This is a genomic window from Achromobacter sp. RT286_PF (assembly GCF_059760425.1).
In genome coordinates this window covers 1-89010 of the sequence record NZ_JCBAMR010000027.1, presented here as the reverse complement: position 1 = coordinate 89010, position 89010 = coordinate 1, and the positions used below count along the sequence as shown (strand labels likewise).

Annotated in this window: 70 protein-coding genes; 35 read left to right on the top strand and 35 right to left on the bottom strand. The window is 66.3% G+C overall.

Translation table 11 applies throughout. From position 1 onward, the window contains the following. The 4 genes from tssI to tssJ all read right to left on the bottom strand — a co-directional run. Window positions 1-6602: type VI secretion system tip protein TssI/VgrG (gene tssI, locus AC6LJY_RS19720; RefSeq protein WP_498136585.1), on the bottom strand; the 6602-nt coding region annotated here is incomplete at its 3' end. Next, window positions 6599-7378: a type IVB secretion system protein IcmH/DotU gene (icmH, locus tag AC6LJY_RS19715; protein ID WP_052946138.1), complete on the bottom strand. Its 780-nt coding sequence runs from the start codon at window positions 7376-7378 to the stop codon at window positions 6599-6601. The genes tssI and icmH, both read right to left, overlap by 4 nt. A 13-nt stretch (window positions 7379-7391) precedes the next feature. Then, complete coding sequence (gene tssK / locus AC6LJY_RS19710) at window positions 7392-8738, bottom strand: type VI secretion system baseplate subunit TssK (RefSeq protein WP_046807645.1); 1347 nt, start codon at window positions 8736-8738, stop codon at window positions 7392-7394. 60 nt (window positions 8739-8798) lie between these two features. Further along, the gene (gene tssJ / locus AC6LJY_RS19705; protein ID WP_082134680.1) at window positions 8799-9416 is read right to left on the bottom strand and encodes a type VI secretion system lipoprotein TssJ; all 618 of its coding nucleotides are present in this window, start codon (window positions 9414-9416) and stop codon (window positions 8799-8801) included. A gap of 157 nt (window positions 9417-9573) precedes the next feature. On the opposite strand from tssJ, the gene AC6LJY_RS19700 reads away from it, so the two are divergent. The 14 genes from AC6LJY_RS19700 (at window position 9574) to AC6LJY_RS19635 (ending at window position 27848) form a co-directional block, all read left to right on the top strand. Beyond that, window positions 9574-10308: a tetratricopeptide repeat protein gene (locus AC6LJY_RS19700; RefSeq protein WP_498136584.1), complete on the top strand. Its 735-nt coding sequence runs from the start codon at window positions 9574-9576 to the stop codon at window positions 10306-10308. Between the two features lie 72 nt (window positions 10309-10380). After that, window positions 10381-10896, top strand: coding sequence for a type VI secretion system contractile sheath small subunit (gene tssB, locus AC6LJY_RS19695; protein WP_006226593.1), 516 nt, complete (start codon window positions 10381-10383; stop codon window positions 10894-10896). Then, window positions 10889-12388 (top strand): type VI secretion system contractile sheath large subunit, encoded by a 1500-nt coding sequence (gene tssC, locus AC6LJY_RS19690; protein ID WP_046807642.1) that lies wholly within the window; start codon window positions 10889-10891, stop codon window positions 12386-12388. The genes tssB and tssC overlap by 8 nt, the downstream gene beginning before the upstream one ends. A gap of 45 nt (window positions 12389-12433) precedes the next feature. After that, window positions 12434-12937, top strand: coding sequence for an Hcp family type VI secretion system effector (locus AC6LJY_RS19685; protein ID WP_006226591.1), 504 nt, complete (start codon window positions 12434-12436; stop codon window positions 12935-12937). A gap of 66 nt (window positions 12938-13003) precedes the next feature. Then, complete coding sequence (gene tssE / locus AC6LJY_RS19680) at window positions 13004-13489, top strand: type VI secretion system baseplate subunit TssE (protein ID WP_046807641.1); 486 nt, start codon at window positions 13004-13006, stop codon at window positions 13487-13489. A gap of 52 nt (window positions 13490-13541) precedes the next feature. After that, a complete protein-coding gene (tssF, locus tag AC6LJY_RS19675) occupies window positions 13542-15380 on the top strand; it encodes a type VI secretion system baseplate subunit TssF (RefSeq protein ID WP_104143432.1) in 1839 nt (612 codons plus the stop codon). Beyond that, the gene (gene tssG, locus AC6LJY_RS19670; protein WP_046807639.1) at window positions 15344-16435 is read left to right on the top strand and encodes a type VI secretion system baseplate subunit TssG; all 1092 of its coding nucleotides are present in this window, start codon (window positions 15344-15346) and stop codon (window positions 16433-16435) included. Before tssF ends, tssG begins: the two co-directional genes overlap by 37 nt. Before the next feature lie 25 nt (window positions 16436-16460). Then, entirely contained in the window at window positions 16461-19247 is a 2787-nt protein-coding gene (tssH, locus tag AC6LJY_RS19665; RefSeq protein ID WP_498136583.1) for a type VI secretion system ATPase TssH, read from the top strand. A 16-nt stretch (window positions 19248-19263) separates the two neighbouring features. Continuing rightward, the gene (locus AC6LJY_RS19660) at window positions 19264-21999 is read left to right on the top strand and encodes a type VI secretion system Vgr family protein (protein ID WP_498136582.1); all 2736 of its coding nucleotides are present in this window, start codon (window positions 19264-19266) and stop codon (window positions 21997-21999) included. Further along, the gene (locus AC6LJY_RS19655; RefSeq protein WP_498136581.1) at window positions 21996-23003 is read left to right on the top strand and encodes a hypothetical protein; all 1008 of its coding nucleotides are present in this window, start codon (window positions 21996-21998) and stop codon (window positions 23001-23003) included. Before AC6LJY_RS19660 ends, AC6LJY_RS19655 begins: the two co-directional genes overlap by 4 nt. Further along, window positions 23000-26134, top strand: coding sequence for a T6SS effector BTH_I2691 family protein (locus AC6LJY_RS19650; RefSeq protein WP_498136580.1), 3135 nt, complete (start codon window positions 23000-23002; stop codon window positions 26132-26134). The genes AC6LJY_RS19655 and AC6LJY_RS19650 overlap by 4 nt, the downstream gene beginning before the upstream one ends. 12 nt (window positions 26135-26146) lie before the next feature. Then, window positions 26147-26755, top strand: coding sequence for a hypothetical protein (locus AC6LJY_RS19645; RefSeq protein WP_498136579.1), 609 nt, complete (start codon window positions 26147-26149; stop codon window positions 26753-26755). Between the two features lie 108 nt (window positions 26756-26863). Then, a complete protein-coding gene (locus tag AC6LJY_RS19640; protein WP_046807634.1) occupies window positions 26864-27511 on the top strand; it encodes a YiaD family glycine zipper/OmpA-like lipoprotein in 648 nt (215 codons plus the stop codon). A gap of 10 nt (window positions 27512-27521) precedes the next feature. Further along, window positions 27522-27848: a 4a-hydroxytetrahydrobiopterin dehydratase gene (locus AC6LJY_RS19635; protein ID WP_046807633.1), complete on the top strand. Its 327-nt coding sequence runs from the start codon at window positions 27522-27524 to the stop codon at window positions 27846-27848. On the opposite strand, the gene AC6LJY_RS19630 is transcribed toward AC6LJY_RS19635, so the two are convergent. The 6 genes from AC6LJY_RS19630 to AC6LJY_RS19605 form a co-directional block, all read right to left on the bottom strand. Continuing rightward, window positions 27845-28309, bottom strand: a complete 465-nt coding sequence (locus tag AC6LJY_RS19630) for a MarR family winged helix-turn-helix transcriptional regulator (protein WP_120153891.1) — start codon at window positions 28307-28309, stop codon at window positions 27845-27847. The two genes, AC6LJY_RS19635 and AC6LJY_RS19630, sit on opposite strands and share 4 nt — an antisense overlap. Continuing rightward, window positions 28306-28548: a hypothetical protein gene (locus AC6LJY_RS19625; protein WP_219991721.1), complete on the bottom strand. Its 243-nt coding sequence runs from the start codon at window positions 28546-28548 to the stop codon at window positions 28306-28308. The genes AC6LJY_RS19630 and AC6LJY_RS19625 overlap by 4 nt, the downstream gene beginning before the upstream one ends. Next, a complete protein-coding gene (locus AC6LJY_RS19620) occupies window positions 28545-30188 on the bottom strand; it encodes an FAD-dependent monooxygenase (protein WP_498136578.1) in 1644 nt (547 codons plus the stop codon). The genes AC6LJY_RS19625 and AC6LJY_RS19620 overlap by 4 nt, the downstream gene beginning before the upstream one ends. A 145-nt stretch (window positions 30189-30333) precedes the next feature. Further along, window positions 30334-31032, bottom strand: a complete 699-nt coding sequence (locus AC6LJY_RS19615) for a DUF6776 family protein (RefSeq protein ID WP_046806505.1) — start codon at window positions 31030-31032, stop codon at window positions 30334-30336. Window positions 31033-31180: 148 nt separating this feature from the next. Next, a complete protein-coding gene (gene murU / locus AC6LJY_RS19610) occupies window positions 31181-31867 on the bottom strand; it encodes an N-acetylmuramate alpha-1-phosphate uridylyltransferase MurU (RefSeq protein ID WP_319305485.1) in 687 nt (228 codons plus the stop codon). Beyond that, complete coding sequence (locus tag AC6LJY_RS19605; RefSeq protein ID WP_120153899.1) at window positions 31867-32907, bottom strand: aminoglycoside phosphotransferase family protein; 1041 nt, start codon at window positions 32905-32907, stop codon at window positions 31867-31869. Before AC6LJY_RS19605 ends, murU begins: the two co-directional genes overlap by 1 nt. A gap of 168 nt (window positions 32908-33075) precedes the next feature. Here AC6LJY_RS19605 and AC6LJY_RS19600 point away from each other — a divergent pair, with 168 nt between their 5' ends. The 3 genes from AC6LJY_RS19600 to rsmA are packed head-to-tail and all read left to right on the top strand — an operon-like array spanning window position 33076 to window position 37853. Continuing rightward, window positions 33076-35466: an LPS-assembly protein LptD gene (locus tag AC6LJY_RS19600; protein ID WP_120153901.1), complete on the top strand. Its 2391-nt coding sequence runs from the start codon at window positions 33076-33078 to the stop codon at window positions 35464-35466. After that, window positions 35463-37049, top strand: coding sequence for a peptidylprolyl isomerase (locus AC6LJY_RS19595; protein WP_046806501.1), 1587 nt, complete (start codon window positions 35463-35465; stop codon window positions 37047-37049). Before AC6LJY_RS19600 ends, AC6LJY_RS19595 begins: the two co-directional genes overlap by 4 nt. Before the next feature lie 18 nt (window positions 37050-37067). After that, complete coding sequence (gene rsmA, locus AC6LJY_RS19590; protein ID WP_498136577.1) at window positions 37068-37853, top strand: 16S rRNA (adenine(1518)-N(6)/adenine(1519)-N(6))-dimethyltransferase RsmA; 786 nt, start codon at window positions 37068-37070, stop codon at window positions 37851-37853. Between the two features lie 87 nt (window positions 37854-37940). On the opposite strand, the gene AC6LJY_RS19585 is transcribed toward rsmA, so the two are convergent. Beyond that, entirely contained in the window at window positions 37941-39083 is a 1143-nt protein-coding gene (locus tag AC6LJY_RS19585; protein ID WP_046806499.1) for a glycerate kinase, read from the bottom strand. 141 nt (window positions 39084-39224) lie between these two features. On the opposite strand from AC6LJY_RS19585, the gene pyk reads away from it, so the two are divergent. Further along, complete coding sequence (gene pyk, locus AC6LJY_RS19580; RefSeq protein ID WP_046806498.1) at window positions 39225-40667, top strand: pyruvate kinase; 1443 nt, start codon at window positions 39225-39227, stop codon at window positions 40665-40667. Window positions 40668-40719: 52 nt separating this feature from the next. Here the strand turns inward: pyk and AC6LJY_RS19575 are convergent, their stop codons facing one another. Further along, window positions 40720-41949, bottom strand: coding sequence for a nucleoside recognition domain-containing protein (locus AC6LJY_RS19575; RefSeq protein ID WP_314357444.1), 1230 nt, complete (start codon window positions 41947-41949; stop codon window positions 40720-40722). Between the two features lie 148 nt (window positions 41950-42097). Here AC6LJY_RS19575 and AC6LJY_RS19570 point away from each other — a divergent pair, with 148 nt between their 5' ends. Beyond that, window positions 42098-44407 carry an acyl-CoA dehydrogenase gene (locus AC6LJY_RS19570; protein WP_498136576.1) on the top strand — a complete coding sequence of 770 codons (2310 nt, stop codon included), beginning with the start codon at window positions 42098-42100 and terminating at the stop codon, window positions 44405-44407. Here AC6LJY_RS19570 and def read toward each other — a convergent pair. From def to glyQ, 8 genes are read right to left on the bottom strand one after another with little or no spacing between them, the layout of a single operon-like run. Then, window positions 44404-44937, bottom strand: coding sequence for a peptide deformylase (def, locus tag AC6LJY_RS19565; RefSeq protein WP_104143448.1), 534 nt, complete (start codon window positions 44935-44937; stop codon window positions 44404-44406). The genes AC6LJY_RS19570 and def overlap by 4 nt on opposite strands. Window positions 44938-44948: 11 nt before the next feature. After that, window positions 44949-45344, bottom strand: coding sequence for a lactoylglutathione lyase (gloA, locus tag AC6LJY_RS19560; protein WP_046806494.1), 396 nt, complete (start codon window positions 45342-45344; stop codon window positions 44949-44951). A gap of 11 nt (window positions 45345-45355) precedes the next feature. Beyond that, window positions 45356-46498 (bottom strand): 2-aminoethylphosphonate--pyruvate transaminase, encoded by a 1143-nt coding sequence (locus tag AC6LJY_RS19555; RefSeq protein WP_498136575.1) that lies wholly within the window; start codon window positions 46496-46498, stop codon window positions 45356-45358. 20 nt (window positions 46499-46518) lie between these two features. After that, window positions 46519-47550, bottom strand: a complete 1032-nt coding sequence (locus AC6LJY_RS19550; protein WP_498136574.1) for a M48 family metallopeptidase — start codon at window positions 47548-47550, stop codon at window positions 46519-46521. Continuing rightward, on the bottom strand, window positions 47537-48265 hold the full coding sequence (locus AC6LJY_RS19545) for a lysophospholipid acyltransferase family protein (RefSeq protein ID WP_046806492.1): 729 nt from the start codon (window positions 48263-48265) through the stop codon (window positions 47537-47539). Before AC6LJY_RS19545 ends, AC6LJY_RS19550 begins: the two co-directional genes overlap by 14 nt. A 4-nt stretch (window positions 48266-48269) precedes the next feature. After that, complete coding sequence (gmhB, locus tag AC6LJY_RS19540) at window positions 48270-48809, bottom strand: D-glycero-beta-D-manno-heptose 1,7-bisphosphate 7-phosphatase (protein WP_314357448.1); 540 nt, start codon at window positions 48807-48809, stop codon at window positions 48270-48272. Then, a complete protein-coding gene (glyS, locus tag AC6LJY_RS19535; protein ID WP_498136573.1) occupies window positions 48806-50944 on the bottom strand; it encodes a glycine--tRNA ligase subunit beta in 2139 nt (712 codons plus the stop codon). The genes gmhB and glyS overlap by 4 nt, the downstream gene beginning before the upstream one ends. Continuing rightward, the gene (gene glyQ / locus AC6LJY_RS19530) at window positions 50945-51856 is read right to left on the bottom strand and encodes a glycine--tRNA ligase subunit alpha (protein ID WP_046806489.1); all 912 of its coding nucleotides are present in this window, start codon (window positions 51854-51856) and stop codon (window positions 50945-50947) included. Window positions 51857-52134: 278 nt separating this feature from the next. On the opposite strand from glyQ, the gene AC6LJY_RS19525 reads away from it, so the two are divergent. Continuing rightward, window positions 52135-52902 carry a crotonase/enoyl-CoA hydratase family protein gene (locus AC6LJY_RS19525; protein WP_046806488.1) on the top strand — a complete coding sequence of 256 codons (768 nt, stop codon included), beginning with the start codon at window positions 52135-52137 and terminating at the stop codon, window positions 52900-52902. A 125-nt stretch (window positions 52903-53027) separates the two neighbouring features. Beyond that, complete coding sequence (locus AC6LJY_RS19520; RefSeq protein ID WP_006217560.1) at window positions 53028-54551, top strand: fumarate hydratase; 1524 nt, start codon at window positions 53028-53030, stop codon at window positions 54549-54551. A gap of 81 nt (window positions 54552-54632) precedes the next feature. On the opposite strand, the gene AC6LJY_RS19515 is transcribed toward AC6LJY_RS19520, so the two are convergent. From AC6LJY_RS19515 to AC6LJY_RS19505, 3 genes are read right to left on the bottom strand one after another with little or no spacing between them, the layout of a single operon-like run. Next, window positions 54633-55865: a CaiB/BaiF CoA transferase family protein gene (locus AC6LJY_RS19515; protein WP_314357450.1), complete on the bottom strand. Its 1233-nt coding sequence runs from the start codon at window positions 55863-55865 to the stop codon at window positions 54633-54635. Beyond that, the gene (locus tag AC6LJY_RS19510; protein ID WP_498136572.1) at window positions 55862-56722 is read right to left on the bottom strand and encodes a MaoC/PaaZ C-terminal domain-containing protein; all 861 of its coding nucleotides are present in this window, start codon (window positions 56720-56722) and stop codon (window positions 55862-55864) included. Before AC6LJY_RS19510 ends, AC6LJY_RS19515 begins: the two co-directional genes overlap by 4 nt. A gap of 7 nt (window positions 56723-56729) precedes the next feature. Then, window positions 56730-57644 carry an SDR family NAD(P)-dependent oxidoreductase gene (locus tag AC6LJY_RS19505; RefSeq protein WP_498136571.1) on the bottom strand — a complete coding sequence of 305 codons (915 nt, stop codon included), beginning with the start codon at window positions 57642-57644 and terminating at the stop codon, window positions 56730-56732. Between the two features lie 150 nt (window positions 57645-57794). Here AC6LJY_RS19505 and AC6LJY_RS19500 point away from each other — a divergent pair, with 150 nt between their 5' ends. The 5 genes from AC6LJY_RS19500 (at window position 57795) to AC6LJY_RS19480 (ending at window position 66698) form a co-directional block, all read left to right on the top strand. After that, a complete protein-coding gene (locus AC6LJY_RS19500; protein ID WP_120153927.1) occupies window positions 57795-58700 on the top strand; it encodes a LysR family transcriptional regulator in 906 nt (301 codons plus the stop codon). 230 nt (window positions 58701-58930) lie between these two features. Beyond that, window positions 58931-59926, top strand: a complete 996-nt coding sequence (locus AC6LJY_RS19495; protein ID WP_104143457.1) for a Bug family tripartite tricarboxylate transporter substrate binding protein — start codon at window positions 58931-58933, stop codon at window positions 59924-59926. A gap of 176 nt (window positions 59927-60102) precedes the next feature. Next, window positions 60103-62613, top strand: a complete 2511-nt coding sequence (locus AC6LJY_RS19490; protein ID WP_498136570.1) for a type VI secretion system Vgr family protein — start codon at window positions 60103-60105, stop codon at window positions 62611-62613. Window positions 62614-62688: 75 nt separating this feature from the next. Beyond that, a complete protein-coding gene (locus AC6LJY_RS19485; RefSeq protein ID WP_498136569.1) occupies window positions 62689-65052 on the top strand; it encodes a T6SS effector phospholipase Tle3 domain-containing protein in 2364 nt (787 codons plus the stop codon). Then, complete coding sequence (locus tag AC6LJY_RS19480; protein WP_498136568.1) at window positions 65052-66698, top strand: type VI lipase adapter Tla3 domain-containing protein; 1647 nt, start codon at window positions 65052-65054, stop codon at window positions 66696-66698. Before AC6LJY_RS19485 ends, AC6LJY_RS19480 begins: the two co-directional genes overlap by 1 nt. Window positions 66699-66713: 15 nt before the next feature. Here the strand turns inward: AC6LJY_RS19480 and AC6LJY_RS19475 are convergent, their stop codons facing one another. The 5 genes from AC6LJY_RS19475 to AC6LJY_RS19455 form a co-directional block, all read right to left on the bottom strand. After that, window positions 66714-67682 carry an NAD(P)H-dependent flavin oxidoreductase gene (locus AC6LJY_RS19475; protein WP_498136567.1) on the bottom strand — a complete coding sequence of 323 codons (969 nt, stop codon included), beginning with the start codon at window positions 67680-67682 and terminating at the stop codon, window positions 66714-66716. Window positions 67683-67701: 19 nt separating this feature from the next. Beyond that, window positions 67702-68676 carry a Bug family tripartite tricarboxylate transporter substrate binding protein gene (locus AC6LJY_RS19470; RefSeq protein WP_314357457.1) on the bottom strand — a complete coding sequence of 325 codons (975 nt, stop codon included), beginning with the start codon at window positions 68674-68676 and terminating at the stop codon, window positions 67702-67704. A gap of 57 nt (window positions 68677-68733) precedes the next feature. Further along, window positions 68734-70254, bottom strand: coding sequence for a class I adenylate-forming enzyme family protein (locus tag AC6LJY_RS19465; protein WP_498136566.1), 1521 nt, complete (start codon window positions 70252-70254; stop codon window positions 68734-68736). A gap of 61 nt (window positions 70255-70315) precedes the next feature. Then, on the bottom strand, window positions 70316-71488 hold the full coding sequence (locus AC6LJY_RS19460; protein ID WP_498136565.1) for a thiolase family protein: 1173 nt from the start codon (window positions 71486-71488) through the stop codon (window positions 70316-70318). Beyond that, window positions 71485-71889: a Zn-ribbon domain-containing OB-fold protein gene (locus AC6LJY_RS19455; protein ID WP_104143467.1), complete on the bottom strand. Its 405-nt coding sequence runs from the start codon at window positions 71887-71889 to the stop codon at window positions 71485-71487. The genes AC6LJY_RS19460 and AC6LJY_RS19455 overlap by 4 nt, the downstream gene beginning before the upstream one ends. Before the next feature lie 218 nt (window positions 71890-72107). Here AC6LJY_RS19455 and AC6LJY_RS19450 point away from each other — a divergent pair, with 218 nt between their 5' ends. From AC6LJY_RS19450 to paaG, 3 genes are read left to right on the top strand one after another with little or no spacing between them, the layout of a single operon-like run. Beyond that, window positions 72108-73298: an acyl-CoA dehydrogenase family protein gene (locus AC6LJY_RS19450; protein ID WP_046806476.1), complete on the top strand. Its 1191-nt coding sequence runs from the start codon at window positions 72108-72110 to the stop codon at window positions 73296-73298. A 31-nt stretch (window positions 73299-73329) separates the two neighbouring features. Then, on the top strand, window positions 73330-74460 hold the full coding sequence (locus AC6LJY_RS19445) for an acyl-CoA dehydrogenase family protein (protein WP_498136564.1): 1131 nt from the start codon (window positions 73330-73332) through the stop codon (window positions 74458-74460). Next, window positions 74457-75275, top strand: a complete 819-nt coding sequence (paaG, locus tag AC6LJY_RS19440) for a 2-(1,2-epoxy-1,2-dihydrophenyl)acetyl-CoA isomerase PaaG (protein WP_498136563.1) — start codon at window positions 74457-74459, stop codon at window positions 75273-75275. Before AC6LJY_RS19445 ends, paaG begins: the two co-directional genes overlap by 4 nt. A 30-nt stretch (window positions 75276-75305) precedes the next feature. Here paaG and AC6LJY_RS19435 read toward each other — a convergent pair whose 3' ends face one another. Next, window positions 75306-76199 (bottom strand): LysR family transcriptional regulator, encoded by an 894-nt coding sequence (locus tag AC6LJY_RS19435; protein WP_104143472.1) that lies wholly within the window; start codon window positions 76197-76199, stop codon window positions 75306-75308. Between the two features lie 165 nt (window positions 76200-76364). On the opposite strand from AC6LJY_RS19435, the gene AC6LJY_RS19430 reads away from it, so the two are divergent. From AC6LJY_RS19430 to AC6LJY_RS19415, 4 genes are read left to right on the top strand one after another with little or no spacing between them, the layout of a single operon-like run. After that, window positions 76365-77195, top strand: coding sequence for an HTD2 family dehydratase (locus AC6LJY_RS19430; RefSeq protein WP_498136562.1), 831 nt, complete (start codon window positions 76365-76367; stop codon window positions 77193-77195). Then, a complete protein-coding gene (locus tag AC6LJY_RS19425) occupies window positions 77192-78385 on the top strand; it encodes a CaiB/BaiF CoA transferase family protein (RefSeq protein ID WP_104143475.1) in 1194 nt (397 codons plus the stop codon). The genes AC6LJY_RS19430 and AC6LJY_RS19425 overlap by 4 nt, the downstream gene beginning before the upstream one ends. After that, window positions 78382-79215 carry an HpcH/HpaI aldolase/citrate lyase family protein gene (locus tag AC6LJY_RS19420; protein WP_046806470.1) on the top strand — a complete coding sequence of 278 codons (834 nt, stop codon included), beginning with the start codon at window positions 78382-78384 and terminating at the stop codon, window positions 79213-79215. Before AC6LJY_RS19425 ends, AC6LJY_RS19420 begins: the two co-directional genes overlap by 4 nt. Then, window positions 79212-80108 (top strand): sugar kinase, encoded by an 897-nt coding sequence (locus AC6LJY_RS19415; RefSeq protein WP_104143478.1) that lies wholly within the window; start codon window positions 79212-79214, stop codon window positions 80106-80108. Before AC6LJY_RS19420 ends, AC6LJY_RS19415 begins: the two co-directional genes overlap by 4 nt. Before the next feature lie 96 nt (window positions 80109-80204). Here the strand turns inward: AC6LJY_RS19415 and AC6LJY_RS19410 are convergent, their stop codons facing one another. Genes AC6LJY_RS19410 through hda form a run of 4 tightly spaced genes read right to left on the bottom strand, consistent with a single transcriptional unit; the run spans window position 80205 to window position 83484 of the window. After that, complete coding sequence (locus AC6LJY_RS19410; RefSeq protein ID WP_498136561.1) at window positions 80205-80693, bottom strand: 2-amino-4-hydroxy-6-hydroxymethyldihydropteridine diphosphokinase; 489 nt, start codon at window positions 80691-80693, stop codon at window positions 80205-80207. A gap of 3 nt (window positions 80694-80696) precedes the next feature. Then, complete coding sequence (gene pcnB, locus AC6LJY_RS19405) at window positions 80697-82088, bottom strand: polynucleotide adenylyltransferase PcnB (RefSeq protein WP_104143481.1); 1392 nt, start codon at window positions 82086-82088, stop codon at window positions 80697-80699. Then, window positions 82088-82786 (bottom strand): HAD family hydrolase, encoded by a 699-nt coding sequence (locus tag AC6LJY_RS19400; protein WP_120153950.1) that lies wholly within the window; start codon window positions 82784-82786, stop codon window positions 82088-82090. The genes pcnB and AC6LJY_RS19400 overlap by 1 nt, the downstream gene beginning before the upstream one ends. After that, window positions 82783-83484 carry a DnaA regulatory inactivator Hda gene (gene hda, locus AC6LJY_RS19395; protein ID WP_046806465.1) on the bottom strand — a complete coding sequence of 234 codons (702 nt, stop codon included), beginning with the start codon at window positions 83482-83484 and terminating at the stop codon, window positions 82783-82785. Before hda ends, AC6LJY_RS19400 begins: the two co-directional genes overlap by 4 nt. Before the next feature lie 391 nt (window positions 83485-83875). Here hda and purM point away from each other — a divergent pair, with 391 nt between their 5' ends. Then, entirely contained in the window at window positions 83876-84925 is a 1050-nt protein-coding gene (gene purM, locus AC6LJY_RS19390) for a phosphoribosylformylglycinamidine cyclo-ligase (protein WP_498136560.1), read from the top strand. A 160-nt stretch (window positions 84926-85085) separates the two neighbouring features. Here purM and miaA read toward each other — a convergent pair whose 3' ends face one another. Together miaA and mutL are read right to left on the bottom strand one after the other, a co-directional pair. Then, on the bottom strand, window positions 85086-86054 hold the full coding sequence (miaA, locus tag AC6LJY_RS19385) for a tRNA (adenosine(37)-N6)-dimethylallyltransferase MiaA (RefSeq protein WP_498136559.1): 969 nt from the start codon (window positions 86052-86054) through the stop codon (window positions 85086-85088). Between the two features lie 2 nt (window positions 86055-86056). Next, the gene (gene mutL / locus AC6LJY_RS19380) at window positions 86057-88210 is read right to left on the bottom strand and encodes a DNA mismatch repair endonuclease MutL (protein WP_498136558.1); all 2154 of its coding nucleotides are present in this window, start codon (window positions 88208-88210) and stop codon (window positions 86057-86059) included. Window positions 88211-88312: 102 nt separating this feature from the next. Between mutL and AC6LJY_RS19375 the strand changes: the two genes are divergently transcribed. Beyond that, window positions 88313-88948, top strand: coding sequence for a VTT domain-containing protein (locus tag AC6LJY_RS19375; RefSeq protein ID WP_082134590.1), 636 nt, complete (start codon window positions 88313-88315; stop codon window positions 88946-88948). Window positions 88949-89010 lie beyond the last annotated feature (62 nt).

Here is an 89010-nt window from a genome sequence, read left to right as displayed (position 1 = left end):
AGGCAAGGATGTAAAGAGGCAGAGCCCGCGTCGCCCGCGCCCCCGATGGCGCCCCCAGCCGTTGTGGTGGCGCGGCCAGATGGGCCGCCGGCCGTTGTTGTCGCGCCGCCCGATGGGCCGCCGGCCGCATGGGCTGGCGCGCTGGTCGAAGTGCCGGCGCTGGCGCTGGAAGCAGCGTCCGCCGAGGGGGCGGCCGAGGGGGGCGCCGGTGCACCAGCCACAGTAGCTGCGTTCGCGGTACCGCCGACGGTGCCGGTCGAGCTAGCGTCCGCTGCGGAGGGCGCCGTGTTGACGCCCGCGCCTGCCGACGCCGCGGAGCCGGGCTCGCTTCCCGCGTCGCTGGCGACGGACGAGTCCCCGGCGGCGGTCGTCGCGGTGACGCTTGCCGGGGTTGCTCCGGCTGCGCTTGTCGCTACGTCAGGTGAGGCTGCGGCAGGTGAGGCTGCGGCAGGCGCGGCGGCGGAGGTCGCAGCGCTACCGGCGGAGCCCGTCGCGGCGCTGGTCGCTGCCGTAGTCGAGCCAGCCGCGCTGCCGCCGGAGCCTCCCAGCCCCGCTGCCGCGCCTGCGCCGATGCCGCCTGCGCCTGCGCCGATGCCACCCGCGCCTGCGCCGATCCCGCCAACGCCGGATGTCGCGCTGGCCCCCGCTGATGAGGGGTTGCTGGGGAAGTTCAAGCCGCCTTCACCCGAGCCGCCGGGCAGGCCCGCGCCCTGCGGCAGGGGGCTTTGCGAGGCAGGGACGAAGCCAGGCGTTTGCGTGGGGATGCCGGCGGCCACGGCAGCGCCGTCGCCAGACAGGCCGCCCGTCGTCGGCAGGGTGTCGCTGGATGCGGTCAACGCGCCGCCATCCGGGGCTGCAACGCCAGCGGCATGGGCGGAGACGTTTGCAGAGACGTCGGCGGGGACATTAGCGGAGACGTTAGCGGGAACCTCAACGGGCATACCAGCGGAGACGTTAGCGGGAACCTCAGCGGACATACCAGCGGGGATACCGGCGGAGATGTCGGCGGAAGGGCCCGTTGCCGAACCTGCGTGGCCGGTGCTCGTTAATTGCGCAAGCTGGTCGCCTTGCGTCACGGTCCCGGCAGAGGACCGCGATGCGCCGTTCACGGCGTCGGGCCAGCTGAATCCGTGCAAGGCGCCAGAGGACTGCGGAACGACGGTGGCCAGCGAAGCCGGGTCAGACAGCGCGCCGCCAGCAACGGCTGCCGAAGATGCTGCGGCTGCCGTATTGCCGGCCGCGTTTGCGGCGCCGGCCAGCAGCGTGCCCGCGCTGGCGGTCACGGTCGCGAGCAGCGTAGCGTTCGGCAAAGTCGACGTGTCGCGCGTGTCGCGTGGGTGCGCGGATGCTGTGACTGAGGCCGCGCCTTGTTGGCCGGGAGACACGGACGCAGCGAAAGAGGGCGACGATTGCGTCCCCACTGCGGCGGACGCGGAGGCGGGCGCGGAGGTGGGCGACGATTGCGTTGTTGCCGCTGCGGACGCGGAAGTGCGCGACGACTGCGTGGTTGCCGCGGCGGTCCCGAAGCTGGGCGATGGCTGCGTTGTAGCGGCGGCCGATGTCTCGTCGGCCTGCTTGCGCCGGTCGGCGTCGGCGCTTGTCTGGGCGAGGTGGGTGTCGGGCGCGGCGGACCCCGGCGGCAGATCCGTCGTCAGCGGCGAAGCTCCGTCCGCCGCCGTGGTCGACGCGCGGGCTGCGGTTGCGGCTACCGAAGCAACTCCGGAACCCGCCAGCGCGCCGACTTGCGATGCTGCGTGGGCGGATGCTGCCGCTAAGGTCGCGGGGGGAGTGGATGCGCTGTTGAAAGATGCCGCGTTAGAAGGGGCGGCGTTAGGTGCGGCGACGTGAGAGGAGCCGTTATAGGCGTCGCCAGAGGAGACTGCCCCGCTGTAGGCCGCGTTCACGGAGGTCGCGGCGGTCATGCCGAGGTCCGTCGCGATGGATGGTGGCGACGACGTGGCGGCGCCGGTGAAGTCGCCGGCTGCCGGTCCGGCTTGCACTGACGCGGCCGACACAACGTCGCCCGGCAACGCGATGCTTTCCGTGGACGCCGATACGAGAGCCGCCGAAGCCGGCGACACGGCAACGTCCGCCGTGGGAGATACGAAAGTGTCTGAAGCGCCTGCAACCGCGGACGAGTCGAATGAAGGCGTCGTCGGCGCTACCGAAGCGGCGAATGACGATGCACCGGTAGCCGCCCCAGCTGCCGCAATCGAGGCGGCGCCAGAAGACGCGCCGCCCGATATGACCGCGGACGCACTCGCAGCCGTAATCGAAGGCGTGGCCGACGCAGCACCGCCAGCAGCGAACGAAGGCGCGACCGTCGAAGCACCGGCAGCGGCGATCGAAGGCGCGACGCTAGACGCACCGGCAGCGGCGATCGAAGGCGCGACCGTCGACGCACCGGCAGCAGCAATCGAAGGCGCGACGGTAGACGCACCGGCAGCAGCAATCGAAGGCGCGACCGTCGACGCACCGGCAGCGGCGATCGAAGGCGAGACCGTCGACGCACCGGCAGCGGCGATCGAAGGCGCGACCGTCGAAGCACCGGCAGCGGCGATCGAAGGCGCGACCGTCGACGCACCGGCAGCGGCGATCGAAGGCGCGACCGTCGACGCACCGGCAGCGGTGATCGAAGGCGCGACCGTCGACGCACCGGCAGCGGCGATCGAAGGCGCGACCGTCGACGCACCGGCAGCGGTGATCGAAGGCGCGACCGTGGATGCGCTTGCGACGGCAATCGAAGGGGCGGCCGACGGGCCGGCCGCATCGGCAACAGAAGGCGCCCCAGTGTTCGCGATCAGGGAATCGCTGGCGGGCGCATCGGGTGTTGCGACAGCAGACGGGGCCGACGTCGCAACGGACGAGGTGCCGGTTGCGTTGACGGGTGCCGTACCTGCGGCGGAAGCGCTGGACACGGGTGCGCCCGTGCCGGCAGTTGGCGGGGCAGACGCTACGACGCCAGCTGGACCGGAGGCGCTGGTCGCGCCGCCTGCGTCGGCGGTCGCGGTAGCGTTCGCAGCCGTCGACGCTGCACCTGTCGTTGGCGCGGGCGCGACCGACACGCTGCTGTTTGCGACCGGCGCTGCGCCAGCGCCAGCACTAGCACTAGCACTAGCACTAGCACTAGGACCAGCAACAGTTCCACCGCCCGCACCAGCACTAGCCCCAGCCCCAGCCCCAGCCCCAGCCCCAGCCCCGTCGGGCGATGCCGATGCGTCAGGCGATGCGCTCGCAACCGCAGGCGAGGGCGCACCGGAGGGATTTGCAGCGGAACTCGCGGCAGATGCTTGCGGCGCAGACGCTGTACCGGCAGTTGCCGCGCTTGGCGTACCAGTCGCCGCCGGCGTGGCGCTTGCCACGGACGTCGCTCCAGCCCCCGATCCCACCCCCGCGAACGTCGCCGCTCCAGAAATCATTCCCGACGCGCCTTCCGGCGCGACGGAAGCCAGCATGTCCGTCGCGGCGGGCAATGCCGCCGAAGGGTCCTTGATGAAGGCCGCCGCTTGCGACACGGTGCCCGCCGCCGACGCGGCGGAATCGATCATGCCGCTGGCGCCCGGGGCCACCGAACCCAGCATGCCGGAGGCGGCGGGCAGCGCCGACATGGGGTTTGCGACCATGGCCTTTGCCTGCGCGACCATGCCTTGCGCCTGCGAGACCATGCCCATCGTGTTCTTGGCGGTGTTCAGCAGCCCGCCCATCGCGGGGCTGGCGTTGCCCAGCAGGCCCGGGGCGGCGGACAGCGCGCCCATCGGGTTCTTGGCCAGCCCGGCCAGCGTGTTGGCCTGGCCGGCAAGCTGCGACAGTTTGGAGGCGGCGCCTGCCGCCGTCTGGCCCAGGCTGGCCAGGCCGCTGGGCATGGCATCGCCCAGTGCCCCCAGCCCGGTGCCGGCGCCGGCTCCCGCCGCGCCGCCGAAACCGGCCATCAATCCGGACGCGGCCTTCTTGACGGCGGACGCCGTGGCGCCGTCCTTGTGCACCAGCTCGGCGCTGACGATCAGCGGATCGTCGACCGTGGTGCTGGGCAAGGCCGGCAAGTTGGCCGCGTCACTGGCCGGACCCACGAAATTGTGCGTGGCGCCCTTGACCGAGAACAGGCCCGGCCCCTTGAACACAATGTCGGCCCCATCCAGCGTCACGCTGCCGCCCGCGGCTTGCAGGGTTACGCGCTGGTTGCCCAGGATTTCGATGCCTTCGGCCGACGACGTTACGGTGATGTCCTGGCCCGCCAGCGCTTCCAGGATGTCGGTATGCGCGTGCAGCGAAACGGGCGCTTGCGCCGAGATCGCCCGGATAGGGCCCTGCTGCGCGAACACGCTGGCCGAGCGCGCGGACACCGCCGAATACGTCTGCTGCGCGGACACGTGCGCGTCCGATTGCGCGGTGGCGTGCAAGTGCTTGCCCGCATGTAGCACGGCGCTGGCCGGCGTGGCCAGGTTCAGGGAATTGGGGGAATCGATCAGCAGGTGCGGGCCGTTGATGCGTTCGACGGCGGCCGAGTCCGTGCGCTGGCCGTTGGCGGCCTTGCCGGCGGCCTGGCCGTTGATTTGGGCCGGATAGCGTCCGTCCTGTTGCGGGTCCAGTGCGGCAAGCAATTCGTCATAGCCGTCGGCCGCCGCCATCGTGCGCGCCTGATGCTGGCCGGCGCTGTCGTTCAAGCGGCGCGATGCGTCTTGCGCGCCGCGCAGCAGCAGCAAGGCTTCCTGCGCGTCGGCCTGCGTGGACTTGGCCTGTTCGCGGGCGGTGGACGACACCAGCATGCCCTGGCCCGACCGCACGACCGTCCACGCGTCCGAGCGCAGTTCAAAGCCCGTGCCGCGCCATTGGCCGCGGTTGGCGTCGTCCAGGTCCTGTTCGACCAGATGGCCCAGGCCCAGCTGCGTGGCGGCGGTCGAGCTGGCCAGCCGCGTGCGCAACTTGCCGCGCGTGTCGTCAAACACCCACTGGTTGCGGCCCGCACCGTCCAGGCCGTGGCTATGCCAGCCGCTCAATACGCCGGCGTGATTCGCTTCGGCGTTCTCGCCGGCGGACCAGGGCGGCAGGTCCGCGTCGTTGTATAGCTGGCCGGCAACCACCGGCCTGTCGATATCGCCATCGATAAATTCCACGATGACTTCGGTGCCGCCACGGGGCAGATGATGCGCGCCCCAGTTGGGGCCTGCTTGCGCGCTGGCCACGCGCAGCCACGTGCCCGAGCGGTCGTCGCCCGGTGCGTTGCCGCTGGCGTCGCCGTGCGTCTTGTGCGGCAGGCCACCCGTGACGGGCTTGTCGCCGCGCTGCCAGGGAAACTGCACCTTCACGCGCAGGTCGCGGTCGGACGTGATGGGGGCGTCGCCGGCGCTGACCACCACCGCCGCCAGGCCTTCCGGCGCGGTCGGGCGCGGGCGCCACGCCGGCATCAGCGCGGCCGCCTCGGGCTGGGCCGTGAAGCGGTTGCGATAGGTGCCGCGTTCCATGTCGGCACTGCTTGCCACTTGGGGTGCCTGTGCCCCCAGGTTGTTGGTGGCTTCGTGCACCACCTCCAGCACCACGTAACGGTTGCCGCCCAGCTCGTCCACCGCCTGCCCGCCACCGCCCTCGGCATAGCGTTCGTGCTGCGTCATGGCGAACAAGCGGCCGGGGGCCAGCGACCGCGCCGTGCCCGCGCCTTCGAAGCGGACGATGCGCGATTCGTGGGCGCGCAACGAACGCGCGGCGCTTTGTTCGGCGGCCTCGTCGTCGGCGTAACGGCCGTGGCCGGCGTAGTCGTAATCCTCAAGCACGGGCAGGGCTTCCACCTGCACTGGCGAGCGGCTTTGCGCGGCATGCGCGGTCAGCGTGCGTTCGTTCCAGGCGGCGCGCGCCACGGCGTTCGGGCGCACGGACTGGGCCGCTGAAAAATGCGTGATGCTGTCGCGCGTTTCAGTGGCGTCGCTGCGATGAAAACGCAGGGGCGAGGCCGGGTCTTCGGGCCGCGCCGCGCCCGCATCGAAGATCACGACGCGATGGCGCGCTCCGCCGCCGGCCGCCTGGCCGTCGTCCTGTTGGTGTTCGAAGCGATACGACAGGCCCGCCTCGGCCAGGATGCGCTGCACGAATTGCAGATCCGACTCGCGGTACTGCGTGCAAGCCGCGCGCGCGGGCAATGCCTCGCTGACGTCGAACGCAAAGGCCGCCTGGGGATAATCCGCAAAGATGTCGCTGACGATGTCCTGCACGGACTGATCTTGGTAGATGAAGCTGTCGCGGCGCAGCGCCAGCGCGGCCATCCACGGCGCGGCGTGCAAGCGGTAGCGGGCCAGACCGCCATCGGCGCCCAGCGCGTCCACGCCTTCGACCACGGCATGCCAGCGGCGCATCGACCCATCCGCCTGCAACAGGCTGACGGTGATCTCCTTGCCCAGCAAGCCGCTTACATCGAGCTCGGCGCTGGCGGCCAGGCAGTCCAGCGTCAACGCGAACAGGCGCGACACGCCTTCGCGCAGCGTCATCTGCTCGGGCACCAATTCAGCGTCCAGCGGCGTGCTGACGCGCAGCATGCGCGCCTGTTGCGACAAGGTGGCGATGTTCATCGACGAGTAGGCCGAGGCGCTTGACGGGTTCGAAGGCGTAGTGTTCATGGCAACGAAATGGTCAGGTGCGCGGCGCGCGGACCCAGCTTGACGATGTCGTGGTACGGCGCCATCGCCGTCTGCATTTCCGAATTCAAAAAGTGGCCCATGCCCAGGAATGCCAACAGGCCCAGCAGCGCAAACACCGCCATGATCGACCACAGCGGCACGTCGCGCTTGAGCGTGTGGGCGATCTTGTCGGGCAGTTGCCAATGCGGCGCAAAACCGGTGCGCTTGCCGCGCAGCAGGGCAATCTCATCACCCAGGCGCGCGGTCAGGTAGCCCAGCTTTTCCTGGCCTTCGATCAGGTACTTGCCCTGGAAACCCAGCAGCAGGCACATGTAGTAGATCTCAAGCGATTGCAGGCGCGGTGCGCCTTGCGCACGCAGGTCTTCCAGCCGCGCAAAAAAGTTCTCGCCCGCCAGCTGCTCGCCGAACAGCGTCAGTTGCAGCGGCTGCAACATCCACGCGTCACGAATCGCGAAGCCGGAATTCAACACGGTTTCATCGACGGCGGCGCAAAAGGCGTACTTGGTGGCGTAGACGTCTTCGGCTGGAATATCCAGCTTCTTGGCGGCGCGTTCGTAGTCCGCCAGAAACTGCTGCACGCGCGCCGAGAAGGCCGCGGCGTCGGTCGGTTCCTGGCCGCTCTTGACCAGGAACAGCATCAGGAAGCCGTCGTACAGCAGGTCCAGCAATGACTTGGCGGGGCGGCTGGCATGGAAGTCGGCGGCGCGCTGAGGCAGCGTCGCGCCGGACATCAGGGAAGGGGCGTCGGCGGTCATGGCAGGGTTCCTGTCAGCGGGTGACGGCGATCAAATCCAACTTCAGTTCGGGAATGCCCGCGGGGGCGTAGATGGCAATGCTGCGTGCTTGCAGCATGCGGTCATAGAGCGAGCCGCGCGTCTGTAGCGCGAAATACACCGCGCCCGGTTTCACGGGCACGGCGGGCGGCACCTGCGGCGTATAGGTCAGCGGCACGCCCGGCATGGCGGACAGCACCAGCTTGTCGACGTCTTCGGGGGCGCCCACCTTGAAGCGCATCGGCACGCTTTCCGACAGCTCGCGGGCCGGCATGGCGGCTTGCACCGACAGATACAGCGAGGTGGTCTCGTCCAGCTTTTCGGAATCCAGGCGGCCCATGTGAAACGACGGGCGCAGCTCTTCCAGCACGATGGAAAAGTAGCGCGTCGAGATCACCGTTTCCAGCAGGTCGCGCAAGATTTCGTCCATGCGGGCAAACGCCGGGCCGGGCGCGTCGTGGCGATACACGGGCAGGTCGGCCAGCGTGTGCACCTTCGAGAACGTCATCAGCGCGCCCGCCAGCCGCAACAGTTCCTGGAACAGCCGTTCGGGATGCAGCTGCGGGTGGTGGAACAAATGCGACAGCGTGGCGTAGGCTTCGTTGGCCGTGTGCAGCAGCCAGAACGACGCAACATCGCCCGAGCGGAATTCAATGATGTTCTTGCTGGGCTCGCGATGAAAGCCGTACAGCGCATTGACCTTGGCTTGCAGCGCGTCCAGCAGCCGGCGCAGCTGTTCGTGCAGCGCGCCCGAAGCCGTCAGCGACAGGCTGGGGGCGATGAACGAATTGTCCAGCTCGTAGCCCGCGCTGGCCGTGCGGCGCACGCGCGCCACCGGAATCGCCAGCAGTTCGTCGCGCGGTTCGAATTCGGAAATCAACCGCACGTCCTTGCGCAGGAATGTCAGCTCGGCCGTGGTGGCGCCGGTGTACAGATCGGGCGCGGGGGCGTTGTCATGCGTGTAGCGGGTATCGAAATTGCCGGCGCTCTGGCCGTCGCGATAATTGCCGCCAATCGCCTTGAGCGGATGGATGGCCAGGTAGAACACCGCTTCGCTCACACCGTCCAGCGCGGTCAGCGCGACGGGCGGGGGCAGCTCGTCGCCATGCGGCGCGTTGTAGAGCTCGCCGTCGGGAAACACGGCCGTCATTTCAATGGCGCGCAGCATGCCGTTGGCCAGTGCCGACGCATCGAAACGCGCGGATCGCAATCCCCACGCATAAGGATGCAGCGCGCGGGCCATCTCGGCCAAGCGGTCCTCGTGATACGCGTCCTGCCGCTGAAAATGTTGCGGCCGGAGGAACAGGCCCTCGCCCCACAGGACTTTGGCTGAATAACTCAAGTTGGCGCTCCTTGTCTTTCTATCTCTATATATAGAAGGCGGGCAATCGCGCAGTGCGCGTCAACCAGGACACTGCACGCCGGACAGGCGTGCGGGGTCGTAGCTGGGTATGCCTGCCGGCAACGTGGGTTTGCCCGTGGCCACCGTCAGCGCGCAAGCGTGCGCGCCCAGGACGATGCCACTGTCTTTCACGTCGTCGACTTTGAATACGTACTTCCAACGCATCGGCGCCGGCGCATAGAACAGGCCGGCGACCGCGATGTACTCCGCTTGCTTGGGGACTTTTTCAGTGCTCTCAACGCGCTGTCCTGGCGTGAGCGTGAGCTCGCGTGAACCCAGCACGGTTTCCCCCAGCGTGGTTTTCTCTTGCGCAGTGTCTATCAATTGCGTGAGTGGCGCACGTTGGAATTGCTCAGGATTCTTCAGGTAGTATATTTTTGTAACGACGGCCATCGCTTGCCCCGCGCCGGCGTTCAAATTTTCTCCCGCATGAATCGCTAATTTCACTTCGACCGGCGCGTTTTCCTGCTTTTTCAGGCCCGCCATCTCCATCGCATTCCCGGTCAAACCAGCCACCGCTCCGATGGCCGAAACCGCTGCACATCCAGTGATGGCGGTGCTTGCCAGCGTGCAAGCCGCCGCTGCGAACAAACGTGATAAATGGATATGTTTGGACATGGCCCTTTATACCGGAAGTGTGTGAAGCAATACAGATCGCGGCACGTTGCGTGCAGTTTCGACGCAAGTAACATGAAGTCACGCGCTGTAGCGCCGCACTAACAAAAGGTTGTTGAAATACGGCCCCTAGTTACAACCCCTGCTAGGTGCTTAAAACATGCCCTTTTCCCGCCTCGTCGTAGTCGCCGGCGTCGTCGCCTTGATGGCCGGTTGTGCGTCGGTAAAACCGCAGTCGGAAGCGGAATACAAACAGTCCATGGCCGCCGCGGAAAAGACGCTGGCGCAGAAGGGCGCGGAGCAGGCCGTCGCGCAATTCGAAGAGATCGCCCAACGCAATCCGACGCAGGGCGAGCCGTGGTCCTACATCGCCAAAATTCGTTTTGACGAACAGAAATATGGCCAGGCCATCGTGGCCGCCGATGAAACGTTAAGCCGCAACCCCGACGACTTCGTGGCCAAGACCGTGCGTGCCGTGGGTGGGCTGCGCGTGGCGATGCAATCACTGGCCGACCTGCGTGCCGACGCGTTGCTGGCCGGCAATGCCCGCGCCGACGCGGTGGCGCTGGCCGCCTCGATGCGGGAAACGTTGGGCCAGGACGTGTTGTTCCCGGAAGGCCGCCGCCCGCCGCCGCGCCCGCGTCAGCCGCGCAAGGTCGAACCGACCGCGCCCGCCGCCACGCCCGCAGCCGGTACGCCCGCAGCCGGTACTCCCGCAGCCGGTATGCCCGCCGCCGGTACGCCCGCTTCGCAAGCCGCATCGTCTGGCGCCGCGCCCGCTGCCCAACCCGCCGCGCAACCCGGCCGCCAGCCCGCTACGCAAACTCCTTCTACTTCGCCCGCCCAGCAGCCCAACCGTGCGCCGAATCCGTTCGGCGACCTGCTTACCAAGTAACCGCCTCATCGTGCGCCGCGCCATGCGGCTTACGGCTGACCGATAGATACGATCCTTTGCACGGAGCCTTCCATGGCCAAGAAAGAAAGCGTTCAGAAACGACTGCAGAAAGTCCGTCCGCCGCGCGTTCAGCTCACGTATGACGTTGAGAAGGGCGACGCCATCGAACAGAAGGAACTTCCGTTCGTGGTCGGTGTGGTGGGGGATTTCAGCGCGCAGTCCGAAGCCGAACTGCCGCGTTTGAAAGACCGCAAATTCGTCAACATCGACGTCGACAATTTCGACGACGTGATGCGCGGCCTGGAACCGCGCGCCGCCTACCGCGTCAAGAACAGCCTGACCGAAGAAGGCGGCACGTTCGGTGTGGACCTGAAGTTCCGCTCCATCGAGGACTTCCGCCCGGAAGCCGTCGTGCAACAGGTGGACCCGCTGCGCGAGCTGCTGGATATCCGCACCAAGCTGGCCGACCTGCGCAACAAGCTTGCCGGCAACGACAAGCTGGAAGACCTGCTGGGCGAAGTGCTGACCAGCACCGAAAAACTGCAACAGCTGACCAGCGAGACCGACAAGGGAGGCCGCAATGAGTAATTCCGCCGCCGCACAGAACAGCGCCACCGCCGCCGCATCGGCCGACAGCCAAAGCGGCCTGCTGGACCAGATCGTCGAGCAAAGCCGCGTGGCCAAGTCCACCGCCGAACACGACCGCGCCAAGGACATCATCGGCGAGCTGGTGCGCGAAGTGATGAAGGGCACCGTGGTCGTCTCCGACAACCTGTCGGCCATGCTGGACGCACGCGTCGCCGAGCTTGACCGCCTGATCTCGGCGCAGCTTAGCGAAGTGATGCACGCCCCGGAATTCCAGAAGCTGGAAAGCACCTGGCGCGGCCTGCACTACCTGTGCCAAGAGACCGACACCAGCCCGATGCTGAAGATCAAGGTCTTGAACACCACCAAGCGCGATCTGGTTCGCGACTTCCAGACTGCGATCGACTTCGATCAGAGCCTGATGTTCAAGAAGGTCTACGAAGAAGAGTTCGGCACCTTCGGCGGCGCGCCGTTTGGCGCCTTGCTGGGCAACTTCGAAATCACGCGCCAGCCCGAGGACATGTACTTCATCGAGCAGATGTCGCACGTGGCCGCCGCTTCGCACGCGCCGTTCATCGCGTCGGCCTCGCCCGAGCTGCTGGGCCTGGACAGCTTTGCCGACCTGGGCCGCCCGCGCGACCTGGCCAAGGTGTTCGACACGGTGGAATACACCAAGTGGCGCAGCTTCCGCGATTCGGAAGATTCGCGTTACGTTGGCCTGACCATGCCGCGCTTTCTGGGCCGCTTGCCGTACGACCCCGTGGAAGGCACCACCGTCGAAGGCTTCAACTTTGTTGAAGACGTGGACGGCACCGACCATTCCAAGTACCTGTGGTGCAACGCCGCCTGGGCGTTCGGTGCGCGCCTGACGGCCGCGTTCGCGGACTTTGGCTGGTGCGCCGCCATCCGTGGCGTCGAGGGCGGTGGCCTGGTCGAGAACCTGCCGACGCACACCTTCAAGACGGACGACGGCGAAATCGCGCTGAAGTGCCCGACGGAAATCGCCATTACCGACCGCCGCGAAAAAGAACTGAGCGACCAGGGCCTGATCCCGCTGGTGCATTGCAAGAACTCGGACTACGCCGCCTTCTTCGGCGCGCAGTCGGTGCAGAAGGCAAAGAAATACAACACGGACAGCGCCAACGCCAACGCGGTGTTGTCGGCGCAGCTGCAATACATCTTCTCGGTATCGCGCGTGGCGCATTACCTGAAGGCGATGATGCGCGACAAGATCGGCAGCTTTGCGTCGGCGCAGTCCGTAGAGAGTTTCCTGAATCGTTGGGTGTCGCAGTACGTGCTGCTGGACGACAACGCGACGCAGGAACAAAAAGCGCAGTTCCCGCTGCGCGAAGCCTCGGTGCAGGTGGCCGAGGTTCCTGGACGTCCTGGCGTCTTCCGGGCCGTGGCGTTTTTGCGGCCGCATTTCCAGCTTGACGAACTCTCGATCTCGTTGCGCCTGGTTGCCGAATTGCCGGCGCAGGCTCAGAAATCCTGATCGTCGTTGCACTGACAACTCATCCATTCAAAGAGGTTTACAACAATGAAGGACATCTACGTCAAGTTCGGCAATCCGGCGCTCAAGGGCGAATCGCAAGACAAGGACCACCCGGATTGGATCGAAGTCAGCTCGTGGCGTCACGAGATCATTCAGCCGCGTTCCGCTACCGCCTCGACCTCGGGTGGCCATACCGCCGAACGTACCGAACATGGCGAAATGGTCTTTACCAAGGACCTGGACGTGGTCAGCCCGCTGCTGTATCAGCACGCCTCGGGCGGCACGACCTTTGACGAAGTCACCATCGACTTCCTGCGTGCCGACGGCGAAGGCAACCGCGTCAAGTACCTGGAAATCAAGCTCAAGTACGTGATCATCGCGCGCGTTGCGCCCGAAGTGGTTGCCGAAGGCCTGCCGCACGAATCGTTCTCGCTGAAGTACGCCGCCGTGCAGTGGAAGTACACGCAGCAGAAGGTGGGCGGCAACCAGGGCGGTAACGCCCAGGGCGCCTGGAGCCTGACCAAGAACGACAAGACCTACTCGGTCTGATCGCAGCCGGGCACGCAAAAGACCGCGGCCCGAGCCGGGTCGCCGTCTTTTTTTATGTGAGGCCCCATGAAAGGTTTCGAGCCGAGCCTGTTCGACAAGCTGTTCGAAGGCGAGGGGCAATCGCCCTACGCGCTTCGGCGCCTGTCGATCGAGGAAATGAAGGAAACGGTGGCGCGCGACATCGAGGCGCTGCTGAACACCCGCATGGTGTTCACCGAGGAAGACCTGCGGCGTTATCCGAATTGCCAGCGTTCGTTGCTGACCTACGGGCTGTCGGATTTCTCCGGGCTGAGCCTGGCCAGCCACTACGACCGCGAGTTCATCTGCCGTTCGCTGGAGCAGGCGATTGCGCGGCACGAGCCTCGGCTGACTCACGTTCGGGTGATGTTGCAGGTGGATAGCCGCGCGACGTCGGTGCTGTATTTTGCGATTACGGCCATGTTGGACGTGGGCCCGGCCCACGAGCCCGTGACGTTTGACGCTACCTTGCAGCCGTCGACGTTGCAGTACTCCGTGACCCGTGGTTGGGCCAAGACGCCTGCCACGGTCTGAAGAATGAATCTGTAGTGCAGGTGCGGCTTGCGCGCTGGAAAGGAAGACAACAATGGAAGAATTGCTGCCTTATTACGAGCGCGAGCTTGGGTTTTTGCGGACGTCGTCGCGCGACTTCGCGCAGCAGTATCCGAAGATCGCCGCGCGGCTGGGCTTGTCGGGCGAAACCTGCGAAGACCCGCACGTAGAACGCATGATCGAATCGTTCGCCTTGTTGAGCGCCCGCATCAACAAGAAGCTGGACGACGACTACCCCGAATTCACCGAAGCGCTGTTCGAGGTGATGTACCCGCATTATCTGCGGCCGTTTCCCTCGTGCAGCGTCGCGCAGTTTGACCTGGGCGGGGCGGGCGCGCAGCTGTCCGCCGCCGTGCGCGTGGCGCGCGGCACGGAACTGAAATCGCATCCGGTGCGCGGCGTATCGTGCCGCTTTCGCACCGCGTACGACGTAACGCTGGCGCCCATCGAAGTGCAGCGCGCGGGCTATTTTTCCAGCGCCAACGCGCCGGCCACGGCCAAGCTGCCGGCGGGCGTGACGGGGCGCTTTGCCGTCACGCTGGGATGCCAAGGCGAAAACCAGCATTTCGGCATGCCGGGGCTGGACAAGCTGCGCGTGTATCTGCACGGCGAACCGTCTTTCGTGGCGGCGCTGCGCGATGCGCTGTTCCTGCGCACGGCGGCGGCTTATGTCGAGCTGCAACCCGGGCGCTGGGACCGTCTGCCCACGATTCCGCTGGCCCAGGTGGGGCTGGCCGAAGAGGACGCGCTGATCGACTTTCCGGCCAGTTCGCATCCGGCCTATCGTCTGCTGGCCGAGTATTTTGTTTTCTCGGAAAAATTCAACTTTGTCGATATCGACCTGGCGGCGCTGCGCCCCTACCTGGGCACCGTGCGCCAGTTCACGCTGCATCTGCCGGTGGCGGGCGTGCGCGCCGATTCCAATACCGCGCGCCTGCTGGAATCGATTACGGCGGACAACCTGCGGCTGGGTTGCACGCCGGTAGTGAACCTGTTTACGCAGCGGGCCGACCCGATCCGCGTGACGCACGCATCGGCCTCGTATCCGGTGGTGGCCGACGCCCGCCGCGCCTACGGCTACGAGGTCTATTCCATTGACCGGGTGCGCCAGGTGCGGCAGAACGCGCAGGGCGATGCCGTGGTGGATTTCAGGCCCTTCTATTCGCTGCACCATGGCGAATCGCCCGAGACGGCGGGGCATTACTGGACGATGCGCCGCGATGCCGCGATGGCGCAACGCAGCCCCGGTTATGAAACCGAAATATCGATTGTGGATATCGATTTCGACCCGTCCATTCCTCAAACCGAAACGCTGAGCCTGGACCTGACCTGCACCAACCGCGACCTGCCTGCGCAGATTGCGGTGGGGCAGTCGGGCGGTGACCTGTTCATGGAAGGCGGCACGGTGGCGCGCGCGATTCGCATGCTGCGCCGTCCCACCAACAGCCATCGCTTCCAGCAAGGGCGCGCGGCGCATTGGCGCTTGATTTCGCATCTGGCGCTGAACCATTTGTCGCTGGTGCAAAGCGGCTTGCCCGCGCTGAAGGAAACGTTGCGCCTGTACGACCTGTCCGGCTCGGCGGTGGCCGCGCGTCAGATCGAAGGGCTGGTCGGGCTGGACTACAAACCCGCCACGCACTGGATGCCGGGCGAGCCGTTCGCCACCTTCGTGCGCGGCATTGAAATCCGCCTGACCGTCAACGAAGACCACTTCGTGGGCACCAGCCTGCACACCTTCGTGGCCGTCATCAACCGATTCTTCGGCCTGTACGTGCACGCCAACAGCTTCGTGCAGTTGGTGGTGCTGTCGCGCCGTGGCGCAGAGGAACTTCTACGATGCCCCCCATGCAACGGCGACGCCATACTAGCGTGATGGATGCGCTGCTGGCAGAGCCGCAGCGCTTCAAGTTTTTCCAGGCGGTGCGTCTGCTTGAACAGTGCTTTGCGCGCCAGGAGCGCGGCGGCACGCGGCATACGGTGCCGGTGCACCTGCGCTTTCCGAACGCGCCGGGCCTGGGCTTTCCGCCCAGCGAAATCGTCGACGCCGTGGCCTATGACAAGAATGGCGAGGTGCTTGCCGACGAAGCCGCGCGCCGGGCCGCGGTGTCGGAAGGGCGGCTGGGCCGCGTGGACGTGACACCCGCGTTCTTCGGGCTGCTGGGTGCGCAGGGCGCGTTGCCGCTGCATTATTCCGAAATGCTGGCCACCCGCGAAAGCCTGCGGCGCGACCGGGGCGCGCGCGCCTTCTTCGATATTTTTTCCAATCGCGCCGCGGCGCTGTTCTATGCGGCCTGGAAGAAATACCGCATGCCGTTGCGGCACGAAGCCGAACAAGATCACCACTACCTGCCGTTGCTGCTGGCACTGGGCGGCATCGGCCATCCGGCGCTGCGCGACCGCTTGCACAACGGCGCCGGCCGCGTGTTCGACGAATCCGTCGCGCACTACGCCGCGGCCGCGCGCCAGCGGCCTGTGTCCGCGCCGTTCTTGCAGCGCGTGTTGCAGGACTACTTCGGCGTGCCGCTGCGCGTGGAGCAATTCGTGGGCCGTTGGTACGACGTGCCGCCGCAGAACCGCACGCAGTTGGGCCGGCCCGGCGCGGTGTTGGGCGTGTCGGCGCTGGCGGGCGATCGCATCTGGCAGCGCGACCTGCGGATCCGCCTGTGGATCGGCCCGCTGTCGCGCCAGGCCTTTGCCGACTTTCTTCCCGGCGGCGAGCGCGCCCAGGCGCTGGAAAAACTGCTGACCATGTTTGGCGGCATGACCTTCGAATACGAAGTGCGCCTGGTATTGGCGCGCGACAGCATCGGGCCCAGCCAATTGGGCGGGGACGGCGATGTGCGGCTGGGGTGGAATTCCTTCCTGTCCACCGAACCGGCCACGCGCGACCGCGACGACGCCAGCTACGAACTGCACACGATTCACTGATCCATCGACGTAGAAAAACAAATCCATGGCCACACCGCTGAAAACCCTGATCGGGAAGCTGAACCAGACCTGCCGCCAGGCCGCCGAACGCGCGGCCAGCCTGTGCATGGCGCAGGGCCATTACGAGGTGGACCTGGAACACCTGTTCCTGGCGCTGCTGGAAAAGCCCGCCAGCGACCTGGCCATGATCGCGCGCCGCTGCCACATTCCCACGGATGCGCTGGAAGCCGACCTGAAGGCCGAGATCGGCCGTTTCAAGAACGGCAATACGCGCACGCCGGTGTTCTCGGCGCATCTGCCCAAACTGTTTGAACACGCTTGGCTGATTGCCTCGCTGGACACGCAGACGACGCGCATTCGCTCGGGGCATCTGCTCTTGGCCTTGTTGACCGAACCCGATCTGGCGCAGTTGGCGCGGCGCGGTTCGCCCTTGTTTGAATCGTTCCGCCTGGACGCGTTGAAGCATGACTTCGCGGCGCTGACCGAGGGCTCGGAAGAGGCGGGGCAGGCGGTGGGCTTTGCCGACGGCGCGCCGGCCCAGGGCGACGTTGCGCAGCCCGCGCCGGGCTTGTCGGCATCGCCCGCACTGGACCAGTACACGACCAACCTGACCGAACGCGCGCGGGACGGCAAGATCGACCCGGTGATCGGGCGCGATGCCGAGATCCGCCAGATGATCGACATCCTGACGCGGCGGCGGCAGAACAACCCCATCCTGACCGGCGAGGCCGGCGTGGGCAAGACGGCCGTGGTGGAAGGCCTGGCGCTGCGCATCGTGGCGGGCGATGTGCCGCCCGCGCTGGCCGACGTGACGCTGCGCGTGCTGGACATGGGCTTGTTGCAGGCCGGCGCCAGCGTCAAGGGCGAATTCGAGAACCGGTTGAAGAACGTGATCGACGAGGTCAAGAAAAGCCCGTCGCCCATCATCCTGTTCATTGACGAGGCGCACACGATGATTGGCGCGGGCGGGCAGGCGGGCCAGAACGACGCCGCCAACCTGCTCAAGCCGGCGCTGGCGCGTGGCGAATTGCGCACGATCGCGGCCACGACGTGGAGCGAATACAAAAAGTATTTTGAGAAAGACGCGGCGTTGGCCCGGCGCTTCCAGGTTGTGAAGGTCGAGGAGCCGGACGAGGCCCTGGCCGCATCGATGCTGCGCGGCATGGCGCCGCTGATGGAGCGGCATTTTGGCGTGCGCATCCTGGACGAGGCGATCAGCGCGGCGGCGCGCTTGTCGCACCGCTACATCACCGGCAGGCAGTTGCCCGACAAGGCGGTCAGCGTGCTGGATACGGCCTGCGCGCGCGTGGCCCTGGGCCGCAGCGCAACGCCTGCATTGATCGACGATGCGCGTCACCGGCTGACGCGGCTGCGCACCGAACAGGCCGCGCTGCGCCGCGAGGCCGCCACCGGCACACCGCAATCGCGCCTGGCCGAACTGGAACAGGAAATCACCACGGTGCAGCAGACGCTGACGGACGCCGAGGCGCGCCATCAGGCAGAAACCGGCCTGGTGGAACGTATCCATGCCCTGCGCGCCGAACTGGAAGCGCAAGGCCAAGACACGACGGCAATGGAGGATGCGGCAGGCGATCCTGCGGCAGGCGGACCTGCGGCAGGCGATCCTGCGGCAGGCGGACCTGCGGCAGGCGGTGCCAAGGCTGCGGCGACCGCTGCGCCTTCCGCCTCGCGCCGCAAGGCGGCCGCGCCGGCCTTGACGCCGGAACAGCAGCGCCTGGCCGGCCTGATGGACGAGCTGCGGGCGCTGCAAGGCGAACAGCCGCTGGTGCCCGCGTGCGTGGATGCGCAGATCGTGGCCGAGATTATTTCGGCCTGGACCGGCATCCCGCTGGGCCGCATGGTCAACGACGAAATTCGCACGGTGCTGCAATTGCAGCCCATGCTGGCCGAACGCGTGATCGGCCAGGACCACGCGCTGCATGCCATCGCGCAACGCGTGCGCACGGCGCGCGCCGGGCTGGAAGACCCGGACAAGCCCAAGGGCGTGTTCCTGTTCGTCGGCCCGTCGGGCGTGGGCAAGACCGAAACGGCGCTGGCGCTGGCCGACATCCTGTATGGCGGCGAGCGCAAGCTGATCACCATCAACATGAGCGAATACCAGGAAGCCCACAGCATTTCGGGCTTGAAGGGATCGCCACCGGGCTACGTGGGCTACGGCGAAGGCGGCGTGCTGACCGAAGCCGTGCGGCGCCAACCCTACAGCGTGGTGCTGCTGGATGAAATCGAAAAGGCGCATCCGGACGTGCTGGAGATGTTCTTCCAGGTGTTCGACAAGGGCGTGATGGACGACGCCGAAGGCCGCGAAATCGACTTCCGCAACACGCTCATCATCCTGACCTCGAACGTCGGGTCCAGCACCATCATGCAGGCCTGCCTGAACAAGCCCGCCGAAGAACGCCCCACGCCGGACCAGCTGACCGAGCTGCTGGCGCCGCAACTGTACAAGGCGTTCAAGCCCGCCTTCCTGGGCCGCATGAAGACCATTCCGTACTTCCCGGTGGATGACGACGCGCTGGCGCACATCATCGGCCTGAAGCTGGCGCGCATCGCGCGCCGCGTGCAGGCCACGCACCGCGCGGCGTTCGAATGGGACGAGGCCCTGGTCGAGGCCGTGCTGGCGCGCTGCACCGAGGTGGACACCGGTGCGCGCAACGTGGACCACATTCTGAACGGAGCGCTACTGCCCGAGATTGCCGAGCAGGTGCTTGGGCGCATGGCGCAAGGCGAAGCCATTGCCAAGATCCGCGTGGGCGCGGGCAAGAACGGCGACTTCCGTTTTCGCATGAGCTGATCGGGAGACGCCGACTATGCCCCGAGAAACTGTCGCCGCCTCCGCAAGCCCGCTTGCCGCAAGTTCGCTTGCCGCAGCCTTTACCCAAGCGGATCGGTTGCTGGACCTGAGCACGCCGCTGGGGCCGGACAAGCTGCTGGCCGAACGCCTGCACGGCTCCGAGCAGTTGAGCGACGGTGGCTTTGCCTTGCAAGTGGATGCGCTGTCCGACGATGCGCACATTGCGTTGAAAACGCTGATCGGCCAACCGGTGCAGCTGACATTGCAAACCGCCTTGGGCCGCGACGAACGCCGCGTCTGGTGCGGGCTGGTGTCCGAGGCGCGCTTCGAAGGCGCCAACGGCGGCTTTGCCCGCTACCGGCTGCGCATTGAACCGTGGCTGGCGCTGCTGCGCCAGCGGCGCGACAGCTATGCCTTTCAGGACCAGTCCGTGATCGACATCGTGGACAGCGTGTTCGGCGACTACAGCGGGCAAGGCGCGGTGGCCGCGCAATGGCGCTGGGAATTGAAAGACCGCGACGTCTACGCCAAGCGCAGCCTGACCATCCAATACCGAGAAACCGATTACGCCTTCGTCGAACGGCTGCTGGCCGAGGAAGGGTTGTTCTACTGGGTCGAGCACGAGGCGGGCGACGGCGAGCCGGGCACGCATACCGTCGTCATTGCCGACCACAACGGCGCCTTCAAAAGCGGCCCGCAAGACAGCGTGAAGTTCCAACGCGCCGACGCCACCGAAACCGAGGACACGATCCAGGCGTGGCGCAAGCGACGCGCGTGGCGCACCAACGCGCTGCGGCTGGCCACCTGGGACTACCGCGCCATGCAGGCCCGCCAGGCCAGCGCGCAGGTGGACGACAAGGTGCCGAACACGCTGGAGCTGGCCGATGCCGACTACCCCGGCCAATACCTGTTCGAAGACGGCAACCAGGGTGACCGCCTGGCGCACAACGCGCTGGCTGCGCAGCGCGTGGGGCAGTCGCTGTACGAGGGCGCGGGCACGGTGCGCACGCTGGCGCCAGGCTTGCGCTTTGCGCTGACGGGGCACTGGGCACCCTCGCAGGGCGAAGGCAGCGATTTCGTGGTGATGCGTATCGAGCACGAGGCGCGCAACAACTTTGACGAAAGCCTGGGGCAAGCGGTGGCGGCGGCCTTGGGCGCGGGTGGAACCGCGGCGACTCCGGCCGATGGCAATTCCGAAGCCGACTTCTATCGCAACCGCTTCGACGCCATTGCCGCCACGCTGGAATACCGGCCCCGCACGCGCGACGGCCATGGCGCGCGGCTGCATCCCCGGCCCACGGTGCACGGCGCGCAAACGGCCTTGGTGGTGGGCGCCAAGGACCCGGTCCATACCGACCGCGATCACCGCATCAAGATACAGTTTCATTGGCAGCGCGGCAGCGCGTCCAGCAATCGGCAGACGCACCCGGCGGGCGACGATAACGCCCCGGCGGCGGACTCGCTGGGCACCTGGGTGCGCGTGGCCGAACCCGTGGCGGGTTCGGACTGGGGCGGCCACTTCATTCCGCGCCTGGGCCAGGAAGTGCTGGTGCAGTTTTTGCACGGCGACATCGACCGCCCCGTTGTGGTGGGCGCTTTATATAACGGCGCGGGCGCGGAGAACGCGGCCAACAATCAGGTGCAGGGCGGCGCGGCCAAGGCCACGGGCAATGCGCCCGCATGGTTCGCGGGCACGCAGGACGGCCATGCGCACAACGTGGTGATGTCGGGCTTCAAGACGCAGGCGCTGGCGCAAAGCGGCCAGGGCATGGGCGGCTACAACCAGCTGGTGCAGGACGACACACCGGGGCAGTCGCGGTTGATGGCTTCGACCACTCAGGCGGACGCCCGGCTGAGCCTGGGCCACCTGAAGCAGCAGCGCGACAACGAACGGCTGTCGGACCTGGGCCATGGCGCCGAACTGGCCACCAGCGAGGCGCTGGCCCTGCGCGCCGGTGAAGGTTTGCTGATCAGCGCCGACAAGCGCGAAGGGGCAGCGGGCGGCTTGCTGGATAGCGGAGAGGCCATCACCCAGATGGAAAAATCCATCGAGCAGGCCGGTGAATTATCCAAGGCAGCGGCGCGCCAGGAAGCCGCGTTGCCCGGCGATGCGGACAAGACGCGCGCGCTGGATGAGCTGGACGCGGTGCGCAAGATCATCGAAGGCACGCAGGCCGAGCAGGACGTGAACGTGCCGGCCTACACGCAGCCGCACATCCAGGTCAGCGCGCCCAAGGGCATTGGCCAATACACGCCGCACAACGCCTATACGGTGGCGGGCACCACGCTGTGCCAGGTGGCGCCGGACGTGAACTGGGCGGCGGGCGCGAATCTGGCGGTGTGCGTCGCGCAAGGCGTGGTGTTGTTCACCAAGGGCTTGGGCGGCAGCGGCCGGGCGGTGCAGGAACAAGGCATCCGGCTGCATGCGGCCGGCGGCAAGCTGCGCCTGCAAAGCCAGAAGGCGCGCATGCGGCTGATCGCCGAGAAGGCGGTAACGCTGGTGTCCGCGCAGGGCGCTGTGGATGTGACGGCATCGAAAAAGGTGCTTGCCACGGCGGCGGGGGCATACATGCGTATCGAGGGCGGCGGCATTCAGCTGCACGCGCCCGGCAAGGTCGAGTTGAAGGCGGGTGTGCACAACTGGGTCGGCCCACAAAGCGGGGCGGGACCCGCACAACCGCCGCAAGGCGAACTGGAAGGCTGCGCCGCCGCGCTGGAAGACGCGGCAGGCAGCGGGGCGTTGGCGGCATGACGACCGTTGCGAAACAGCCGGCCGCCGCGCCTGGGCAATCACGTGTCGCGGCGACCCCGTCCGGGGACGCGCGTCGGGACGCCACGCCGCCCGCCCACGCGCGCGCTGACGCCGCCGTCGAACAGGCCATTGCCGGGCTGCGCGCCGTGCTGGACGCACGCCCCAGCCGCCGCGTGCTGCTGCTGTGCGATTCCACGCTGGCCGATCCGCTGGCGGACGACATCGCCCAAGCCGGGTTGCAGCGGCGGTCGGTGGACCTGCTTTCGCAAGGCGCGTCCGCACCGCCCCTGTACCTGGCCGAAGTGCCGGACGAGATCGCCGATGAACGGCTGGTCAATGCCAGCATTCGATTGGCGGTCGACGAAGCCATGCAGCCCGCGCCCGCGGTCAAGCGCGCGCGGTCGATGGCGGCGTGGCTGGCCACGGACTTGCCGCTGGCCGAAGTGGCGCAGCGGCTGATCTTGCGCGCGCGGTTGCGCGATGCCCAGGGTCGCATGCGCATCCTTCGGTTCTGGGACCCGCGCACGACGCAATTCCAAAGCGAGCTGTATGCGGGCTGCGCGCCCGCGTCATGGATCGCGGGCGCAACCTGGATGAGCATTGACGGTTTCGCGCGCTGGCAGGCGTTGCCGGACACGGCCGGCCCAATGCAGACGGCCACGCCCGATTGGCCCCGGCTGGCGCGGCTGGGCCAGGTGAACGCGGTGCTGCAACGCTTGAACGCGGGCGGCCTGGCTGTTGGCCCGGCGGCACTGGAGCCGATACGCCGTGCGCTGGATGCAGCGGCCGACTGCGGCATCAAAGACGACGAAGACGCCGCCCTGTTCGCGGCCTGGCGCGTGCGCCTGGATGCGCCGCTGGAACGTGCGCCGTCGTTCGCCGCGCTGCTGCGCGAGGTGCAGGAAGAGGGCGGCCGTCTGCGCAGCGCGGTCGAAGACATGGACGATGAGGATTGGTGGAGGTTTGCGCGGCAGGCGCAGGCCCCGGAGGATCGACAAGCATGACGACTGACTACGACGCGCTTCCCTGCAAGGGCAAGTTTTGCGGCCGGCCGGGTTTGCCGATCCTGCCGATGCGGATCGGCTACGTGCCGGGCGGCAAAAACGATTTGCCTAATGGCGTGTACGCGGATGCCGAGCTGCATTACGAAACCATGCGCCAGGGCGCCTACATGCTGCGCGCCATCACCGCCGGCTATGTGTACGTGTGGGACCCGCGCCGCAGCTACGGCTGGCGCGCGTTTGCCGCCACGGCCACCGGCCAGATGAAAGAGGTGCCGGTGGACGACGACAACCGTCCGTCCGAGCAGCCCACGTTCACCTGCACGCGCGAAGGGCATGGCCTGGAATCCGCCTTGATCAACGTGGAAGCGCCGGCCAATGCGTCGCGGCCGGTGTGGGTCGGCTATTCGCGGGTGTGGTGGACGCGCGATATCCGCCGCGAACTCACGCGCAACGAACGCTGGCGCAGCAAGATCATGGTCGAGCTGGATGCGCGCGCCGTCTGGGGCGGTGGGCATCCCACGCCCGACACCGGCTACCGCGTGACGGCGGATGGCGCCAACCTGGCCGCGCATTCGGTTGAATTCCGCGATGCCGCCGGCGCCGCGACGCTGTTCAACAACACGCTGAGTCCGGCCGTGTCCACCTTCGGCGGCAAGGCCGGCGCGATGGCGGAAAAGATGCGGCAGATGTCGACCAAGGGTGGCGTGGTGCTGGCGCTGCGCGACCCCGTCGGCTTGCTGGCGGACATCTCAACCTGGCGCAACAAGCGCATGGGGGAACTGGCCGAACACCATCTGGACCCGACGCGGCTGCGCGAAGTGGGCGTGGCGCAGATCATCCAGGGGCTGGAAAAGCAGATGGACGCGTCGGGCGATGAGATCAAGCGGATGCACCAGCGCATCAACATGACCAAGGTCACCAAGACCATCCGCGACAACCGCGCCAGCATCGACCGCATGAAAGACCTGATCGAAGGCGCGGGCAAGGATTGGGCGTGGTGGTATGGCCGCGAAGCGTTCTGGATGACGCTGAAAGCGTACTCGCCCAACGACGCGGCGGCGGGCGCGCGGCTGGAAGAGGACCTGGCGCTGTGCGTGGACGGCGCGGGCGCGGTCCACAGCGAACACAAGGCCATCGACGAATCGCTGAAGGAAGACGACAGGGACGGGCTGTACGAGGCCATCTGGCGCGGCCTGGCCTCGAACGACGGCGAGCTGCTGGCCTTCCTGCAAAAAGAAGCGCGCGGCAAGTTGGCCAAGCAGGTGTCCACCGTGCGCAAGATGATCAAGAGCTATAACGACTGGCTCAAGGAGCGCCGGACAAAGGGCCTGCCGACGCCGACGCGCGCGGCCACCACGGCCATCGGCCGGTTCATGGCGACGCAGCTGTTGCGGCTGACGCTGGCGCGCGACCCCATCGCGGAACGGGTGGCGGCGCGCGTGCAGATGACGATGGCGGCGCGCATGAACACCGTGTTGGTGGTGCGCAGCCACACCACCACGGTGCCGCGCATGATCGCGGATATGCACAACATCATCTGGGACTCCAAGAACCCGTCGTTGGCGATCACGGCGGGGGGCGGCGTCACCGCAACCCAGCACATGAGTTCGGGCTGGATCGGCACGCAATCCGAGGCTTCGCGGCCGGTCACCGTCAACTACGTGATTCCCGAAGAAGTCGATGCGCAGCTGAATGCGGCGCCGACGGGGCGGCCACGGCCTATGCCCACGGCAGCGCCGCCGTTGGGCCTGCCCGCGCCACCACCGATGCTGGCGTTGCCCGCGCCTACGATGTCGCCGATGGCGGGGCTGATCAAATACGCCAAATCGCGCGACGCACAGTTCGCGGGCGCGACGGGGGTGATGGCGCTGGTGGCGATTTACACGTCGGTGTCGGATCTGAACGCCGCGCAAGCCCTTGGCGATGCGAAAAAAGAACGCAAGGCCTGGTTCGGCATCACCACGGGCGTGCTGGGAGTGGGCAGCGTGGCGATTGAAGTCACGACGGGCGCAATTGGCGCGCGGGTTGGCGCGAACACTGCGTTCACGATGAACCTGCGGCTGAACTTGCGGCTGGCCACGTTCCGCACGGCGGGCGCGGTGTTCGCCACCGCCGCGACGTTCGTGGACAGCGCCAACAACGCCATGAACGCCAAGGACCAGTACGACGTGCACAACTACGAAGCGGGCGGGGCCTATGCCACGTCGTCCGCGTTCTTGTTGATGTCCAGCCTGACCGGCGTGGCCACGGCGGTGATCGCCGTGGGCGGCGCGTTCAGCACGGCCGGCGTGGCGGCGGGCGCGGGCGGTTTCGGCGGGGCGATGGTCGGTTTGACCAGCGGCGGCACGGTGCTGCTGGGCATTCCGGTGTGGGGCTGGATCGCGCTGGGGTTGTGCCTGCTGGTGGCCGGCCTGTACTTCAAGTTCTGGGGCGACAGCGCGACCGAAAGCGAGCTGGAGGTCTGGTATACGCGCTGCTGCATGCGCGCGGAAGAATTCGAAGGCGTGCAAGGCCGCGAGCTGTATCCGACCCGCGAAGAAGAGCTGGAAGATTTCAACACCGCGGTGTTCGGCGTGCGCGTGACGCTGCAATGGTATGGCTTCTGGAGCGGCGAAGTGGCGGGCCGCGACCGGCTGCTGCTGGAAGTGACCATGCCCGGCTACACGCAAAGCAGCGACTACGCGTACTGCCTGAAACTGGGCGGCGCCGGCGTGACGGCCGTGGTGTCCAGCCGGGGCTCGCCCCGCGCGCAGGACCCGGAACTGCAACCGCGCGCGCCCTCGCAGGCGCAGATGGTGGCGGGTCGGCCCGACCCCCGGACGTGGATGGACAAGGTTGATGATTATGTGGATGGCCTGAGCGCGCGGCCGGGCTGGGCCGACATCTGGCGCTGGGTTCGCAAGGACCGTAGCCAGGCTATCGAATTCACGGGCAAACCGTGGGAAGATTCGGTGCAGTTCCAGGTTCACAATGGCTACGCGACGCTGCGCACCGAGGTGCTGGTGGACGACGACATCTTCACCGAAGCGTTTTTGAAGATCGAGTTCTGGCCCGATCCGGAACGCATGCCGGAAGTGCGCGCGTTGCCGGTGGGCAGCGATGGCACCAATCTCGTGAAAGCAAAAAATTGACAGGGTTCAAGCATGCAGAGCAATGAAGGCATCCAGGCCGCCGTATATACGCGCTGGCACCAGCTGTCGGTGCCCTTGGGCTTTGCGCTGGCCGCCGGCAGCTTCATGCTGATCGTCTTTAACCGGGGGCCGATGGTCATGGCGATTGTGCTGGCCGTGCTGGGTTTGCTGGTGCCGCCGCTGATTGCCTTTCGTGGCTTTCCCACCCGCAATGCCGTCAAGGTCACGCCCGATGGCCTGGAGTTTTCGCGGCGCGCGCCGATTGCGTTTGCCGATCTGAAAAGCTGGGGCACGGACGATTATCTGAAACTGATCCGCCCGGGCTTGCCCACCCTGCTGGTCAGCCCGGTTGACCTGCCCAGCCGCGAGCGATTGCTGCGTGACTTCGAGCAGGCCTTGAACGCCTGGCAACAGCGCCAGCCCGCCGGCGCCGAGCGCGCGCGACGCACGCACTTCTATGGTTCCGCCGGTGGCCGCGTGGTGGGCGGGTTCATCACCGCGGTGGGCGTGGCGGCGGCAGCGCTGGCCATGAACCTGCGCGAACCGTCGATCTCGTTGGCAATCGTGGGAGGGCTGGGCGCACTGTTCGGCCTGACGATGCTGCTGGGCAGGCGCGGCTGAAAGCGCCGCCTGAGGCAGTACAAAATGTTGCTTGTCGCCCCGCATCCCCTTGCTAGCATGGTTCAGCCGGAATCACCCGGCAGAACGATGCAATAGTTGGAGGTTGCCATGAACTCAAGAACAATGATCAACCGGATGGCCGTGGTGGCGGCGGCAGGGGCGCTGCTGGCGGGCTGTGCAACGCAACAGCAAACCAATACCGCGGTCGGTACGGGCGCGGGCGCGGCGGTGGGCGCCGGCATCGGCGCGTTGATCGGCCACGGCAAGGGCGCGGCAATCGGCGCCGGCATTGGCGCCGTGGCGGGCGGCTTGGTCGGCTACAACTGGAAGGTGGTCAAGGAAGATGTGCAGCAGTCCGGCGCATCCTCGTTGGGCATCGACGTGGTCGAAATGCCCGATGGCAGTCTCAAGGTCAACATCCCCAGCGGCGTGTCGTTCGACACGGACAAGACGCAGCTCAAGCCGGCCCTGCTGCCGGTGTTGGACAGCGTGGCCCGTTCGCTGAACCAGCATCCCGAATTGCGCACCAAGGTGGTCGGCCATACCGACAGCACCGGCGCGCTGGCGCATAACCAGACGCTATCGATCAACCGCGCCAAGAGCGTGACGGACTACCTGGCCAAGCAAGGCGTGGCGTCCGGACGCATGGCGGTGGAAGGGCGCGGCCCCAGCGACCCGATCGGCGACAATGCGACCGCCGAAGGGCGCGCGCTGAACCGGCGCGTGGAAATCTACTTGTACGCCGTCAAGCAATAAGGTCCGTCTCATGAGCATGCTTCCCCCCGCCCGTATCGGCACCGATACCGCCGTGGCCGCGCTGACCGGTTGGCAGGCCGCGGCCACGCGCGACGCCATTGAAAAGCGCTACCGCTTTCCGAACTTCAACGCGGCTTTCGGGTTCATGGCGCGCGTGGCCATGTTCGCGGAAAAGCTGAACCACCACCCGGAATGGACCAACGTCTATAACCGGGTGGACGTGACGCTGACCACGCATGACGCGGGCGGAGTGACCGAGCTGGACGTGCGCATGGCGCAGTTCATGGACGAGGCGGCTACGCAGATGGGCGCCACGGCGCCGAAGTCGGACGCCTAGCCGTCGCTGTCCGCTGCCGCGTCTTCGCGCGCTTGCAGATGCTCGATCAGGCGATCGAGCATCTGGCCCAGCGCGCGCTGTTCGTCGGCATCCAGGCAGCCGAATATTTCGTCGTTACGGCGCGCGATCAAATCAATGATGCGTTGATATTGCGCCATGCCCTCGGGCGTGGGCGTCAGCACCACGCCGCGCCCATCCGAGGCCGACAACGTTTTTTCCACCAAACCGCGTTCCACCAATGCCTGCGCCGACCGGCTGGCCTGGCCTTTGTTCAGGTTGGCCGCGCGCGCCAGGTCATTGACGGACAGCGGCGCATAGCGCCCGATGGCAGCCAGGCAGCGCGCTTCGCCCAGGGGAATGCCGCAGTCTTCCAGGTAGGCGCGATTCGTGTCCCGGTCCGTGATCTTGTTGAGCACGTGCAGGCGATACGTCAGGAATCGTTCCAGGGCAGGCGGTTTCACGTCGGGCGGGCGGTGGTGGTGGTTGTGGCGGGGGCGGCGGGATAGTTTGCCACAGCGGCCTGGTCCAGGCTGGCGCTTTCGGCCTGCGCCAGCAGCGCCAGCGCCGTGTCCGCGTCGGGCTGGCGGGACAGCAGCGACAAGCCCAATATCGAAAGAAACAGCGGCGCCTGGGATTCGCCCACGCGCGTCAGCGCTTGCGCCATGGCGGTGTACACCTGGTCTAGATCGTCGTTGTTCATGCTTGGCCTTCCTGGGTTGCGGACTGGGCGATCGAAGGATAGTAGGGCGCCAGCGCGGCGCGTAGCTGCTGGGCGTCAGGCGCGGACCAACGGCCCAGCACATAGCCGTCCGGGCGGATCAGCGTGACCAGGCCGTCGGCGGCGCCATGCCGCTGGCGCAACTGCCCATGCGCGTCGTCCAGACAGCCCGAGCCCGAGCCCGTCCCGGCGCCCACCTGCACGACCTGCAAGGGGTGCGGCGCGCTTTGCGTGGCCGTGGCCAGGGCATTCAATTCGCGGGCCAGCGACGCGTCGGGCGATACCGCCAGCAGCACGAAGCCCCGGCCGAAACTCTGGCTCAGGTAGCGGACAGCGGGGCCGTCTTGCAGCTGCGCATCGGGCACGGGTTGGCCGGGGGCGGCGGCGGGGCCGGCTTGCGGCGCGCCGTCGTGCAGGTTCAAGGGCGAGGCGTCGTACGAAATAGGCGCGGACTGCCGGGGATTGATCAGCGGGCGCACCGCCTCGTCCACCAACGCCAGCCGCAACGCGGCTTCGCGCATCAAGCGAAAGCCGAAGTCCGGCGGCGCCATGAATTCCGTGCTCTTGGCGCCATAAGCCAGGTTCTGGCGGGTGGCGTGCACGCGTTCGATGCTGTAGCTGTCCAGCAGGCTGTCCGGGGCCTGGCCCTTCAAGACCCAGGCCAGTTTCCAGGCCAGGTTGCCGGCATCGTCCAGGCCGGAGTTCAGGCCACGCACACCGAAGATGGGCACCAGGTGGCCGGCGTCACCGGCAAACAATACGCGTCCGTGGCGGTACTGCGCCAGCGTCAGGCACTTGGCGTTGTAGACCGAAATCCACAGGGCTTTCCAAGGCGCGGTTTCGCCGATCATGTCCAGATGGCTTTGCACGCGCGGCAAGACGTTTTCCGGTTTGACGGCTTCGTCGGGGTCTTCGTCGTCGCGAATCTGGTAGTCCACGCGCCACACGTTGCCGGGCTGGCGGTGCATCAGCAGGGTCGAACCGGGGTTGGACGGCGGGTCGAACCACGCCAGGCGTTCAACGGGGCGGGTCGATGCCTGTTCGATGTCGACGATGACGTAGCGGCCTTCGTACTGCATGCCTTCCAGCTTCAGGCCCATGGCCTCGCGCACGGTGCTGCGGCCGCCGTCGCAGGCAATCAACCAGTCGGCGCGCACGGCCTGGCGCGAGCCGTCGGTGTCGATCTGGACCGTGACGCCATCGGCGTCGGCATGCAGGCCGGCAACGCGGGCCGACCACTGCAATGCGGCCAGATCGGGGTGGCGCTGCATGGCCTGATGCGCGTATTCCTCCACCGAGTATTGCTGGATGTTGACCATGGGCGCGTAGCGCTGCAAGGGGTCGTGCGGCATCTGGAAGTGCAGCACTTCGCAGTCGCGGTAGTAGCTGCGGCCGCCCGTCCAGGCCATGCCGGTTTCCATCAGCGGCTTGTCCGCGCCCACCCAGCCCAGGATTTCCTGCGAGCGGCGGGATATGCAGATGGCGCGGCTGCCACTGCAATAGTCGTCGTCTGCCTCGACCGTGAGCGAGGCGATGCCGTACTCGGCCAGCAGGGCGGCCAGCGTCAGGCCGACCGGGCCTCCGCCGGCAATCAACACGGGTACATGCGCGGGTAGCGGCATCTTGTCTCCAGGATATTTGGTTGTTTGCGCAACTATATTCTTCATAAGTTGCGCGCGCAACTACTTTGGTGGGACGTAAAAAAACCCGCCGGATCGAATCGGGCGGGTTTTCAGAAAAGGGCGCTGCGCGCTTAGTTGCGCACGCTTAGTTGCGCACGTTATAGATGCGCATCGCCTGCTGCTTCTGGTTGGCGTCCATGACGCGCAGCACCACCACCCGGGCGTTGAAGCCGTCAGGCAGCTTCAACTGGCCCAGCGCGTAGTCGTAGCGGTCGACATTCAGCGTGGGGCCTTCCGGGGTGACGGTTGCGGCGCGGCCATTGGAATAGCTGCCTTCGATGCTGAACGTCAGCGTGCCCTTGAACGGCGCGCCGGTGCGCTCTTCGCGCATTACCAGAACCTGGTAGTCAAGCTGGCCGGGAGCGCGCTTGAACGTGGCCGAGCGGATGCCCAGGTTGCCGCCGCGCGGGTCCGGCGGCATGGCGTCCTGGAACAGGACCAGTTCTTTGTTCAGCGTATCGATCTTGGCGCGGGCATCGGCCAGGTCGGTGGTCAGCTTTTCGTGGCCGGACTTATTGGCGTCGCGCTGTTGGGTGGCTTCTTCCAGCTGGGTTTGCAGGCGCTGGCGTTCCAGGTTGGACGCGCTCAGCTCGCTATGCAGGGACTCGGACTGCTCGACGGTCAGGCGTTGCGGGCCGTAGTTCGTTTGCAGGAAGAGCACGCCGCCCGCACCCAGGGCAATTCCCACCAGCAGCAGGACAAGCCAGCGCGGCAGGCGCCGCGTGCGTTGACCGGGTTGGTACACGGAGGGCTTGAATACAGCCCGTTGCGATCTTCCAAACATCCCCATTCCTAGAAAACTTCCTGTGTATGTGCTTGTTCGCGCGGGTGCCCGCGCGCGCCAAAGCGTCAGAGAATACCCCGTTAGCCGGGGCGGTTGGGTGCGCGGACAAGCCTGGTTGCGCACCTTGATATTGTGAAATATGTGAGCGTCAGCGTGCTGCTGCGAGGAGCTCCGCGTCCAGGTCGGCAAGCCGTTGCGGGGTGCCGACATCGACCCAGCGGCCGTCGTGGCGTGCGCCGCGCGCCAGGTTTTTGGCCATTGCCTGCCGTAGCAGGGGCGCCAGGGGCGCCGCCGTGCCGCGCTGGACATCCGCGAACAACGAGGGATGGTAGACGCCGATGCCTGCGTAGGTCAAACGCGGCTCGCCGTCGGCATGCAGGACGCCATCGGGCGATAGCCGGAAATCACCGGTCGGGTGCTGCACGGGGTTGTCGACCATCAACAAGCCCACGCCACCATCCGGCACATTGGCCGCCAGGGACGGCGCCAGCGCGGGGTCCCAGTCGCACCAGACGTCGCCGTTCACAACCAGGAACGGCGCATCGCCCAGCAGGGCAAGCGCCTGGGCGATGCCGCCGGCGGTTTCCAGCGCGGTGCCTTCGGCTGAATACCGAATCTGCACGCCGAAAGCACCGCCATCGCCCAGCGCGCGTTCGATCTCGTGGCCCAGCCAGGCATGGTTGATGACGATCTGGCGGATGCCCGCCGCCGCCAGCCGTTCCAAATGCCAGACGATCAGGGGCTTGCCGCCGACCGCCAGCAGGGGCTTGGGCAGCCGATCGGTCAGCGGGCGCATGCGTTCGCCGCGGCCCGCGGCAAGAATCATGGCTTGCATCAAAAGGTGTATCCGACGCTGACCTGGCGGTCGTCCAGTTGGTCGAGCAGGCGCAGCAGGGGGGTGAAAACGCCGTAGCGCTGGGCCACCTGACGGACGTAGCCGTTCATGCGCGGCATGTGGGCCAGGTAATGCGCCTTGCCGTCGCGGTGGTTCAGGCGGGCGAATACGCCCATGATGCGCAGGTTGCGTTGCAGGCCCATCCATTCGTAGGCGCGATGGAATTCGGCAAAGTCGGCGTCCACGGGCAGGCCCGCCGCGCGCGCCATTTCCCAATAGCGGATGGCCCAGTCCAGCTGCTGCGGTTCTTCCCAGGTGGTGCGGGCGTCGGTAACCAACGAGGCCAGGTCATAGGTGATGGGGCCCACCAGCGCGTCCTGGAAGTCGATGACGCCCGGGTTGGGACCGTACTGCGGTTGGTCGCACACCATCAGGTTGGGCGAATGAAAGTCGCGATGCACCAGTACCTGCGCCTGGCCGCCGTTGCTGGTCGACAGCAGGGCGAAGATCTTTTCCAGAGCGTTGGCGGTCTTGTCGTCCAGCGTGACGCCGTGGTGCTTGTTGACGTACCACTGGGGGAACAGCTTGAGCTCGTCGGCCAGCCGGTTGGTGTCGTACGTGGCCAGGCCGCGGGTGGACGCCTGTTGCAAGCGCACCAGCGCGGCCAGTGCCTCGCGGTACAGCGTTTGCAGTTCGCTATCGGAAATGCCGGCCTGGATGCGCTGATAGTAGGTTTGCTCGCCCAGGTCGGACAGCAGCAGCAGGCCCTGGTCCAGGTCCTGTTCCAGCACCTGGGGCACGTTCAGCCCGGCTTCGGCCAGCAGTTGGCCCACGTGCAGGAAGGGGCGGCAGTCTTCGTGCGCCGGCGGCGCGTCCATGACAATCAGGGTGCGCTCGCCGGCGTCCAAACGGAAATAACGGCGAAAACTGGCGTCGGCGGAGGCCGGGCGCAGCGTGTCCACGGCCAGGTTCAAGGCTTTGGGCAGGCTTTCCAGCCAGTTGCGGATCTGCACCAGGCGGGGGTCGTGATCGTTTTTCAAGGAAGATCCGTGTCAGAAGGGCAATATTGCTGAAATTTGCGTTCGGCGCACATAAGGCTGGGCGTATGGCGCGGCTTCTCTATAATACCGGCTCGTTTACACCAGCATCGGCCGTTTTCCGCCGCCGATGCCAGGTTTTCCCATCGTCAAAAAGGGCTGTTTTCACTCGTGCGCAAGGTTCGGTGGTTGATCCTCTCTGCTGTCAGCGTGGCCGCCGGAGCCGTCCAGGCTCAAGGCAGCCAAGGTTCGACTCCCGCGGCGTCCGCAGCAACCGCGACCTCCGCGGCCCCCGTGTTGCGTACGTCGCCGGGTCTGCGCATTCACCGCCTGCCCGATGAAAGCATCCCCGCGTACCTGGAAGCCGACAGCATCGAGGGCGACCCCGATTCCGACCTGACCCTGAACGGCAGCGCGCAAGTGCGCCGCATCGATGGCGTCATCAAGGGCGACCGCATCAACTACCGCAAGGACACCGGCGAAGTCGATGTCCAGGGCAGTGCGCGCATGATGCGCGACGGCACCTTGGTGACCGGCCCCAACGCCAAGTTCAACGTCGACAAATATTCAGGCCAGGTCGAAAAGCCCAACTTCTGGATGGGCGCCACCGGCGGCTTCGCCGTTGCCGAACACGCCGACATCTTCAGCAAGTCGCAGATGCGGCTGCATACGGTCACGTACAGCGGCTGCTCGTGCGAAACGCCGTCCTGGTACATCAAGGCCAACACCGTCGACATCGATTTCGACGAAAACGAAGGCGTGGCGCGCAACGGCGTGCTGTATTTCAAGGACGTGCCGATCCTGGCGTCGCCCTACATGACCTTCCCGGTCAAGAAAGAACGCAAGTCGGGCTTCCTGATGCCGACGTATGGCACCACCAGCCAGGGCGGCTTCGACATTTCGCTGCCGTACTACCTGAACCTGGCGCCCAACTACGACATGACGGTCCAGCCGCGCTACTTTTCCAAGCGCGGCATGCAGCTGGGCGGCGAATTCCGCTACCTGGGCTCGTCCTATCTGGGCACCCTGGACGGCACCTACCTGCCTAACGACAACGTCACCAGCGAAGACCGCTGGATGTACTGGTGGCGCCACCAGCAGACGTTCTCGCACGGCTTCTACGCCGACTGGGACATCGCCAAGGTTTCTGACGACGACTACTTCCGCGACATCTCGCAGTTGGGCCTGAACCAGGCGTCGACCACCTACCTGCCGCAGCGCGGCCGCGTGGGTTGGGCCTCCAACTACTGGAGCACGTACGCACAGGTCTACAAGTACCAGACGCTGCAGGATCCGGACGCGCCGCTGGTGCCGCCGTACGACAAGGAACCCGAGTTGTACCTGCGCGGTGCGCGCTATGACTGGGGCGGTTTCGACGTTGACTGGACGTCTACCGCCGTGCGTTTCCGCCGTCCCGATTTCGGCTCGACCGTTCGCTACCCTGATGGCGACCGCTTGCAGTCCTACCCGACGGTGTCGTACCCCATCGTGCGCCCGGGCTGGTTCATCATCCCCAAGGCGGGCGTGAACTACACCCAGTACCAGACCAAATGGTATGGCGTGGATGCGCTGGGCCTGAACGGCGGTTCGGCCGACGGCCTGCCGCGTTCGCAATCGCGCACCGTGCCGATCATGTCGCTGGACGCCGGCCTGATCTTCGAACGCGACACGTCGCTGTTCGGCAAGGCGTCCACGCAAACGCTCGAACCGCGCCTGTACTACCTGCGCGTGCCGTACCGCGACCAGTCCAAGATGCCGGTCTACGACACGTCGCTGGCCGACTTCAGCTTCTCGCAGGCCTTCGAAGAAAACATCTACACCGGCGGCTGGGACCGTATCTCGAACGCCAACCAGCTGACGGCCGCCTTGACCACGCGCTGGCTGGACGCCAATACCGGCTTCGAGCGCATGTCGCTGGCCGTGGCGCAGCGCCTGTATTTTGAAGATCAAAAGGTCACGCTGCCGGGCGAAACGCCGCGTGAAAACGTGCGGTCCGACTTCCTGGTGGGCGCCAGCGCGGCACTGACCGACACCCTGAGCACCGACGTGGCCGCTCAGTACAATCCTTACCAGAACCAGTGGTCGCGCGGCTTGGTCAGCGCACGCTGGTCGCCGCAGCGCCTGACCACGGTGGCGCTGTCGTATCGTTATCAGCGCGATCCGCAACCGGGCGTTCAGTATCAGCCCCAGGGCCAGAACCAGGTCAGCCTGGCGTTGCAATGGCCGTTCAACAAGCGTTGGTACGGCGTGGGTCGCGTGGATTATTCCTTGCGCTCCGGGCCGTCCAGCACGGTGGCCAACACGACGGAATCTCCCCGTGTCACGCAGGCCATCGCCGGCGTCGAGTACAAGGGCGATTGCTGCTGGGTGGGCCGCGTGGTCTACCAGCGCTATGCTGTATCGGCAACGGACGCGAACTCCGCTGTGTTCTTCCAGCTTGAGCTGACCGGTCTGGGTTCCCTGGGAACCGACCCGATGAACCTGCTGAACAGAAGTATCCCCGGCTACACCAGCATTACACCGCCCGTGCCGGCTGGGACCACATTTGAAAGGTATGAATGATGCGTAGGTTGCACTCTTTGCGCCGCCTGTCCGGCAGTGCGCTGTTGTTGGCCTTATGCGCCGGCCTTCCCGCCGCGCACGCGGCCGAGCCAACAGGCCGGGCCGCGAACAATGGCGCCAAGGCCGCGCCCGCCGCTCAGAAAACCACGCCGGCGCCCAAGGGCGAGCAGTTCGTGGACGGCATCGCGGCCGTGGTCGACAAGGACGTGATCACATTGCGCGAACTGCGCGACGCGTCCATCCGCATTTCGACCGAACTGAAATCGCGCGGCATCCAGGTGCCCGACGACCAGACCTTGCAGCATCAAGTGTTGCAGCGCCTGATCATGGAACGCGTGCAACGCCACGAAGCCGACCGGCTTGGCATTCGCGTGGACGATGCCCAGGTGGACCAGGCCATCCAGACCATCGCGGCGCGCAACAAGATCAGCGTGGCGCAACTGCGCGGCGAAATCGAAAAGTCAGGCACCAATTGGGATGCCTACCGCAAGTCGCTGCGTGACGAGATCCGCACGGATCGCTTGCGCCAGCGCGCGGTGGATTCCACCATCGTCATTTCCGACACCGAGGTCGACGCGTTCCTGAAGGACCAGCGCCGCAACCCGGCGTTTGGCGCCGCGCCGCAAGCGCAGCAGCAGCCACAACCGCAGGCGCAGCCCGAGCCCGCGCCCGAGCAGGCCGCCGCGCCTTCCGGGCCGATGCTGTACGCGCTGGCCCAGATTCTGGTGCGCGTGCCGGAAGGCTCCACCCCGGAACAGCTGGCGGTGCTGCGCAAGAAGGCCGAAGACATCCTGGCGCGCGCCAAGCGCGGCGACGATTTCGCCAGCCTGGCGGCAGCATCGTCGGATGGCCCCGAAGCCTTGCAAGGCGGCGTGATGGGCGTGCGTCCGCTGGACGGCTGGCCCGACCTGTTCGTCAAGGCCATCGGCAATCTGCAAAAGGGCCAGGTCAGCAACCTGATCCAAAGCGGCAACGGCTTCCACATCATCAAGGTGATGGACCGCGGCACGGCCCAGCCGGCGCCTGGCCGCACCGCGCGCACGCCGGCCCCCACGCCGGCACCGCAGCCCGCCGCGCGTCCGCAAGCGCCCGCGCAGCAAGGCCCGACCAAGGTCATGCAGACCCGCGCGCGCCACATCCTGATCAAGACGTCTACCGTCATGAGCGACGAAACCGCGCGCCAGCGCCTGGAACAGGTGCGCCAGCGCCTGGTGTCGGGCGGCGCCAAGTTTGAAGACATGGCGCGCCAGTATTCGCAGGACGCCACCGCGCCGCAGGGCGGCGAACTGGGATGGCTGAACCCGGGTGAAACCGTGCCGCCGTTCGAAGCCGCCATGAACGCGCTGAAGCCGGGCGAAATCAGCCCGCCGATCCAGTCGCCCTTTGGCTGGCACCTGATTGAAGTCGAAGAACGCCGCGAACACGACGCCACCGACGACCTGGCCCGCATGAAGGCGCGCCAGATTCTGTTCGAGCGCCGCGCCCAGCCTGCTTTTGAAGACTGGCTGGAGCAATTGCGTGCTCAGGCTTACGTCGACAACCGGCTTGAAAAGCAGCAAAAGATCCAGCAGAACAACCGCTAAACGCATTACGGGCTTTTCATGTCTCAACACCAGGCGCGCAAGCGCTTCGGCCAGAACTTCCTGACCGACGAAAGCGTCGTCGAGTCCATCGTCCGGGCGGTTGCCCCCGCCCGTGACGATGCCGTGGTCGAAATCGGCCCAGGGTTATCTGCCTTGACCCGGCCGCTGCTAGAGCGTCTGGACCAACTCACCGCCGTGGAAATCGACCGCGACCTGGCCGCGCGCCTGCGCAAGCAGTTTGATGCGTCGCGCCTGACCGTCGTCGAAGCCGACGCGTTGACGGTGGATTTCTCGCAATTCGGCAGCGCGCTGCGCGTGGTGGGCAATCTGCCCTACAACATTTCCAGCCCGCTGCTGTTCCATCTGATGACGTGGGCCGACCACATCCGCGACCAGCATTTCATGTTGCAGCGCGAAGTCATCGACCGCATGGTGGCGCAAGCGGGCTCCGGCGATTTCAGCCGCTTGTCCGTGATGTTGCAGTCGCGCTATCGCATGCACAAGCTGTTCGATGTGCCGCCCGAAGCGTTCGATCCGCCGCCCAAGGTGGTGTCGGCCATTGTGCGCATGGTGCCGCTGCCGGCCGACCGCCTGCAACCGGTCAGTGTGCGTGCCTTTGAAACCGTGGTGGCGCGCGCCTTTTCGCAGCGCCGCAAGATGCTGCGTCGCGTGTTGGCCGACTGGGCGCCGCAAGTGCCCTGGGAAGCGCTGGACATTGCGCCGACCGCGCGCGCCGAGGATATTTCGGTGGACCGGTATATCCGCCTGTCGGATGCGCTGGTGGCAGCGGGACTGCTTCAGTAAGCGCAAAGCGCGGAGCGCTTCAAGCGGGCGTGGCGCGTGTCACGCAATGCAAGCGTGGCGCATGCCACGCTATCCGCGCCAGGCGCATCACAACATCCGTTTTTGCGCGGCCATCCATAGCTGCATGACGTCGCGCGCACGCTCGGCAAGCAGCTTTTCCGCGTCGGCCAGTGCTTGTTGCAACGTGATGGGACCGGGCGCCAAACTAAACGCGGCGCTGATGCCGCCGGCGTGCAGCGCTTCGTAGCCCTCACCCAACGACCCCGCCAGCGCCACCACCGGCACGCCGGCCTGCTGCGCGATCTTGGCCACGCCCGCCGGGGTTTTGCCGCGCAGCGTTTGCGCGTCCATGCGGCCTTCGCCGGTGAACACCAGCGTGGCGCCTTCGATGGCGTCGGCCAGGCCGCCAAGCTCGGCCACAATTTCCACGCCCGGGCGAAAGTGCGCCTGCAAGAACGCCTTGGCCGCAAAGCCCAGGCCACCCGCCGCGCCCGCGCCGGGTTCGTTGCGATGGTCCACGCCCAGGTGGCGCGCGCACACATCGGCAAAATTCGACAGCATCTGGTCCAGCGCCAACACCTGTTCCGGCGTGGCGCCTTTTTGCGGCCCGAACACGTGCGATGCGCCATGCGGGCCGCACAGCGGATTGTCGACGTCTGACGCGATATCGATGTGGATCCTGGCCAGGCGCGGATCCAGTCCGCGCGTGTCGATGGCGGCCAACTTGCCCAGCGCGCCGCCACCGGGCGGCAGGCTGTTGCCGCCCGCGTCCAGCAGGCGCACGCCCAGCGCCGTCAGCATGCCGGCGCCCGCGTCGTTGGTGGCGGACCCGCCCAAGCCCAGGATGATGCGCGTGGCGCCCGCGTTCACGGCCGCCAGCATCAGCTCGCCCACGCCGTGGCTGCTGGCGCGCATCGGGTCACGCTTGGACGGCGAGATCAGTTCCAACCCCGCCGCTGCTGCCATTTCGATCACGGCCGTGCCGTCTTCCAGCAGGCCCCATACGGCGTCAACCTTGTAGCCCAGCGCGTCGTTCACCGTCAGCTGCTGTTCCTTGCCGCCGGTGGCGGCCAGCACGGCTTCGACCGTGCCTTCGCCGCCGTCGGCCATGGGCACGCATATCGTGTGGGCGCCGGGGCAGGCGGCTTTCACGCCGCGCGCAATGGCCGCCGCCGCGTCGGGGGCGGACACGCTTTCCTTGAAGGAGTCGGGAGCAATGACGATTTTCACGGGTTGGGGTCGCCTCGTAATCGGTGGGAGTAAGGGCTGGAGTAACCGCTGGAATAACTGCTGGAGCAAGGGCCATGATACCCGCGCCGACGCAGGCGGCGTACCATAGCGCTTTCGTTGTTTTTGCGAGAGTGGACCGTCATGCCTGTATTGCGCCGCACCAAAATTGTTGCCACCTTGGGGCCTTCGACTTCGACGCCCGAACGCATTGAAGCGCTGATCCGCGCCGGCCTTGACGTGGCCCGTTTGAACTTCTCGCACGGCAGCGCGGACGACCACCGCGACCGCGCGCGCCTGGTGCGCGACATTGCCGCCAAGCAGGGCCGTTTCGTCGCCATCATGGGCGACCTGCAAGGCCCCAAGATCCGTATCGCGCGCTTCACCGACAAGCTGGTGCAACTGCACGTCGGCCAGCCCTTCACGCTGTCGCGCGTGCATCCCAAGGATGCGGGCACGGCCAGCATCGTCGGCATCGATTACCCGGAACTGGTCACGGATTGCCGCGTGGGCGACGAACTGCTGCTGGACGATGGCCGTGTCGTGCTGGTGGTGGACCGCGTCGAAGGCGATGAAGTCCACACCACCGTTACGGTGGGCGGCCCGCTGTCGAACAACAAGGGCATCAACCGCCGTGGCGGCGGCTTGTCCGCGCCCAGCCTCACCGACAAGGACCGCGTCGACATCAAGCTGGCGGCCGAAATGGAACTGGATTACGTGGCCGTGTCGTTCCCGCGCTATGGCAGCGACATCGACGAGGCCCGCGCCCTGTTGGCCGAGGCCGGCAGCCAGGCATGGATCATCGCCAAGATCGAACGCGCCGAAGCCGTGGCCGACGACGAAGCGCTGGACTCGCTGATTCGCGCCAGCGACGGCGTGATGGTGGCGCGCGGCGACCTGGGCGTGGAAGTGGGCGACGCCGAACTCGTCGGCATCCAGAAGCGCATCATTCAGCACGCGCGCACGCTGAATAAAGTGGTCATCACCGCGACGCAGATGATGGAATCCATGATCTCCAGCCCCATGCCCACGCGCGCCGAAGTGTCGGACGTGGCCAACGCGGTGCTGGACTACACCGACGCCGTGATGCTGTCGGCGGAAAGCGCCTCGGGCCAGTATCCCGTTGAAACCGTGCAAGCCATGGCGCGCGTTTGCCTGGGCGCGGAAAAGCACCCGACGTCCACGGTGTCGCATCACCGCATGGGCGAGACGTTCACGCGCTGCGATGAAACCATTGCGCTGGCGGCCATGTACGCGGCCAACCACTTTCCGGGTGTCAAGGCCATCATCGCCTTGACCGAAAGCGGCCACACGCCGCTGATCATGTCGCGCATTCGTTCGGGCGTGCCGATCTACTGCTACAGCCCGCACAGCCTGACGCAGAACCGCGTGGCGATGTTCCGGGGCGTCTACACCATTCCGTTCGCGCCGTCGGACTACGAACCGGCCGAACTCAGCGAGGCCGCCATCGACGAACTGCGCAAGCGCAACCTGGTCAAGACGGGCGACTGGGTCATCCTGACCAAGGGCGATTTCTACCGCGACAGCGGTGGCACCAACGGTATGAAGATCCTGCTGGTGGATTGACCCGGGCGTGCGGGGCCGCGACCCGGCCCCGCTACGCCCGCCTGGCCGGCTTTCAGCCAAAGAACCAGTAGCACACGCCGATGGCGGCCATCACGCCGGCCGCATCGGCGACCAGCGCGCAGCCCACCGCGTGGCGCGCGCGTAATATCCCCACCGACCCGAAGTACACCGCCAGCACGTAGAAGGTGGTTTCGGTGCTGCCCTGCATCACGGCCGACAGCAGGGCGGGGAAGCTGTCCACGCCGAAATGCGTCATGGTTTCCAGCATCATCGCGCGCGCCGCGCTGCCGGAAAACGGCTTGACCAGCGCGGTCGGCAGCGCGTCGACAAAGCGCGTGTCCCAGCCGGCTTGCAACGCCAGCCAGCGGATGCCGTCCAGCAGGAAATCCAGCGCGCCCGATGCGCGCAGCACCCCCACCGCGCACAGCATGGCCACCAGATACGGCAGCAGGCTCTTGGCAATGTCGAAGCCTTCCTTGGCGCCCTCGATGAACGTTTCGTAGACCGGCACCTTTTTCCAGGCGCCCACGACCAAGAACGCCAGCAGGATGCCGAACAGCGCCAGGTTGCCCATCACGGACGATAACGACGCGATGGCCGTGGCCGACATGCCGGCCAGCAGCGCCATGAAGCCGCCCATGAGCAAGGCCGCGCCGCCCAGCCACAGCATCACTACCGGGTCGGTCAGCCGCAGGCGCTGGCACACGGCCACGGCCAGAAAGCCCGCCAACGTCGACGCGCTGGTTGCCAGCAGGATGGGCAGGAATACCAGCGTGGGGTCGGCCGCGCCCTGCTGCGCGCGAAACATGAACAGCGTGACGGGCAGCAGCGTCAGCGATGACGCGTTCAGCACCAGGAACAGGATCTGCGCGTTGCTGGCGGTTTCAGGCGTGGGGTTCAGGGATTGCAGTTCGCGCATGGCGCGCAGGCCGATGGGGGTGGCGGCGTTGTCCAGCCCCAGACCGTTGGCCGCGAAGTTCAGCGTGATCAGACCGATGGCGGGGTGATTGCGCGGCACGCCGGGCATCAGGCGCGCGAACAGCGGCCCCAGCAGGCGCGCCAGCTTTTCCACCAGCCCGGCGGCTTCGGCGATACGCAGGAAGCCCAGCCACAAGGTCAGCGTGCCAAACAGCAGCACCATCACCTCGACCGACACGCGCGCCATGTCGAACAGGCTGGCCACCATCAGGCGAAAGACGTCGGGGTCTCCAATGGCCAGCCAGCGGTACAGCGCGGCGGCGGCGGCGGTCAGGAAGAAGCCCAGCCAGAGTTTGTTCAGCATGCGTGACGATGCCCGGACAGCGGTTGAATGCGCACCAGCGCGGGGACGCTCATTGTCGCAGAGTCAGCCCTGGCCAGCTTGGCCGCGCGGCGCCAATTCTGGTACTTTGGGCCGAACCGCCCTAGGGCCATAACAGTGAGGGACACTCATGGATTTCAATGCCTGGCGCCGTCGCCGCATCTCGGAACCCGCGTACCGCTGGGCGCGCAACGCCTTGCCCCCCATGTCGGCCACCGAGCGCGAAGCCATCGAGGCCGGAGACACCTGGTGGGACGCCGACCTGTTCACCGGCAACCCCAACTGGCGCAAGCTGCTGGACGTGCCCGCCGCCACCCTCACCCCCGAAGAGCAGGCGTTTATCGATGGCCCCGTGGCGCAGCTGTGCGGCATGCTGGACGAATGGGACATCACCTGGAACCGGCGCGACTTGCCACCGCAGGTCTGGAGCTTTCTGAAATCGCAGCGCTTTTTCGGCATGATCATTCCGCGCCGCTATGGCGGGCTGGGCTTTTCCCCGTACGCGCATTCCGAAGTGGTGCGCCGCATATCGGCCTATTCCATCACGGCGGGCGTGACCGTCATGGTGCCCAATTCACTGGGCCCCGGCGAACTGCTGATGCAGTTCGGCACGCCCGCGCAGCGTGATTACTGGTTGCCGCGCCTGGCCGATGGCCGCGAGGTGCCGTGCTTCGGGCTGACCAGCCCCGAGGCGGGCTCGGATGCCGCGTCCATGGTGGACACCGGCGTCGTCTGCCGCCAGGTGGTCGATGGCCGCGAACTGATCGGTATCCGGCTCAACTGGCACAAGCGCTACATCACGCTGGGGCCGGTGGCCACGGTGCTGGGGCTGGCGTTCAAGATGTCAGACCCCGACGGCATTCTGGGCGGCCCGGCAGACATCGGCATTTCGGTGGCGCTGGTGCCCACCGAGGCGCCCGGCGTGGAAATTGGCCGACGCCATCTGCCGGCCATGCAGGTGTTTCAGAACGGCCCGAACAAAGGGCGCGATGTGTTCGTGCCGCTGGATGCGCTGATCGGCGGCGAGGCCCGCGCCGGGCAGGGCTGGAAGATGCTGATGAGCGCCTTGGCCGCCGGGCGCGGCATTTCGCTGCCGTCGCTGTCGGCCGCCGCCGCCGTCATGTGCGCCCACACCACCGGCATGTACGCGCGGGTGCGCGAGCAGTTCGGCATCCCCATCGGCAAGTTCGAAGGCGTGCAGGAACAGTTGGCCCGGCTGGCGGGCAACGCCTATCTGGTCGAGGCGGCACGCCGCCTGACCTGCGCCGCGCTGAACCAGGACGTGAAGCCGGCCGTCGTGTCCGGCATCATGAAATACCACGCCACCGAGCGCATGCGCGATTCGGTCAACGCCGCGATGGACGTGCACGCGGGCCGCGCGGTCATCGACGGCCCCAGCAACTACCTGGGCGCGCTGTACCGCGCGGTGCCCATCGCCATCACGGTCGAAGGCGCCAACATCCTGACGCGCAACCTCATCATCTTCGGGCAGGGCGCCATCCGCGCGCATCCCTATCTGATGCCCGAAATGCTGGCGCTGGCCAACCCCGACGAAGAACGCGGTATCGAGGTGTTCCACGACGTGTTCTGGCGCCATCTGCGGCACGCCGGCAAGAACACGCTGCGTGCGATCGGGCGCGCCTGGTCGGGCGCCTTGCTGGCGCCGTCGCCGGTGTCCGGCCCCACGGCCGGGCACTACCGGCGGCTGGGACGCTATGCGTCCGGCTTTGCGCTGTTGGCCGACGCCACGTTGGCGCAATTGGGTGGCGGGCTGAAGCGGCGCGAAATGATCTCGGCGCGGCTGGGCGATGTGTTGTCGCAGCTTTACCTGTTGTCGGCGGTGCTCAAGCGTTGGGAAGACGAAGGCCGCAAGCACGACGATCTGCCGCTGGTGCATTGGTGCATGGAGCAGGGCTACGCCAGCATCGAGAAAAGCCTGGACGACGTGCTGCGCAACCTGCCGGGCCGCGTGCTGGCGTGGGGCCTGCGCGCCGCCATCCTGCCGTGGCGCCTGGCACGCGGGCCGAACGACGCCTTGACGCGCGCCTGCGCCGACCTGCTGTTGAAGCCATCACCCACGCATGACCGGCTGGCGGCCGACCTGCATCGCGAGCCGGGCAGCGGCGCGGGGGCTGGCGTACTGCTGGGGGGCGGCCGCGCGGGTAGCGACCCCTTGGCGGATCTGACCCGCGCCTTCGCGCTGGTTGAAGCGGTGCAGCCCATCCGCGACCGCCTGCGCCAGTCGAACGTGCGCAATTGGCGCCAGGCGCATCAGCTGGGCGCCATCACGGACGCCCAGGCCGCGCAGCTGGAGGCGGCGGACGCGATGGTGTCCAAGGTCTTGCAGGTGGATGACTTTGCGCCGCAAGAGCTGTCGCCCCAGGCGGCAAGCCCTGATTCGACGTCCGCTTCCGACCAGGCCCCGGAACCCGACGCTTAGTCGTCGGCGTTCGGATCCATGCCCGGAAACAGGATTTCAGTGAAGCCGAACTTCGTGAAATCCTGAATGCGCGACGGGTACAGGCGGCCGATCAGGTGGTCGCATTCGTGCTGCACCACACGGGCATGAAAGCCTTCGGCTTCGCGCTCGATCAGCTGGCCATACGGGTCGCGGCCGCTGTAGCGGATGTGGCGATAGCGCGGCACCAGCCCGCGCAGGCCGGGCACCGACAGGCAGCCTTCCCAGCCGTCTTCCATCTCGTCCGACAGCGGCGTGATGACCGGGTTGCACAAGATGGTTTGCGGCACGGGGGGCGCGTCGGGATAGCGGTCGTTGCGGTCAAAGCCGAAGATCACCAGTTGCAGGTCCACGCCGATCTGCGGCGCCGCCAGCCCCACGCCTTGCGCGGCCGCCATGGTTTCAAACATGTCGTCGATCAGGGCGTGCAGCTCGGGCGTGTCGAATTTATCGACGGGCGGGGCCACGCGCAGCAGGCGCGGGTCGCCCATTTTCAGGATGGGGTGGATCATGGCGGTACGCGTCAGTCCTGACGGCCTTTCTTCTGGATGAACTCGATCTTGTAGCCGTCCGGGTCTTCCACAAAGGCGATCACGGTCTTGCCGTGCTTCATCGGGCCGGCTTCGCGGGTGACCTTGCCGCCGCGTTCCTTGACCTTGTCACAGGCTTCGTAGGCGTTGTCCACTTCCAGCGCGATGTGGCCGTAGCCGTTGCCCAGGTCGTACTTTTCGGTGTCCCAGTTGTGGGTCAGTTCGATGACCGCGCCTTCGGATTCGTCTTGATAACCCACGAAGGCCAGCGTGAACTTGCCTTCCGGGTAGTCGTTGCGGCGCAGCACGCGCATGCCGAGCACGTTGGTGTAGAAATCGATGGATTTATCAAGGTTGCCGACTCGCAGCATGGTGTGGAGCATACGCATGGAGATCTTCCTTAGGCGATGAGGGGTTGTGGCAGGAACCCGGGGTTGCCCGAGTGTTGCCGCGTAATGCCGATGTCGCGCAGTGCGCCGCCCATGGCGGCGACCGCCTGCCGCATCTGGTCCGCGCCAAAGGCGCCGATGCAGCCGACCCGGAACGTGGGTTGTTCGGTGTTGAAGAAATTACTGAGCACGTAGCCGCGCGCCTTCAGGGCGTCCACGAACAACTGCAGATGCCAGTTCGGGGAATCCGGCGCATGCACGTTGACGACGATGGGGCCTTGCAGATCGCGCGACAGGTAGGGCGTCAGGCCCAGCTCGCTGACGCCATCATAAAGCGTGCGCATGTTGGCCGTATAACGCGCCAGCCGCGCCTCGCGGCCTTCCTGGCGGTACAGGTCCAGCGCCACGGCCAGCGCCGCCAGCGTGGGTGCGGGCGGCGTGAAGCGCGGGCCGGCATTGGGCGCCAGCGTGTGTTGATAGATGTCGGCCAGGTCCAGCGACCAGCTGCCCGCGTTGCCGCGCGCGGCTTCCAGGCGGTCGCGGCGGGCCACGACGAAGGCGGCGCCGGGCAGCCCTTCCAGGCATTTATTGGCCGTCAGCACCACGGCATCCACGGCGGGCAGGGCGGAGACGTCCAGCGGCAATGCGCCGAAGGCGGATACCGCGTCGACGATGACGCGGCGGCCCAGCGCGTCGGCAATGCGCGCCAACGCCGGCACGTCGTGGCAGATGCCGCTGCCCGTTTCGCTATAGACCAGCGCCAGGTGCGTCAGCGTGGGGTCTTGTTCCAGCGCGGCGGCCACGGCGGCCGGGTCCAGGCGTTCGGTGGCACCCACCGCCAGCGGCACGGCGATGCGCCCGGCGTCGCTGGCCAACTTTTGCAGGCGGGCCGCGTACGCGCCGGTGGACGGCGCCAGCAGGCGGCCGCCGGGCGGCACGAAGGTGCGCACGGCGGCTTCCACCGCAAAGTGGCCGCAGCCGGGCAGCGCCAGCGCCACGTGCTCGTCGGCCGAGCCCTGGGCTACCTGCAAGACGCCGTCGCAGACCTGTCGGTAGGCTGCGCGGAAATCGTTGTCCCACGGCGCGTAGTCTTGCGCCATGGCGGCCTTCACCCGCGCGTCGGTCGTGACCGGGCCAGGAATCAGCAGCAACATTGTCTTGTCTCCAGTGCGCCTCAGAACTGAGGCAGCGAAGCGGGGTCGTGGCGCCGCAGGACGTTCTTGGCGTCTTCGAAGTCGGGAAGGATCTGGCCGACTTCGCGCCAGAAGTCCTGACTGTGGTTCATCTCGCGCAGATGCGCAAGCTCGTGCGCGATGACGTAGTCGATGATGCCGGGCGCGAAATGGATCAGGCGCCAGTTCAGCATGATGTTGCCGTCGCTGGTGCAGGAGCCCCAGCGCGTGGCGGCGGACGACAGCCGCCAGCGGCGGATCTTCAAGCCGCTGATTTGCAGGAAATGCGCCAGCCGCGCGCCGAACCAGGCGCCCGCGCGCTGCTGTAGCCAGGCTTGCGCGGCGTCGCGGATGCGGCTTTGGTCGGCCGTGGACGGCAGCGCCAGCCACAGCGTGTCGCCGTCCTCGGGCGCGTCGGCATCGCCCGACAGGCGCGACTGACGGCTGTCGCCGCCTACGCCGATCAGGATGCGCTTGCCCAGGTAAGGCAGTTCGCCGCCCGCCTGCCAGCGCGTGTGCGCCATGGCCAGCTGCTGCTTGCGGGCGTGCCATTCGCGCAGCTTGGTGACGATCCAGCGCGCTTTCTCGCGGACCGCGTCGTCGATCTGCGTCAGCGTGACCCAGCTGGGCGCGGTGACCCGCAGGCCGTCGTCGGTGATGACAAAGCCAATGCTGCGCCGGCGCGAACGCAGCAGCACGAAGCCGATGGGCTGTGGGTCGGTGGGGATTTCGCGCCAGCGCGCGCCGGGCGGCAGCGGGTCGGGGCAGGGCGTGGGCACGCGCGAGGCGGCATTGGGCGACAGCGTCAGCAGCGGTTCGCCCTTGCCGGCATCGCCTTGAGAGGCGTCGGGGAACAAGTTCACCGGCGTGACGGGCTGGGGCTGGGGCTGGGGTTGGGGCTGAGGCTGCTGAGGCTGCGGTTCAAGCCTGGGCTGCGGCCGCGGCTTCGGCGTGGCGATCAGCGGCGACGCGCCGTGGGGCGCGTCGTGTTCTTGCATGTCGAACAAGAGTTCGAGCTGATCAGTGCTGGGCATACCTTTCAGGATTCAGACGCCGCATTTCCCCTTCGATCCATTCCTGAACCTTCTGGTTCAGTTCGTCGGGGGAGAGTCCTTTGGATTCTATCGCGGGACCGATCGACAAGGTGACCAGCCCCGGATATTTGACGAAAGCGTTGCGCCGCCAGCACTCGCCGGCGTTGTGCGCCACCGGAATAACCACCGCGCCGGTGCGCGAGGCCAGCAGCGCTCCGCCCATCTTGAAGCGCGCCGTCTTGCCCGGCGGCACGCGCGTGCCCTCGGGAAACAGCAGCGGCCAGCGGCCTTCGTCCATGCGCGTCTGGCCCTGCTTGACCACCTGGTCGAAGGCGTCGCGGCCCTTCGAGCGGTCAATGGCAATCATGCGCAGCAGCGCCAGGCCCCAGCCGAAGAACGGCACCATGTGCAGTTCTTTCTTGTAGACGAAGCACACTTCGCGCGGCATGTGCGCGGGAAAGAACAGCGTTTCCCAGGCCGACTGGTGCTTGGACAGGATCACCGCCGGGCCGTCGGGCAGGTTTTCCCAGCCCTTGACCTGCCAGCGGATACCGCAGAACACCTTGGCGCCCCAGATGGCCAGGCGCGGCCAGCCCACCGTCAGCTTGTAGCGCCAATGCAGCGGCAGCGGCGCCCACAGGATGCACAGGAACGCGTAGGGAATGACCGTGATGGCCAGGAACAGGAAATACAGCAGCGAACGTAGCCGGGCCATTGAATCAATTGTCCTGAAGCAGAATGTCGACCACGGCCGACAGGTCTTCGCAGACCCGGGTGTTCTCGGGCAGGCCGCCCTTGGCCAGCGTCTTCTTGCCGTTGCCGGTGTGCACCAACCACGGCGCGCAGCCCACGGCCGCCGACGCTTGCAGATCGCGCAGCGAATCGCCCACCGCCGGCACGCCGGCCAGGCTGATGTCGTAGCGATGGCCGATCTGTTCGAACAGGCCCGGGCGCGGCTTGCGGCAGGTGCAGTTGTCATCCGGCCCGTGCGGGCACAGGAACACGGCGTCGATCGCGCCGCCCACGGCGGCCAGTTCGCGCCGCATCTTGGTGTGGATGGCGGTCAGCGTGTCCATGTCGAACAGGCCGCGCGCCAGGCCCGACTGGTTGCTGGCCACCACCACTTTCCAGTCGGCCTGCGTCAGCCGCGCAATGGCTTGCAGGCTGCCGGGCAGGGCGATCCATTCGTCGGGATTCTTGACGAACGCATCGCTGTCCTGATTGATGACGCCGTCGCGGTCTAGGATGATCAGTTTCACTGTGCCAGCCTGGAAATGTCGGCCACCTGGTTCATCAGGCCATGCAGCTGGCTCAACAACGCCAGCCGGTTGGCGCGCACGGCCGGGTCTTCGGCCATGACCATGACGTCGGCAAAGAAGGCGTCCACCGGTTCGCGGGCTTGCGCCAGCGTGGACAGGCTGCCGGCAAAGTCGCCGGCGGCCAACTGGGCTTCGGCTTGCGGGCGCAGCGTGGCGACCGTGGCGGCCAAGGCCTTTTCAGCCGGCTCCACCAGCGCGGCGTCGTTCACCGAACCGATCTCGCCTTCAGCCTTTTTCAGCAGGTTGCCGATGCGCTTGTTGGCGGCGGCCAGACTGGCGGCTTCGGGCAGTTGCGCGAATGCGGCGGCGGCGCGCACGCGTTCTGCCACCTGATGCAGCGGCGGCGTCAGCGCAATCACGGCTTCCACCGCGTTGCGGTCGAAGTCGTTGATGAGCTGGTTGCGATAGCGCTCGTAGATGAAGGTGCGCACTTCGGCCAGCGTGTCGGCGGGAATCTTCCCGGCGGGGAAGGTGCCGGCGGCCAGGGTCAACAGGCCGTCGAGCGACAGCGGGCCGTCCTGGCTGACCTTCAGCCAGCCGCCGGCCGCCAGTTGTTCAAACGCGCTGATCAGGCCCAGCGCCGCGCGGCGCAGGCCGAAGGGGTCGCGCTCGCCCGTGGGCGCCAAGCCGATGGCCCAGATGCCGACCATCGTTTCCACGCGCTCGGCGATGAACAGCGTGGCGGCGGTCAGCGTGTCTTGCGTGACGGGGGCATCGTAGCGGTTGCGGTATTGCGTGCGCAGCGCTTGCACGACGCTGTCCGGCTCACCATCGCCGGCTGCGTAGTAAGCGCCCATGATGCCTTGCAGCTCGGGGAATTCGCCCACCATGTTCGAACCCAGGTCGGCCTTGGCCAGCATGGCGGCGCGGTCGGCGGCGGCAACGTCGCCGCCCAGCTGTTCGGCCACGCCGCGCGCGATGGCGCGCACGCGTTCGACGCGTTCAAGCTGGGTGCCCAGCTTGTTGTGATAAACGATGGAACCCAGCTGCTCCACGCGCGATGCCAGCGGCGTCTTGCGATCGGTTTCGAAGAAGAACTGCGCATCCGCCAGGCGCGGACGCACCACGCGCTGGTTGCCTTCGACGATGTTCACCGGGTTGTCCGTGTGCATGTTGCTCACGATCAGGAAGCGGTGCGTCAGGCGGCCGGTGGCCGGGTCGAACAGCGGGAAATACTTCTGGTTCAGCCGCATGGTCAGGATCAGGCATTCCTGCGGCACTTGCAGGAACTGCTCTTCAAACTGGCCCACGTACACGGTGGGGTGTTCGACCAGCGCCGTCACTTCGTCCAGCAGCGCGGCCACTTCCGGGTCATCGCCCAGCGTGGCCGACAGGCGGCCGGCGTGGTCCAGCAACTGACGCTGGATCTCATCGCGGCGGCCTTCGAAGGACGCCACGACGCGGCCTTTTTCCGCCAGCGTGGCGGCGTAGGAATCGGCATCGGCAAACGAGATCGGGCCGGCGGACATGAAGCGGTGGCCCAGCGTGTCGCGGCCGGCCTGCATGCCCAGCGTGGACACGGGCACCACGTCGGCGCCGAACAGGGCGACCAGGCCATGCGCCGGGCGCACGAACTTGACGGTGGTGACGCCGTCGGCCAGCTGATAGCGCATCACCTTGGGAATCGGCAGGCTGTTCAACGCCGTGTCGATGCCTTCCTGCAAACCGGCAGCCAGCGACGAACCGGTGGCGGTGCCGCGGGCAACCAGGTAGTCCTGCTTGCCGTCGGACTCGCGGTCCAGCGTGGACAGGTCAATGTTTTCCAGGCCCTTGGCGGCCAGCTTCTTTTGCAGTGCGGGCGTGGCCTTGCCGTCTTCGGTCAGGCCGATCTTGGCGGGCATCAGCTTTTCGGCATAGGGCTGGTCGGGCGCCTGCGCCAGCACGGCGGACAGATGCACGGCCAGCCGGCGCGGCGTGGAATACGCGGTCACGGCGCAGCCGTCGGCCAACAGGCCGTGGCGTTCCAGCGTGGCGCGCACGCCTTCGGCAAAGGCCTGGCCCAGCTTTTGCAGGGCCTTGGGCGGCAGTTCTTCGGTCAGCAGTTCGACCAGCAGGGGGCGGATGTTCGTCGTCATTTATGCTGCCTCCCCGGCGGCCTGGTTGCGGCGCAGCATGGGAAAGCCCAGTCGTTCGCGGGAATCGAAATAAGCCTGCGCGACGGCGCGCGACAGGTTGCGGATGCGGCCGATGTAGGCGGCGCGCTCGGTCACGCTGATCGCGCCGCGCGCGTCCAGCATGTTGAAGGTGTGCGCGGCTTTCAGCGCGGCCTCGTAGGCCGGCAGCGCCAGGGGCACTTCCATCAGGCGCTTGGCCTCGGCTTCGTAGTCGTTGAAGTGCGCAAACAGCATGTCGGCCGACGAGTGCTCGAAGTTGTAGGTCGACTGCTCGACCTCGTTCTGGTGGAACACGTCGCGGTACAGCACGCGGTTGCCGTTGGCGCCTTCGGTCCAGACCAGGTCGTAGACGCTTTGCACGTCTTGCAGGTACATGGCCAGGCGTTCCAGGCCGTAGGTGATTTCACCGGTGGTGGGGGTGCAATCCAGCCCGCCCACCTGCTGGAAGTATGTGAATTGCGTCACTTCCATGCCGTTCAGCCAGACCTCCCAGCCCAGGCCCCAGGCGCCCAGCGTGGGGTTTTCCCAGTCGTCTTCCACAAAGCGGATGTCGTGTTGGGTGGGGTCGATGCCCAGCGCCTTCAGCGAACCGATGTACAGGTCCAGGATGTCGGGCGGCGCGGGCTTGAGCACCACCTGGTACTGGTAATAGTGCTGGAGACGATTGGGGTTTTCGCCGTAGCGGCCATCCTTGGGGCGGCGCGAGGGCTGCACGTAGGCGGCGCGCCACGGCTCCGGGCCGATCGCGCGCAGGAACGTGGCCGTGTGCGAGGTACCGGCGCCGACTTCCATGTCGTAGGGTTGCAGCAGGGCGCAACCCTGCTTGTCCCAGTATTCCTGGAGCGTAAGGATGATTTGCTGAAAGGTGAGCATAGGATTCTTGGAATTCGACCGCCGGGCAAGGCCTGCCGTGGGCGTGGGAAACCGGGCATTTTAACTGGCCCGGGGCCGTCCCGTTTGGCGGGCGCCGCCGCGCGGTTACATCTATGTCCTGGTGGCATCCCCCGGGCGGGCCAGGTGTGCCCCTGGCGGACGCTTGGGGGCGGCCTCGCTGCGCCTGCAAACCAATGGTCGTATGATTCCGGGTTACGTCCCAAGTCTTATATAAAACCCGGAACCCGATTCCGAGAAATCCCGGAAGGAGCAGTCCTATGTCAGACCTGATCACGGTGGAAGTCACCGACGGCATCCAGATCATCACGATCAACCGCCCCGAAGCCAAGAACGCCATCAACCTGGAAACCGCCCAGGCCATGGCCGCCGCGCTGGACCAGCTGGACAGCCGCGACGACATCCGCATCGGCATCCTGACGGGTGGCGGCGGCACGTTCTCGTCGGGCATGGACTTGAAGGCGTTTGCCAAATCCGGGCAGCGCCCCTACGTTGAAGGCCGTGGTTTTGCCGGCCTGAACGAACGCCCGCCCAAGAAGCCGCTGATCGCCGCCGTGGAAGGCTACGCGCTGGCCGGTGGCTGTGAAATGGCCCTGGCTTCCGACCTGATCGTGGCCGCCAACAACGCCAAATTCGGCCTGCCGGAAGTCAAGCGCGGCCTGGTGGCCGGCGCCGGCGGCATGCTGCGCCTGCCGCGCCGCCTGCCGTACCACATCGCCATGGAAGTGATCTTGACGGGCGAAATGCTGACGGCTGAACGCGCTTACTCGTTCGGCCTGGTCAACCGCCTGACCGAGCCGGGCGGCGCATTGGCCGGCGCGCTGGAACTGGCGCGCGCCATTGTTGAAAACGGCCCGCTGGCCGTGCAGACCGCCAAGAGCATCGTGTCGCAGGCCGTTGATTGGGAACAGGACGGCATGTTCGACCGCCAACGCCCGTTGATCGCCCATATCTTTTCGTCGGCCGACGCCAAGGAAGGCGCGACCGCTTTCGCTGAAAAGCGCAAGCCGGTCTGGCAAGGCAAGTAATGAGTATCTCCGGCCGCCTTTCAAGGCGGCCGGGCAACAATAACGATCTGTGCTCCCTTGTGGTTAGCTTCACCCGCCAGCCGCGTTTTCAATATCCAGTTTTCCATCTAGACCCGCAAATCGCCATGTCCGTCATCATTAAAGAAGAAGACTTCATCCAGTCGATAGCCGATGGCATTCAGTTCATCAGCTACTACCATCCCGTCGACTACATCCGCCATCTGGCGCGCGCGTACGAGCGCGAGGAAAGCCCCGCCGCGCGTGACGCGATGGCGCAGATCCTGACCAACTCGCGCATGTGCGCCGAAGGCAAGCGTCCGCTGTGCCAGGACACCGGCATCGTCAACGTCTTCCTGAAGATCGGCATGAGCGTGCGCTTTGACACCAAGCGCACCTTGCAGGAACTGTGTGACGAAGGCGTGCGCCGTGGCTACCTGAACCCGGACAATCCGCTGCGCGCCTCCGTGCTGGACGACCCGCTGTTCGCCCGCAAGAACACGCGCGACAACACGCCCTGTATCCTGCACGTCGAACTGGTCCAGGGCGACAAGGTCGACGTGCAGATCGCTTCCAAGGGCGGCGGTTCTGAAAACAAATCCAAGTTCGCCATGCTGAATCCCAGCGACTCGCTGGTGGACTGGGTGCTGAAAACCGTCCCGACGATGGGCGCCGGCTGGTGCCCGCCGGGCATGCTGGGCATCGGCGTTGGCGGCACCGCTGAAAAGGCCATGCTGATGGCCAAGCAGTCGTTGATGGAAGACATCGACATGTACGAACTGCTGGCCCGTGGCCCGCAGAACAAGCTGGAAGAACTGCGTATCGAGCTGTACGAAAAGGTCAACGCGCTGGGTATCGGCGCGCAGGGCCTGGGCGGCCTGACGACCGTGCTGGACGTCAAGATCAGCACCTTCCCCACGCACGCCGCGTCCAAGCCGGTTGCCATGATCCCGAACTGCGCCGCCACGCGTCACGCGCACTTTGAACTGGACGGCACGGGCCCCGCGCGCCTGGACCCGCCGTCGCTGTCCGAATGGCCCGAAGTGCATTGGGCGCCGGACTACAACAAGTCCAAGCAAGTCGACCTGAACACGCTGACCAAGGAAGAAGTGGCCAGCTGGAAGCCGGGTCAGACGCTGCTGCTGTCGGGCAAGATGCTGACCGGCCGCGACGCCGCGCACAAGCGCATCCAGGACATGCTGGCCAAGGGCGAGCCGCTGCCGGTGGACTTCACCAACCGCGTGATCTATTACGTGGGCCCGGTGGATCCGGTGGGCGATGAAGTGGTCGGCCCCGCCGGTCCCACCACCGCCACGCGCATGGACAAGTTCACCGACATGATGCTTGAGAAGACGGGCCTGATCTCGATGATCGGCAAGTCCGAACGTGGCCCGGTCGCCATCGAAGCCATCAAGAAGCACGGCTCGGCCTACCTGATGGCCGTGGGTGGCGCGGCCTACCTGGTGTCCAAGGCCATTCGCGGCGCCAAGGTGCTGGGCTTTGCCGACCTGGGCATGGAAGCCATCTACGAATTCGACGTGAAGGACATGCCGGTGACCGTGGCGGTGGACGCCAAGGGCACGTCGGTCCACACGACGGGTCCGAAGGAATGGCAGGCCAAGATCGGGAAGATCCCGGTTGCCGTGGCGTAATCCACGCAGCGTTGCGCGCTGACATAAAAACGGCCGCTGAGAAATCAGCGGCCGTTTTTTTGACGCGGTTTGGCATGGCCCCTAGGCGCCGCGCGTGCCCTTCGTGAACGCTGCTATCGCGTCCGAAGATTTTCCCAGCACCTCGCGCAGCACTTCCTCCGTGTGTTCGCCCAGCAGCGGTGGCGCGCGCCGATACACCACCGGCGACCCCGAAAAGCGCAATGGGCTTGCCGTCACCGGCGCCACGCCGCCCAAGGGATGCGGCATGTCCCGACGCAACTGCCGGGCCTGCGCCTGCGGGTGCGCAAAGGCCTGCGCAATATTATTGATCGGGCCGCATGGCACGCCCACCGCTTCCAGTTTGGCAATCCAGTCGTCGCGGCGGCCTTCCTGCATGATCGCCGTCAGGATGCCGATCAGTGTTTCGCGGTTCGTCACGCGCAACCGGTTTGTGGCAAAGCGCGGGTCGTCGCCCAATTCCGGCACGCCGATGGCGCGGCAGTACGCGCGGTACTGCGATTCATTGCCCGTGGCCACGATCAGGTGGCCGTCGCTGGCGGCGAACACCTGATACGGCACCACGTTCTGGTGGGCGTTGCCCGCGCGGGTGGGGGCCACGCCAGAGTTGAAGTAGTTGGAATTCTGGTTTGCCAACAATGCCACGTGGCTGTCCAACAGGGCGATGTCCAGATGCTGCCCCAAGCCGCTGCGATGCCGTTCCTGCAAGGCCGCCAGAATCGCCACCGTGGCGTACATGCCGGTGACGATGTCTGTCACCGCCACGCCCGCCTTCTGCGGGCCGCCGCCGGGCAAGTCGTCGCGTTCGCCGGTGATGCTCATCAGCCCGCCCATGCCTTGGATCATGAAGTCGTAGCCGGGGCGCTGTGCAAAGGGTCCGTCCTGTCCAAAACCCGTGACCGAGCAGTAGATCAGGCGCGGGTTGACGGCCTTCAGGCTGTCGTAGTCCAGCCCGTATTTGGCCAGGCCGCCCACCTTGAAGTTTTCGACCAGGATGTCGCTGACAGCGGCCAGCTCGCGGATCAGTGCCGCGCCTTCGGGCGTGGCCATGTCCGCTTCCACCGAACGCTTGTTGCGGTTGGCGCTGAGGTAATAGGCGGACTCGCTGGTGTCCTGGCCGTCGCCATCCTTCAAGTACGGCGGCCCCCAGGCGCGTGTGTCGTCGCCCACGCGCGGGCGTTCGATCTTGATGACGTCGGCGCCCAGGTCGGCCAGGTTCTGCGTGCACCAGGGGCCGGCCAGGATGCGCGACAGGTCCAGCACGCGGATGCCGTCCAGCGCGGGCGCGCGCGTCATGATTGCACCGTCGCGGTACCGTGGCTCATCACCACGACGTTGCGTTCGCGCGAGCGCGCCAGGAACTGGATCTGCCCGTCCGGCAGCCGCCAGATGTCGCATTGCAGCGTTTCACCGGGATACACCGGCGCCGAGAAGCGCGTGTTCAGGCTGGTCAGCCGCGAGGCGTCGTAGTCGCAGCAGCTTTTCACGATCGCGTGCGCCACCACGCCATACGAGCACAGCCCATGCAGGATGGGGCGCGGATACCCGGCCTGGCGCGCGACCTCGGGGTCGACATGCAGCGGATTGGGGTCGGCGTTCAAGCGATACAACAGTGCGGCATTGGGGGCGATGCGCATTTCGCAGCGCAGGGTCGGGTCGCCCTGCGGCGCGGCGGGCAGGGGCTCGGGGCTGGCATCGCCCTGGCCAAAGCCGCCGTCGCCCCGGCAGAAGGTGCTTTGCCGCAAGGTGGCCAGGCAGGCGCCGTCCTCGCCGTGCAGCGTGCGTTCGGTGATGACGATGGCGCCTTTGTCCGCGCCCTTGTCGATCACATGCGTGTTGCGGCTGCGGCTGCTGACCTGGCCCGCCGGCGGCAGCGGCGCGTGCACGGTCAGGCGTTGTTCGCCGTGCACCACCTTGACCCAGTCGATGCTGCTGCGCGCATCGCGCACCCAGAAGCCCGGGTACGCCAGCACGACGCCCATCGTGGGAAATGCTTGCAGGTCTTCTTCGTACACGTAGCGCAGCTGGCGGGTGTCCTCGGGGTCCTGGCCCAAGCCGATGCCCAGCGCGTACAGCATGGTGTCTTTGTGGTCGTAGCGCTGACGGACCTCGTCAAAGCGCCAGTTCTTTACGGTCGCGTAATCCAGCGGCATGGCGGTCTCAGATGGGGTCCCAGTCGATCACGTCGGGCGAACGCTCCAACGCGTAGAAGTGCTTGCGCATGGCAGGCACGGCGATGTCGGCGATGCGTTCGGGCGTCCAGCCTTCGCTGTGGTGCACCGTGCGAAGCGGGCGCGGCTGGCTGATCAACATGATTTCGTTGGCGCGCACCGCGAAGATCTGCGCGGTGATTTCGCTAGCCGCGTCGCAGGCCAGAAACACGGCCATCGGCGCGACCTTGCCCGCTTCCATCTTCTTCAATTTTTCGACGCGCGCTTTCTCTTCGTCGGTTTCCGCCGGAATGGAACTGGTCATGCGGCTCCAGGCAAAGGGCGCAATGCAGTTCGAACGCACGTTGTAGCGCGCCATGTCCAGCGCGATGGATTTGGACAGCGCCACGATGCCCAGCTTCGCGGCCGCGTAGTTGGCCTGGCCGAAGTTGCCGATCAGGCCCGAGGTGGATGTCATGTGCACGAACGCGCCCGATTCCTGCTCGCGGAAATACGGCGCGGCCGCGCGGCTCATGAAGAACGAACCGTTCAGGTGCACGTCGATCACCTGGCGCCATTCTTCTTCGCTCATCTTGTGGAAAACCCGGTCGCGCAGATTGCCCGCGTTGTTGACGACGGCGTCAATGCGTCCGAACGCGTCGATGGCCGTCTGAACGACGCGGCTGGCGCTGTCGTACGCCGCGACGCTGTCGGTGTTGGCCACCGCCTGTCCGCCGGCCGCCGTGATTTCGCGCACGACTGCTTGTGCGGGGCCTTCGCCGCCGCCTTCGCCGGTCAGCGACACGCCGATGTCGTTCACCACCACCTTGGCGCCCGCCTCGGCCATCGCCAGCGCAATGCTGCGCCCGATGCCTCCGCCCGCGCCGGTGACGACCACTACCTTTCCGGAAACGATGCCGCTCATTGCCCTGACTCCTTTGCTGCGGCGCACGCGCCGTCGATGGAAAACAGTTCCGCATCAACCGGTCTGGTTCATGGGAATGCCCCATGGTAGATTCGTGGCGGCATTCGAAGAATTCAAAATTAGAAATGCCCCCCTTCTGCGTGGTGGAACATGAGACATGATCTGACGGACCTGCGTTTGTTCTTGAACGTGGGCGAAACCCTCAACCTGACCCGGGCCGCGGAACGCACGTTCCTGTCCTTGCCGGCGGCAAGCGCCCGGGTCAAGCACATGGAAGAAGCCTTCAAGGCGCGCCTGTTGGTGCGGCTGGCCACGGGCGTGGCGCTGACGCCGGCGGGCGAGGTGCTGCTCAAGCACGCTAATGCCGTCTTTCGACAGCTGGAATGCCTGAACGCCGATCTGCAACCCTATGCCAGCGGCCTGAAAGGGCGCTTGCGCCTGCTGGCCAACACCACGGCCACCAATTCGTTCCTGGCCGATGCCTTGTCCACGTTCCTGGCGGAAAACCCTGACGTGGACGTCGAGCTCGAAGAGAAAATTTCTGGCGACATTGTCATCGCCATCCGCGCGGGCGCGGGTGACCTGGGGCTGGTGGCCGGCAATATCGACGTGGAAGGCCTGGATGTCACGCCCTTGTTTCGCGACGAGCTCACCGTGGTGACGTCGCTGGACCATCCGCTGGCCGCCTCCAAGTCCGCGCACTTCGCGGACCTGGTCGACGCCTACCAGTTCGTGGGCATCCACCCCGACAGCGCCATCCAGACCTTTCTGGAAGACATTGCCAGCGGCCTGGGCAAGCGCCTGTGCCAGCGCGTGCACGTGGGCAGCTTCGAAGCGGTGTGCCGCATGGTCGAGGCGGGCGCGGGCATTGCCGTGGTGCCACGCGCCTGCGCCGCGCGCTACAGCCGCCCCGATGCGCTGCACGTGCTGAAGCTGGAAGACGCCTGGGCGCTGCGCGACCGCTTGCTGTGCCGCCAGCGCGGCCGCGACCTGCCCAGCTTTGCCGAGTGCTTCATCGAACACGTGCAACGCGCGGCGCGCGGCCAGTCGGCGTAAGCCGGCCCTCGTGCGTATGTCGTAGGCGCGACGGGACGTAGGGAAATTCCTGTCCGATGATCGAACATTGAAGCGGGTACGAAAGAGGGGCTTTTGAAAATGTGTAGCGGCGAATCCGGGCTCTCGGAAAATAATAAAAAAGCGTGAGGCGACCCACGCGAAGAAAAAGAGCGGCGGGCGGCAGCATCCAACGCCTGATCGCGAACAACACCGAGACCCAGGAGACCGCAGTGATTGATCCTCAACGCCGCCGCGTCATCGCGGGGCTGGGCGCCGCGTGCGCCTCGGCCGTGCTGCCCACTTTGTTTTCATCGCCCGCACGCGCCGCCACGTGGCCCGGCCATGCCGTGACCTTCATCGTGCCGTTTCCGGCGGGCGGGCCGGTGGATACCACCGCGCGCTTCACCACGCAGCCGCTGGGGCAGATGTGGTCGGTGCCCACCGTGGTGGACAACAAGTCGGGGGCGGGCGGCATCGTCGGCGCGCAGTTCGCGGCCAAGGCCGAGCCCGATGGCTACAACTTCTTTTTCGCATCCATCCATCACGCGGTGCTGCCCAGCCTGCGCAACAACCTGACGTACGACATCACCACCGATTTCGTGCCGGTCGGGATGGCCGCGGTGTTTCCCATCGTGCTGGTGGTGAACGCATCGCTGCCGGTGAACTCCGTCAGCGAATTGATCGCCTACGCCAAGAAGAACCCGGGCAAGCTGTCGTTCGGGTCGTCCGGCACGGGCGGCGGCACGCACCTGGCGGGAGAATTGTTCAATGCCATGGCCGGCATCCGCATCCAGCACGTGCCCTATCGCGGCAGCGCGCCGGCCATGCAGGATTTGCTGGGCGGACAGGTGCAGGTGATGTTCGCCGATGGCCCGTCCGCCGTGCCGCACCTGAAGGGCGGCAAGGTCCGCGCGCTGGGCGTGGGCAACCCCACGCGTTCCAGCATGCTGCCCGACGTACCCACCATCGCCGAGTCGGGCCTGCCCGGCTACGAGGCCTATTCCTGGAGCGGCGTGATGGCGCCCAAGGGCACGCCGCCCGACATCGTCAAGCGCATCAATGCCGACATGGTCAAGGTGCTGTCCGACCCGGCCACGGCCAAGAGCTTGATCGCGGCGGGCGCCGAGCCCAAGCCCGGCACGCCCGAACAGTTCGGCGCGTTCGTGCGCGACGAGATCGTGAAATGGCGCGACCTGATCAAGACGGCGAATATCAAGCTGGAATAAGGCAGATGAGATAGAGCAGATGAGATAGAGCAGATGAAATAAGGCAGACCGCATCGGGCAGATTGATGAATCCGGATAGGGGCTTCGGATTGCGCTGCCGCATTTCAGATTTGTTCTATATCTGTTTGGCGTGGGGTCGGCTAGGCTCCCGGCAGGAAATCCTTACGGACTCTGCCATGCCCAGCCAGTCGACGTTCCGTTTCACCTTTGAGCCTGTGAAGGCAAGTGCGATCGGCGCTGCCTTCGACGTTGTCGAGTTCACGCTGGACGAAGCGCTGTCGGAAACGTATCGCTTGACGCTGTGGCTATCCAGCACGGCATCCGACATGGATATCGGCGCCATGCTGGACGAAGCGGCCTTGTTCACCATCTGGCATGGTGCGCAAGCCGCGCGCCACGTACACGGCATCGTCACTGAATTTGAACAAGCCGCTACCGGCTTTCGCCGTACCCGCTATCGGGCAGTGGTCGAACCGTCTTTGGCGCGTGCCGCCCTATGTTCCGATTGGCGCATCTATCAGCACCTGTCCGTGCCCGAGATCATGGCCGACGTGATCAAGCGCCAGGGCATCACCGACTACGAACAGTTCAGCACCCACGAACACCTGCCGCGCGAGTATTGCGTGCAGGCAGGTGACACGGACCTGGCTTTCCTGGACAGGCTTGCCGCCGAGGAAGGCTATTTCTATTACTACGCGCATTCCGACGGCGGGCATCGTCTGATCCACGGTGACCGCATCACCCTCAACGACGACATCCCGGGTGATCCGGTCATCTACCACCCCACCCGCGGCGGCGACCCGCCCGCGCCCGGCTTGCAGCGCTTTAGCTATACCGAGCGCGTACGTACCGCCATCCAGACACAACGCGACTACACCTATACGCACCCCCGGTACGAGCAGGAACACAGCGCTGTCGCCGTGGATCAGGCGCATCAGGACACCCGCTACGAGCGTTACGACTATCCCGGGCGATACAAGCGTGATGAGGCGGGCAAGCCCTTTACCCGGACCCGCCTGCTGGGCCGGCGTAACGACGCTTGCAGCGCGTCAGTCGAAGGCGATGACCCGCGCCTTGTTCCCGGCCTGGCCTTTTTGTTGCAGGGCCACGCGCGCAACGAGTGGAACCGCAAGTGGCGCCCGGTACGTATGCACCACCATGGGGTTCAGCATGTCAGCCAGGAGCAAGACGGCGCGGACGCCCGGTCAGGCACGCACTACGGCTACACGGCTGAACTTGTGCCCGATAAAACAGACTGGAAGCCGTCGCCCCGCGGCAGACCGTGCATCGATGGCCCGCAAACGGCCACCGTTGTCGGCCCGCCCAACGAAGAAATCTTCTGCGACGAGTTTGGCAGGATAAAAGTGCAATTTCCCTGGGACCGCCTCGGCCGCAACAACGAACACAGCTCGTGCTGGATACGCGTGGCGCAGGATTGGGCGGGCGCGCAGTGGGGGCATATGGCGGTCCCGCGTATCGGTCAAGAGGTCGTCGTGAATTTCTTGAACGGTGATTGCGACCAGCCAATTGCCATGGGGCGGCTATTCCGCGCGACCAACCTGCCGCCTTACGCGCTGCCCCGGCACAACACGATTGCCACCATCAAATCCAAAGAGCACAAAGGGCACCGCGCGAACGAACTGCGGCTGGACGACACCTTGGCGCAGATCAGCGCGGCGCTGATGAGCGACCATGCCGCCTCCGAACTGCATCTGGGTTATTTAACGCAGCCCCGGCCCGACGGCGGGGCGCCCCGTGGTGAAGGGTTTGAGCTGCGCACGGACGGACAGGGCGCGGTGCGCGCCGCAAAGGGGATATTGCTGACCACAGACGGACAGGCACACGCCAAGGGCGGACAGCTATCCCGTAGCGAACTGGTTCAGAGCTTGGAAAGCGCGCTGGAATTGGCCCGTAACCTGGGCGAATACGCCGCCCGCCACGAGGCGCTGACGCTTGACCCCACGCGCCAACAGCAGCTGACGGACAACGTGCGGGACCTTGGGCATGGCGCCAACGACGAAGCCGGGGGCAGCAACGGCGGCCAACCCGTTATTGGGTTGAGCAGCCCGGCGGGCATTGCCGTGGGGACGCCGGCGTCAATCACCCTGGCGGCGGGCGGCAACGCGGATACCGTCGCGCAGAAGAACCTGCACCTGACGGCGGGGCAATCCGTCGTTGTGAACGCGGGGCAGGGAATCAGCCTCTTCACACAAGGCGGGGATATGCGGCACATCGCTCACCAAGGCCAGATGCTGTTGCAGGCGCAACATGGCAGCGTGCGCGTGCAGGCCGAAAAAAGCGTTGAAATTTCCTCGGCCGACGCGCATGTCCTGGCGGTCGCCGACAAGCACATCACGCTGTTGTGCGGCGGGGCCTACATCAAGATGCAGGATGGCGCGATTGAGCTCGGCTGCCCCGGCGCGTTCACGGTCAAGGCGGCCAGCCACCAGATGTTGGGGGCGGCTAGCTTGGCAGCGGAACTCCCCCGGTTTGACCTTGGCCAGACCCAACGAAAATTCATCGTGACTCTGCCGGACGGTGTGCGCCCGGTGGCCCACCGCCGCTACACGATCACATTGAACAATGGCGAAACCGTCCAAGGCATCACCGACTCGCAAGGCGCGACGCAGTTGGTGCAAAGCGACGCAGTGCACATCGCGACGCTGACTGTGCACGACGCCGATTGACGCGGCCAGGGGGCGGGCCGTGATGCGATTGGCCGGGCTGCCAACGGGCCAATTCACTTCGACCAAGGAGGTTCCATGGCAACACATTCCGTCCCATTGACGGGCCAGCCCGAGGCGCTACTGTTGCCCGGCGCGCGCCCTGCGATCGTCCGGGTACAACAGGCAAAGCCCTGCGTGGTGATTCTGATTCACGGGGTGAATGATCTGGCCGGCGTGTATGACGACCTGGAAACCGGCATCTGCGTGGGCTTGAATGAGCGCCTGGATCATTTGAAGGCCGCGGACGGCAGCAGAAGCTGCGCCGCCCTGAACCCCGCCAGTTACCGATTGCCCGCCGAGGATCAGGGCGCGGCGCCCAATCCTGACGCCGTCTACTATCGCCGCCGAGCATCCGCCGGCAAGTTCGGCGGCGCGTCGCGCAGTGTCGTTATCCCGTTCTATTGGGGCTTTCGCGAAGAAGAGCAATACATCGACAAGAAGACCGAGCACGGAGAATGGCTGGACCGCTACCACAACAGGCTCGACAAAGACGGCATCAAGCAGGGCGGGATGTTCGCGAACGCCACGACCTCCATCCCGGATATGTGGGGTGAGGGCTTCTCCGGCAAGCTGATGGGCCTGCTGCCGATCAACCCCTTGTTTGGGTCGCCCGACCACCCACTGGTCATGGCGCCCAGCCGCAAGTACATGCTGCTGGCGGCCAGGCGCCTGGCCATGCTGGTGAATATGATTCGCGCCTATCGCCATCCTGGCGGCAAGACCACCGGCGAAAACGACACAATCAACGTGGTCGGGCACAGCCAGGGCACGCTGATCACCCTGCTGGCCAACGCCTTGCTCAAGGACGAAGGCAAACGCGCCGTGGATGCGGTCATCATGATGAACCCGCCATACAGCCTGCTGGAGTCCCGCTTCGAGCGCATGGAGATGTCCGAAGCGCAGCAGACCACCAAGGCGCGCGTGACAACGCTTGCGAATATCGTTGGCTTCATCGGCGCAAATCCCAACCCGGTGCCCACCTTCGCTCAGATGGCCGACCCCTCAAGCCCTTCCTGCATCGGTGGATTGCGTTGGGATGGCTTGCAATGCCAGACCACGCTGGAGGGCAAAGACGTTGCCTTTTCCGAGCGTGACAATCGCGGCCGCGTGTTCCTCTACTTCTCTCCCGAGGACAAAACCGTCGGCATGCGCAATGTGCAGGGTATCGGCTGGCAAGGCATTGCCGACACCTTGACTTACCAGGCCATGCCTGCGCACAAGCCAAGGACGATGGTGGATTTCGTGCCCACGATGGTGGGCAACATGGCGAAGCAGTGGGTGGGTGATATTTACGGCCCCGGATTGTCCGCACTGGGTAGCCATTTTCATCAACGCGTATTCACCATGCGAGCGCGGGACGGCGAGAGCCAACCCATTGGTTTGCCGCCAACGCAGGACTACGTCTTGCGCCGACAGCATGAAAGCACCTGGGAGGGTTCGGGCATGGGCCTGCCGCAGCGATGGGCGGCCAACGCCGACTTCGCGCCTGGCCAGTCGGTGCCCATCAATGCGCCAGCCCTGCCGCAGCCGTTTCTGGCGGACTTCAGGTCGGGCGGCGTGGTAATGGCCGAGCAGGCATCGGCGGGTATTGCACCGGTACACGCGCCGGATGATCCGATTGATGCATCGATTGCCATTACGAACAAGGGAATACGTGTGGCGGGTACTCGCGTGGTGACCTTACCGGAAGGCGCCGGACCGGTCCCGCAAACCTATAGCTCCCGCAGTGGGGGCATGGCATATGCGCCATTGCTTGAAGCAGAACTCACGGGTTTGAACGACCCGTTGCGTAACCCGTACAGCGCGCCGGAGAACAACGAATGGGCAGCGGACTGGCACCGGATCACCCTGGTCGAGCATGTGGGCGGGCGTCGCTTTAACGTGACATATCAGGAAAGCCCGAACGAGGCGCGTCGGCGAAGAATGGACGCGGGGGTGGACGAGCAAAGCCCGATCTCCTTTCATTCATCAATTCCCGCGAATTCGATGCATAGCCAACGCGCGATGGCGTACGACCTGGCGATAGGGCAGGCACGCAGTATTGATGATGAGCCGTTCTATGCGTATTTGTGTCGGGTGGCGGATTGGAGGATGGCTTGGAAAATGACGGAAGAAGGCGCGCGTGGAGAAGTTGGGGGCAAGGACAACAAGCCAGATGGCGTTACACAGGCGTTCTATGACAGCGAGCCTGAGGCAGTTCGCAATCTGATAGACGCGACAGATCTTTACAAGAGTGGGGCGCTCACGGTTTACGACCGGGATGGGAAAGTGCAGATTCCGGGCGGCGGAATCTTGCCCCAAAGCATTGCCGACGCAAACATTCCGACACTTGTTGTGTCTCAGACTTTAAGAGATCGCGAAAAGGGCGGGCGGCGAGCTTCTCAAAAGGGATTTCCGTAATGAGGGCCTTCCGCACTTTCGTTGTGTTGGTTTTGGTTCCGGCAATGCAAATGCCGGGATTCGCTCATGCCGATGAATCAATTGAGGCCAGACTCGACGTTGAAGTCGCATGTCGGTTACAGCCAGTGCCCGAGGTATGGACTGGCGTTGATCCTATTTCTCCATCACCTGGGCCTGTCATGCCAAATTCTTCCGCGCCACCCACGTCAACGCGTATTGAAACGTTGGAGATCGTCAAGGTAGGGCTCAGTTTAGACGTGTACCGCCAAGGGCAAGTGTGGGCGCAAATTCAGCAGCAAGATAAGACGCAGTCTAGTGCTCTGCATGCAGCAACAATACTGCCTTCGAATCCTGATAATTATCCGACTATCGCCGAGGATAAAGACATGGCATGGATTCAGCGCAAGGGGAATGCGATGGAGTTGGCCCTCCTCGGCTTCCCGGAACGTTGGCCCGTTCCCACGCTGACAGTGGTGCGCGACTACGAGCCTACGCTGGATCGGCTGAGGTTCTCGCCGAAGAAAACTACCGTAACCTTGCATGAGATGGTCGAACGCGCCTGGAGCATAGGCGGATTGCATTGGCATCGGCGCAAGCCATTAAGACCCGGTGTGATCTGCAACAGTACGCCGGAGGAGTTTGTCGATTACGTGTTCAGGGTCTTCGAACAGAATCCCGATATGCCGGCGCTCCTGGTCTACGCGTTGGACGGCTATGCGATGCATTACGCCCTGGGCACTCGAGACGACAAGCCCATCGGCCTATCCTCAGGCCCCCGCCAACCGGGCGAGCTCACAGACGCCGTCACGGCCATCGTCTTTGCCCGCCCCGAGCGTCTGGACTGGTTGCGTGGCTTTGCCAAATACACCAAACCGCACAAGAACGACATCGACCCCGCCTTCACCGGCTGGCGCCGCAACCCGCCATACTCCTTTCAACCCAGCCCCTGGTTCCCTCAACCCATCACCGAGCGCGGCTTCCAGCAATGGGACCGCCTGACACCGTTGGCCCGGTTGCACCGTCCGGTCGAAGTCTCGCTGCAATCCGACGGCATTCCCCTGAAAGGCGACGCACGTCATGCGGCAATGGCAAACGCCTGGACACAGGCCGTGACGCCTCTGGCTCACGCGCCCGCCCGCGTGTTCTACGACGCAGGCTTGAACCGTTCCGCCCTGGCCGATCTGCTTCCCGCTTTGCAGATGGCCGACAGCTCGCTCGACCTGCTGGCTTCTGACCAAAGCTACGACCTGACGCAACGCCTGGGCGACACGGGCGCCGCGTCTCCCTTTGTTGGAATTGCGCTAGCCACCATGGCCAGCTATCTGAACGCCGACACCAGCGCCATCGTCCCGCTGCGCCGTGACGACCGGGTAACGGTGATCACCATCAGTTCACCGACGCCGGGCCAGAAGCCGGCGAACGATCCCTTTGGCGTGAAGCTGCGCCCGCAAACCCGTACCTTGAGCGAAGCGCCGTCACCGGAGTTTCTGCAACGGTTTGCGGAACTGACGCAAGAAAGCGCGCGTAACGCCCCGCCACCCGCTCGGTACGTGGACCCGGAGAAAATCGCGGCCGAGCAGCGCTTGCTGGATCAGTTCATCGCTGGCGGGCCGAGCATGGATTTGTTGGGGGAGTCGGAGAAGTGACGCCGCCGCTACACGCTAGCCCGCTACCGCCACCAACGCCGCGCGCGCGCTGAGATATTCGGCTTCCAGCTGATCCACCAGCGTCGCGATGGACAGAATTTCTTGCGCCGACCCTACCCCCTGGCCGGCGCTCCAGACATCCTTCCACGCCTTGGGCCGCGAGTTCTTGTCCATGTTGGCGGGCGGCGCTTCGCCGTTCTTCGCCAACGCCACCGGGTCCAGGCCCGCCGCCAGAATGCTGGCCGACAGGTAGTTCGCAGGCACGCCAGAAAAGTAAGGCGTGTACGTCACGTCGGCTGCTTGCGCTTGCAGCACCATCTCGCGGTAGGCGTCGTTTGCCAGCGATTCCTGCGTGGCGATGAAGCGCGTGCCCATGTAGGCGAAGTCGCAGCCCAGCACCTGCGCGGCCAGCACGTCCTTGCCATGGCTGATACAGCCCGATAGCGCCAAAGGGCCGTCGTAGAACGCACGGATTTCGTTGACCAGCGCAATCGGATTGACCTGGCCGGCGTGGCCGCCCGCGCCCGCCGCTACCAGGATCAGGCCGTCCACGCCCGCCTCCAACGCGCGCTTGGCATGCCGCACGTTGGTGACGTCGTGATAGACCAGCCCGCCGTAAGGGTGCACCGCCCGCACCACCGCTTCGGGCGCGTGCAGCGACGTGATGATGAGTGGCACGCGGCGTTCGGCGCAGATGGCCAGGTCGCCCTGCCAGCGCGGGTTGCTGGGGTGGATGATCAGGTTCACGCCGTAGGGCGCCAACTTGGCGTGCGGATGGGCGCGGCGTTTGGCGGCCAGCCCGTCTTCAATGCGCGTGATCCAGTCTTGCAACTGTTCTTGCGGACGAGCGTTCAGGGAGGGAAAGGTGCCGATGATGCCGGCCGCGCATTGCGCCACGACCAGCTCGGGCCCAGAGACCAGAAACATGGGGGCGCCGATGATCGGCAGGCGGGTCTGGGCGCGTAGCGCAAGCGGGGCGGGCATCAGTGGGCTCCGGTAAGGGTCAGTTGGCCTGGATGTTGGCGCTTTGGATAACGTCCGACCACAAGGCGTACTCGCGGTCGATGCGGGATTGCAGGGCGGCGGAGTCGCCCGCATTGATGGTGTAGCCGCCTTCGGTCATGGCTTTGCGGAACGCGGGGTCTTTGGACACGTCTTGCAGCGCGCGGGTCAGGCGGGCCGAAACGGCGTCGGGCAACTTCTTGGGGCCGACCAGCGCGTACCAGCCCACCACCTCGTAGTCCTTCATGCCGGCTTCCATCATGGTGGGCACGTCGGGTAGTTCGGGGTTACGGGTCTTGGACGTGACGGCCAGCGCGCGGGCCTTGCCGCTTTTGATGAATGGGATTGCGGTGCTGGTGATGTCGAACATGAAGGTCACCTTGCCGCTGATTACGTCCATCATAGCGGGCGAGTTGCCGCGATACGGCACGTGCAGCATCGACGCATCGGCCTGCTTTTTAAGCAGTTCGGCCGACAAGTGGTTCGACGCGCCGATGCCGGCGGATCCGAACGACACGGCATCGGGGTGCGAGCGCGCGTAGCTGACCAGCTCGCCCACGTTCTTGGCGGGAATCTGCGGGCCGATCAGCAGCACGTTGGCGTAATCGACCACCAGCCCGATCAACGAGAAGTCGTGGCGCGGATCGAACAGCGTGCTGCGCTGGACCAGCGGCGACATGGTCAGCGTGGGGCTGGCGGCAAAGCCCAGCAGGTAGCCGTCGGGCGTGGCCTTGGCGGTGGCGTCAGAGGCGATCATGCCGCTGGCGCCCGCGCGGTTTTCCACGACGACCGTCTGGCCCAGCTTGTCGCCCAGGTATTTGGCGAAGACGCGGGCTGTCGTGTCCACCGGGCCGCCGGGCGCGTAGCCCACCAGCAGGCGGATGGGGCGGTCGGGGTACGTCTGCGCGCCGGCGCTGGACGCCATGGCGAAGGCGGCCGTGGCGGCGGCCACGGCAAAAAGGGTCTTGAGTTTCACGCTGTTGTCTCCTTGTGTATAGGTGGCCGGTCGTGGAGCGGAACAGCGGGTCCGCGCCTACGCCAGCCTTTCTTTCAGCGGTTGCTTGAGGATCTTGCCGCTGACGGTCGTGGGAATCGTGTCGATGGAAATGATGCGCGCAGGCCGCTTGTACGGCGCCAGCTGGGCGCGCAGGTGCAACATCAAGAGGTCGGTGTCGACGCGTGCGCCCGGTAGCGGTTCGACGAACGCGATCACTTCTTCGTTCTGGTCGGCCGTGTTGCGACCGACCACGGCGGACAGGCGCACGCCCGGAAACGCGTTGATCACCGATTCCACTTCGATGGGGTAGACGTTGAAGCCCGAGCGGATGATCAAGTCCTTGGAGCGGCCGGCGATGAACAACGCGCCGCTGTCGTCCACATAACCGATGTCGCCGGTGTTGAGCCAGCCGCCGGGCAGCAGCGCTTGCTCGGTCTGTTCGGGATTGCGGTAGTAGCCCAGCATGACGCCGGGGCCTCGGATCAGGATGTCGCCACGTTGGCCGGGTTTCGGCGCGCCCGCGTCGGGGCTGCCCAGGCGCATTTCCACGCCGTCTACCGCGTAGCCGGCCGAGCAGTCATCGCGCGGCTCATCGATGCGCGTGATGAACATGGAGCCCGCGTATTCGGTGATGCCGTAGCCGTGATGCATCGCCACGCCAAAGTAGCGCTCGGCGTCGCGTTTCAATGTGGGGTCCAGCGCCGCGCCGCCGGTGTACAGATAGCGCAGGGCAGGGGCGCGCAGCTCGGCGCGCGGTGGGGCCACGGCCATCATGCGGCTGAACATGGTGGGCACGCCTTGCATGATGCTGACGCCGGGATGCGCCAGCGCCTTGAAGGCGTCGTCGGCGTCGAAGCGGCTGCGCAGCACCAGGCTGGCGCCCGCGTGCACCGTGGCCATCAGCACCGTGGCGATGCCGAAGATGTGCGACATGGGCAACGCCGCGTAGCCGATGTCGTGCGGTGTCAAGCGCCGCGACGCTGCTGACACGCGCGCAAAATGCAGCAGGCCGCGATGTGGCACCAGCACGCCCTTGGGCGCGCCCGTGGTGCCCGACGTATAGATGACGGTGGCCACTTCCGAGGCCAGCGCATCGGTTTCAGCAGCGGTGGGCGTGGCGGCGCGCGCGGCCTGCACGCCCGGCCCCCACACGGCAGGGTCCGCATCCACCGCGCGGGCGTCAGCGGCATGCGCGGCGGCGGCGGACGACACGCCCGTGGTGTACAGCAGCAGTTCGGGCTGCGCGTGCTGGCGGATGTTGTCCACTTCGCGGCCGGACAGCCGCGCGTTCACGCCCACCGGCCACGCGCCCACCACGCCGCATCCGAACAGCGCGGCGATCATCGCGGTGCAGTTTTCGCCCACCATCAGCACACGATGGCCGGGCTGCACGCCTTGCCCGCGCAGCCAATCGGCCACGGCCTGCACACGCTGCCATAGCTGCGCATAGGTGACGGTGCCGCCGCCTTCTTCGTACAGCACGATGGCGTCGGGTTGCCGGCGCGCTTGCCGGGCCAGCAGTTCATGGATGCGGGTGAGGGTTTCTGCTTGAGACATCGAAGGTGGCGTGTCAGTCAAAGTGCGGGTGAGTCGATCAAAGCCTGGATCAAACCCAGGATCACAGCGTGGCCTGGGTGCCCAGGATGGCGGTGGACTGGCTGGACAGCGTGCCGCCGTTGCCGTGCACCAGCGCCAGCTGCGCGTCGGCCACCTGCCGGTCGCCGCATTCCCCACGCAATTGCCGCACGGCTTCAATCATGATGAAGACGCCGTACATGCCGGGATGCACGCAGCACAAACCGCCGCCATTGGTGTTGACGGGCAGCCTGCCGCCCGGCGCAATCGCGCCGTCCGCGATGAAGTCCTTGGATTCGCCCTTGGCGCAAAAGCCCAGGTCCTCCAGGAACAGCAAGGTGTTGATGGTGAAGGCGTCGTAGAGTTCGACCACGTCGATATCGCGCGGCGACACGCCGGCCATGTCGAAGGCCTGCTTGCCCGACTGCGCGGCGGCCGTCACCGTCAGGTCGTGCATGGACGAGATCTGCCGGTTCCATACGGCGGTGGCGTTGCCCAGTACGTAGACAGGCGGACGCGGCAAGTCACGCGCGCGCTCAGCGCGCACCAGCACAAAAGCGCCCGCCCCGTCGGTAACCAGGCAGCAATCGCGCACGCTCAAGGGGTCGGACACCATGCGCGCCGACAGAATTTCATCCAGCGTCGTGGGTTGGCGCAGCTGCGCCTCGGGGTTCAATTGTGCCCATTGGTTGGCCGCCAACGCCACCTGCGCCAGATGCTCGCGGCGCGTGCCGTACTGGTGCATGTGGCGCGCCGCCGCCAGCGCGTATGACGACAGCGGGCTGAGCGGGTCGTAGGGGGTTTCATAGGGTTGCGGGTCGAACTGCTTGCGCACGCGGCCCACTTCGGCGCGGCTCAGGGTCGACGTGCGCTGCGTGCTGCCATAGCAGACCAGCACGGCGTTGCACTGGCCGGACGCCAGCGCGTGCATGGCCGGCAACAGGTGCGCGACGAAGCTGCTGCCGCCCAGCATGGTGCTGTCGATGAAGGTGGGGCGGATGCCCAGGTGTTCGATCACCGGCATGGCCCACATCGGCGCGGCCACGCTGGCGGTGCAGATGCCGTCAATGTCGCGCAGGGTCAGGCCCGCGTCGGCCACGGCGCGCTGCGCCGCCTGCACCAGGATTTCCATTTCGGTAAAGCCGTTGGCCTGTCCCAGGCCCGCATGGCCGACGCCGGCCACGGCCACCGCGCCGCGCAAATCGGTAAGCGTCATGCCGCCTCCTGCTTAGCGTCAAAGACCACCAGGCCGTGGCCGTCCTGTTGGATCACACGGGCGCGCACGGCCATGCCGATGCGCACGTCGGCCGGCGCAACGCCTTCAACGCGGCTCATCATGCGCACGCCTTCGTGCAGGTCGATCAGCGCCACGTTGTAGTCGCCGCCCGCGTCGGGCTTGCGGCGCACAACGGTGGTGGAATAAACGGTGCCGCGTCCGTCGGCCGGCGTGAAGGCCAGTTTGTCCGCGCCGCAATGCGGGCAGACCATGCGGGGATAGAACACCGCGCGGTCGCAACCGCCACAGTGCTGGATAAGAAAACGGCCCTGGTCGAGCGCCTGGCGGTACTGCGCCTCGACGCCCTGCGACACGCCTTCCTTGTGATCGGAAACAGTCATGGTGCGATGGGATTCCAGTGGATGACGGCTGCTAGTGTCGGTACTGCGCCAAGGTTCTGCCATTCTTCATTGCTGAAGCAGGCCTTTTGCGAAGCGGTAGTGGGCCGCTCGCGCCGTCCGGGGTGTTGCCCTACATCCAGCGCGAAGCCGGTCTTCGGAAGAGGCAGATTGTGGGGCTGCCCGCGCCATGGCTAGATACCGGGCAAAGGAGGTAGACCATGAACCTGACCTGGACGCCGCAAGAGCGCCAATTCCGCGACGAGGTGCGCGCGTTTGCCGCCACCCGCCTGCCCGCCGACATCCGAGACAAGGTGTTGCGCCATCAGCGGCTGGAACGCGACGACTACGTGCGCTGGCACAACATCCTGGCGGACCAGGGCTGGGGCGCGCCGAACTGGCCGGTAGAGCACGGTGGCACCGGCTGGAACGCCTTGCAGCGCCTGATCTTCGAAGTGGAGTGCTTCAAGGCCGGCGCGCCGCGCCTGCTGCCGTTCGGCTTGTCGATGATCGGCCCCGTGCTGATGAAATACGGCAGCGCGCAACAACAATCGCGCTTTTTGCCGCGCATCCCTCGGGTGCAGGATTGGTGGTGCCAGGGCTATTCCGAACCGGGTTCGGGGTCGGACCTGGCGTCGCTGAAAACACGCGCCGTGCGCGATGGCGATGATTACGTCGTCAACGGTCAGAAAACCTGGACCACGCTGGCGCAATACGCCGACTGGATGTTCTGCCTGGCCCGCACCGACCCCGACGCGCGCGCGCAACGCGGCATCTCGATGCTGCTGCTGGACATGCGCGCGCCGGGCGTGACGGTGCGCCCCATCCGCACGCTGGACGGCGGCCACGACGTCAATGAAGTCTGGCTGGAAGACGTGCGCGTACCGGTGGAAAACCTGGTGGGCGAAGAGAACCAGGGTTGGACCTACGCCAAGTACCTGTTGGGCCACGAGCGCACCGGCATCGCCGGGCTGGGCCATTGCCATCGCGAGCTGGGCATCTTGAAACACATGGCGGCGCAAGCGCAATCGCGCGGCAAGCCCTTACTGGCCGACAGTCGTTTTCGCGACCGTATCTCGCGCATTGAAGTCGACATCATGGCGCTGGAAATGCTGCTGCTGCGCGTGGCGTCCAGCAACGACGGCACGCCCGGCCCCGAGGCCTCGGTGCTGAAGATTCGCGGGTCTGAAATCCAGCAGGATCTGGCCATGCTGCAAATGGAAGTGGCGGGGCCGGACGCCTGGCCCTACGACCCGGATTGGCTGTTGGCCGACCACGACGATCACGGGCCGGGCCCGGCGATGGCCGCGGCGTCGGGCGCGGGCTATGCCGATATGCGCAAGACGTCCATCTACGGCGGCACGACCGAAGTGCAGAAGGGCATCATCGCCCGCCTGGTGCTGGGCCTGTAGGCCCGCTGCGCCATCCGACAGGAAGACACGCATGGATTTCATCTATACCGAAGAACAGCGCATGCTGGCCGACAGCCTGCGCCGCCTGGTGGACCAGGCATGGACATTTCCCCAACGCCGCGCGCGCCAGGCCACCGGCACGCTGGACGCCCACGCCTGGGCCGCGCTGGCCGAACTGGGCGTGCTGGGCCTGACCATTTCGCAGGACTTCGGCGGCTTTGGCGAAGTGCCGGCCAGCCTGTTGCCCGTGCATGTGGAACTGGGACGCGCGCTGGTGTCAGAACCCGTCATTCCCAGCGCGGTCATGGGCGCGGCATTGCTGGACGCGTGCGGCGACGCGGCGCGTGGCCGCTGGTTGTCGGGCATAGCCTCGGGCGAGACGATCGTTACCGTGGCCTATCAAGAACCCGGCCGTCGCTACGACACGCAGCCGCGCGATTGCCGCGCGGCCAAGACTGCCCAGGGCTGGCGGCTGGATGGCGCCAAGCATCTGGTGTGGCACGGCGCGGCGGCCAATGCGTGGCTGGTCAGCGCATTAGGCGCCGAGGGCCAGACGGTGTTGCTGGCCGTGCCGTCGGACGTTGCCGGCGTGCGCGTCACCGACACGCCCACGCTGGACGGCGCGCGCTGCGCCCGGCTGGATTTCGACGCGGTGGGCCTGCCCGCCGATGCCTTGCTGGCCGAAGGCGCGCAGGCCGACGACGCCCTGGCCCAGGCGTTGCAGTGGGGCACGGCGGCGCTGTGTGCGCACGCAGCGGGCGCGATCGACCGGCTGCTGGAAATCACCGTTGATTATCTGAAGACGCGCAAGCAATTCGGTCAGCCGCTTGCCTCGTTCCAGGCGCTGCAACACCGATTGGCCGAGATGCTGGTGGCCAAGGAACTGGCTTTGTCGATGGCCTATGTGGCCGTGGCCGCGCTGACCGAACCCGATGCCGTGCAGCGCCGCCGCATGATTGCGTCGGCCAAGTTGGAAGCCGCGCGCGCCGGGCGCCAGGTGGCGCAGATGGCGGTGCAGTTGCACGGCGGCATGGGCATGACAGACGAGCTGGAAGTGGGCGATTATTTCAAGCGGCTGACCATGGTGGATCCGTTGCTGGGCGACACGGCCGAACAACTGGCGGTGCTGGAGGAAGTGGCGATGCTGGAGGAGCAGGCATGAGCGCAACGCACGACAACGCAGCCGACGGCTACACGCAGATCCGCTTCACGCTGAAAGACGGCGTGGGCGTCATCACCCTGAACCGGCCGGACCGGCTCAACAGCTTTACCGAAGTCATGCACGGCGAACTGGCGCGCGCGCTGGATGTGATGGAGTCGCACGCCGGTCTGCGCGGCCTGGTCATCACCGGCGCGGGGCGGGGCTTTTGCGCGGGGCAGGATCTGAGCGAGCGCAAGCCCTCCGAGGACGGCTCGCGGCGCGACCTGAGCCTGATGCTGGAAAAGTGCTATCGCCCGTTGATCACCCGTTTGCGCGCGCTGCCGGTGCCGGTAGTGTGCGTGATGAACGGCGTGGCGGCGGGCGCGGGCGCCAGCCTGGTGCTGGCCTGCGACGTGGTGTTTGCCGCGCAGTCGGCCCGCTTTGTGCAGGCGTTCAGCAAGATCGGCCTGTTGCCGGATGCGGGCGGCACATGGTTTTTGCCCCGGCTGGTGGGCTCGGCGCGCGCGATGGGCGCGGCATTGTTTGGCGAGGCCGTCAGCGCCACCGAGGCCGCCGCGTGGGGGCTGATCTGGCGTGTCGTGCCTGACGATGCGGCGGCCGCCACCGTGTCGGACGTCACCGCCACATTGGCCGCCGGGCCAACGCGGGCCTACGCGGCCACCAAGGCGGCGCTGCACGCGTCCAGCGGCAATACGCTGGCCCAGCAGTTCGATCTGGAATGCCAGTTGCAGCGCGAGCTTGGCTACACCGACGACTACCTGGAAGGCATGCGCGCCTTTGCCGAAAAGCGGCCGCCCGCGTTCACGGGGACCTAAGCGACCGGTGCTTGCCTCGCGCCTTGAAGGTCAAGGCGCGCGGGGTACCTGGATCTGTTCGATCAGGTCACGCGCGCAGCCGGGCAGGGCGTCGATGTCGCGCACCAGCAGCTTACGTTCACGCACCACCCAGGGTTCATCCAGCTCTACCACGCGCAACTTGGTGTCGGCGCCATAGCGGCGCGCGGCGGAATCGGGAATCACGCCGATGCCCACGCCCGCCTGCACCATGCGGCAAATGGAATCGAAGCTGTACAGCTGGATGCGTTGCGGCAGGCGCTGGCCGCTGCGTTCCAGCTGGTCACGCAAGAAGGCCACCAGCGTGGAGCCTTCGTGCATGGTGATGAACGGGTAGCGCACGGCGTCCACCAGCTTGACCTTGTCCTGGTCTTGCAGCGGATGGCCGTTGGGCACCACCAGCACCAGCCGGTCGGTGCTGAAGTGGATGGCTTGCAGCTCGGGCGCATCGACCGGGCCGGCCACGATGCCCAGGTCGGTGGTGCCGTCCAGCACGCCGCGCACGATGTCGCGCGTCAGGCGTTCTTGCAGGTCCACCGTGACGCCCGGGTGCCCGGACAGGAACTGCGCCAGGATGTCGGGCATGAACTCGGTCACGGCCGTGGTGTTGGCAAAGATGCGGATGTGCCCGGCATCGCCGTCGGATTGCTCTTGGAAGTCGTGCTTCAGGTGGTCCACCTGCCGCATGATGACGCGGGCATGTTGCAGCAGTTTCTGCCCGGCGGGCGTGATTTCCACCCCCCGGCTGTCGCGGTACAGCAGGCGGGAATTGAGCTGGTTCTCCAGCGCCTTGATCCGCACGCTGACGGCGGCCAGGGACAGATGCGCTCGTTTCGCGGCCTGGGTCAGGCTGGGGGATTCGGCGATGTGGATGAACAGGCGTAGGTCGGCTAGGTCGAAGTGCATGGGCCATATATTACGGCGCGCCGCGCCGGGCCTGGGCGTGGGCTGTCGATTCAGGCGCCGCAAACCCCGCCTTGAGGAAAAACGAATTCACAACGGGGACGGCTTGCGGGCATCCTTGGCGCTTACCAACAATCCCACCAAACAACCCCACCAAAGGATATGGGCATGACTTCTACAGACCCGGCAGCCTGGATCGGCAGCGGCGAACGCAAGCCGGACGCCATGGACCCCGGCCACGCCGCGCGCATCGCGGCCACCCTGGGCGGTCAGGCGCCTGGCGTGGGCGAGGCCCTGCCGCCCTTGTGGCAATGGGCGTTTTTCATCAGCACGGTGGGCATGGACGGGTTGGGGACGGATGGGCACCCCGCGCGCGGCGGCTTCTTGCCGCCGGCACAGGACCGTAACCGCATGTGGGCGGGCGGCCGGGTGCAATGGCATCAGCCTTTGAAGGTGGGCGTGCCGGCCGAACGGGTGTCCAAGGTGCTCAAGGTGGAAGAGAAGGCGGGCCGCACCGGCGCGCTGCTGTTCGTCACCGTGCGCCATGAATACCATCAGGCCGGCGACATCGTCATCGAAGAAGAGCAGGACATCGTCTACCGCCAGCCGTCGCCGCCCAAGCTGTCGGGCAGCGAGCCCGCGCCCCAGGCGCAATGGCGCGACGCCGTCAACCCCACGTCGGTGCTGCTTTTCCGCTATTCGGCGGTGACCTTCAACGGCCATCGCATCCATTACGACCACCCCTATGTCACGGACGTGGAAGGGTATCCGGGCCTGGTCGTGCACGGCCCCCTGATTGCCACCGAGATGGTTGCCGCCTTTACGCGCGCCCATCCCCAAGCTCGCCCTACGCACCTGAGCTACCGCGGCCTGCGTCCGCTGATTTCGCCTACGCCCTTCCAGGTGGCCGGCCGCTTGACCGAGCCGGGCGTCGCCCAGCTGTGGGCCGAGCAGGACGGCACGCTGGCCCATCAAGCCGAACTGAGGTTTACCGAATGAGCACACAGGCATCCCGACCGTTGGACGGCATTACCGTCGTCAGCCTGGAACACGCCATCGCCGCACCCTTTTGCACCCGCCAACTGGCGGACATGGGCGCGCGCGTCATCAAGATCGAACGGCCCGGCAGCGGCGACTTCGCGCGCGGCTACGACGAACGCGTGCGCGGCCTGTCCTCGCATTTCGTCTGGACCAATCGGTCCAAGGAAAGCCTGACGCTGGACCTGAAGCGCGACGAGGCGGGCGGCATCATGGAGCGCCTGCTGGAATCGGCCGACGTGCTGGTGCAAAACCTGGCGCCCGGCGCGGCGGCCCGGCTGGGGCTGTCGTTCGAGGCCCTGCACGCGCGCTATCCGCGCCTGATCGTCTGCGACATTTCCGGCTATGGCGAGGGCGGTCCGTATCAGGACAAGAAGGCGTATGACCTGCTGATCCAAAGCGAAAGCGGCTTTCTGTCGGTGACGGGCACTAAGGACGATCCGGTCAAGGCCGGGTGTTCCATCGCCGATATCGCAGCCGGCATGTACGCGTATTCGGCCATCCTGAACGCCTTGTTGCTGCGCCAGAAAACCGGCCTGGGCAGCCGCCTGGACGTGTCCATGCTGGAAAGCATGGTCGAGTGGATGGGCTTTCCGATGTACTACGCGTTCGAAGGCGCCAAGCCGCCCGTGCGCGCGGGGGCGGCGCATGCGTCGATCTATCCCTATGGCCCGTTTCCGGTGGGCGATGGCTCGACCATCATGCTGGGCTTGCAGAACGAACGCGAATGGCGGGTGTTCTGCGCGCAGGTGCTGCGCCAGCCCACGCTGGCGGAAGACGCGCGCTTTATCTCGAATTCGCAGCGCACCGCCAACCGCGACGCGTTGCGCGACCTGATCGTGGCGGCGTTTGCCGATTTGTCGATCGAACAGGTCACACAGCGGCTTGAAGATGCGCAGATCGCCAACGCCCGCGTCAATGACATGGCCGGCGTGTGGGCGCACCCGCAATTGCAGGCGCGCGCGCGCTGGAGCCAGGTCGACAGCCCGGCCGGCATGTTGCCCGCGCTGTTGCCGCCCGCCAGCAGCAGCGCATTCGCGCCGCGCATGGCCGCCGTGCCCGCCGTGGGCGAAAACACGGATGCGGTGCTAGCATCGCTGGGATACGCGCCCGATCAGGTGGCGCAATTGCATGCTTCGGAGGTCGTGTGACGCATTCCGTCGTTCGTAGCGCCCTGTTCGTGCCGGCGTCGCGCGCCGAGCGCATCCCCAAAGCGCTGGCCGCCGGGGCCGACACCGTTATCGTGGACCTGGAAGACGCTGTCGAGCATCTGGCCAAGGCGTCTGCCCGCGAGGCGCTGTGCGACTTCCTGGGGACGCATCGCGACGCCCGCCTGTGGGTGCGCATCAACGACGCGTCCACGTCCTGGCACGACGATGACCTGAAAGCCTGCCGTGGCCGGCCCAACATCGCCGGCATCCTGCTGCCCAAGGCAGAAACACTGGCGCAGGTGCGGCACGTGGCGCAAACCGGTCTGCCCGTCATCCCCCTGATCGAAACCGCGCGCGGGCTGCTAAACGCGTCCGAAGTGGCCGCCACGCCCGGCGTGGCGCGGCTGGCGTTCGGCAGCCTGGACTACGCGCTGGACATGGGCCTGACCCCCGACACTCCCGGCGCCGAAACCGTGCTGGATCAGGCGCGCGTGCAGGTATTGCTGCACAACCGCGCCGCCGGGCTCGCGCCCGCGCTGGACGGCGTGTTTCCCGGCGTGCAGGACACGGCCGGGCTGGCGGCCGCGGCGGCGCGCGCGCAGCAAATGGGCTTTGGCGGCATGCTGTGCATCCACCCGGCGCAGGTGCCGGTGATTCACGCGGCCTTCGTGCCCGCGCGCGAAGAACTGGCCTGGGCGCGGCGCGTGGTGGCGGCACATCGTGAGACGGCGGCGGGCACCTTCATGCTGGACGGCAAGATGGTGGACGCGCCCGTGATCGCTCGCGCGCGGCTGGTGCTGGCGCAGGCCGGGGAACAGACCCCCCCATGAGCCATGCGCTGTTTATCGGGCATACCTACATCGACGTCACCGTATTGGCCGACGAATGGCCCACCGGCGACGAAAAAAGCGTGGCGCGTGACTACGCCGTGTCCTTCGGCGGCAACGCCGTCACGGCGGCGTTTGCTTGCGGCAAGCTGGGCACGCCGCCCGACCTGATCTGTTCGCTGGCGCCCGATTGGCTGGGCCACATGTACACCGACATGGCCGCCGCGCACGGCATCACGCTGCATGCGCGGCATGTGCGCCGGTCATCGTTGTCGTTCATCATGCCCAACCACGGCAAGCGCGCCATCGTGCGCGCGCGCGACGTGCAGTACCTGAATGATTTTCCCCGGCTGGATGTCGGCGCGTATCGCGCATTGCACCTGGACGGGCATCAGCCGGATGCCGCGCTGCACTATGCGCGCGCGTGCCGGCAGGCGGGCGTGCTGACGTCACTGGACGGCGGCGGCGTGCGCGAGAACACCGACGAGCTGCTGCGCCATATCGACGTGGCCGTGTGCGCCGAGCGCATGTGCGAACAGCTGGAGCTGAGCCCGGCCGGGCTGCTGGACTTGCTGAAGGCGCGCGGCTGCCGCATCGGCGCCGTCACGATGGGCGAGCGCGGCATGCTTTGGTATGACGAGACGGGGCGCGTCGACACCTTGCCATCGCTGGATGTGCCGGGCGAACGCATCGTGGATACCTCGGGCGCGGGCGACGTGTTTCACGGCGCCTATGTGTGGTCGTATTTGAACCGGCCGGAGCTGCCCTGGTTGGAACACTTCACCTTTGCGCGGGCGGCGTCGGCGCACAAGATCCAGCACTTGGGCAACGAGGCCGGGTTGCCGCAAGTGGAAGACGTGGAACGCGCGATGATGGCGTTTGCCCCTAAAGCGTAGGCGCGGGGGCGGTCAGCGCGGGCAGGCGCCGGGGGTAGGCATCAGGGCAGGCATCCGGGCAGCCATCGAGCCCAAGCTTGCAAGCTGCCTGCCCGATCAATCCGGCAAGCGTTCGATCGCCTGATCGCGGATCTGGGCGACCCTCGTCGAAATCGGCCGGCCATTCACCAGCATGTCCGGCGCCAGGTCTTGCAGCGGCAAAAGCACGAACGCGCGTTGATGCATGCGCGGATGCGGCAGGGTCAGCCGTTCGTGATCCAGCAACACGTCGGCGTATGTCAACAGATCAAGATCCAGCGTGCGTGGGGCGTTCTTGTAAGGGCGCAGCCGCCCGTGCTGGTTTTCCAGCGCCTGTAGCGCATCCAGCAATGCCAACGGCGGCAGCCGGGTGTCCAGCGCCGCCACCGCATTGACGAAGTCGGGGCCGGCGGCGTCCACCGGCGCGCTGCGGTAGAACGGCGACGCCGTCACGGCGTCGATGCCGTCCGTGGCCTGCAATTGGGCCAGCACGCGGCGCAAGGTGGCCGCGCTGTCGCCCAGGTTGGCGCCCAGGCCGATATAGGCGCGGACCAAAGCGGGCGACACGGTTTACTCGGGGGTAGCCGGGCCGCGCGACGGCGAACGGCGCGGACGCCGGCGCTTGCGCGTGCCGGTCGACGCAGCGGGGCCGCCCATGCCGCCCATGCCGCCATCACCCGCCTCGCGCGGCAGGCGCGCCACTTCTTCGATCATGTCGGCGCGGGTCACGTCGTCGGCATTGGCCAGGTCCATCCACCACTGTGCCAACACGCTGTCGAATTCGCCGGCAGCGGCGCGCAATTGCAGGAAGTCGCAGGCGGCGCGGAAGCGCGGTTGTTCGATCATGCGGAAAATCGTCTTGCCCATGCGACGCTCGAAACGCGGCTGCATGAACCAGATCTCGCGCATGTCGGACGAGAAGCGACGCTGGATGGCCAGCTTTTCCGTCTGTTCGTCCAGCACCGAATCGGCGGCCTGGGACAGCGCGGGTATGGTGTGCTCGCCCTGCGCGCGCAACTGCTTCCAGCGCACATCCACCTGCTGCCACAGCAGCGCGGCAAACAGGAAGCTGGGGCTGACGGTCTTGCCGGCGCGCACGCGGGCGTCGGTGCGTTCCAGCGCCAGCTCCACGAAGTGTTCGCCACCGGGCTGCTCCAGCACCACGTCCAGCAAGGGCAGCAGGCCGTTGTGCAGGCCGTCGGCGCGCAGCTGGCGCAGGCAGTCCATGGCGTGGCCGCAGGTCAACAGCTTGAGCATTTCGTCGAACAGGCGCGAGGCCGGCACGTTTTCGATGAGCTCGGCCATGGTGCTGATGGGCTCGCGCGTGGCGGGGTCGATCGTGCCGTTGAGCTTGGCGGCGAAACGCACGGCGCGCAGCATGCGCACGGGGTCTTCGCGGTAACGCTTGACCGGGTCGCCGATGATGCGGACCTGGCGTTTTTTCAGGTCGGCCACACCGTTGTGGTAGTCGATGACTTCCTCGGTGTGCGGGTCGTAGTACAGCGCGTTCATGGTGAAGTCGCGGCGCTTGGCGTCTTCTTCTTGTGACCCGAACACGTTGTCGCGCAGGATGCGGCCGTGCTCATCGGTTTCCTGCTCTTCGGACGCCGGGGCGCGGAAGGTGGAGGTTTCGATGATTTCCTGGCCAAACACCACGTGCACCAGCTGAAAGCGGCGGCCGATGATGCGCGCGCGGCGGAACAGCGGGCGGATCTGTTCGGGCGTGGCGTTGGTGGCCACGTCGAAATCCTTGGGCTCCAGTCCGACGATCAGGTCGCGCACCGCGCCGCCCACGATATAGCCTTCGTAGCCGTGCTGGCGCAAGACTTCGCAGACCTTGATGGCGTGGCGAGAAACGTTACGGCGATCAATGCCGTGCTTGTCGCGCCCAATGCGCAACGGCCCCCGGGGTGCCGGCGCGAACAAGCGGCCGACGAATTTTTTTATGGTTTCAGTGATCATTAGGACTTCGAGTCTTCCATGTGGTCGAACAAGTCGATCACTTGCCAGCCACGGTCCTTTGCGATGGTGCGCAAGGTCGGGCTGGGGTTGGCGGCGATCGGACGGGTCACCTTTTCCAGCAGAGGCACATCATTGACCGAATCGCTATAGAAAAACGATTCGGGGAAATCCGCAAGCGCCAATCCCAGATTGGACAGCCATTCGTTCACGCGCACAACCTTGCCTTCCTTGAAACTGGGCGTGCCCAGGATGCGGCCGGTATAGCGCCCGCGCAGGTATTCGGCGTCGGTGGCGACCAGGTAGGGCACGCCGAAGGCGCGCGCGATGGGGGCGGTGACAAAGCTGTTGGTGGCCGTGACGATGGCGCACAGGTCGCCGGCGTCCAGGTGGGATTGCACCAGCGCGCGCGCGTCGGCCGTGATGGACGGGCGGATGACTTCGCGCATGAATTCTTCGTGCCAGTCGGCCAGGTCGAACGGCGAATGCGCCGCCAGCAGGCCCAGCATGAATTCGGCGGCCTGTTCGGCGGTGAGTTCACCGCGGTTGTAGCGGTCCATCAGGTCGTCGTTCTGGCGACGGGCCTGGACGGGGTCTCCCGCGCGGCCGGTGCGGGCCAGGTAGTCGGCCCATTGATAGTCGCTGTCCAGCGGCAACAGGGTGTGGTCCAGGTCGAACAGGGCGAGACGTCGGGATGTCATGTGCGTTGCGAATCAGGATCTGCGAGCATGGCGCGCAGCAATGGCAGGGTGATGGGACGGCCGGTGGCCAGGGAATAGCGGTCAAGCGCGTCGATCAACGCGGCCAGTTTGCGGATGTCGCGTTCGTGATGAATCAGCATCCAGTTGATGATTTCGGGCGCCAGGTGCATGCCGCGTTCGGCGGCCTGCGCGGACAGCGCGGCCAGCTTGTCGGCGTCGGACAGCGGGTCCAGGCGAAACACCAGGTCCCAGCCCAGGCGGGTGCGCAGGTCTTCGCGCAGCGGCATGGACAGCGGGGCGCGGTCGCCGGCCAGCGCCAGCGCAAACGCGCGGCCCGTGGCGGCGGATTCACGCCAGCGGTTGTACAGCGCGAACAAGGCGGCCTGGCGGCTGTCGTCCATGCGGTGCACGTCGTCAACCGCCACGAATTTGGGCATGGGCGATTTGGAATCGGCTTCGGCCAGGCGGCGCAGCATGGTTTCGCCCTTGGCCGGATCAACGAAGACGGCGTCCGGCCGCGCGGTCAGGGCGCGCAGCAGGTGAGTGCGGCCGCAGCCCGCGGCGCCCCATATATACAGCGCGCGACCCGGATTGAGCGCGCGCACGGCCGCCAGCGCTTCCCCGTTGGGGCCGGCGATATAGTTGTTCAGCGATGGCGCTGGCGCGGGAAGAACGTCGAGCAGCAGCTGGCGGTTCATGAGAGGTTATCAATCAGGCTTGTTCGGTACTTCCAATGCCCTGCGCGGTACGTCTGCGCAAGGCTCGCTGCGGCGCGATGGGCATGCCGGTGTTGCCGGAAAAGCCAAAAAACGGTGATACACGGGGCCGATTCGGGTAATGCCCGCCAGAAACTGGCAAAATCCAACCCGGCCAACCCAACACTTTAAACCACCTGGGGGGATGGTGTCGCGCTCAAGGGCTTTGCCAGGCTTGGGTTTGCGCCCTTTTTGCTCCCCGGCCAGCCCGTCTCGCCCCCGCCGCTTTCGCGGCGCCCGGCCAGTCCGAACCCTGCACAGGCCCGCAACATCGTAAAATGCGGGGCGTTCCACCAAATTCCCAGCAATTGTTACATACCCCACGGCATTTCTCATGACGAATCAACCTAAAGCCCCCTTGACCTACCGCGATGCCGGTGTCGACATCGACGCAGGCGACGCCCTGGTCGACCGTATCAAACCCCTCGCCGCGCGCACCATGCGCCCCGGGGTGCTGGCCGGTATCGGCGGCTTTGGCGCGCTGTTCGAAGTGCCCAAGAAGTACAACGAGCCCGTGCTGGTGTCGGGTACAGACGGCGTGGGCACCAAGCTGCGCCTGGCGTTCGAATGGAACCGCCACGACACCGTGGGCATCGACCTGGTCGCCATGAGCGTCAACGACATCCTGGTGCAGGGCGCCGAGCCCCTGTTCTTCCTGGACTACTTTGCCTGCGGCAAGCTTTCGGTGGACACGGCGGCGTCGGTGGTGGGCGGCATTGCCAAGGGCTGCGAATTGTCGGGCTGCGCGCTGATCGGCGGTGAAACCGCTGAAATGCCGGGCATGTACCCGGACGGCGAATACGATCTGGCCGGCTTTGCGGTGGGCGCGGTGGAAAAGTCCGCGATCATCGACGGCAAGTCGATCAAGCCGGGCGACGTGGTGCTGGGCCTGGCCTCCAGCGGCGTGCACTCCAACGGTTTTTCGCTGGTGCGCAAGATCATCGAACGCGCCGGCGCCAAGCCGACCGACGACTTCCACGGCCAGCCGCTGGTTGACGTGGTGATGGCGCCCACGCGCATCTACGTCAAGCAAGTGCTGGCCGCGCTGGCCAAGCACGGCGCCGACATCAAGGGCCTGGCCCACATCACCGGCGGCGGCCTTCTGGACAACGTGCCGCGCATCCTGCAAGCCGGCCTGTCGGCCAAGCTGCATCGCGACGGCTGGGAAATGCCCAAGCTGTTTCAGTGGCTGCAAGAGCAGGGCGGCGTGGAAGACACGGAAATGCACCGCGTCTTCAACTGCGGCATCGGCATGGTGCTGGTGGTGGATGCGGCCCAGGCCGACGCCATCGCCGCGACCTTGCGCGAGCAAGGTGAAACGGTCAACAAGATCGGCGAAATCGTCGCGCAGACCGAAGGCATGGCGCAAACCTTCGTGGTGTAAGCCCGGCTGGTTTCGCTTGGCGTGCTTGAGTATGAAAAACCCGCCGTTGGCGGGTTTTTTCATGGGCGGGCCCGAAGCAACTCGAGCTGTCGCCGGCGTTTCGCCGCGTTTCGCCACGTTTTGCCACGCGCGAGGCGCGACTTGGGCAAGCGTCATTCTGCTACGAGCGCTTGCCCGCCAGCGCCAGCGCCACGGCGTCGATGGTTTGCGCCACCGCGTCGCTGGCCAGGCAGTCGACGATGACGCGGTCGGGCTGGGCGCGCAGCCAGGTGATCTGGCGCTTGGCCAGTTGGCGCGTGGCGGCAATGCCCTGTTCACGCGCGGTGGGCAGGTCGACCTCGCCGTCCAGATGCGCCCACATCTGCCGATAGCCCACGCAGCGCACGGACGGCAGGCCCGGATGCAGATCGGGCCGGGCGCGTAGCGCGCGCACTTCGTCCAGCAGGCCGTTGGCCAGCATGGCGTCAAAGCGCTGTTCGATGCGCGCGTGCAACGCGGCGCGCTCCGACGGTTCAAGGCTGATGGTCAGGTAGTGGTTGGCGTCGTCGTCCGGCTTTTGCTGGCCGCGCGACAGCAATGCGGACATCGGCTGACCCGTCAATTGGCAGATTTCCAGCGCGCGCTGGATGCGCTGGCTGTCGTTGGGCGCCAGGCGCGCCGCCGTGATGGGATCTTGCCGCGCCAGTTCGGCATGCAGCGCGGGCCAGCCCTGGATGGCGGCGCGCGCTTCGATTTCGGCGCGCAAGGCGGGGTCGGCCTGGGGCAGGTCGTCCAGCCCGTCGCGCAGGGCCTTGTAGTACATCATCGTGCCGCCGGCCAGCAGCGGAATGCGCCCACGCGCACGGATCTCGTCGATCAATCGCAGCGCATCGGCGCGAAACTCGGCGGCTGAATACGACTGCGCGGGGTCCAGGATGTCCAGCAGGTGCTGCGGCACTCGGGCCTGTTCCTCGGGCGAGGGCTTGGCGGTGCCGATATCCATGCCGCGGTAAATGGTGGCCGAATCGACGTTGACGATTTCCATCGGCCAGCGCTCGGCCAGGGCCAGGGTGGACGCGCTTTTGCCGGCGGCCGTGGGGCCGGCCAGGCAAATCACCAGCGGGGTATCGGGGGGCAGGGAAGAGGGCAAACCTATTGTCCGCGCAGAAAGAGCTTGTCCAGGTCGGACACCGACCATTGCACCCAGGTCGGGCGGCCATGGTTGCACTGGTCGGCGCGTTCGGTGGCTTCCATCTGGCGCAGCAGCCCGTTCATTTCTTCGATGGTCAACCTGCGGTTGGCGCGCACCGATCCGTGGCACGCCATGGTGGACAGCAGTTCGTTGCGTTGTTCGGTCAACAGGCGCGATACGCCCACGGCACCAAGGTCACGCAACACCGCGCGCGCCAGCGTTTCGATATCGCCACGCGCCAGGATGGCGGGCACCGAGCGCACGGCGATGGACGTGGGGCCGGACGGGCGCATCTCGAAACCCAGCTCGCTGAGCTGCTCTTCAAATTCCTCGATCAGCGCCACGTCTTTTTCCTGGGCGTGGAACACCACCGGCACCAGCAGGTCCTGGCGCGGCAGGCTGCGCGCGTCCAACGCCTGCTTGAGCTGTTCGTAGACGACGCGCTCGTGCGCGGCGTGCATGTCCACCAGCACCATGCCCCGGCGGTTCTGCGCCAGGATGTAGATGCCGTGCAGTTGCGCCAGCGCCATGCCCAGCGGATGTTCCTCGTCCATGGGCAGGGAGGGCGCGGGCCGGGGCTCGCTGACCGGCGTTACCTTGGCGGCCGTATCGTCGTTCAGGGGGCGATACAGGGATTGCCAGTCGGCGGCGGGGATGCCGGCGGGCTCGCTATGCAGGCGGAACGGCACCTGGGTGTGAGCGCGTTGCGGCGCGGGCGACGGACGCAGGCCGTAGGCGGCGTTCTGGCCGGTGTAGCCGGGGCGAAGGGCGTTCGGCGCAGTACCGGAGGCACCGTGGCCGTCCTGAGTGCGTGCGTGGGCGGAGGCGGCGTCCGCGACGGCAGTGTGACCGGCATCGGCACCGGCGCCGGCGCCGAAGCCCGACCCAGAAGCCAAGCTCGATCCGGAACCCGATCCGGAAACTGAACCGGCCCCCAAGCCCGAGCCGGAACCCAAGCCCGAGCCGGAACCCAAGCCCGAGCCGGAACCCAAGCCCGAACCGGCCGCCAAGCCAGAACCCGAACCCAAGCCAGAACCGGAGCCCCCTGCCGCCGTAGCCGACGCCACGGTCTCAAAGCCGCCGTCTTCCTCCTGCTCCTGCCGCGAAGGCGTGACGGCGGACGAGCCTCCCGTCTGCGCCAGCGTCTGGCCCACGGCGTGCGACACAAAACGGTGCACCGCGCCGCTATCGCGGAAGCGGACTTCGTGTTTGGCCGGGTGCACGTTCACGTCCACGGCGGCCGGGTCTATGTCCAGGAACAGCACGTACGCGGGTTGGCGGTCGCCATGCAGCACGTCGGCGTAGGCGGCGCGCAGCGCGTGGCTGACCGTGCGGTCGCGCACGTAGCGGCCGTTTACGTAAAGGTATTGGCGGTCGGCGCGGGCGCGGGCGGCGGTCGGGCGGGTGATCATCCCGGCCAAACTGACGGTGCCCACCGAGTGCGACAGCAGCAGCCCGTGCTCGGCGAATTCCGCGCCCAGCACGTCGCGGATGCGCTGGGGCGGCTCGGCCGGCAACCATTGCCGCTGCGCGCGATCATGGTGGAACAGGCGGAACGCAATCTGCGGATGCGCCAGCGCGATGCGTTCCATCGCGTCAACGCAATGGCCGAATTCGGTGGCCTCGGACCGCAGGAATTTGCGCCGCGCCGGCACGGCGTCGAACAGCTGGCGCACGTCCACGGTGGTGCCGGGTGGGCCGGAAGCGGGGCTGACCTGCATGCTGCCCGCATCGATCTGCCAGGCATGCTCGCCGTCGCGGGTGCGCGAAATGATGGTCACCTGGGCCACCGAGGCAATCGACGCCAGGGCCTCGCCCCGAAACCCCATCGACGCCACCGATTCCAGTTCGTTCAGCGAGCGGATCTTGCTGGTGGCGTGACGCGCCAGCGCCAGCGGCAGCTCGTCGGGCGGAATGCCGCCGCCGTCGTCCGTGACGGCAATGCGGCGGATGCCGCCGCCTTCCAGGCGCACTTCAATGGCGCGGCCGCCCGCATCGATGGCGTTCTCAAGAATTTCCTTGAGCACGGAGGCGGGCCGCTCGATGACTTCGCCAGCGGCAATCTGGCTGATCAACAGGTCGGGAAGCGCAAGAATGGAACGGCGTTCTGTCATTAGGCTTAAGTCTGATGGTGCTGTGTGGACGATTTTAGCGTCATGGGCCGGTGGGCTATAGTCGCGAAGGTTTAACCTTCCTTCCGACTTCCAGGCCGCTGAATGCTCGAATTTTTCAATATGGTCCTCCACATCGACAAGACGCTGGGCGTTTGGGTCGCGCAATATGGCGTGTGGGTGTACCTGGTGCTGTTCCTGATCGTATTCGCCGAGACCGGCTTGGTCGTGTTGCCGTTCCTGCCCGGCGATTCCCTGCTGTTCATCGCGGGCGCATTCGGCGCCACGGGGCATATCGACCCGGTGTTGATGGCCGTGCTGCTGATCGTGGCCGCCATTTCCGGAAACACGCTGAATTACATGATAGGGCGCTACATCGGCCCGCGAGTGTTCTCCATGAACTTGCGCTTTCTGGACCGGGGCGCGCTGATGCGCACGCACGCGTTCTATGAAAAGCACGGCGGCAAGACGATCGTCATGTCGCGCTTCATTCCCGTTGTGCGCACGTTCGCGCCCTTCGTGGCGGGCGTGGCCGATATGTCGATGTCGCGCTTCCAGATGTTCAACATCCTGGGCGCCCTGTTCTGGGTGATCAGCCTGGTGGCGGCCGGTTATTTCTTCGGCAACATCCCGCTGGTGCGCGAACACCTGAACACCATCGTCCTGCTGGGCTTGGCCGCCGCCATCGTGCCCGTGGTGGGCGCGGGCGTGTTCAAGCTCATCAAGTCACGCCGGGCGTAACAGCCCAAGGGCCACCCCGCGCAACGCTGCGCGGGGTCGAAAAAAAGGGCGATGCGCCATCA

Coding starts and splice junctions, on each gene's coding strand:
- AC6LJY_RS19510 (WP_498136572.1), bottom strand. CDS start 56,722: ATGCCGCTGGATTACGCGACCGTAAAGAACTGGCGCTTTGACGAGGTC.
- AC6LJY_RS19550 (WP_498136574.1), bottom strand. CDS start 47,550: ATGCCCAGCACTGATCAGCTCGAACTCTTGTTCGACATGCAAGAACAC.
- rsmA (WP_498136577.1), top strand. CDS start 37,068: ATGTCTCAACACCAGGCGCGCAAGCGCTTCGGCCAGAACTTCCTGACC.
- AC6LJY_RS19465 (WP_498136566.1), bottom strand. CDS start 70,254: ATGTCTCAAGCAGAAACCCTCACCCGCATCCATGAACTGCTGGCCCGG.
- paaG (WP_498136563.1), top strand. CDS start 74,457: ATGAGCGCAACGCACGACAACGCAGCCGACGGCTACACGCAGATCCGC.
- AC6LJY_RS19400 (WP_120153950.1), bottom strand. CDS start 82,786: ATGACATCCCGACGTCTCGCCCTGTTCGACCTGGACCACACCCTGTTG.
- AC6LJY_RS19450 (WP_046806476.1), top strand. CDS start 72,108: ATGAACCTGACCTGGACGCCGCAAGAGCGCCAATTCCGCGACGAGGTG.
- pcnB (WP_104143481.1), bottom strand. CDS start 82,088: ATGATCACTGAAACCATAAAAAAATTCGTCGGCCGCTTGTTCGCGCCG.
- AC6LJY_RS19455 (WP_104143467.1), bottom strand. CDS start 71,889: ATGACTGTTTCCGATCACAAGGAAGGCGTGTCGCAGGGCGTCGAGGCG.
- AC6LJY_RS19615 (WP_046806505.1), bottom strand. CDS start 31,032: ATGTTTGGAAGATCGCAACGGGCTGTATTCAAGCCCTCCGTGTACCAA.
- tssF (WP_104143432.1), top strand. CDS start 13,542: ATGGAAGAATTGCTGCCTTATTACGAGCGCGAGCTTGGGTTTTTGCGG.
- AC6LJY_RS19700 (WP_498136584.1), top strand. CDS start 9,574: ATGCCCTTTTCCCGCCTCGTCGTAGTCGCCGGCGTCGTCGCCTTGATG.
- AC6LJY_RS19430 (WP_498136562.1), top strand. CDS start 76,365: ATGACTTCTACAGACCCGGCAGCCTGGATCGGCAGCGGCGAACGCAAG.
- AC6LJY_RS19500 (WP_120153927.1), top strand. CDS start 57,795: ATGAGACATGATCTGACGGACCTGCGTTTGTTCTTGAACGTGGGCGAA.
- AC6LJY_RS19525 (WP_046806488.1), top strand. CDS start 52,135: ATGTCAGACCTGATCACGGTGGAAGTCACCGACGGCATCCAGATCATC.
- tssG (WP_046807639.1), top strand. CDS start 15,344: ATGCCCCCCATGCAACGGCGACGCCATACTAGCGTGATGGATGCGCTG.
- AC6LJY_RS19575 (WP_314357444.1), bottom strand. CDS start 41,949: ATGCTGAACAAACTCTGGCTGGGCTTCTTCCTGACCGCCGCCGCCGCC.
- AC6LJY_RS19515 (WP_314357450.1), bottom strand. CDS start 55,865: ATGACGCGCGCGCCCGCGCTGGACGGCATCCGCGTGCTGGACCTGTCG.
- AC6LJY_RS19520 (WP_006217560.1), top strand. CDS start 53,028: ATGTCCGTCATCATTAAAGAAGAAGACTTCATCCAGTCGATAGCCGAT.
- AC6LJY_RS19635 (WP_046807633.1), top strand. CDS start 27,522: ATGAGCATGCTTCCCCCCGCCCGTATCGGCACCGATACCGCCGTGGCC.
- AC6LJY_RS19660 (WP_498136582.1), top strand. CDS start 19,264: ATGCCCCGAGAAACTGTCGCCGCCTCCGCAAGCCCGCTTGCCGCAAGT.
- mutL (WP_498136558.1), bottom strand. CDS start 88,210: ATGACAGAACGCCGTTCCATTCTTGCGCTTCCCGACCTGTTGATCAGC.
- gloA (WP_046806494.1), bottom strand. CDS start 45,344: ATGCGTATGCTCCACACCATGCTGCGAGTCGGCAACCTTGATAAATCC.
- tssJ (WP_082134680.1), bottom strand. CDS start 9,416: ATGTCCAAACATATCCATTTATCACGTTTGTTCGCAGCGGCGGCTTGC.
- tssH (WP_498136583.1), top strand. CDS start 16,461: ATGGCCACACCGCTGAAAACCCTGATCGGGAAGCTGAACCAGACCTGC.
- AC6LJY_RS19570 (WP_498136576.1), top strand. CDS start 42,098: ATGGATTTCAATGCCTGGCGCCGTCGCCGCATCTCGGAACCCGCGTAC.
- tssB (WP_006226593.1), top strand. CDS start 10,381: ATGGCCAAGAAAGAAAGCGTTCAGAAACGACTGCAGAAAGTCCGTCCG.
- AC6LJY_RS19480 (WP_498136568.1), top strand. CDS start 65,052: ATGAGGGCCTTCCGCACTTTCGTTGTGTTGGTTTTGGTTCCGGCAATG.
- purM (WP_498136560.1), top strand. CDS start 83,876: ATGACGAATCAACCTAAAGCCCCCTTGACCTACCGCGATGCCGGTGTC.
- AC6LJY_RS19555 (WP_498136575.1), bottom strand. CDS start 46,498: ATGTTGCTGCTGATTCCTGGCCCGGTCACGACCGACGCGCGGGTGAAG.
- AC6LJY_RS19445 (WP_498136564.1), top strand. CDS start 73,330: ATGGATTTCATCTATACCGAAGAACAGCGCATGCTGGCCGACAGCCTG.
- AC6LJY_RS19425 (WP_104143475.1), top strand. CDS start 77,192: ATGAGCACACAGGCATCCCGACCGTTGGACGGCATTACCGTCGTCAGC.
- AC6LJY_RS19505 (WP_498136571.1), bottom strand. CDS start 57,644: ATGAGCGGCATCGTTTCCGGAAAGGTAGTGGTCGTCACCGGCGCGGGC.
- AC6LJY_RS19595 (WP_046806501.1), top strand. CDS start 35,463: ATGATGCGTAGGTTGCACTCTTTGCGCCGCCTGTCCGGCAGTGCGCTG.
- AC6LJY_RS19645 (WP_498136579.1), top strand. CDS start 26,147: ATGCAGAGCAATGAAGGCATCCAGGCCGCCGTATATACGCGCTGGCAC.
- AC6LJY_RS19435 (WP_104143472.1), bottom strand. CDS start 76,199: ATGCACTTCGACCTAGCCGACCTACGCCTGTTCATCCACATCGCCGAA.
- AC6LJY_RS19375 (WP_082134590.1), top strand. CDS start 88,313: ATGCTCGAATTTTTCAATATGGTCCTCCACATCGACAAGACGCTGGGC.
- icmH (WP_052946138.1), bottom strand. CDS start 7,378: ATGACCGCCGACGCCCCTTCCCTGATGTCCGGCGCGACGCTGCCTCAG.
- AC6LJY_RS19485 (WP_498136569.1), top strand. CDS start 62,689: ATGGCAACACATTCCGTCCCATTGACGGGCCAGCCCGAGGCGCTACTG.
- hda (WP_046806465.1), bottom strand. CDS start 83,484: ATGAACCGCCAGCTGCTGCTCGACGTTCTTCCCGCGCCAGCGCCATCG.
- AC6LJY_RS19650 (WP_498136580.1), top strand. CDS start 23,000: ATGACGACTGACTACGACGCGCTTCCCTGCAAGGGCAAGTTTTGCGGC.
- AC6LJY_RS19620 (WP_498136578.1), bottom strand. CDS start 30,188: ATGCCGCTACCCGCGCATGTACCCGTGTTGATTGCCGGCGGAGGCCCG.
- glyS (WP_498136573.1), bottom strand. CDS start 50,944: ATGACGACGAACATCCGCCCCCTGCTGGTCGAACTGCTGACCGAAGAA.
- tssE (WP_046807641.1), top strand. CDS start 13,004: ATGAAAGGTTTCGAGCCGAGCCTGTTCGACAAGCTGTTCGAAGGCGAG.
- tssC (WP_046807642.1), top strand. CDS start 10,889: ATGAGTAATTCCGCCGCCGCACAGAACAGCGCCACCGCCGCCGCATCG.
- AC6LJY_RS19415 (WP_104143478.1), top strand. CDS start 79,212: ATGAGCCATGCGCTGTTTATCGGGCATACCTACATCGACGTCACCGTA.
- AC6LJY_RS19545 (WP_046806492.1), bottom strand. CDS start 48,265: ATGGCCCGGCTACGTTCGCTGCTGTATTTCCTGTTCCTGGCCATCACG.
- AC6LJY_RS19460 (WP_498136565.1), bottom strand. CDS start 71,488: ATGACGCTTACCGATTTGCGCGGCGCGGTGGCCGTGGCCGGCGTCGGC.
- AC6LJY_RS19655 (WP_498136581.1), top strand. CDS start 21,996: ATGACGACCGTTGCGAAACAGCCGGCCGCCGCGCCTGGGCAATCACGT.
- def (WP_104143448.1), bottom strand. CDS start 44,937: ATGATCCACCCCATCCTGAAAATGGGCGACCCGCGCCTGCTGCGCGTG.
- AC6LJY_RS19475 (WP_498136567.1), bottom strand. CDS start 67,682: ATGCCCGCCCCGCTTGCGCTACGCGCCCAGACCCGCCTGCCGATCATC.
- AC6LJY_RS19640 (WP_046807634.1), top strand. CDS start 26,864: ATGAACTCAAGAACAATGATCAACCGGATGGCCGTGGTGGCGGCGGCA.
- pyk (WP_046806498.1), top strand. CDS start 39,225: ATGCCTGTATTGCGCCGCACCAAAATTGTTGCCACCTTGGGGCCTTCG.
- glyQ (WP_046806489.1), bottom strand. CDS start 51,856: ATGCTCACCTTTCAGCAAATCATCCTTACGCTCCAGGAATACTGGGAC.
- AC6LJY_RS19685 (WP_006226591.1), top strand. CDS start 12,434: ATGAAGGACATCTACGTCAAGTTCGGCAATCCGGCGCTCAAGGGCGAA.
- AC6LJY_RS19625 (WP_219991721.1), bottom strand. CDS start 28,548: ATGAACAACGACGATCTAGACCAGGTGTACACCGCCATGGCGCAAGCG.
- murU (WP_319305485.1), bottom strand. CDS start 31,867: ATGCAAGCCATGATTCTTGCCGCGGGCCGCGGCGAACGCATGCGCCCG.
- AC6LJY_RS19490 (WP_498136570.1), top strand. CDS start 60,103: ATGCCCAGCCAGTCGACGTTCCGTTTCACCTTTGAGCCTGTGAAGGCA.